94 protein-coding genes and 1 pseudogene are annotated in these 105,058 nt (G+C 60.5%); 42 read left to right on the forward strand and 53 right to left on the reverse strand.

The features are described 5' to 3' along the window. Window positions 1-169: 169 nt before the first annotated feature. Genes fusA through rpsL form a run of 3 tightly spaced genes read right to left on the reverse strand, consistent with a single transcriptional unit; the run spans window position 170 to window position 3,162 of the window. Window positions 170-2,287, reverse strand: coding sequence for an elongation factor G (fusA, locus tag QZ498_RS04065; RefSeq protein ID WP_294620459.1), 2,118 nt, complete (start codon window positions 2,285-2,287; stop codon window positions 170-172). Window positions 2,288-2,307: 20 nt separating this feature from the next. After that, entirely contained in the window at window positions 2,308-2,778 is a 471-nt protein-coding gene (gene rpsG / locus QZ498_RS04070; protein WP_154152085.1) for a 30S ribosomal protein S7, read from the reverse strand. 12 nt (window positions 2,779-2,790) lie between these two features. Then, window positions 2,791-3,162 carry a 30S ribosomal protein S12 gene (gene rpsL, locus QZ498_RS04075; protein ID WP_085818537.1) on the reverse strand — a complete coding sequence of 124 codons (372 nt, stop codon included), beginning with the start codon at window positions 3,160-3,162 and terminating at the stop codon, window positions 2,791-2,793. A gap of 444 nt (window positions 3,163-3,606) precedes the next feature. Here rpsL and QZ498_RS04080 point away from each other — a divergent pair, with 444 nt between their 5' ends. Further along, window positions 3,607-4,431, forward strand: coding sequence for a glycosyltransferase (locus tag QZ498_RS04080; protein WP_294620460.1), 825 nt, complete (start codon window positions 3,607-3,609; stop codon window positions 4,429-4,431). Here the strand turns inward: QZ498_RS04080 and QZ498_RS04085 are convergent. The 3 genes from QZ498_RS04085 to QZ498_RS04095 form a co-directional block, all read right to left on the reverse strand. Further along, window positions 4,364-5,266 carry a DMT family transporter gene (locus tag QZ498_RS04085; RefSeq protein WP_294620461.1) on the reverse strand — a complete coding sequence of 301 codons (903 nt, stop codon included), beginning with the start codon at window positions 5,264-5,266 and terminating at the stop codon, window positions 4,364-4,366. The two genes, QZ498_RS04080 and QZ498_RS04085, sit on opposite strands and share 68 nt — an antisense overlap. Window positions 5,267-5,399: 133 nt before the next feature. Then, entirely contained in the window at window positions 5,400-6,176 is a 777-nt protein-coding gene (locus QZ498_RS04090) for a 3'(2'),5'-bisphosphate nucleotidase CysQ (protein WP_294620462.1), read from the reverse strand. Beyond that, entirely contained in the window at window positions 6,163-7,509 is a 1,347-nt protein-coding gene (locus QZ498_RS04095) for a TldD/PmbA family protein (protein ID WP_294620463.1), read from the reverse strand. Before QZ498_RS04095 ends, QZ498_RS04090 begins: the two co-directional genes overlap by 14 nt. Window positions 7,510-7,672: 163 nt before the next feature. Here QZ498_RS04095 and QZ498_RS04100 point away from each other — a divergent pair, with 163 nt between their 5' ends. Beyond that, window positions 7,673-7,933, forward strand: coding sequence for a hypothetical protein (locus tag QZ498_RS04100; RefSeq protein ID WP_294620464.1), 261 nt, complete (start codon window positions 7,673-7,675; stop codon window positions 7,931-7,933). A gap of 85 nt (window positions 7,934-8,018) precedes the next feature. Here QZ498_RS04100 and QZ498_RS04105 read toward each other — a convergent pair whose 3' ends face one another. The 3 genes from QZ498_RS04105 to QZ498_RS04115 are packed head-to-tail and all read right to left on the reverse strand — an operon-like array spanning window position 8,019 to window position 11,058. Next, window positions 8,019-9,179, reverse strand: coding sequence for a TIGR03862 family flavoprotein (locus QZ498_RS04105; RefSeq protein WP_294620465.1), 1,161 nt, complete (start codon window positions 9,177-9,179; stop codon window positions 8,019-8,021). Beyond that, window positions 9,176-9,715, reverse strand: coding sequence for a hypothetical protein (locus tag QZ498_RS04110; protein ID WP_294620466.1), 540 nt, complete (start codon window positions 9,713-9,715; stop codon window positions 9,176-9,178). The genes QZ498_RS04105 and QZ498_RS04110 overlap by 4 nt, the downstream gene beginning before the upstream one ends. Then, window positions 9,712-11,058 carry a mechanosensitive ion channel domain-containing protein gene (locus tag QZ498_RS04115; RefSeq protein WP_294620467.1) on the reverse strand — a complete coding sequence of 449 codons (1,347 nt, stop codon included), beginning with the start codon at window positions 11,056-11,058 and terminating at the stop codon, window positions 9,712-9,714. Before QZ498_RS04115 ends, QZ498_RS04110 begins: the two co-directional genes overlap by 4 nt. Before the next feature lie 76 nt (window positions 11,059-11,134). Here QZ498_RS04115 and QZ498_RS04120 point away from each other — a divergent pair, with 76 nt between their 5' ends. Continuing rightward, a complete protein-coding gene (locus tag QZ498_RS04120; protein WP_294620468.1) occupies window positions 11,135-11,428 on the forward strand; it encodes an HNH endonuclease in 294 nt (97 codons plus the stop codon). Between the two features lie 116 nt (window positions 11,429-11,544). Next, complete coding sequence (locus QZ498_RS04125; protein WP_294620469.1) at window positions 11,545-12,915, forward strand: multicopper oxidase family protein; 1,371 nt, start codon at window positions 11,545-11,547, stop codon at window positions 12,913-12,915. Window positions 12,916-13,059: 144 nt separating this feature from the next. Here QZ498_RS04125 and QZ498_RS04130 read toward each other — a convergent pair whose 3' ends face one another. From QZ498_RS04130 to coxB, 9 genes are all read right to left on the reverse strand, one after another. Next, a complete protein-coding gene (locus QZ498_RS04130) occupies window positions 13,060-13,644 on the reverse strand; it encodes a GNAT family protein (protein WP_294620470.1) in 585 nt (194 codons plus the stop codon). Next, window positions 13,644-14,906, reverse strand: coding sequence for a pitrilysin family protein (locus QZ498_RS04135; RefSeq protein WP_294620471.1), 1,263 nt, complete (start codon window positions 14,904-14,906; stop codon window positions 13,644-13,646). The genes QZ498_RS04130 and QZ498_RS04135 overlap by 1 nt, the downstream gene beginning before the upstream one ends. Then, a complete protein-coding gene (gene thrC / locus QZ498_RS04140) occupies window positions 14,903-16,291 on the reverse strand; it encodes a threonine synthase (RefSeq protein ID WP_294620472.1) in 1,389 nt (462 codons plus the stop codon). Before thrC ends, QZ498_RS04135 begins: the two co-directional genes overlap by 4 nt. After that, complete coding sequence (locus QZ498_RS04145) at window positions 16,291-16,971, reverse strand: SURF1 family protein (protein ID WP_294620473.1); 681 nt, start codon at window positions 16,969-16,971, stop codon at window positions 16,291-16,293. The genes thrC and QZ498_RS04145 overlap by 1 nt, the downstream gene beginning before the upstream one ends. Window positions 16,972-17,071: 100 nt before the next feature. Beyond that, window positions 17,072-17,884: a cytochrome c oxidase subunit 3 gene (locus QZ498_RS04150; RefSeq protein ID WP_294620474.1), complete on the reverse strand. Its 813-nt coding sequence runs from the start codon at window positions 17,882-17,884 to the stop codon at window positions 17,072-17,074. Window positions 17,885-17,914: 30 nt separating this feature from the next. Further along, a complete protein-coding gene (locus tag QZ498_RS04155) occupies window positions 17,915-18,502 on the reverse strand; it encodes a cytochrome c oxidase assembly protein (protein ID WP_294620475.1) in 588 nt (195 codons plus the stop codon). Next, on the reverse strand, window positions 18,502-18,669 hold the full coding sequence (locus QZ498_RS04160) for a hypothetical protein (protein ID WP_294620476.1): 168 nt from the start codon (window positions 18,667-18,669) through the stop codon (window positions 18,502-18,504). Before QZ498_RS04160 ends, QZ498_RS04155 begins: the two co-directional genes overlap by 1 nt. Before the next feature lies 1 nt (window position 18,670). Beyond that, window positions 18,671-19,615, reverse strand: coding sequence for a heme o synthase (gene cyoE / locus QZ498_RS04165; protein ID WP_294620477.1), 945 nt, complete (start codon window positions 19,613-19,615; stop codon window positions 18,671-18,673). Window positions 19,616-19,700: 85 nt separating this feature from the next. Next, window positions 19,701-20,555 carry a cytochrome c oxidase subunit II gene (gene coxB / locus QZ498_RS04170; RefSeq protein ID WP_294620478.1) on the reverse strand — a complete coding sequence of 285 codons (855 nt, stop codon included), beginning with the start codon at window positions 20,553-20,555 and terminating at the stop codon, window positions 19,701-19,703. Between the two features lie 190 nt (window positions 20,556-20,745). Between coxB and tldD the strand changes: the two genes are divergently transcribed. Next, window positions 20,746-22,167: a metalloprotease TldD gene (tldD, locus tag QZ498_RS04175; RefSeq protein WP_294620479.1), complete on the forward strand. Its 1,422-nt coding sequence runs from the start codon at window positions 20,746-20,748 to the stop codon at window positions 22,165-22,167. 345 nt (window positions 22,168-22,512) lie between these two features. After that, complete coding sequence (gene dprA, locus QZ498_RS04180) at window positions 22,513-23,685, forward strand: DNA-processing protein DprA (protein ID WP_294620480.1); 1,173 nt, start codon at window positions 22,513-22,515, stop codon at window positions 23,683-23,685. On the opposite strand, the gene QZ498_RS04185 is transcribed toward dprA, so the two are convergent. Next, entirely contained in the window at window positions 23,682-24,113 is a 432-nt protein-coding gene (locus QZ498_RS04185; RefSeq protein WP_294620481.1) for a hypothetical protein, read from the reverse strand. The genes dprA and QZ498_RS04185 overlap by 4 nt on opposite strands. Window positions 24,114-24,254: 141 nt before the next feature. Here QZ498_RS04185 and topA point away from each other — a divergent pair, with 141 nt between their 5' ends. The 3 genes from topA to QZ498_RS04200 all read left to right on the forward strand — a co-directional run bounded on the left by topA (window position 24,255) and on the right by QZ498_RS04200 (window position 28,259). Then, entirely contained in the window at window positions 24,255-26,816 is a 2,562-nt protein-coding gene (gene topA, locus QZ498_RS04190) for a type I DNA topoisomerase (RefSeq protein WP_294620482.1), read from the forward strand. A gap of 117 nt (window positions 26,817-26,933) precedes the next feature. Next, a complete protein-coding gene (locus QZ498_RS04195; RefSeq protein WP_294620483.1) occupies window positions 26,934-27,629 on the forward strand; it encodes a CoA transferase subunit A in 696 nt (231 codons plus the stop codon). A 3-nt stretch (window positions 27,630-27,632) separates the two neighbouring features. After that, window positions 27,633-28,259, forward strand: coding sequence for a 3-oxoacid CoA-transferase subunit B (locus tag QZ498_RS04200; protein WP_294620484.1), 627 nt, complete (start codon window positions 27,633-27,635; stop codon window positions 28,257-28,259). 52 nt (window positions 28,260-28,311) lie between these two features. Here the strand turns inward: QZ498_RS04200 and QZ498_RS04205 are convergent, their stop codons facing one another. After that, on the reverse strand, window positions 28,312-29,016 hold the full coding sequence (locus tag QZ498_RS04205) for a lytic transglycosylase domain-containing protein (protein ID WP_367117623.1): 705 nt from the start codon (window positions 29,014-29,016) through the stop codon (window positions 28,312-28,314). 459 nt (window positions 29,017-29,475) lie between these two features. On the opposite strand from QZ498_RS04205, the gene QZ498_RS04210 reads away from it, so the two are divergent. The 15 genes from QZ498_RS04210 to pdeM all read left to right on the forward strand — a co-directional run bounded on the left by QZ498_RS04210 (window position 29,476) and on the right by pdeM (window position 44,891). Then, window positions 29,476-29,679 (forward strand): hypothetical protein, encoded by a 204-nt coding sequence (locus QZ498_RS04210; RefSeq protein ID WP_294620486.1) that lies wholly within the window; start codon window positions 29,476-29,478, stop codon window positions 29,677-29,679. A gap of 165 nt (window positions 29,680-29,844) precedes the next feature. Beyond that, window positions 29,845-30,024: a hypothetical protein gene (locus QZ498_RS04215; RefSeq protein WP_294620487.1), complete on the forward strand. Its 180-nt coding sequence runs from the start codon at window positions 29,845-29,847 to the stop codon at window positions 30,022-30,024. Window positions 30,025-30,217: 193 nt separating this feature from the next. Further along, complete coding sequence (gene cpaB, locus QZ498_RS04220) at window positions 30,218-31,087, forward strand: Flp pilus assembly protein CpaB (protein WP_294620488.1); 870 nt, start codon at window positions 30,218-30,220, stop codon at window positions 31,085-31,087. Window positions 31,088-31,285: 198 nt separating this feature from the next. Then, on the forward strand, window positions 31,286-32,689 hold the full coding sequence (locus tag QZ498_RS04225) for a type II and III secretion system protein family protein (RefSeq protein ID WP_294620489.1): 1,404 nt from the start codon (window positions 31,286-31,288) through the stop codon (window positions 32,687-32,689). Window positions 32,690-32,706: 17 nt separating this feature from the next. Beyond that, a complete protein-coding gene (locus QZ498_RS04230) occupies window positions 32,707-33,363 on the forward strand; it encodes an OmpA family protein (protein WP_294620490.1) in 657 nt (218 codons plus the stop codon). Between the two features lie 266 nt (window positions 33,364-33,629). Next, a complete protein-coding gene (locus QZ498_RS04235; protein ID WP_367117624.1) occupies window positions 33,630-34,853 on the forward strand; it encodes a CpaE family protein in 1,224 nt (407 codons plus the stop codon). Window positions 34,854-34,870: 17 nt separating this feature from the next. Next, on the forward strand, window positions 34,871-36,316 hold the full coding sequence (locus QZ498_RS04240; RefSeq protein ID WP_294620492.1) for a CpaF family protein: 1,446 nt from the start codon (window positions 34,871-34,873) through the stop codon (window positions 36,314-36,316). A gap of 5 nt (window positions 36,317-36,321) precedes the next feature. Next, on the forward strand, window positions 36,322-37,290 hold the full coding sequence (locus tag QZ498_RS04245) for a type II secretion system F family protein (protein WP_294620493.1): 969 nt from the start codon (window positions 36,322-36,324) through the stop codon (window positions 37,288-37,290). A 12-nt stretch (window positions 37,291-37,302) separates the two neighbouring features. Continuing rightward, window positions 37,303-38,286, forward strand: coding sequence for a type II secretion system F family protein (locus QZ498_RS04250; protein ID WP_294620494.1), 984 nt, complete (start codon window positions 37,303-37,305; stop codon window positions 38,284-38,286). 18 nt (window positions 38,287-38,304) lie between these two features. Continuing rightward, window positions 38,305-38,865: a tetratricopeptide repeat protein gene (locus QZ498_RS04255; RefSeq protein WP_294620495.1), complete on the forward strand. Its 561-nt coding sequence runs from the start codon at window positions 38,305-38,307 to the stop codon at window positions 38,863-38,865. Window positions 38,866-38,895: 30 nt separating this feature from the next. Beyond that, window positions 38,896-39,741 (forward strand): tetratricopeptide repeat protein, encoded by an 846-nt coding sequence (locus tag QZ498_RS04260; protein ID WP_294620496.1) that lies wholly within the window; start codon window positions 38,896-38,898, stop codon window positions 39,739-39,741. A gap of 26 nt (window positions 39,742-39,767) precedes the next feature. Beyond that, entirely contained in the window at window positions 39,768-40,301 is a 534-nt protein-coding gene (locus tag QZ498_RS04265; RefSeq protein WP_294620497.1) for a prepilin peptidase, read from the forward strand. A gap of 121 nt (window positions 40,302-40,422) precedes the next feature. Further along, window positions 40,423-41,733 carry an ATPase gene (locus tag QZ498_RS04270; RefSeq protein ID WP_294620498.1) on the forward strand — a complete coding sequence of 437 codons (1,311 nt, stop codon included), beginning with the start codon at window positions 40,423-40,425 and terminating at the stop codon, window positions 41,731-41,733. Between the two features lie 39 nt (window positions 41,734-41,772). Next, window positions 41,773-44,232, forward strand: a complete 2,460-nt coding sequence (locus QZ498_RS04275) for a ligase-associated DNA damage response DEXH box helicase (RefSeq protein WP_294620499.1) — start codon at window positions 41,773-41,775, stop codon at window positions 44,230-44,232. Continuing rightward, window positions 44,229-44,891: a ligase-associated DNA damage response endonuclease PdeM gene (gene pdeM, locus QZ498_RS04280; protein WP_294620500.1), complete on the forward strand. Its 663-nt coding sequence runs from the start codon at window positions 44,229-44,231 to the stop codon at window positions 44,889-44,891. Before QZ498_RS04275 ends, pdeM begins: the two co-directional genes overlap by 4 nt. Here the strand turns inward: pdeM and QZ498_RS04285 are convergent. Continuing rightward, the gene (locus QZ498_RS04285; RefSeq protein ID WP_294620501.1) at window positions 44,888-45,553 is read right to left on the reverse strand and encodes a LytTR family DNA-binding domain-containing protein; all 666 of its coding nucleotides are present in this window, start codon (window positions 45,551-45,553) and stop codon (window positions 44,888-44,890) included. The genes pdeM and QZ498_RS04285 overlap by 4 nt on opposite strands. A 249-nt stretch (window positions 45,554-45,802) precedes the next feature. On the opposite strand from QZ498_RS04285, the gene QZ498_RS04290 reads away from it, so the two are divergent. Further along, the gene (locus tag QZ498_RS04290) at window positions 45,803-46,225 is read left to right on the forward strand and encodes a PaaI family thioesterase (RefSeq protein WP_294620502.1); all 423 of its coding nucleotides are present in this window, start codon (window positions 45,803-45,805) and stop codon (window positions 46,223-46,225) included. Between the two features lie 49 nt (window positions 46,226-46,274). Here the strand turns inward: QZ498_RS04290 and folD are convergent, their stop codons facing one another. From folD to QZ498_RS04375, 17 genes are all read right to left on the reverse strand, one after another. Then, window positions 46,275-47,177, reverse strand: coding sequence for a bifunctional methylenetetrahydrofolate dehydrogenase/methenyltetrahydrofolate cyclohydrolase FolD (folD, locus tag QZ498_RS04295; protein WP_294620503.1), 903 nt, complete (start codon window positions 47,175-47,177; stop codon window positions 46,275-46,277). Window positions 47,178-47,266: 89 nt separating this feature from the next. Further along, window positions 47,267-48,943, reverse strand: coding sequence for a formate--tetrahydrofolate ligase (locus tag QZ498_RS04300; RefSeq protein ID WP_294620504.1), 1,677 nt, complete (start codon window positions 48,941-48,943; stop codon window positions 47,267-47,269). 199 nt (window positions 48,944-49,142) lie between these two features. Further along, the gene (locus QZ498_RS04305; RefSeq protein WP_294620505.1) at window positions 49,143-49,742 is read right to left on the reverse strand and encodes an MOSC domain-containing protein; all 600 of its coding nucleotides are present in this window, start codon (window positions 49,740-49,742) and stop codon (window positions 49,143-49,145) included. 93 nt (window positions 49,743-49,835) lie between these two features. Next, entirely contained in the window at window positions 49,836-50,621 is a 786-nt protein-coding gene (locus tag QZ498_RS04310; RefSeq protein WP_294620506.1) for a methyltransferase domain-containing protein, read from the reverse strand. A gap of 5 nt (window positions 50,622-50,626) precedes the next feature. After that, window positions 50,627-52,552: an ATP-dependent zinc metalloprotease FtsH gene (ftsH, locus tag QZ498_RS04315; protein ID WP_294620507.1), complete on the reverse strand. Its 1,926-nt coding sequence runs from the start codon at window positions 52,550-52,552 to the stop codon at window positions 50,627-50,629. 79 nt (window positions 52,553-52,631) lie between these two features. Then, window positions 52,632-53,891, reverse strand: coding sequence for a tRNA lysidine(34) synthetase TilS (gene tilS, locus QZ498_RS04320; RefSeq protein ID WP_294620508.1), 1,260 nt, complete (start codon window positions 53,889-53,891; stop codon window positions 52,632-52,634). Further along, window positions 53,882-54,727, reverse strand: coding sequence for a tol-pal system protein YbgF (gene ybgF / locus QZ498_RS04325; protein ID WP_294620509.1), 846 nt, complete (start codon window positions 54,725-54,727; stop codon window positions 53,882-53,884). Before ybgF ends, tilS begins: the two co-directional genes overlap by 10 nt. A 25-nt stretch (window positions 54,728-54,752) precedes the next feature. Then, window positions 54,753-55,268 (reverse strand): peptidoglycan-associated lipoprotein Pal, encoded by a 516-nt coding sequence (gene pal, locus QZ498_RS04330; protein ID WP_294620510.1) that lies wholly within the window; start codon window positions 55,266-55,268, stop codon window positions 54,753-54,755. 89 nt (window positions 55,269-55,357) lie between these two features. Further along, window positions 55,358-56,680 carry a Tol-Pal system beta propeller repeat protein TolB gene (tolB, locus tag QZ498_RS04335; RefSeq protein ID WP_294620511.1) on the reverse strand — a complete coding sequence of 441 codons (1,323 nt, stop codon included), beginning with the start codon at window positions 56,678-56,680 and terminating at the stop codon, window positions 55,358-55,360. Continuing rightward, window positions 56,677-57,780, reverse strand: coding sequence for an energy transducer TonB (locus QZ498_RS04340; RefSeq protein ID WP_294620512.1), 1,104 nt, complete (start codon window positions 57,778-57,780; stop codon window positions 56,677-56,679). The genes tolB and QZ498_RS04340 overlap by 4 nt, the downstream gene beginning before the upstream one ends. A 9-nt stretch (window positions 57,781-57,789) precedes the next feature. Then, the gene (tolR, locus tag QZ498_RS04345) at window positions 57,790-58,266 is read right to left on the reverse strand and encodes a protein TolR (protein WP_294620513.1); all 477 of its coding nucleotides are present in this window, start codon (window positions 58,264-58,266) and stop codon (window positions 57,790-57,792) included. A gap of 3 nt (window positions 58,267-58,269) precedes the next feature. Next, window positions 58,270-58,965, reverse strand: a complete 696-nt coding sequence (gene tolQ, locus QZ498_RS04350; protein ID WP_294620514.1) for a protein TolQ — start codon at window positions 58,963-58,965, stop codon at window positions 58,270-58,272. Window positions 58,966-59,081: 116 nt separating this feature from the next. After that, on the reverse strand, window positions 59,082-59,471 hold the full coding sequence (ybgC, locus tag QZ498_RS04355; protein ID WP_294620515.1) for a tol-pal system-associated acyl-CoA thioesterase: 390 nt from the start codon (window positions 59,469-59,471) through the stop codon (window positions 59,082-59,084). A 36-nt stretch (window positions 59,472-59,507) separates the two neighbouring features. Next, a complete protein-coding gene (thpR, locus tag QZ498_RS04360; RefSeq protein WP_294620516.1) occupies window positions 59,508-60,038 on the reverse strand; it encodes an RNA 2',3'-cyclic phosphodiesterase in 531 nt (176 codons plus the stop codon). 11 nt (window positions 60,039-60,049) lie between these two features. Continuing rightward, complete coding sequence (locus tag QZ498_RS04365; RefSeq protein ID WP_294620517.1) at window positions 60,050-61,075, reverse strand: transporter substrate-binding domain-containing protein; 1,026 nt, start codon at window positions 61,073-61,075, stop codon at window positions 60,050-60,052. Window positions 61,076-61,078: 3 nt separating this feature from the next. Next, the gene (locus QZ498_RS04370; protein ID WP_294620518.1) at window positions 61,079-62,161 is read right to left on the reverse strand and encodes a transporter substrate-binding domain-containing protein; all 1,083 of its coding nucleotides are present in this window, start codon (window positions 62,159-62,161) and stop codon (window positions 61,079-61,081) included. Window positions 62,162-62,295: 134 nt separating this feature from the next. Beyond that, on the reverse strand, window positions 62,296-62,934 hold the full coding sequence (locus tag QZ498_RS04375) for a hypothetical protein (protein WP_294620519.1): 639 nt from the start codon (window positions 62,932-62,934) through the stop codon (window positions 62,296-62,298). Window positions 62,935-63,017: 83 nt separating this feature from the next. Between QZ498_RS04375 and QZ498_RS04380 the strand changes: the two genes are divergently transcribed. From QZ498_RS04380 to QZ498_RS04405, 6 genes are all read left to right on the forward strand, one after another. Beyond that, a complete protein-coding gene (locus tag QZ498_RS04380; protein ID WP_294620520.1) occupies window positions 63,018-63,956 on the forward strand; it encodes a bifunctional riboflavin kinase/FAD synthetase in 939 nt (312 codons plus the stop codon). Next, the gene (locus QZ498_RS04385) at window positions 63,953-64,429 is read left to right on the forward strand and encodes a YcgN family cysteine cluster protein (RefSeq protein ID WP_294620521.1); all 477 of its coding nucleotides are present in this window, start codon (window positions 63,953-63,955) and stop codon (window positions 64,427-64,429) included. The genes QZ498_RS04380 and QZ498_RS04385 overlap by 4 nt, the downstream gene beginning before the upstream one ends. After that, a complete protein-coding gene (locus tag QZ498_RS04390; protein WP_294620522.1) occupies window positions 64,426-65,475 on the forward strand; it encodes a low specificity L-threonine aldolase in 1,050 nt (349 codons plus the stop codon). The genes QZ498_RS04385 and QZ498_RS04390 overlap by 4 nt, the downstream gene beginning before the upstream one ends. Window positions 65,476-65,544: 69 nt before the next feature. Then, the gene (locus QZ498_RS04395) at window positions 65,545-66,111 is read left to right on the forward strand and encodes a hypothetical protein (RefSeq protein ID WP_294620523.1); all 567 of its coding nucleotides are present in this window, start codon (window positions 65,545-65,547) and stop codon (window positions 66,109-66,111) included. A 332-nt stretch (window positions 66,112-66,443) separates the two neighbouring features. Next, complete coding sequence (locus QZ498_RS04400; protein WP_294620524.1) at window positions 66,444-66,659, forward strand: helix-turn-helix domain-containing protein; 216 nt, start codon at window positions 66,444-66,446, stop codon at window positions 66,657-66,659. A gap of 226 nt (window positions 66,660-66,885) precedes the next feature. Then, a complete protein-coding gene (locus QZ498_RS04405; RefSeq protein ID WP_294620525.1) occupies window positions 66,886-67,569 on the forward strand; it encodes a phosphoribosyltransferase in 684 nt (227 codons plus the stop codon). A 44-nt stretch (window positions 67,570-67,613) separates the two neighbouring features. Here the strand turns inward: QZ498_RS04405 and QZ498_RS04410 are convergent, their stop codons facing one another. Then, entirely contained in the window at window positions 67,614-68,003 is a 390-nt protein-coding gene (locus tag QZ498_RS04410) for a DUF2267 domain-containing protein (protein WP_294620526.1), read from the reverse strand. A 1,075-nt stretch (window positions 68,004-69,078) separates the two neighbouring features. Here QZ498_RS04410 and QZ498_RS04415 point away from each other — a divergent pair. Continuing rightward, window positions 69,079-69,837, forward strand: coding sequence for a response regulator transcription factor (locus QZ498_RS04415; RefSeq protein WP_294620527.1), 759 nt, complete (start codon window positions 69,079-69,081; stop codon window positions 69,835-69,837). Here QZ498_RS04415 and QZ498_RS04420 read toward each other — a convergent pair. Next, window positions 69,797-72,094, reverse strand: a complete 2,298-nt coding sequence (locus QZ498_RS04420; protein WP_294620549.1) for a PAS domain-containing sensor histidine kinase — start codon at window positions 72,092-72,094, stop codon at window positions 69,797-69,799. The two genes, QZ498_RS04415 and QZ498_RS04420, sit on opposite strands and share 41 nt — an antisense overlap. Before the next feature lie 383 nt (window positions 72,095-72,477). On the opposite strand from QZ498_RS04420, the gene QZ498_RS04425 reads away from it, so the two are divergent. After that, window positions 72,478-73,224, forward strand: coding sequence for a Crp/Fnr family transcriptional regulator (locus QZ498_RS04425; protein WP_294620550.1), 747 nt, complete (start codon window positions 72,478-72,480; stop codon window positions 73,222-73,224). 64 nt (window positions 73,225-73,288) lie between these two features. On the opposite strand, the gene QZ498_RS04430 is transcribed toward QZ498_RS04425, so the two are convergent. Together QZ498_RS04430 and QZ498_RS04435 are read right to left on the reverse strand one after the other, a co-directional pair. Further along, the gene (locus QZ498_RS04430) at window positions 73,289-73,771 is read right to left on the reverse strand and encodes a protein-tyrosine phosphatase family protein (RefSeq protein WP_294620528.1); all 483 of its coding nucleotides are present in this window, start codon (window positions 73,769-73,771) and stop codon (window positions 73,289-73,291) included. 8 nt (window positions 73,772-73,779) lie between these two features. Then, on the reverse strand, window positions 73,780-73,947 hold the full coding sequence (locus QZ498_RS04435) for a hypothetical protein (protein WP_294620529.1): 168 nt from the start codon (window positions 73,945-73,947) through the stop codon (window positions 73,780-73,782). Between the two features lie 138 nt (window positions 73,948-74,085). Between QZ498_RS04435 and QZ498_RS04440 the strand changes: the two genes are divergently transcribed. From QZ498_RS04440 to recR, 3 genes are all read left to right on the forward strand, one after another. Continuing rightward, window positions 74,086-75,852 (forward strand): DNA polymerase III subunit gamma/tau, encoded by a 1,767-nt coding sequence (locus QZ498_RS04440; protein WP_294620530.1) that lies wholly within the window; start codon window positions 74,086-74,088, stop codon window positions 75,850-75,852. 96 nt (window positions 75,853-75,948) lie between these two features. Further along, window positions 75,949-76,293: a YbaB/EbfC family nucleoid-associated protein gene (locus QZ498_RS04445; protein ID WP_294620531.1), complete on the forward strand. Its 345-nt coding sequence runs from the start codon at window positions 75,949-75,951 to the stop codon at window positions 76,291-76,293. A 106-nt stretch (window positions 76,294-76,399) separates the two neighbouring features. Beyond that, window positions 76,400-76,993 carry a recombination mediator RecR gene (gene recR / locus QZ498_RS04450; RefSeq protein ID WP_294620532.1) on the forward strand — a complete coding sequence of 198 codons (594 nt, stop codon included), beginning with the start codon at window positions 76,400-76,402 and terminating at the stop codon, window positions 76,991-76,993. An 87-nt stretch (window positions 76,994-77,080) separates the two neighbouring features. Here the strand turns inward: recR and QZ498_RS04455 are convergent, their stop codons facing one another. Further along, complete coding sequence (locus QZ498_RS04455) at window positions 77,081-77,821, reverse strand: DUF1013 domain-containing protein (RefSeq protein ID WP_294620533.1); 741 nt, start codon at window positions 77,819-77,821, stop codon at window positions 77,081-77,083. 116 nt (window positions 77,822-77,937) lie between these two features. Between QZ498_RS04455 and QZ498_RS04460 the strand changes: the two genes are divergently transcribed. From QZ498_RS04460 to QZ498_RS04475, 4 genes are all read left to right on the forward strand, one after another. After that, window positions 77,938-78,582, forward strand: a complete 645-nt coding sequence (locus QZ498_RS04460) for a ribonuclease T2 (protein WP_294620534.1) — start codon at window positions 77,938-77,940, stop codon at window positions 78,580-78,582. 500 nt (window positions 78,583-79,082) lie between these two features. Continuing rightward, on the forward strand, window positions 79,083-79,853 hold the full coding sequence (locus QZ498_RS04465; protein ID WP_294620535.1) for a sugar transferase: 771 nt from the start codon (window positions 79,083-79,085) through the stop codon (window positions 79,851-79,853). Window positions 79,854-79,885: 32 nt separating this feature from the next. Further along, window positions 79,886-80,704, forward strand: a complete 819-nt coding sequence (locus tag QZ498_RS04470; RefSeq protein WP_294620536.1) for a CpsD/CapB family tyrosine-protein kinase — start codon at window positions 79,886-79,888, stop codon at window positions 80,702-80,704. A gap of 133 nt (window positions 80,705-80,837) precedes the next feature. Next, window positions 80,838-82,157, forward strand: a complete 1,320-nt coding sequence (locus QZ498_RS04475) for a DUF874 domain-containing protein (RefSeq protein ID WP_294620537.1) — start codon at window positions 80,838-80,840, stop codon at window positions 82,155-82,157. Window positions 82,158-82,161: 4 nt separating this feature from the next. Here the strand turns inward: QZ498_RS04475 and QZ498_RS04480 are convergent, their stop codons facing one another. Beyond that, window positions 82,162-83,520, reverse strand: coding sequence for an oligosaccharide flippase family protein (locus tag QZ498_RS04480; RefSeq protein WP_294620538.1), 1,359 nt, complete (start codon window positions 83,518-83,520; stop codon window positions 82,162-82,164). 219 nt (window positions 83,521-83,739) lie between these two features. On the opposite strand from QZ498_RS04480, the gene QZ498_RS04485 reads away from it, so the two are divergent. Next, entirely contained in the window at window positions 83,740-84,945 is a 1,206-nt protein-coding gene (locus tag QZ498_RS04485; RefSeq protein WP_294620539.1) for a glycosyltransferase family 4 protein, read from the forward strand. Here QZ498_RS04485 and QZ498_RS04490 read toward each other — a convergent pair. The 8 genes from QZ498_RS04490 to QZ498_RS04525 all read right to left on the reverse strand — a co-directional run bounded on the left by QZ498_RS04490 (window position 84,942) and on the right by QZ498_RS04525 (window position 103,721). Next, on the reverse strand, window positions 84,942-85,784 hold the full coding sequence (locus QZ498_RS04490) for a glycosyltransferase family 2 protein (RefSeq protein ID WP_294620540.1): 843 nt from the start codon (window positions 85,782-85,784) through the stop codon (window positions 84,942-84,944). The genes QZ498_RS04485 and QZ498_RS04490 overlap by 4 nt on opposite strands. After that, entirely contained in the window at window positions 85,777-88,215 is a 2,439-nt protein-coding gene (locus QZ498_RS04495; RefSeq protein ID WP_294620541.1) for a hypothetical protein, read from the reverse strand. Before QZ498_RS04495 ends, QZ498_RS04490 begins: the two co-directional genes overlap by 8 nt. Continuing rightward, window positions 88,212-89,168, reverse strand: a complete 957-nt coding sequence (locus QZ498_RS04500) for a hypothetical protein (RefSeq protein WP_294620542.1) — start codon at window positions 89,166-89,168, stop codon at window positions 88,212-88,214. Before QZ498_RS04500 ends, QZ498_RS04495 begins: the two co-directional genes overlap by 4 nt. A 33-nt stretch (window positions 89,169-89,201) precedes the next feature. After that, on the reverse strand, window positions 89,202-89,900 hold the full coding sequence (locus tag QZ498_RS04505) for a 4'-phosphopantetheinyl transferase (protein WP_294620543.1): 699 nt from the start codon (window positions 89,898-89,900) through the stop codon (window positions 89,202-89,204). Window positions 89,901-89,905: 5 nt separating this feature from the next. After that, complete coding sequence (locus tag QZ498_RS04510) at window positions 89,906-94,528, reverse strand: MupA/Atu3671 family FMN-dependent luciferase-like monooxygenase (RefSeq protein ID WP_294620544.1); 4,623 nt, start codon at window positions 94,526-94,528, stop codon at window positions 89,906-89,908. Further along, complete coding sequence (locus QZ498_RS04515) at window positions 94,525-95,538, reverse strand: glycosyltransferase family 2 protein (protein WP_294620545.1); 1,014 nt, start codon at window positions 95,536-95,538, stop codon at window positions 94,525-94,527. Before QZ498_RS04515 ends, QZ498_RS04510 begins: the two co-directional genes overlap by 4 nt. Before the next feature lie 3 nt (window positions 95,539-95,541). Beyond that, window positions 95,542-102,015, reverse strand: coding sequence for a type I polyketide synthase (locus QZ498_RS04520; protein ID WP_294620546.1), 6,474 nt, complete (start codon window positions 102,013-102,015; stop codon window positions 95,542-95,544). A gap of 248 nt (window positions 102,016-102,263) precedes the next feature. Then, a complete protein-coding gene (locus QZ498_RS04525) occupies window positions 102,264-103,721 on the reverse strand; it encodes a hypothetical protein (RefSeq protein ID WP_294620547.1) in 1,458 nt (485 codons plus the stop codon). A 254-nt stretch (window positions 103,722-103,975) separates the two neighbouring features. On the opposite strand from QZ498_RS04525, the gene QZ498_RS04530 reads away from it, so the two are divergent. Next, the gene (locus QZ498_RS04530; RefSeq protein ID WP_294620551.1) at window positions 103,976-104,665 is read left to right on the forward strand and encodes a WecB/TagA/CpsF family glycosyltransferase; all 690 of its coding nucleotides are present in this window, start codon (window positions 103,976-103,978) and stop codon (window positions 104,663-104,665) included. Here QZ498_RS04530 and QZ498_RS04535 read toward each other — a convergent pair. After that, window positions 104,666-105,058: pseudogene (locus QZ498_RS04535) on the reverse strand (glycosyltransferase family 2 protein); the annotation flags it as partial. It abuts the gene before it with no gap.

Genomic DNA, 105,058 nt, shown 5'->3' on the forward strand with positions numbered 1-105,058 from the left:
GTCTTGCCGTGGTCAACGTGACCAACCGTCCCGATGTTCACGTGCGGTTTCGAACGGTCAAACTTTTCCTTTGCCATGGTATTGGCTCCCTCTTTCTTTTGTCGTGCGGTGCGCGTCCCTGCGCACCCTACGGGTGGGTGTAGGGTGCGCCCTCAGGGCGCACCGACGGTTATGCGTATTTCGCCTGAATCTCTTCCGAGATGTTCGACGGGACCGGGTCGTAATGCGAGAACTGCATCGTGAACTGCGCACGGCCCGAGGACATGGAGCGCAGCGTGTTGATGTAGCCGAACATATTGGCCAGCGGCACGTTGGCGTCGATCGCGATGGCGTTGCCGCGCGGTTCCTGACCAGACACCTGGCCACGACGCGAGGTCAGGTCGCCGATGATGGAACCGGTGTATTCTTCCGGCGTGATCACTTCGACCTTCATCATCGGTTCGAGCAGCTTCGCTCCGGCCTTGCGGAGACCTTCGCGCATGCACATCCGGGCGGCGATCTCAAAGGCCATGACCGAGCTGTCCACGTCGTGGAACTTGCCGTCGATCAGGGCAACTTTGAAGTCGATCACGGGGAAGCCAGCCAGCGGGCCGCTATCCATGACGCTTTCGATACCTTTTTCAACACCCGGAATGTATTCCTTGGGCACCGAACCACCGACGATGCGCGACTCGAAGGAATAGCCTTCGCCCGCTTCCGTGGGCGAGATGATCATCTTCACCTCGGCGAACTGACCCGAGCCACCCGACTGTTTCTTGTGGGTGTAGGTGTGTTCGATCTCGTGACCGATGGTCTCGCGATAGGCCACCTGCGGCGCGCCGATGTTCGCGTCGACCTTGAATTCGCGCTTCAGGCGGTCGACGAGAATGTCGAGGTGCAGTTCGCCCATGCCCTTCATGATGGTCTGACCGGACTCGAGGTCGGTTTCCACGCGGAAGGAGGGGTCTTCTGCGGCCAGACGCTGGAGGCCCTGGCTCATTTTTTCCTGGTCGCCTTTGGTCTTCGGTTCGACCGCGATTTCGATGACCGGGTCGGGGAAGGTCATGGTTTCCAGAACGACAGGCGCCTTGGGGTCACAGATCGTGTCACCCGTTGTGGTGTCTTTCAGGCTGGCCAGCGCGATGATGTCGCCCGCAAAGGCTTCTTCGATCTCGCTCCGGTCGTTGGAGTGCATCATCATCATACGACCGATGCGCTCTTTCTTGCCCTTGGTCGCGTTCAGGATCGTGTCACCCTTTTTCAAGGTGCCCGAGTAGATGCGCGTAAAGGTCAGCGAACCGACGAAGGGGTCGTTCATGATCTTGAACGCCAGGCCCGAGAACGGCATTTCGTCATCTGCGCGGCGCGCGATGTTGCGGGTCTCGGTTTCGTCGTCCGGGGCGAAGCCCATGTAGTCCACCACGTCCAGCGGGCTGGGCAGGTAGTCGATCACGGCGTTGAGAAGCGGCTGCACACCTTTGTTTTTAAAGGCAGACCCACCCAGAACAGGCACAAAGGACATGTTCAGAGTACCCATGCGCAGAAGTTTGCGCAGGGTCGGAACGTCGGGCTCTTCGCCTTCGAGGTAGGCTTCCATCGCGTCGTCGTCTTGCTCGACGGCGTTCTCGATCATCTTGCCGCGCCACTCGTCGGCCATGTCCTTGAGTTCATCACGGATCGGGGCCTTGATCCAGGACGCGCCCAGATCTTCACCCTGCCAGAGCCACTCTTCCATGGTCACGAGGTCAATCAGACCTTCCAGATCGCTTTCAGAGCCAATCGGAATACCAACCGGAACGGCGGTCGCGCCGGTGCGGTCTTCGATCATGGTGACGCAGTTGAAGAAGTCAGCGCCGATCTTGTCCATCTTGTTGACGAAGACGATGCGCGGAACCTTGTAGCGGTCGGCCTGACGCCAGACGGTTTCGGTCTGCGGCTCAACGCCTGCGTTACCGTCGAGAACACAAACCGCACCGTCAAGAACGGCCAAGGAACGCTCAACTTCGATGGTGAAGTCAACGTGGCCGGGGGTGTCGATGATGTTCAGACGGTGCTTTTCGGAATCGGGCTCGGTGCCATTCTCGGTGCGTTCCCAAAACGTGGTCGTCGCAGCCGAGGTGATGGTGATGCCGCGTTCCTGCTCCTGCTCCATCCAGTCCATGGTGGCTGCACCATCGTGCACCTCACCGATGTTGTGGGACTTGCCGGTGTAAAACAGGATGCGCTCCGAGCAGGTGGTCTTGCCTGCATCGATGTGCGCCATGATGCCGAAGTTGCGGTAGCGTTCGAGCGGATAATCGCGTGCCATGGTATAAATGCCTCTAGGGTTTACCAGCGGTAATGGCTGAAGGCTTTGTTCGCCTCGGCCATCTTGTGAGTGTCTTCGCGCTTTTTCACGGCGGAACCGCGGCTGTTGACTGCATCGAGCAGTTCACCAGCAAGGCGTTCTTCCATCGTGTTTTCGTTGCGCGAGCGCGAGGCGGTGATCAGCCAGCGGATGGCCAGAGCTTCGCGGCGCTCGGGGCGGACCTCGACGGGCACCTGATAGGTGGCACCACCCACACGGCGCGAGCGGACCTCGACGGCGGGTTTGATGTTGTCCAGAGCTTCGTGGAACAGTTCGACCGGGGCGCGCTTGACCTTGTCTTCGATACGGTCGAGGGCGTTGTACACGATCTTTTCCGCGACCGATTTCTTACCATCGATCATCAGGTTGTTCATGAACTTCGAAAGCACCCGGTCGCCATACTTGGCGTCGGGCAGGATTTCACGTTTTTCAGCGGCGTGACGACGGGACATCTGTTATTCCTCTTACTTCGGACGCTTGGCGCCGTATTTCGAGCGGCGCTGTTTCCGATCCTTGACGCCTTGCGTGTCAAGCACACCGCGCAGGATGTGGTAGCGCACACCGGGAAGGTCTTTCACACGGCCGCCACGGATCAGGACAACCGAGTGCTCCTGAAGGTTGTGGCTTTCACCGGGGATATAGCTGATGACCTCGAAACCGTTGGTCAGGCGCACCTTGGCAACCTTCCGCATGGCCGAGTTCGGTTTCTTCGGCGTCGTTGTATAGACGCGCGTGCAGACGCCACGCTTTTGCGGGCACCCCTGCAGGTGCATGGACTTCTGACTTCTGATTTTGGGCTGCCGCGGCTTGCGGATCAGCTGTTGGATCGTTGGCATTGGGTCTCTTTCCCCGTCTTGCAACACATGTGTCTGCACGCAACCGCGTGCGGTTAATCTTTCAGCGTCTCGTGCGTCCACAAAACGCAAATGCCGCATTCGTTCCCATTCCGAGGTGAACGACGCGGTTGGTTCCCAGAGGATCGAGGCATGTAAAAGCGCCTGGATCTTGACCACTTCAATTTTGATATCGGCACCGGGGCGACCCCCTCGCCGGGATGAGGCGCGTATAGGGGGAGTCGCGAGGCTTGTCAACTGCCGCAGACAGGGGCTTTTTCGCCTGCGTCAACATGTTCCCAAGCCGGGTATGTACCGGCCATTTCCCCAAGCCTCAAGTCCCGATGCCTTTTGCGTAATTGGCATCCCGACGCCTGCCTTTGGCCTTGTTTGCGCCGCATGCTTTTGCCACCATGTCAGGCGACCTTTTATCTGGAGCCAACCGCGATGCGTGTGATCGGACTGTGCCGGTTTTCCTACCCCGCCCTTGGCGGGTTCAAACGCATGCACGACACCGTCGAAGACCGCGAGGCTTACCTATATCAGCCCGAGCGCATGAACCTGCGGTTCAATCATTTCGAAACCCTCACCCTGCCGTCGATCGCTGCGCAAAAGGACCCACGCTTTACCTTTCTGATCGTCATTGGCCCGCGCATGCCCAAACCCTACCTTGACAGGCTACACGACATCACCGCACCGGTGAAACAGATCAAGATCGTCGAGATGGAGCCGTTCAAGCACCGCTATGCGATGCAGGCGGCGATCAAGGAAGAACTGGGCGAGGACACCGAGGAATCCCTGCAATTCCGTCTGGATGACGATGATGCGGTGGGCCTGAATTTCGTCCGGGCGATCCGCCGTCTGGCCGGTCGGTCCGCCCCCATGCGGCAACCGTGGAAGAACATGGTCTTTGAATTCTCCAGCGGCTACGAAGCCCAGCTATCGCCCGAGGGTATCCGCCTGCGCGAGGTGCAAATCCCCTTTCTGGCCTGTGGGCTGGCGGCCCTTTTCAAGCCCGGTGCGAAAAAGACCATCATGAATTTCGGGCATCACAAATTGCATGAAACCATGCCGACGCTGATCGACCCGGGTATGCCGATGTATATCCGCGCGGTGCACGACGACAACGACTCCAAAGCGTCGCACCGCAAGGACAAGCCCGCGCCGGCCACCGCTGAACAGCTTGACCTGCTGCGCGAAAAATTCAACGTGGACGCGGCCCATGTGAAAAGCGTGTTTGGCGACCAAGCTGTGCTTCGCGATACAGCATGAAAAGGCCCGACCCCACCACGATGACCGCGCCCACAAGGGTAATCGGCTCGGGCCATTCGTCAAAGACCAGCCAGCCCAGCAAAAGCGCCCAGATCAGGCCAGTGTAACGGAAGGGCGCGATAAAGCTGATCTCGCCCACCCGCATCACCATGATCGAAAAGAGATACCCGCCGATGATCATCACCGCCGCCCCGATGGTCAGCCCATAGGCGCGCAGATCCATCGGCGCCCAGTCGATGGTCAGGCTCGCCACCCCGAAAAACACCATGATCGAGATGGAGGTGATGAAGGTCACCAACATCGACGGCGTTTCCTTGGATAGCCGTCGGGTGGCAAGGTCACGCAGGGTGACAAAGCCCACGGCGGCCAGCACGTAAAGCGAATAGATCGTGAAATCCTCGGCGCCCGGCCGCACGATCAGCATGACTCCGACGAACCCGATCAGGATCGCCGACATCCGCCGCCAGCCGATAGGATCACCGAAAAAAAGGGCGGCAGCCAGCGTGATCGTCAGCGGCAGCGCCTGCAAGATCGCGGTGACATTGGCGATGGGCATGTTGAACAAGGCGGTGAGAAAGAAATAGGCCGCTCCGATTTCACCCACCATGCGCAGGGCGATACTGCCGGCATCGCGGCGCGAAACCTTCGCCACCAAGGCCCCCATCCACCACGCCACCACGCCTACGGCGATGGTGGTAAATATCCCGCGCAGGAACAGCACCTGGAACAACGGGATTTCCCCGGCCAGCGCCTTCATGAAGGTGTCGTTGATGGTAAAGCTGGCCATGGAGGCCATCATCAAAAGCGCACCGGTCAGATTGTCGGATCGTGCCATCGGGGGTCCAGGGTTGGTAATGTCCGGCCATTAGACCCGGATCACACGCCCCGGCAAGCCCATTCGCGACATAGGAGCGAGGGCCAATCCCCTTCGAAGGGGATTGCAAGCGGTTTCCAAACCGCTTGCCCGCTCAGGCCAGCGCTTTGAGGATGTCGCGGTGCAGGGCAGGGTTCGCCGCGACCACCCCGTTCAACAACGGCTCGGTGTTGTTGAAGCGCAGCGGCTGGCCGGTTCGGTCACTGGTCACCGCCCCCGCCTCGCGCAGGATCAGGTCACCGGCTGCGATATCCCATTCCCAACTGCGGCGCAGGGTCAGCATGGCGTCATAGCGCCCTTCGGCCACAAGGCTCAGCCGGTAGGCCAAGGATGGCCGGTGCGAGCGGCGCACATCCGGCACGCGCCCACCTTTCCAGTTCTTCGCGTCAAGATTGGGCTTGGCGGCCATGAAATGCGCGCCGGGCAGCCTGTCGCGCGCGCTCACCGTGATCGGGGCACCATTCAAACTCGCCCCCTGCCCCTTTGCCGCGGCATAAAGCTTATCGCGCAAGGGAAGGTAGATCACCGCCGCCGTCACGATACCTTTCTCGGCCACGGCCAGCGAATGCGCCCATGTGGCCGAGCCTTCGATGAAGCTCCGCGTGCCGTCGATGGGGTCGATAATGAACACATGCTCACGCCCCAATCGCCCCGCGCCATCCTCGGTTTCTTCCGACAACCAGCCGTAGCCGGGCCTAGCTGCGCGCAAATCACGCTCCAGCATGTCGTTCACCGCCATATCCGCCTCGGTCACCGGGCCGAGACCACCGGGTTTGTCCCAGCGTTTGGCGCTTTCACCGGTGTACCGCGTGGCGATCTCGCCCGCCTCGCGGGCGGCGTCTATCAGGAGGGACAGATCACTCGCCGGCAAGGGTCAACCCCTCGACCAGAAGCGAGGGCACCACCCGGCTGAGCCACGGGCGCGCATCATTCGCGGGCGTCATCCGGCGCAGCATCTCGGGCAGCGACCCGGCGATGGTGATCTCGTTCACCGGATGCAACACCTCGCCATTTTCCACCCAGAAACCGCTGGCCCCGCGTGAATAGTCGCCCGTGTTGGGGTTGATCGTCGCCCCGATCATCGAGGTCACAATCAAACCCGTCCCCATCTGCGCGATCAAATCCTCGCGGCTGGCCTCCCCTTGAGTCAGCGCCACGTTCCACGTCCCCGGACTGGGCGGCGACGAAGCCCCGCGCTTGGCGTTGCCGGTGCTTTCCATCTCAAGTTTGCGGGCATTGGCCAAATCCAGCGTCCAGCCTTTCAGAACCCCGTCCTCCACCAAGGCCCGCTTGCGGGTGGGCAAACCTTCCGCATCGAAGGGCCGCGAGGCCATGGCGCGCGCACGGTGCGGGTCTTCGATCAGTGACAGGCCCTTGGGCAAAACCTCCTCGCCCAGCTTGTTCAGCAGCCACGACGACCCGCGTGCAATCGCCGACCCATTGCTGGCGGCAAGCAGGTGACCGATGAGCGACGATGCAATGCGTTCGTCAAACAGAACCGGATAGGCACCGGTGCGCGGCTTGCGCGCGCCAATCAAGCTGACGGCGCGTTCGCCTGCGGTCCGGCCGATATCTTCGGCATCGCGCAGATCGGCCTGAAAAATTCGGCTGTCGCCATCGTGATCCCGCTCCATCCCTGTGCCTTCCCCGGCAATCGCGACACAGCCCAGCGCCCGGTCGGTTCGCCTGTAGCCCCCGGAAAAGCCGTTCGTCGCGGCCATGTAGATTTCCCGCGCGGAATAGCCCGCGCTGGCCGACTGCACCTGCGTCACGCCCTCAACCGCTTGCGCCGCCGCCTCGGCGCGGCGGGCATCCTCCTGCAAGGCCTCTGGCGCGGGCTCGGGGCTGTCATCGGCCAGTTCCAAGGCCGCGACATCCCAATCCTGCACCAACTGCGAAGGCTCGGCCAAACCGATGTAAGGGTCTTCCGGGGCTTCGCGGGCCATGGCCACCGCCCGCTCGGCCAGCGCCGTGATGGTCTCTGGCCGCTCATCCGACGACGACACGCAGGCCTGCCGCTGCCCGACCAGAACGCGCAGGCCCAAATCCACGCCCTCGGCACGCTCGGCCTGTTCCAACTCACCGCCGCGCACGTCGATACTCAAGGACGTACCGCGCACCGCCATCGCATCGGCCGTCTCGGCCCCGGCCTTGCGGGCCGCCTCCAAAAGCGCGTGGGTGAGATCATCCAAAGGTCGGGTCATAGGCTGGCCTCCTGTTGCCGGCTAAGGAGGTAGCCCTTGGCCTGACCGGGCGCAAGGGCAGGTGGCCTCGACCGACCACCCGAAGAAGGACAGTTGACGCATTGCGGTTCGCACGAGTAGCGTAAAACCTCATTTCACGTGTTAACAGTTCACCGGAGTTGTCATGTCCAAATATTTCGCACTTACTGCCGCAGCGTCGCTGGCCGCCGCTCTTGCCTTTACCCCCGCGCCTGCCCTTGCCGGCGATGCCACCATGGCCCGCTCGGACGGGACTCAATTGAAAATCAAATGCCGTGGCTCGGGCTGCACCGTGCGCGGCAAAAACCCGGGCGGCAAATGGGGCGTCGTGGAAAAAGGCCCGGGCGGAAGCAAGAACTTCAAGAAACTGAAAGCCAAATACGAAGGTATGGGCTTCTCGGATTAAGCCGGGCCCAAAGCCGTAGAAAGGCAACAAGCAATTTCGAAATTGCTTGGGCAAGGATTTTCGAAAATCCTTGCCCCCTTTACCTTCACCGCTCCAAATACCCTGCCGCGTGCCGCCCCGCCCACATCCCGGTGGCAAGGCAGGCAGTCAAAAGATAGCCGCCCGTCGGGGCCTCCCAATCCAGCATTTCGCCCGCCGCGAAAGTGCCCGGGCGGTCGCGTAGCATAAGGCCTTCATCCAAGGCTTCGAACCGCAGACCGCCAGCGGTGGAAATCGCCTCGTCCATCGGGCGGGGGCCTTGGTGGGCAATCGGCAGCGCCTTGAGCAGTGGGGCCAGATCATCAGGCAAGGGGCGGGCGAATTCCATCAAAAGCGCCTGTTTCACCGGGTCCAGTTTCAACGCCTTGCGCAGATAGTTCTTGAGGCTCTCTTTGCCGCGTCGCCGGGTCAACTTTTGGCGCAGCGCCTCAAGCGTAAAATCGGGCAGTAGATCAAGGGAAAGCGGCGCGCCTTCGCGCAAGGCTTTGGACACCGCGTAGATACCGCCGCCTTCTATTCCGCGCTGGGAAATGACGACCTCGCCACGCGACAAGGCCTGTCCGGCCAGAAGCGCCACGCCCTTGACCGGCATGCCAAAATGCCGACGCATGTGATCGGACCACGCTACCGCAAACCCCATGTTGGCCGGCTCGAAAGGCGCTACCGCCTCCTGCATGTGCCCGGCCCAGGCACCGTCTGATCCCAGCCGCGCCCAACTGGCCCCACCACAGGCCAGTACGGTGACATCAGGCCTCAACACCTGCCGCCCCTCGGGCGTATCCATCAAAACGGTCTCGCCATCCCACCCGGCCCAGCGCCAGCGGCGGTGCAGAGTCACGCCCCGCCCCTCCAATCGCGCCAGCCACGCCCGCAAAAGCGGGGAGCCTTTCATCGCCTTGGGAAAGACGCGCCCTGTGCTTCCGGCAAACAGAGGCTGACCCAAACTTTCGGCCCATGCCATCACCTCACGCGGGCCAAAGGCCTCAAGCATAGGGCGCAACACAGTTGCCGCCTCCCCATAGGCGGCAATGAAATCCTCGAAGCCTTCATCTTTCGTCAGGTTCAGCCCGGATTTTCCCGCCATCAGGAACTTGCGTGCGGGTGACGGCTTGGCCTCGGCCACGGTCACGTCATGGCCCGCCTGCACCAAAGCCTCCGCCGCCATCAACCCGGCGGGCCCTGCCCCGATGATCAAGGGATGACTCATAAGGGCTCATCCCGTTCGATCACAACCCGGTCAAACAGGACCACATCCCAACCGGAGCGCTTGAATGGCACGCCCGAGACCTTCAAGCCGTTTTCCAGACGCTCAATGATTTGCGGAAACCCGACAGTGATTTGTGACACCGGCACCTTGCCAACCATCCCTTCGGTATTGCGCAACTCGAGGCCCTGCGCCGCCTTTGGCGCGCTGACAAACTCGGCCCTCGCGAAGTCTTCCCAAGGAATGTGCCGGGGCTGGCCTAGCCCGCCAAGCAGCGTCTTGGTCCGAAACCCGATGCCGCTGTTGTCGATTCGCAAAAGCCACTCTTTCCACCTCGACATGCGCCACAGGATGAGGCCTGCCCCGATTGACAGCACCGCGGCGACTAACGTCAGGACAGAAAAAAAACGTCCATCGAAAGGGTTGGCCCCTGTCACAACGAACAACGCAACAAAAAACACGCCAAGCAAAACCCCGAACGCGGCGAAGGTCCGCAACCAGCCGCGCGCGACAAAGACCTCAAGTGGAGACTGCGTCACTGGTCTTGTCCAACCTTGGGCAAATCGCCCTTCTCCAGCCCGACGTGATGCACAACACGCTGCGGGAAGGGGATTTCGATACCGTTGTCTTTCAGCACGTTCCAGATCGCGAACATCACCTTCGGGGTAAACTTGTTCTTGCCGTCGTCGATGCCGTTGACCCAGAACTCCACCGCGAATTCCACCCCGCTATCCCCGAAAGCGCGCAATTCGCAATCGGGGCCATCGGGTTCTTGCAAGATGAAGGGTAACTCCGACACCGCCTGTTCCACCATGTCTGGGATCAGGTTGATATCGGTGTCGTAACTCACCGAGAACGGTGCCTCATAGCGGTTGGCGCTGCCTTGGTCCGAATAGTTAACAACGCGGGTGGTGATGAAATCCTCGTTCGGGACGACAATCCAGCGGCCATCGAAGGTTTCAAGGAACATCGCACGCGCGGTGGTTTTCACGATGGTCCCGGCCTCGCCATTGTCCAGCTCGACATAGTCGCCCACCGTGGCCTGCCCTTCGAGAAGCAGGATCACACCCGAGATATAATTCGAAGCGATTTTCTGCAGACCAAACCCGAGGCCAACGCCGATAGCCCCGCCAAGCACCGCGAGAGAAGTCAGCGGGATACCCATGATATTCATCAGTATCAGGAAGGCCGCACCGAAAATCGCGATCTCGGCGGCTTTGGCCGCCAGTTGCCGGGTCGCGGGCGGCATCTCTTCCTGAGCTTCGATATAGCTCGTGGACCGGTCGTTCGACCAGCGGCCAAGCCAGAAGACAACCGCCCCCAAGACCAATCCCTTGATCAGCCACAACAGATCGAAAGACATGTTGCCGAGCGGCACGATGGTGGCTTCCAACCGCTCGGTCACCAGATCCAGAAGGCCCACGGCATGCAGGGCCGCCACGGGGATCAGGATGTACCTGCCCAGGATCTTGAGGAAGGGGTCGCCGATGATATCCCTGACGAGAATGTAGGCGGCCAGAAGCAGGAACACACGCTTGCCAAAAGCGATCACCGCCCCGGAATCAAAAATCGACCGCGTGACGCTTTCCCCGATGCCGGTAAAGCCGTAGGCCAGAAGCGGCAAAAGCAGCGGCACGAAAATCAGCACGAAGCGCCGGGCGCTGGCAATAACCCCGTCCTGCCCCTCGCCTGGCGTCAGAATCCGGCCAAGCCACGGCTTCAACCGGCGGCTGAGCAGAAGCGCCAGAAGGTAGGAGGCGATCAGCAACCCGAATTGTGACCACGCCGCCGGGCTGAGCAACCAGCCTTCGGCCACCTCCCAGCCCTGCAAGACATACCCCCATGCTTGTCGCACGATCTCAGGCTGCGCTTCCCAATCCATACCGAACACCTCTTGCCTTTTGGCCCGTCACCGCCATCCTCTTGCCCGTCCCAAGCGCGAGGATCAAGAAAAAGCGATGGATCACCCGACCTGCCCACTGTGCGGGCGCCCCATTCCTCCCGAGGCACGGCAAAGCCTGCACCACCTTGTGCCGAGACTGAAAGGCGGCAAGGGCGGGCCGACCGTCTTGTTGCACCAGATTTGCCACAATGAGATTCACGCCACCCTGTCCGAGGCGGACCTTGCCCGCGCGTATTCAACCATCGAAGCCCTGCGCGCCCACCCCAGGTTGGCCAAGTTCATCAAATGGGTAAGCAAACGCCCGCCGGGGTTCCATTCCAAAACGCCCGGTGGACGGCGCAAGCGGTGACCGGGGCAAAGCCGTTCGAACGGCTTTGGACAAGCGGTTTCGAAACCGCTTTCTGCCCGAGGACTTGATCGCCCGCGCGAAAGGCGCATCTATTCCTTATCGAAAGGACAGATGCCATGCCCCTGACCCGCCGCCATTTCCTTGCCGCCTCCACGGCCCTTGCCGCCCTGCCCCGCATGGCAATGGCCAAAGGGCAAACCCGGATCACCGCCGCCCCCGCACAGGCGCAACTTGCCCCGCCGGGCTATGCCGCGACCGAAGTATGGGCCTATAACGGCACGGTTCCCGGTCAAATGCTGCGCTTTGTCCAAGGCGATACGCTGGACGTGCAATTGGTGAACGGGCTGGCCGAGCAAGACACCACGATCCACTGGCACGGGCTGCGCCTGCCCAATGCCATGGACGGCGTACCCGACCTCACGCAAGCGCCCGTGGCCCCCGGTGGCAGTTTCGATTATCGCTTCAGTCTCAATGACGCGGGCACCTTCTGGTATCACCCGCACGCCAATTCGGTGGAGCAAATCTCACGCGGGTTGGCCGGGGTTCTGGTGGTTGAAGAGTCAGAGGCCCCGGACGTGGACGACGACCGTGTGCTGGTGCTGGATGATTGGCGCATGGCCGATGATGCGGTGATCCACCCCTCTTTTGGCGCATGGCACGACATGTCCCATGCCGGGCGGCTGGGCAATTACATCACCGTCAACGCCACCCCCGAGCACCGCCAGACGGTGCGCCCCGGCGCGCGCCTGCGCCTGCGGCTGGTCAATACCGCCACCGCGCGCATTTTTGACCTGCGTTTTCGTGGGCTTGACGCATGGGCGGTGGCCCATGACGCCATGCCGCTTGAGGTGCCCCAGCGGGTCGAGCAACTCACCCTCGCGCCCGCGCAACGCACCGACCTGATTGTTGATATCACAGCTGAAGCGGGCGACGAGGCGATGCTGGCCTCGGTCGAGCGCGAAGGCACTTTCGCCTTGGCCAGCTTCCCGGTCAGCGGCGCAGCCCTAGCCGCGCGTCCTGAGCCGAGCGCCCTACCGCCAAACAAGATGCCAAGCCTCAACATGGAAAGCGCCCGCCGCGTACCGTTGGTCATGGAGGGCGGCGCGATGCGCGGATTGCCCGAGGGCGCGACCTACGAGGGGCAAAGAATGGACATGCGCGCGCTGGCCGAGGAAGGGCAATTCTGGGCCTTCAACGGGCAAGTGGGCATGGATGACGCGCCGCTGCTTGAGGCTTTCGAGGGCGAGACCATCCGCATACCGATCACCAACAACACCGCGTTTCCACACGCCATGCATCTGCATGGCATGCACTTCCGCGAAGTGCTTGGGGAGGGCTTCGGTCCATGGCGCGACACGATCCTCGTGAACCCCAACCATACCCGCGAAGTGGTGTTCAACGCCCATAACCCGGGAGATTGGATGTTCCATTGCCACATGCCCAGCCACCAGATGTCGGGCATGATGAACTGGATCAGGGTGAGTTAGAGCGTTTCCAGTTTAACGTGGACCGGACAGCATCGGTGGCCAGCCCCCGAGGGCTCCGCCCGTTTGGGCCTCAATCGCTCCCCCGGAGCGATTGCAAGACGGCCCAAACCCCCCGGGATATTTCTGGCCAGAAGAAAGGACGGTTTAGCCCACGTCGGTGCGTCCGCGCCGATCCATCCTTAGTGCAGCGTATAGGACATGGGTGCGCCAGCGGCCATTGATTTGCAGATAGCTTTGCGCGACGCCCTCGTATTTGAAACCGCATTTTTCCAAAAGCCCGCGCGAGGCGGTGTTTTCTGGCAGGCAGGCCGCCTCAAGGCGCGACAGGTCAAGCCGGCCAAAGGCGTGATGCACCACCGCCTGCAGGGCCTCGCGCATATACCCCTGCCGCGCAAAGGGCTCACCGATCCAATAGCCCAAGGTGCCCGCCTGCGCCGGGCCACGGCGGATATTGTCCAGCGTGACCGCGCCCAAAAGCCGCTCATCCTCGCGCCGGATCAGGAAGAGCGGCAGGGCCGACCCGTTGGTGATCGACCGCTGCGCCCAGTAGACCCGGTTGGAAAACCCCTTACGCGTCAGGTGATCCGAGGCCCAGACCGGCTCCCACGGGATGAGGAATTCGGCACTTTGTTCACGCATGGCCGACCATTCGCGGAAATCGGTCAAAAGCGGCTGTCGCAATGTCAGGCGCTCTGTCTCGATCCGGACTTTCCGGCGCGGGATGAACATTACGCCGCGCGCCTGTCCTGAAGCGCCTCAAGGCTGGGCGCGGCCTCAACGGGGCCGTAAAGCGCCATGGCGGCGGGCGCGGTGGTGGCGATGGTTTCGGCCAAGGCGCGGACCTCTGACAATGTCACCGCGTCGATCCGTTCGACCACTTCCGAAAGGTCCGGCACCCGGCCCCAAATCTGCATCATCCGCGCCAGACGCTCGGCCCGGTTCGAGGGGCTTTCCAGCCCCATCAGCAACCCGGCCTTCATCTGGGCGCGGGCGCGTTCCACCTCCTCTTGGCTGAGGTCATCGGCAGCGCGCTTCATCTCGTCCACGGTGATCTGCGCCAGATGCGCCATTTCCTCGGCCGAGGTGCCCGCATAGATCGTCATCATGCCGGTATCGGCATAGGCCCCGGCCTGGGCGAAGATCGTATAGCACAGCCCCCGCCTTTCGCGGATTTCCTGAAACAGGCGCGAGGACATGGAACCACCAAGCGCCGAGGCATAAATCTGAGCCGCGTAGATCTGCGGGTGGCCGTAGTCAGGGCTTTCGAACCCAAGCGTGAAATGCGCCTGTTCCAGCTGTTTCACATGCCGCGCCTCGCCGCCCTTGAACCGCGCCGTGGCCGGCTCGAACGCGGGTTTGGCGGGCATGTCGCCAAAGAACCGCTCGGCATCGCGCACGAGCGCATCATGGTCCACCGCCCCCGCCGCCGACAGGATCAATTGGCCGGGGCCGTAATGCTCATCGACGAACCCCACCAGATCATCGCGGGAGAACCCCTGCACCCGGCCCTCAGGCCCAAGGATGGTGCGGCCCAGCGGGTGATCGGGGTAGGCCTCTTCCTGTAGCCAGTCGAAGATGATGTCATCGGGGGTATCCTGCGCCTGCCCGATCTCTTGCAGGATCACCCCGCGCTCCACCTCGATCTCGCGCGGATCGAAGGTAGGATTGCGCAGGATATCGGCCACCACATCCAAGGCCAGCGGCACGTCCTGCTGCAGAACGCGCGCGTAATAGGCCGTGACTTCGCGGCTGGTGTAGGCATTGATGTAGCCGCCCACATCCTCGATCGCCTCGGCTATTGCCAAGGCACTCCGCCGCTTGGTGCCCTTGAAGGCCATATGCTCCAAGAAATGGGCAATGCCGTTCTGTTCGGCGCGTTCATGCCGGGCGCCCGCCATGACCCACACCCCGATGGCCGCCGATTGCAGCCCCGGCATGTGTTCTGTGACGATGCGAAATCCGTTGTCCAGCGTGGTCAGTTTGACACTCAATGCGCAGTCCGTTCCTTGATCAGGGTTTCCAATGCGCCCAGGTCGTTTTCAACCCGGGTCACGCGTTCCGACCGCTCATACAGGTCGGCCATACGTTCGGGCAAGGGGGGATGCATGCCGCTGGCCTCTTCCACCGCTGCGGGGAACTTGGCGGGGTGCGCCGTGGCCAGCGTGATCATCGGGGTGCCGGTTTCACGCTGTTCCTCGGCCACCTTCACGCCCACGGCGCTATGCGGGCAGAGCAACTCGCCCATCCCGGCCCAAGCCTCACGGATCGTGGCGCGGGTTTCATCCTCATCACACCGGCCCGAGTCAAAGCTTTCGCGCAGGGCCTGCAAGGCCCCTTGGCTGACGTTAAAGCCCCCGGCCTTCAACTCGTCCATCAGCTGCGCCACCGCCGCGCCATCCTGATTGTAGGCGTAATAAAGCGCCCGCTCGAAATTCGACGACACCTGAATATCCATCGACGGGCTGATCGAGGGGATCACACCATCGGGCTTATATTCACTGGTCGAAAGGCAACGGTGCAGAATGTCGTTCTGATTGGTGGCCACCACCAAACGGTCAATCGGCAGGCCCATCCGCTTGGCAATATAGCCCGCGAAAATATCCCCGAAATTGCCGGTGGGCACAGTGAAAGAAACCTTGCGGTGCGGCGCACCCAAGGCCACGGCAGAGGTGAAGTAATACACCACCTGCGCCAGAACCCGCGCCCAGTTGATCGAATTGACTCCCGCCAGACCCACCGCATCGCGGAAGTCAAAATCGTTGAACATATCCTTCACGCGGGCTTGGCAGTCGTCGAAATGCCCGTCCAGCGCCAAGGCATGCACGTTGCCTTCCGAGGGCGTGGTCATCTGCCGCCGCTGCACCTCGGACACCCGGCCATGCGGGTAGAGGATGAACACATCCACCGCGTCCAAACCTCGGAACGCCTCGATCGCGGCGCTGCCGGTATCGCCACTGGTGGCGCCCACGATGCACACCCTATTGCCCGATCGCTTGAGCGAAAACTCGAACAGCTGGCCAATCAGCTGCATCGCGAAATCCTTGAAGGCCAGCGTGGGACCGTGGAACAGTTCCAACAGGAAATGCCCCTGATCCAACTGCACCAAGGGCGCGCGGGCCGCATGGCCAAAGGGCGCATAGGCGCGCGCGATGATCCCGCGGAATTCCTCCTCGGTAAAGGCATCGCCAACAAAGGGCCACATCACCCGGAACGCCACCTCCTCATAGCTTTGGCCCTCAAGGGCGGCGATATCGCCCGCACTCATCACCGGGATCTCTTGCGGCAGGTACAGCCCCCCATCACGCGCAAGCCCGGTCAGCATCGCCTCTTCAAAACTCAGAACCGGGGCTTTCCCCCGCGTCGAGATATACTTCATCAGTTCTCGCCTTTTGCTGTCTTGCGCATGCGCCAAAGGAAATAGCCACTCATCACCGCCCAGATCACGGCCAAGCCGAACCATGTCACGGCATATTCCAAGTGATCATTGGGAATGTTGCCCGTGTCCACGGGCAGCGGCGTCACAGGTGCGTCGGAAAACGACGTCTCGCGCGCCACGACCAACAGCGGCTCGGTGTTCAGCACCTGCGCCATCTGCTCAAGGTCACGCGCGAACCATGTGTTGCCGTCAACATCGTTTTCGGGGGTCGAGGAATTGCGATCATCCGGCCAATGCACATTGCCGCGCACCACCACCTCACCCTCGGGCGCGGTGGGAATATCCTCAGCCACCTTGATGAACCCCCGGTCCAACAGGATACGACGCCCGCCCATATCAAACGCGGAAATCACCCGATACCCCGCGCCCACCGTCTTTTGGCTGACCAAGACACGCAGCGCCTTGTCGCCGACCGTTCCGCCAACCTCGACCGGCAAATAGCGATCAGTGTCAGGGTTCAAATCCGAAGGCAAAGCCACAGGCTCCGCCGCGATCCGCGCCTCGATATCGGCCAAAACGCCTTCCTTCCACGCCAAGCGCTGGACCTGCCAAACGCCAAGTGAGACCAGCACCGCAATACCAGCCAAGCCAAAGAGGATAGGAACAAGATAGCGTACCAATTCGGGGCTCCGTTCAACGACGAAAGCGCGCGATGCCTCGCGCGCTTTGCTTTTTGCCTCTTGGGGGCGGAATTGCAACCGCCCCCTTTGGGATCCGCGCTTAGGCGCCCCAGATATAGATCGATGCGAAGAGGAACAGCCACACCACGTCAACGAAGTGCCAGTACCACGCAGCCGCCTCGAAACCGATGTGCTGTTGGGGGGTAAAATGCCCTTTCAGCATCCGCAGCAGGCAGATGAACAGGAAGATCGTGCCGATGATGACATGCGCCCCGTGGAAGCCCGTGGCCATAAAGAAGTTCGCGCCGTAAATGTTGCCCGAGAAGCCAAAGGCCGCGTGGCTGTATTCATAGGCTTGGAACCCGGTAAAGATCACGCCCAATGCGATGGCGATGATCAGGCCCCATTTCATGTCGTTGCGGTTGTTCTCATGCACAAGCGCGTGGTGCGCCCAAGTGGCCGCCGCGCCCGAGCACAGCAGGATCAGCGTGTTGATCAGCGGCAGGTGCCACGGGTCAAAGGTTTCGATCCCGGCAGGCGGCCAAACACCGTCCACGGCCGGGCTTTGCGGGCCCATCGGGTACATGGCGTGCTTGAAGAAGCTCCAGAACCACGCGGCAAAGAACATGACCTCTGACATGATGAACATGATGAAGCCATAGCGCAGGCCGATTTGAACCACCGGGGTGTGATCGCCGGTTTCGCCTTCGTGCACCACGTCGGCCCACCAGCCGAACATGACGTAAAGCACGCCGACAAAGCCGATCAGGAAGACCCAAGGTTGGTTGTTGTCCACCTGCGGCGACATCCAAAGGACAGCACCGAACAGCATGACGAACCCAGCCAACGAGCCCAGCAAAGGCCAGATGGAGGGGGGCAGAATGTGGTAATCGTGGTTTTTCTCGTGTGCCATGGCGCGTGTTTTCCCTCGTGGCGTCTTTTCTTAGTTCAGGTTTTTATAGGTTTTGCTGTCCTGATCAAGCGCGGCCTGTTGTTCCTCTTCGGGCAGGTCGATCTTGTAGAATGTGTAGGACAGGGTGATCGTGTGCGTAAACTTGGCGTCCCGGTCGGTGACGATCTCGGGATCGACGTAGAAGGTCACGGGCATTTCCACCCGCTCACCCGGTTGCAAGATTTGCTGTTCAAAGCAAAAGCAATCAATCTTGGTGAAAAAGCCGCCCGCCTCGAAGGGGGCAACATTGTAACTGGCCGATCCGGCGATCGGCTCATCGGTGGGGTTATAGGCTTCGTAAAAGGCAAGGCCGGTTTCCCCGATGCGCAGTTCGACCTCGCGCTGCATCGGCTTGAACTCCCAAGGGAACTCACGTTCCTTGCTGGCGTCGAAACGAATGGTGATGGTCTCATCCAGAATTTCGTCGCTGGCCACGTCCGAAACACTGGTCTCGCCGCCATAGCCCGTCACGCGGCAGAACCAGTCATACAAAGGCACCGAGGCCCAGGCCAGCGCACCCATGGTCAACACAACGCCTGTAAGCTTAACAACCGTCTTGGATTTAACGTCCATCGCCATCAGTTCCCCTCCTGCGTCTGCTGCGATTGCATTTCGAACCCATCATCGGTCACCTTGGCGACCGTCAACAAGAACACCAGCACCACGAACCCCGCCAAGACGACGCCAAGCCCAAGGTTCCGGCTGAACCGGCGCTTGTGCATATCATGTTGCCGCGACAGGGCCATCTTACCAGCCCCCCAGCCCAAAGGGCGCAAGTGCGGCTTCAAAGGCAATCGCTCCGAAATGGGCGAAAAGATACAGCAGCGACAGCTTGAAGAATTTCTTTTCCACAGAATAGCCATCGGCCTCGGCCATGGCCTCGTTCCGCCGCCAGATGTCGATTGATCCTTTGACGAACATCGCGTTCAACACGATGGCAACCGCCAAATACAGGGGGCCACCAACACCGGTAAATGCCGTGCCGATGGCCAGAATGGCCAGCAGGATGGTATAGACGATGATATGAGCGCGGGTCGACCGGCGGCCATGGGTCACCGTCAGCATCGGGATGCCCGCCTCGTGGTAATCGCCCTTCATGAACAGGGCCAAGGCCCAGAAATGCGGCGGCGTCCACATGAAGATCAGGGTGAACATCAGCACCGATTCCACGCTGATGCTGCCCGTCGCCGCCGCCCAGCCGATCATCGGAGGGAAGGCACCAGCCGCCCCGCCAATCACGATGTTCTGCGGCGTCCAGCGCTTGAGCCACATGGAATAGATCACCACGTAGAAGAAAATGGTAAAGGCCAGCAGCGCCCCCGCCAAAAGGTTGGTGGCAAGCGTCAGCATCACCACGGCAAAGCCCGACAGCGCGATCCCGATGGCAAAGGCCTCGCCCTCGGTCACCTTGCCAGAGGGAATGGGCCGCTTCTGGGTGCGCTTCATGATCCGGTCGATGTCCGAATCCCACCACATGTTCAAAGCCCCCGAGGCGCCGCCGCCCACGGCGATGAACAGGATTGCGACGAATCCGATGATCGGGTTGGTCGAAACCGGCGCGGCATAAAGCCCGACAAAGGCGGTAAACACCACAAGCGTCATCACCCGCGGCTTCAACAGCGCGAAGTAATCGCCAAACTGCGCCTCATAGGGCTGCGCTTGCGTGGTGTTATTCAGACTTGCGTCGCTCATCATGCTCTCCGGTGGGGTAGCGCATCTGCGCCGCCTGACGGTCGGTCTCGATCAGGGGCACGCAGCCTGCGCGCCCCCGAAGGGATCAGTCGGCCGAGGCCACTTCCACGGCACTCGGCAAGGTCGAGGGGTCGCCGGCATATTCGTCGATCGCCCCGGTCAGCCACTGGTCATAGGCTTCTTCGCTCACGACCTTGACGGTGATCGGCATGTAAGCGTGGTCCTTGCCGCACAGTTCACTGCACTGGCCAAAATAGATGCCTTCCTTCTCGGCGGCGAACCAAAGCTGCGCCAGACGGCCGGGAACGGCGTCTTGCTTCACACCAAAGGCGGGGATGGTCCAGCTGTGGATCACGTCCGACCCGGTGACATTCATCACGATGGTCTTGCCCACGGGCACGACAACGGCGGTATCGGTGGCCAGCAGGTATTCGCTCTGGCTATAGCCGTATTCTTCCAGCTCGTCTTTCGCCAGCATGAAGCTGTCGAAGCCGAAGTCGTGGTCGCTGTACTCATAGCTCCAGTACCACTTGTTGCCGGTCACCTTGATGGTCACATCCGCCTCAGGAATCTCCTGCTGCTTGAACAGCACGGGCAGCGAGAAGGCCCCGATGAACACCAGAATCAGGATCGGCACCACGGTCCACGCCACTTCCAGCGGCGAGTTGTGGGTAAAGGTGGCCGAGTTCGGGTTCGACTTGCGGTTATACTTGAAAATCACGATCAGCAGCAGGGCACAGACAAACAGCGTGATCGCGGTGATGATCACCAGGATCATCCCGTCCAGCCACTGCAAATCCCGCGCCAGTTCGGTCGCCGCCGGTTGGAAGCCAATGCCCCCGTCGACCGGCTTGCCAATGATTTCAAGACCTTCCTGCGCACGCGCGGGAAGGGCTGCGAAGGCGGCCATTGCGGCCAGAAGGCTGGAAAGTCTACGCATTTTTCACCCTGATCGGTTGTAGCACTCTTGCTATATTCGCGGTTGGGCCCGTACCTAGGACGGAATCCCGTTGTTTCATCGCCGTTAGAAACCATATTCTGGGGCAACAGACAAGAAAGACCATTGCGGCAAACGGACGCTTTTTTGATTTAGATCAAATATTTTTGTCGCACCCAGAAAGCAGGACAGAATGACAGATAGCGCCTTTCGCCCCTTCGACACCTCGCTTGACCGTGACACGGCCCTGCGCCACCTCAACGACGCCACCCATGGCGCCGACGATGGGGAGCTATTCCTCGAACGCCGCCGGTCCGAGGCTTTGGTCTTCGACGATGGCCGGGTGAAAACCGCCTCCTATGATGCCGCCCAAGGCTTCGGCCTGCGCGCCGTATGCGGCGAGGTGGCCGGTTACGCCCATTCCTCCGAAATCTCCGAAGGCGCACTCAAACGCGCCGTGGAAACCGCGCGCCTTGCCGTGGGCGATGGCGGCGGCACCATGGCCCCGCCCCCGCCGCGCACCAACACGCATCTTTATACCGATGCCGATCCCATCGCCGGGGCAGAATTCCCGGTCAAGCTCGAAACCCTGCGCGAAATTGACGATTTCGCCCGAGGCCTCGACCCGCGCGTGGTGCAAGTCACCGCCACCATCGCCGCCTCGCACCAAGAGGTCGTGATCCTGCGCCCCGATGGCACGCAGGTCTCCGATACCCGCCCCATGACCCGCCTCAATGTCTCGGTCATCGTCGAACAGGATGGCCGCCGCGAAGCAGGCAGCGCCGGGGGCGGCGGGCGCGTCGGCCTCGATGGCCTCATTGACCCCGCCGATTGGCAAGCCAAGGCGCAAGAGGCGCTGCGCGTGGCGCTTGTGAACCTGCGCGCCGAACCTGCGCCTGCGGGCATCATGGATGTGGTCCTCGGCCCCGGCTGGCCCGGCATCCTGCTGCACGAGGCGATCGGCCACGGCCTTGAGGGTGATTTCAACCGCAAGGGCAGTTCCGCCTTTGCCGGTCTCATGGGCCAACGCATTGCCGCCCCCGGTGTGACCGTGCTGGACGATGGCACCATCCCCGACCGTCGCGGCTCCATCACCGTGGATGACGAAGGCACGCCATCAGGCAAGAACACACTGATCGAGGACGGCATCCTCGTTGGCTACATGCAAGACCGGCAAAACGCCCGCCTGATGGGTGTGCAGCCCACCGGCAATGGCCGCCGCGAATCCTACGCCCACGCGCCCATGCCGCGCATGACCAACACCTATATGTTGGGCGGCGATGCCGCCCCCGAAGATATCGTCGCGGATTTGAAGGACGGGATTTATGCCGTGGGTTTTGGCGGCGGTCAGGTGGACATCACCAACGGCAAATTCGTGTTTAGCTGTACCGAGGCCTACCGCGTCAAAAACGGCAAGGTCGGCGCGCCGGTGAAAGGCGCCACCCTCATCGGCGACGGGGCCACAGCCCTGCAACAAATCCGCGCGCTCGGCAACGACATGGCGCTTGATCCCGGCATGGGCAACTGCGGCAAACAGGGCCAATGGGTGCCCGTCGGCGTGGGCCAGCCCACGGTGATGATCGGCGGGCTGACCGTGGGTGGCTCGGCCGCCTGACCCTGTAGGGTGCGTATTTACTGCGCACCGCCCCCACCGTTTTCTTCAGAAGAAAACGCTCCGAAATCTTTTGAAGATTTCGGTTGCGCCCGATCTTCAACAGCGCCCGCACGTTTTGTTAACACACCCCCCCTATCGGTCCCCTACCGATATCGCACCGACGCGATGCCGACAAAACACCGATGTTATACCGACAAGCCGAAATCGACCTTTCAAAGAAAAATTAATGCACTATATCAATAATTTACGCGAATATGCCAAAAAATCCACGACTCAGCTGTTTTTGATTTACCGCCCGTTAACCGGCCTCGCCCAATAGTGGCTTTGCAAGAAGGCGGAGTCACGATGTCCGAGGATACACATCCTTCCACTCACCCCCCACTCCCACCCACCACGGAAGATGATCGGGTGTCGTGGCTTCGTCTCTTGCGATCTCGCCGTGTTGGTCCCTCCACTTTTCATCGTCTGATGAAGGAACACGGTACGGCAAAGGCGGCGCTTGCCGCCTTGCCGGAGGTCGCCAAGGCCGCCGGCGTCGACAAGTATGAGGTCTGCCCGGACGGTGTAGCGCGCGCAGAAATGCGCGCGGCTCAAATGGCCGGGGCGCGAATGGTCTGCATCGGGGATTCTCTCTATCCCACGGAATTGGCGCAAATCTCTGACGCCCCCCCGATCCTATGGACGATTGGCGATACGGAGATTCTTCACCGTCCGCTTGTCGCCATGGTGGGCGCGCGCAATGCCTCCTCCCTCGGTCAACGCATGGCAAAAGCCCTTGCCGCCGATCTGGCGACCAAAGGCTTTACCGTGGTCTCGGGAATGGCCCGCGGGGTCGATACTGCGGCCCATGCCGCCACACTGGAAACCGGAACCATTGCCGTACTGGCCGGGGGCGTTGATGTCATGTACCCGGCAGAAAATGCCCGCCTGGCAGAAGACATCACCAAAACCGGCCTGCGCCTGTCCGAGCAACCGATGGGCATGCACCCCCAAGCCCGGCATTTTCCCCGTAGAAACAGGATCATAAGCGGTTTGTGCCGCGCCACTATCGTGGTCGAGGCCGCCGCCAAATCCGGCAGCCTGATCACCGCCCGCACCGCTCTGGATCAGGGCCGCGAGGTTCTGGCGGTGCCGGGCCATCCCTTTGACGCCCGCGCCTCGGGGTGCAACATGCTGCTCCGCGATGGCGCGCATCTGGTTCGCAACGCCGAGGATGTGATCGAGGCGATCGGCCACATATCGCCCCATTTAGACGCCGTTGGAACGCAAGCGGAAATACCACTCGATCCACCTGCGCAGCCCGCGCCGGCCCAACGCAGCCTGCGAGATACCGCTGCGCTGCACCAACAGATTCTTGAACGGCTTGGCCCGTCGCCGGTGGCCGAGGATCAATTGATCCGCGACCTAAAAGCCCCTGCCGCCAATGTATCCCCCGCTTTGACTGATTTGGAAATTGATGGACGCATCCGCCGCCATGCCGGTGGATTGCTCAGCCTGGCGGTCTCGAAAGCGGGCTAATCCCCGCATACCTCCGGGATAACCGCTTGATACTCCGGGCAAAGTTCAGGGTCAGCATACCACACATCCGTTGCCCCGATCGCCCAATGGACGGCCACCCATGTCTTGCCCGACTTGCGATAAAGCGCCTGTAAACTGGTACCGTCCATGTAATCGGGGTCAAGATATCCCCGCGCGGCCGCCGGCGATGTCGCCACGTCAATCGCACCACCTCCGGGCCGCTGGGCATGAACACTGGCAAAGGCAACATCGCCCGAACGCCGTAAGGAGTGCACAACGAATTGGACAGGTTTACCCAGCATCCATTCGGCATGTGGCCGAAGAGCATCCATCAACGCGCTGCGGGTGTCCGTTCCGCGCTGCGGTTCCTCCCATGCCCAGCCCATTCCGGGTATGAGTACTGCCAAGAAAAATACCACTACACGCATCGCTTTCTCCCTTGAATGATAGAACCATGACCTCCCCATGCCCCTCTGACAAGCCGGCGACAACCTGCGTTGACAATTCCCCTTGCCACCCCACATGGTCCGACGCCATAAGCCTCGCTCTATGAGTCGAAAGGAGATTTCATGCCAGTCGTCGTTGTCGAATCCCCGGCTAAGGCCAAGACAATCAACAAGTATTTGGGATCCGACTACACGGTTCTGGCCTCCTATGGCCATGTCCGCGATCTGCCTCCCAAGGACGGATCGGTCGATACCGAGCATGATTTTGAAATGAAATGGGAGGTCGGAAACGACTCTCGCAAGCATGTCAAAGCCATCGCCGACGCCCTGAAAGACGACAACGCCCTGATCCTCGCCACCGACCCTGACCGCGAAGGCGAGGCGATCAGCTGGCACCTTGAAGAGGCCCTGCGAAAACGCCGCGCCATCAAGAAAGACACGCCCGTGTCCCGCGTGGTTTTCAACGCCATCACTCAATCGGCGGTGACGGAAGCGATGAAGAACCCCCGCGAGGTCGATCAGGATCTGGTGGAGGCCTACCTCGCCCGCCGCGCGCTGGATTATCTTGTGGGCTTCAACCTCAGCCCCGTTCTGTGGCGCAAGCTGCCCGGGGCCAAATCGGCGGGCCGCGTTCAATCGGTCTGCCTGCGCCTGATCGTCGAGCGCGAAATGGAAATCGAAGCCTTCAACCCGCGCGAATACTGGTCGGTCAAGGCCCTGCTCGCCACGCCGCGGGGGCAGGAGTTCGAGGCGCGCCTGACGGTTTTGGCAGGCAAAAAGCTTGATAAATACGACATCGAGAACGAAACGCAGGCCGAGCTGGCGGTTCAGGCGATCAATTCGCGCGATCTGAGCGTTGCCTCGGTGGAAGCCAAACCCACCAGCCGCAACCCCGCCCCGCCCTTCATGACATCAACCCTGCAACAAGAGGCCAGCCGCAAGTTCGGCATGGGCGCGCGCCAGACGATGAGCGCGGCGCAACGCCTCTATGAGGCCGGCCTCATCACCTACATGCGGACCGACGGCATCGACATGGCCCCCGAGGCGGTGCATGCCGCCCGCGACGCCATCGCCGACCGGTACGGCAAGGACTATGTGCCCGGCTCGCCCCGCATGTACAAGAACAAGGCCAAGAACGCCCAGGAAGCGCACGAATGTATCCGTCCCACGGACATGACGCGCGACGCCAGCCAGATCAAGGTGACCGAACAGGATCAGCGCAAGCTCTATGATCTGATCTGGAAACGCACGCTGGCCTGTCAGATGGAAGCAGCGCGGATGGAGCGCACCACCGTCGACATTGCAAGTCAGGACGGTCAGGTCGGCCTGCGCGCCACCGGTCAGGTGGTGCTGTTCGATGGCTTCATGAAGGTCTACGAGGAAGGCCGCGATGATGCCGTCGTCGATGACGACGACCGCCGGCTGCCGCAAATCTCCGAAGGCGACAAGACCGACAAGCGCAAGGTCAGCCCCGAACAACATTTCACCCAACCGCCGCCGCGCTATACCGAGGCGACATTGGTCAAGAAGATGGAAGAACTGGGTATCGGGCGCCCTTCGACTTATGCCAGCATCGTCACCACGATTCAGGATCGCGAATACGTCCGCAAAGACAAGAACCGCCTGATCCCCGAAGATAAGGGGCGGATCGTCACGATCTTCCTGCTCAACTTCTTCCGCAAATACGTGGGTTATGAGTTCACCGCCAATCTCGAAGATGAGCTGGACAAGGTCAGCGCGGGGGATGTGGACTATAAGCAAGTGCTCGCCCGTTTCTGGCGCGATTTCTCGGCGGCGATCGCCGAAACCTCGGAGTTGCGCATCACCGAGGTGCTGGACGTGCTGGACGAAGCACTCGCCGATCAGCTTTATCCGCCGCGCGACGATGGCAGCGACCCACGGATTTGCCCCAAGTGCGGTGAGGGCAAACTGCACCTGAAAACCTCGCGTACCGGCGGCTTTGTCGGCTGCGGCAACTACCCCGAATGCACCTATACCCGCCCCATCGCGGGCGAAGGGGCCGATGGCGATGAACGCCTGCTCGGCCACGATGACGAGGACGAAATCTGGCTCAAGGCCGGACGTTTTGGGCCTTATGTGCAACGCGGTGAGCCGACGCCGGAAAACAAGAAACCGCCGCGCGCCTCGCTACCCAAAGCCAAGGGCGCCTTCCTGCCCGGCTGGTCGCCGGACGACATGACGTTGGAAAAAGCCCTGACGCTGCTGACCCTGCCGCGCGTGATTGGCGAGCACCCTGATGGCGGGACCGTCAAATCCAATCTTGGCCGTTTTGGGCCATATGTCATGCACCAAGGCCCCGAGGATGCGAAGCCGGTCTATGTCAACCTCAAGGAATTTCAGGAGGTGTTCGAGATCGGCATGAACCGTGCCGTCGAACTTCTGGCTGAAAAACGCGCCAATCCGGGGCGCGGCGGGCGCGGTGCGGCGGCCAAACCGATCAAGGAGTTGGGTGAACACCCCGAATCCGGCGGGCCGGTCAATGTCATGGAAGGCCGCTATGGCCCTTACGTGAAGTGGGAAAAGGTCAACGCGACCCTGCCCAAAGACACCGAGCCTGCGGATGTGACCATGGAGATGGCCGTCAATCTGATTGCGGAAAAGGCCGCGAAGAAAGGCAAAGGCAAGAAAGCCCCCGCCAAGAAAAAGACAGCGGCCAAGAAATAAGCGCACATCATACGTAGTAATCCTATAACGCGCCCATCTTGCGGTGGGCGCGTTGACTCTTGCCCGCCTTGGCCCGCATACCTTGCCCCAAATCGGTATTCCCAAGGAGGTATCCCCATGAAAAAGGTCTACGGCTCTGCTGCCGAGGCACTGGACGGGCTGTTGCGCGATGACATGCTGATCGCCGCGGGCGGCTTTGGCCTGTGCGGCATCCCCGAACTTCTGTTGCAGGCGATCAAGGACTCAGGCGTGCAAAACCTGACCTTCGCCTCGAACAACGCGGGCGTTGACGATTTCGGCATCGGCATTCTGCTGCAAACCCGTCAGGTCAAGAAAATGCTCAGCTCTTATGTGGGCGAGAATGACACCTTCATGCAGCAATACCTGTCAGGCGAGCTTGAGCTTGAGTTCAACCCCCAAGGCACGCTGGCCGAACGCATGCGCGCCGGTGGCGCGGGCATCCCCGGTTTCTACACCAAAACCGGCGTCGGCACCCAGATCGCCGAGGGCAAGGAGCATAAGGACTTCGACGGCGAGACCTATATCCTTGAACGCGGCATCTTTGCCGACCTGAGCATCGTCAAGGCGTGGAAGGCCGATACCACCGGCAACGCCATCTTCCGCAAGACCGCTCGCAACTTCAATCCGCCCGCCGCGATGTGCGGCAAGACCTGCGTGATGGAAGTGGAAGAAATCGTCGAACCCGGTGAATTGGACCCCGACAACATCCACCTGCCGGGCATCTACGTGCACCGCCTGATCCAAGGCGAGCATGAGAAGCGCATCGAGAAACGCACGGTACGGGAGGGCTGAACCATGGCATGGGATCGCAATGAAATGGCCGCCCGCGCGGCACAGGAACTTGAAGACGGCACCTATGTGAACCTCGGGATCGGTATCCCGACGCTGGTGCCCAACTTCATCCCCGAGGGCGTGCATGTGACGCTGCAATCGGAAAACGGCATGCTGGGCATGGGCCCCTTCCCCACGGAAGATGCGGTCGACCCCGACCTGATCAACGCGGGCAAGCAAACCATTACCGAACTGCCACATACCTCTTACTTCGACAGCGCCACCAGCTTTGGCATGATCCGCGGCGGCAAGATTGCCATGGCCATCCTTGGCGCCATGGAAGTCGCCGAAAACGGTGATCTGGCCAACTGGATGATCCCCGGCAAGCTGGTCAAGGGCATGGGCGGTGCGATGGATCTGGTGGCTGGCGTGGGCCGCGTTGTGGTGGTCATGGATCACACCAACAAGCACGGCGACAGCAAATTGCTCAAGGCATGCACCCTGCCCCTGACCGGCACCGGCGTGGTGGATCGCATCATCACCAATCTGGGCGTTCTGGACGTGGTCGAGGGCGGTTTGAAAATCGTCGAATGCGCCCCGGGGGTCAGCGAAGATGACCTGCGCGCCGCGACAGAGGCGACCGTGGTCTGAAATAAGGCCCATATATACTGTATCGCGGGCGGCTCTATCAGGGCCGCCCGTTTCAGTTGCTGGCGATGGTCAAAGCGCAGGCATCCGTGATCAGCACAGGGGGCGTTTTGCACAGCGCGCGGGCCACATCATAAGCCGCCAGAACCTTGGGCACGTAGTCACGGGTTTCAGCGAAGGGCGGCACACCCTCATGCGACTTCACCGCGTTTTCCCCGGCATTGTACCCGGCAAGCGCCAAGACCGGGTCATTGCCAAACTCTTTCATCAGCCAATCAAGATAGGCGACGCCCCCCTTGATGTTCTCGCCCGGGAGCAAGCTGTCTGTAACACCGAAGCGTTCGGCAGTATCTGGCATCAACTGCATCAAGCCTTGCGCGCCCTTGGCGCTAACGGCTTCGGGTCTGCCGGAGGACTCGACCGAGATGACCGCAAGCGCCAAGGCCGGCGACACCCGTGTCCCGATCGTGGCACGCAGGATATCGGCCCCATGCGCCTGCGCGATCCCCTGCACGGTCTGCAAGCGGGGGGACCGAACTTTTACGCCGCCAGGCCCGTCGCCGAGGCTTTGCATCGCCAAGGCAAGCCGCTCTGCACCACCCATCGACAGCTTCGGCGACACCTTTGTCCAAAACCACGCGTAACTGGCGATTTGGGGTGTGGTATCCGGGGCCTCATCAACCGCCGTGGCCGGGTCGGCCTCGGGTTCGATCTGTACGGTGATCCGCTTCTTGGCGCCCTTCTCCGGGGGCTTGCCCATTTTGAACGTGAATTCGGGAAACGGCGGGGGATCCTCTGCGAACACAGAAAACGGCGCGCCGGATAGGGCCACTATCAGGAAAACACTAAAGAGTCGCATGTTTGGGCCTGCTCTGCCTCGGTTCTTTTGATGTCACTATGTCAAAAGTCCCGCTTTGAGGCCAGCTTTGTCATGGATTTGGAAACTCATGTGAATGGATTCGCTAACGAAAAACGCAACTCTCAAAGGATCATTCATTTATTTTCATTTTTTATTGCTTACTTTTCATACACTTAGATGTGGTGCCTAGAAAAATCATTGTGTTAACGAAAATGGTTCCAATCCAGACAAAATCCTGCCCGATTTCACTGGCTATATCTGCTCATACCGAAACGGCAGAGGGCCAAGAGAGAGGCGGCCCACCAATCTGACGGAGCGGTTCGAAACCTTAAGTAAACTGATCCTTTGGAGGGACCAACCATGATCAAATTCATCAAAAACTTCCGCAAAGACGAAGACGGTGCCGTGACTGTTGACTGGGTCGTTCTGACCGCAGCTGTTGTGGGCCTGGGCGTTGCAGGCGTTGCCACCGTTTCCGACGGTGTTGACTCGCTGGCGACCAAAATCGAAAGCGGCGTCACCAACCAGACCGTTGAAGGTGACACCTCCGGTTCTGGCGAATAATTCGACGCACGACGCGTATGATACGATATGACATTTGGCCGCAAATCTCGAATTTGCGGCCTCTTGTGGATCTTGGCGGGACGAGCAGTATCCGCATGACGAATGCTCAGGACAAAAGTTGGTAACGATCACCAAATCAAAGTAAATTTAGTAACGGGAGCTAGCATGAAACATGTGCTCAAAAAATTTCGGAAAGATGAAACAGGCGCTATCGCAGTAGATTGGGTTGCTTTGAGCGCAGCTATCGTCGGCCTTGCCGTTGGCGTTGTTGCCGTTGTCAGCGAATCGACTGACACAGCAGCCAACAGTGTCGTGACATCCATGGAAGATGTTGGGCCCGAGTGATCAAGGCCTGACAGGTTACCGAGCAAAACCCGTCGCGGAAAAACAAGTCCCGCAAACCTTGCATTCGAAAGCGCCATTGTCCCGAAACGGACAAGCGCCGCCCCAGATTTTGCCACAATCAAATGGCATCTTCTGTGACAGAGATTTGGGGCTCGCCCCATGCAACGAAACAAGAACCTTGAAAGGATAGGCCATGAGATTGGTATTCGGACTGGTGCTCGTCGTCGGACTCGGCCTTGCGGGCTTTGCGGTGTATATGGCCAAAAGCTACGTTCAAGGCTACCAGGCGCAACTTGAACAGGAGCGCGCACAGCGCGCCCCCGAGATTGAAACTGTTGATATCTACGTGGCCAAGCGCAAGCTGAAGTTCGGCGAACGCCTTTCGAAAGAAGACGTACGCCTGACCAAGTTCCCCAAAACCTCCCTTCCCAAGGGCGTTTTCAAGACAGAAGAAGAGCTTTTCCCCAAAGGAACAAGCGAACCTCGCTCGATCATGCGCGCGATGGAAAAGAACGAGGCCATCCTGGAAGTGAAGGTCACCGAAGCGGGCGAAGAGGCAGGCATCATGTCGCGCCTTGAACGTGGCGAACGGGCCTTTGCCATCAAGGTGGACGTCGCCAGCGGCGTGTCGGGTTTCCTTCGCCCCGGCGATCGCGTTGATGTCTATTGGACAGGCAATGTTGGTCGCGGCGGGCGCACCGAGGGGAATTCGACCGGCGAAGTGACAAAGCTGATTGGCACCGGTGTGCGCCTGATCGCAATTGACCAGGTCGCCGACGCCGACATGACCGGAGCGATCATTGCGCGCACAGTCACCATCGCTGCTCAGCCGCAGCAGGTTGCGGAATTGGCACAGGCGCAATCCACCGGGCGGCTCTCTTTGTCGCTCGTCGGGATCAACGATGACACCGTGGCCGAAACCATCGAAGTCGACCAGCGTCGGCTTTTGGGTATCGCCGCTGTCGAGACCAAACCGGAACCGAAACAGCGCGAAGAGATCTGCACCATTCGAACCCGCCGCGGTGCCGAGGTCATCATCAGCGAGATTCCCTGCACCAACTGAAGCGGCCAAAAGTCTAAACTGCAAACGGGGCGCGGATTACCGCGCCCCGTTTCTTGTGAGCAACACATTTCAAGGTTACGCAACAATTTCACGTTGAAACCCTTTGATTCTTGAAAAAATTTTTCAATTGGCGCAGACTGTTGCCAATTGCGGGCGAAAAGACCCGAAAATTGAGGCGTGATCGGAAAGGCAGGTCACATGAAAAAGCTAGGTTTTGTTAAGGCTGCCCTCTTGGGGTTGGCTGTGGCGTGTGGCCCGATTGCCAGCACCGCCATCGCAGAGAATGTTACCGTGGTGCGCAAAGGTGCAAACCGCGACCTGAGCGTACCGATGAACCGCGCGGTGGTCGTCGAAAGTGACGTTCCTTTTGCGGAACTCAGCATCGCGAACCCGTCAATCGCGGATTTCTCGACGCTTTCAGACCGTACGATTTATCTTCTGGGCAAGGCACCGGGGCGGACCACGTTGACCCTTCTGGATGCCAATGGGCGGCTGATTACCAATGTCGAAATCCGCGTTGCCGCAGATATCTCTGAGTTCAAGGAACGCCTTCGCCAGATCCTTCCCGGCGAAAAGATCGAGGTTCGCTCGGCCAATGATGGCATCGTGCTCTCAGGTAGCGTGTCCAGCAACGCGCGCATGGATCGCGCACTGGAACTGGCAAAACGCTATGCTCCCGACCGAGTCTCGAACCTGATGGTTGTCTCCGGCAAGCAGCAAGTCATGCTGAAAGTGCGTTTTGCCGAAATGCAGCGTAGCGTGTCCAAGCAGCTTTCAACATCCTTGGCGGTCGACGCGCTTGGCGCAAGCGGCAACGGCGCGGCCCTTTCGGGCAGCAACCTTGCGTCGACCGGCGTCAATGCCACCGGCGTGGCATCGGGAGACAACGCCGGTGCCGCCTTCTTTGGCTTCGATATCGGGTCTGTAGAAGTTGGTATATTACTGGAAGCCCTTGAAACAAAGGGCTTCGTTCGCACCTTGGCCGAACCCAACCTCACCGCCCTTTCCGGCCAAGAGGCCACATTCCTGGCCGGTGGCGAGTATCCGATCCCGGTTGCGCAGGACAACAATACAACCACCATCGAATTCAAGCCCTTTGGTGTCGAGTTGAACTTTGTTCCACGCGTCGTGGATGGGGACGTCATCAACCTTGAATTGGCCGCTGCGGTGTCTTCGATTGATACCACCAATTCCATAAACGCCAATGGGTTAGAAATCGACGCCTTCCGCCGTCGTGATACCTCAACGACGGTATCGCTTCGGGATGGTCAAAGCTTTGCCATCGCCGGGCTTTTGCAAGACGATTTCCGTGACTCCAATGGCCAGGTGCCTTGGCTTGGTGATGTCCCGATCCTTGGCGCCCTCTTCCGCAGCGCGGACTATGCGCGCTCACAGACAGAGCTGGTCATTATCGTGTCGGCACATTTGGTCACGCCCACTCGGGGTGATGCATTGGCGCTCCCGACAGATCGGGTCAAGCTGCCGTCCGAGAAAGACTTGTTCCTGAACGGGCGTGTTGCCATGCCCGCCGATGGCAACAGCAAGGCCGGGGAAGTCGCCAAGCAAGACTTCAGCGGGTCCTATGGATACGTGATGGATTGATGGAAAGGCAGGGGCACATGAAACACCTAATCGCAACTGCGGGGCTTGTCGCCCTCACCGCCTGCTCCTCCGCACCGGGCGATGTTTACCGCTCCTACACCCAAGAAGCCGGCAGTTTGGTCGACAGCGGAGCCTTCGGCAACGCCAACATGAACAACCACCTCGTGATGACCGGCGAAAAAAGCTACGTTTTTGATCTCTCCACGCGCTTCGCGAAAGAGGTTCTCAGCACGGTGAACTTTGCCTTCAACTCGGCTCAACTCGATGCCGGGGCGCGCGATACGCTTCGCGAACAAGCGCATTGGATCAAACAGTTCCCCGAGGTGCGCTTCCGGGTCTACGGACATACCGACAAAGTGGGCTCAAACGCCTACAACAAGGCACTTGGCCTGCGTCGGGCGAACGCGGTCGTGAACTACCTTGTTGGTCAAGGCATCAGCCGCAGTCGCCTTGAAGCGGTCGTTTCCTTCGGCGAAAGCCAGCCCTTGATCGTCACCCAGGGCCGCGAGCGGCGTAATCGCCGCACCGTAACCGAGGTTTCAGGGTTCGTCGCCTCGCATCCTATCGTAATGCAAGGCAAATACGCCGAAGTAGTCTATCGCGAATACGTCAACAGCGCGAAACCCGACTCGGACCTCAAGATCGTACAGACACAAACGGGCCTTGACGAATAAACCAAGGCCTTTCCCTAATCTCCCTGTCTGGCCACGGCTGGACCAACTTAAAAAAACCCGCCGCAACGGCGGGGTATTTTTTGTCCTTCGATATCGCACAAATACGGTTTTTTAGCCCAAATGTTGCCCAGATTTTCGGCGAGGTTGCTCGCAGGCAAGAGAGTCCCGCGCCATGGGATTTGGGCCCCAAACCGACCTGACACAAGGTTCGCGTCGCACAAGGGCCCGCATGGCAAGGTGATTCATGAACAATGACGAGTAGCCCGATGACAAAGACAGAACTCAGCCCGATCGTCGCATGCACGATCAGTCGCGACGTCCAGAACTTCGATCTGCTGATTGAAGACATGGAATCCGCGCTTGGCGAAAACTGGGGTGACCTCGGTTTCGCCGAGTCATTGGCGTTCTTCAACCAGCCAGAAGCAGATTCACTGGAGTTCGTGGCAGTCGCAATCGACGAAACCGACGAGGATGACCTCGTGATGCTGGGCGAAGTTATCTCGCTCGCCAATGCGCGTGGGGTCAAGGTGATCCTGATCGCCGAGGATGTCAGCCCCGCGGCCCTGCACCAGCTTTTGCGTCAGGGTGCGCATGAATTCGTGCCCTACCCCCTGCCGGAAGGCGAATTGCAAGCTGCAATCGAACGCCTCCAAAAAACCGAAGAGGCCGCGCAGGAACCCGCGCACTCACCGTTCAACGACAGCCAACGCACCGGTGATGGCGTGCTTCTGGCAACCCAAGGCATCGCTGGCGGAACAGGTGCGACAACCCTGGCCGTCAACCTTGCCTGGGAGCTGGCCACGGTCGAAAAAGACAACCCGCCCCGCGTTTGCCTGATAGACCTCGGCCTTCAAACGGGCTCGGCCGCGACCTACCTCGATCTGCCACGTCGCGACGTGGTCTACGAGATGTGGTCGGACACCGAAACGATGGATGACGACATTTTCAAGCAGGCGCTGATGACCTTTGAAGACAAGCTCTGGGTTCTCACCGCCCCCTCCGAGATGCTGCCGCTGGATTTGATTTCCCCCGAGGACGTCAGCCGCGTTGTTGAACTGGCGCGCCTGCACTTCGACTATGTGATCGTCGATATGCCCTCGACCCTCGTGCAATGGACTGAAACCGTGCTGACAGCGGCGCAGATATATTTCTGCACCCTGGAACTCGACATGCGTTCGGCGCAAAACGCACTGCGCCTCAAACGCGCCCTCAAGTCCGAGGAATTGCCGGTTGAGAAACTGCGCTATTGCCTCAACCGCGCCCCCAAGTTCACCGATCTGAATGGGAAAAGCCGCGTGAAGCGCCTTGGCGAAAGCCTTGAAATCGGCATCGAGGTGCAACTGCCCGATGGCGGGCGCCAGATCGCGCAAAGCGGCGACCAAGGTACACCGCTCGCGCAAGCCGCCGCGAAAAACCCACTGCGAAAGGAAATCGCCAAACTCGCCGCCTCGTTGCACGAGCTTGGCAAGAATGACGCCGAAGCCGCTTAAAAAAGGAACAAGCCGCGATGTTCTCGAAGTACAAGAAAGCCGCGCCCGCACCCAAGGCAGCACCTGCCGCCGAAGTGGCACAACCGGTCGAGATGCCCAAAACCCAGCCGGTGGAACAGGTGCAATCCCTGCGCCGCCCCGCACAGAAGGCAGCGGCACAACCCGTCGGCCAAGACAAAGAGCGTAAACGCAAGGAACGGCTGGGTGAAATCAAGCTCGAATTGCACCGCTCCCTGCTCGACAACCTCAATCTGGGCGCTCTCGATACGGCGACCGAAGCGGATTTGCGCGCCGAGATCAGTTCCATCGCGGGCGAGGTTCTGGAAGAACGCGGGATCGTCCTGAACCGCGAAGACAGGACGACCCTGACTCAGGAACTCTACGACGAAGTGCGCGGCCTGGGGCCGCTTGAAACGCTTCTGCAAGACGACACCGTGAACGATATCCTCGTCAACGGCCCGCAGCAGATCTTTGTCGAGCGTGACGGCAAGCTCGAACTCAGCGATGTCACCTTCAAGGATGAAAAGCACCTATTGCGGATCATCGACAAGATCGTTTCCGCCGTGGGTCGCCGGGTCGATGAATCAAACCCCTACGTGGATGCGCGTCTGGCCGATGGCTCACGTTTCAACGCCATGGTGCCCCCCATCGCGGTTGATGGCAGCCTCGTGTCGATCCGGAAATTCAAGAAGGACAAGCTGGGCATCGACGACCTGGTGAATTTCGGTGCCTTTTCCGAGGAAATGGCCGCCTATCTGCAAGCCGCTGTCGCCTGTCGACTGAACGTGATCGTCTCGGGCGGTACAGGCTCTGGTAAGACGACCACGCTCAACGCGCTGTCGTCTTTCATCGACAACGCCGAACGCATCCTCACCATCGAGGATACGGCCGAACTTCAGTTGCAACAGATTCACGTCGGCCGCATGGAAAGCCGCCCGCCCAACGTCGAAGGCAAGGGCGAGGTCAGCCCACGCGACTGTCTGAAAAACGCGCTTCGTATGCGTCCTGACCGCATCATCGTGGGTGAGACACGCGGCGAGGAAGTGATCGACATGTTGCAGGCGATGAACACCGGCCACGACGGCTCGATGACAACGATTCACGCCAACAACCCGCGCGATGGTATCGCGCGTCTGGAAAACATGATCGCCATGTCGGGCATCGAGATGCCGATCAAGGCGGTACGCAGTCAGATCGCCTCGGCTGTGAATCTGGTCGTACAGGCATCCCGCCTTCAGGACGGCTCACGCCGAATGACCTCCATCACCGAAATCACCGGCATGGAGGGTGACGTGATCTCGATGCAGGAAATCTTCCGTTTCCAACGCGTCGGCCTCACTCCCGATAACAAAATCATCGGCCACTTCACCGGCACCGGTGTGCGGTCCAACTTTTCCGAACGGTTCCGCCTGTGGGGGTACGACCTACCGCCCAGCATCTATGAACCCATTGCCGCGGAGTAAGACGCATGAGTATCAGCGCAGAACCGATTATTTATGGCCTGATCTTTGTCGGGGTGCTCGTTCTCGTCGAGGGCCTTTACCTGACGGTATTTGGCCGGTCGATCAGTCTCAACAACCGGGTCAACCGGCGCCTGGAAATGCTGGACAAGAGCGGTAACCGCGAAGAGGTGATGGAGAAACTCCGCAAGGAGATGCAACAACACCTCAAGGCACGCAAGATTCCGATCTACGCAATCTTGTCGGACAAGGCGCAAAAGGCGGCCATTGCCTTTACGCCCCAGCAATTGATCATGCTCATGGTCGGGGTCAGTGTTTTGGCTTTCATCGGCCTGTCGGTCGGAACCACCACCAGTGTTGCCGTCCGCGCGTTGGTTTCCACCGCGATCGGCGTTTTTGGGATATTCACATGGATCAACATGAAGGCCAAAAAGCGCATGGGCCTTCTGGAAGAACAATTGCCCGATGCTATTGAACTCATGGTTCGCAGCCTTCGTGTCGGCCACCCCTTTTCCTCGGCCATCGGCATCGTCGCCGACGAAGTGGCCGATCCATTGGCAACCGAGTTCGGCATGATCGCAGACGAGGCGGCCTATGGTCGCGACATGGGCGAAGCGCTCAAGGACATGGCCGAACGTCTCGACATGCAGGATTTGCGCTTCCTGGCCGTCGCCGTGGCGATCCAACAGCAATCAGGCGGCAACCTTGCCGAAATCCTTGATGGTTTGGCCAAGGTCATCCGCTCCCGCTTCCGGCTTTTCCGCCGCGTCAAAGCCATCACCGCCGAGGCTCAATGGTCCGGCAAGTTCCTGTCGGGCTTCCCGATCCTCGCCCTTATCGGCATCCAAGTTCTGGATCCCAATTACTATGACAAGGCGATGGAACACCCCTTCTTTATCCCGGCCTGCCTTGTCGTGGGCGCCTTCCTGACGATCAATCTTTTCGTCATGCGCGCGCTTGTGAACATCAAGGTTTAAGAGGACACCGCCATGCAATTCCTTTCCAACATACAGGCAATCTTAACCGATGCCATGGGGCCCTTCGGCCCGCTCATCGTGGTTGGCACGCTCGGCATTCTGTTGATCCTCGCCACGATCCCGCTGCTGATCAAAGACTCGCAAGATCCGCTTGAAAGGCTCAAGAAAGACTCGCGCGACAGAGCAAGCGACTCGCAGCCCAAGAAAAAGCTGCGCGCGGGCACGCGCAACGAAAAGCTGGACAAATACGCCAGTTTCCTTGAACCGCAGGATGCCAAGCAACTCTCGCAAATCCGGCTGACCCTGATGCAGGCAGGTTACCGCAGCCGTGATGCCGTGCGGTACTTCCACTTCGCCCAGTTCGCACTGGCCATCGGGCTTCTGATCTTGGGCGTTTTATATTTCGTCCTCTTCGTCTCCGGTGACGAAACAACGACCCAGCAGACCCTTCTCTATATCCTGGCACCCGGTGCAGTGGGCTACATGATTCCCAAGTACTGGGTGACCAAGCGGCAACAACAACGTCAGGAGGAAATCGGCGACGGCTTCCCCGACAGTCTCGACATGATGCTGACCTGCGTCGAAGCCGGTCAATCCATGGATCAGGCCATTATCCGCGTGGCCAATGAAATCCGGGCGTCTTACCCGGCATTGGCCGAAGAATACGAAATCGTCGCTCATCAAATCAAAGCCGGCCGTGACAAACCCTCGGTTCTCAAGGAAATGTCCGAACGCTGCGGGGTGCAGGATATCTCCAGTTTCGTGACTGTCCTGATCCAGTCGCAATCCTTCGGTACGTCCATAGCCGATGCCCTGCGGGTCTATGCCGGGGAAATGCGTGACAAACGTGTCATGCGGGCCGAAGAAAAGGCCAACAAACTGCCAACAAAGATGACATTGGCCACGATGATGCTTACAGTTCCCCCACTATTGATCATTCTTGTTGGGCCGTCGGTTCTGGGCATTCTGGAAATGTTCGCCATGGCCGAGCAGTAGAACAATCCTAGAGGTGCGATGAAACGCACAAGCGCCATTGTTTTCCTGACGCTCGCCTTGGCCGGATGCACAGCCGGCCAAGGCGATGGCGTATCCCGTGACAACCCGTATGCCCCCGGCGTGGCCCAAAGTGGCGATGCCGTCGATGGCATGGTTGTGGGGCACCGCCTGATGGATGCCGGTGAATACGAACTCGCGATTGATGCCTATTCCCGCGCCGCGCTGACGCACGGGATGAGCGCCGAAGTCATCGCCGGCATTGGAAGCGCCAATCTCGCCCTGGGCCGGCTTGGCACCGCCGAACGCCTTTTGCGCGATGCCATCGACAAAGATGAAGAGTCCCCGGAGGTTTGGAACAACCTTGGCGTCGTCCTCATGGAACAGGGCAAAACCGCCGAAGCGGCGCAGGTTTTCCGTCGCGCCTATGCCATAGACAATGGCCAAAGTGACTCAATTCGTGACAATTTGCGGTTAGCCCTCGCAAAATCGGAAAATTCCGATTATGCTGAGCGCAATGAACAAGACTATAAATTGGTACGGCGGGGCAGCAGCGACTACCTGATCCGCAAGATACCATGATCGAGGCGAAGGCAGTAAAAGGACGCAAACATGCGCCACCCTATTCTTCTTTCTGTATGCGTTGCAGGCGCGTTCACACTTTCCGCATGCGCTGAAACCGAAGGACAAGACGTTGACCGCGCCTTCCAAGGCGTCAATGTCGTGGACGAAACCAACCTCAACGACGTGATGTTGACCGTGGCCGACCCGAACGAAGCGGTCTCCTACTTCCAAAGGGCCGTCGGCGAACAGCCCGAACGCATCGACCTTCAGCGTGGCCTTGCCAAGTCACTGATCCGCGCCAAGCGCTTTACCGAGGCCGTCCCGGCTTGGAAACGCGTCACCGAGCACGAAGAGTCCACCCATGACGACAGCGTCGATTTCGCCGATGCGCTGATCCGCAACAACGAATGGGATCGCGCCGATACCGTCCTCGATGGCATCCCGCCCACGTTCGAAACCTTCAAACGCTACCGGCTTGAAGCGATGATCGCCGACAGCAACAAGGAATGGAAGAAAGCCGACAGTTTCTACGAAACCGCCGTCGGCCTCACCACGCGACCGGCCGGTGTGATGAACAACTGGGGGTACTCCAAGCTGACCCGCGGCGATTTCGCGGCCGCCGAGCGTCTGTTCTCCGATGCCATCCGTCAGGATGACAGCCTATTTACCGCCAAGAACAACCTCATTCTGGCTCGTGGCGCGCAAAAGAAATATTCGCTCCCGGTGATGCAATCGACACAGGAAGAACGAGCGCAATTGCTCTATACCCTTGGGCTTTCGGCCATCAAACAGGGCGACACCGGCATCGGCAAGGGCCTGCTGCGTGACGCGATCGACACCCACCCGCAGCACTTCGAGGAAGCCGTGCGCTCGCTTCGCGCGCTTGAGGGCTGAGCGACCCCGGCTGAAGGAAAAAACCGATGCAGATTGACGCGTTGCAGGCCACGCTTTTTGCGCTGTTTTGCGTTCCAATCAGCATTTGGACCTTCTACGTGGACCTAAAGCACAAGCGAATTTCAAACCTGACCGTTTGGGCGCTTTTTCTCGTCTTCGTCGTGATTGGCCTCGCAACAATGCCACTTAACGACTTCCTGTGGCGTTTCGCCGGGTATGGCATCGCCTTTGCCTATGGGTTTTTGATGTGGATGGCCCGCCAAATGGGAGGCGGCGATGTAAAGTTCATGGCCGTTGCCGCGCTCTTCGTGCATCCAGGTGATATCGGGGCCGTCATTTTCATCCTGCTGGCCGCACTTGTCGGGTCCACCGTGGCGGTGCTGATTTCCTATTACACACCCCTGCGCGATCTCGCACCCGATTGGGCCACTTGGCGCGAAAAAGACCCCACCGATACCGACTCTGTCGGCAAGGGCAAAAAATTCACCATTCCTATGGGGACGGGCCTTGGCCTCGCCCTGTCCAGCTATTTGGTAATGGGGGCCTTCCTCGGTCAATGATCCGCGCGCCTGCCCCGGCAAGGCCTGCGGTTCACCATAATTTCTCCCAAGTTTTCATGCACGCTGTGTCCTGAACCGGTGCGCCCGGACAGCGACCAATGACAGAAAAGTGGGCAAATACATGAATATGCAAGTCTCCCAAGGCGTTCAACCGCCGCCGCCGCCCTCAAGCCTTGAAGACATGCGCCTCCCCATCGTGATGATGCGGGATATCCTTTTGAAAACGATGTTCCGCAAAAACATCGAACAAGTCAGCGAACTGGCCGATGCCATTTGCCTGCCGCGTGCCGTGACACAGGAAATCGTCGATATGGCCCGCAAGCAAACACTCTTGCAGGCCACCGGCACCTTGAACGCCAATAATGACGGTGAGATGGGCTATCAGCTGACCGATGCGGGCAAAACCCGCGCGCTCGACGCGCTGGCCCAATCGGAATACTTCGGTGCCATGCCGGTGCCGCTGGACGTCTACCGCGAGCAAATCAAACGCCAGTCCATCCGCGATATCCAAATCACCCGCGAAGACCTGACAGGCTCCATGGGGCATCTCGTCTTGCCTGAGGATTTGCTCAGCAATCTTGGCCCGGCTGTATCCTCCGGCCGGTCCATCCTGATGTACGGCCCACCCGGCAACGGTAAATCCAGTATTTCCAACGGGATCCGCGACGCGATGGGCGACAAGATCTATGTCCCCCGTGCGATTGAATACTCGGGGCAGGTCATCACCGTCTATGACCCGATCGTGCACTCCAAGGCCGAAGTCGAGGTCGACGACCCCAACAGCTTGCGCCGCAAGCGCACCTTCGACACGCGGTATGTGCGGTGTGAACGCCCCACGGTTATCACCGGCGGCGAACTCAGCCTTGATATGCTCGATCTGGTCTACAACCCGACGGCCCGCACCTATCAGGCCCCGCTGCAACTGAAATCCACGGGCGGCATCTTCATTGTCGACGACCTTGGCCGCCAAGCCGAACCGCCGCAAAGCCTTGTGAACCGCTGGATCGTTCCACTGGAAGAAAGCAAGGACATCCTCGCCCTGCAATCGGGCGAAAAATTCGAAGTCCCCTTCGATACCCTCGTTGTCTTCTCCACCAACTTCCACCCCAACGAAATCTTCGACCAAGCCGCCCTGCGCCGGATATTCTTCAAGATCAAGATCGACGGCCCGAACCAACAGGATTTCCTGAAGATCTTCGCCATGGTCGCCAAGAAGAAAGGCGTGCCTCTGGACGAATCCGCCTTGGTCCATCTCCTCAAGGTGAAATACCCCACGATCCAGAACATCTATGCCAACTATCAGCCGAACTTCCTGATCGACCAGATGATCTCGATCTGCGAATTCGAGGGCATCCCCTATCAGATGACACCGGAACTGATTGACCGGGCATGGGCCAACATGTTCGTCAAAGACGAAAAGATCGTGAAATAGTCACTGGTCCGGGCAGGCGCATTCCCCTACCTCTGGGGCATGAGCGCGCTACCGGAAAAATTCCAAACTTGGTTTGCTGAACGCGGGTGGTCCATCCACCCGCATCAGCGCGATATGCTGGATCGCGCCGCAGACCCTGCGACGTTGCTGATCGCGCCAACCGGCGGCGGCAAGACATTGGCGGGGTTTTTGCCAACCCTCCTGGAACTGTCGCAATACCGACGCGATACCGACGCGATACATACCCTATATATTTCGCCCCTCAAGGCGCTCGCCGCGGATATCAAGCGTAACCTGATGACGCCAATCTCGGAAATGGATCTGCCCATCCGCGTCGAAGACCGCACCGGCGACACCCCCGCCAGCCGCAAGCGAAGGCAGCGCGCGGCGCCGCCCGACATTCTGCTCACCACGCCAGAAAGCCTCGCATTATTAACGTCTTACGAGGATGCACCGCGCATGTTCGCGGGGCTCGAACGGGTGGTGATTGACGAAATCCACGCCCTTGCCGACTCCAAACGCGGCGACCAATTGATGCTGGCGCTGTCCCGGTTGCAGGCCATGTGTTCCGGCCTGCGCCGCGTGGGCCTGTCGGCCACGGTGGAAGACCCTGATTCCATTGCGAAATTTCTGGCTCGCCACCCTGACCCCTGCCATATCCTCACCGCCGACCCGGAGCCTGATCCGGATATCTCCATGCTAGACATATCCGACGCGACGCCACCTTGGGCAGGGGGTGGCGCGGGTTATGCGATCCCGGCTGTCCTGGAAGAGATCAAGCGCCACAAGACCACGCTCATCTTCCATAACACTCGCGCGCAGGCGGAAATTTTCTTTCATAATCTGTGGCTTGCCAATGATGAGGCCCTGCCCATCGGCATCCACCACGGCTCCCTTGACCGCAGCCAGCGCGAGCGGGTCGAAGCGGCCATGACCCGTGGCGAGCTGCGCGCCATCGTCTGCACCGGCTCGCTTGATCTCGGTATCGACTGGGGCGATGTCGATCTGGTGATCCAAGTGGGCGCGCCAAAGAACGTCAAACGCCTCGTGCAACGCATCGGCCGCGCCAACCATCGCTACAATGCCCCCTCAAAGGCGCTTCTGGTGCCCGCCAACCGCTTCGAGGTAATCGAATGCCAAGCCGCGCTTGAGGCCGTGCAAGCCCATGATCTGGATGGAGAAACTCGCGGTCCCGGCCCGCTTGATGTGCTCTGTCAACACATCCTGATCGCCGCCTGCGCCGGGCCATTCGACGCCGAAACCCTGTTCAACGAAGTCCGCACCGCCGGCCCCTACGCCACCCTATCCCGCGCAGAGTTCGACGACTGCCTCACCTTCTGCGCCACCGGCGGCTATGCTCTGCGGGCCTATGATCAATGGCAGCGCCTCAAACAAGACGCCGATGGTCTCTGGCACCTGCGCGACCCGCGCAGCGCACGCCTCATTCGCATGAATATCGGCACCATTCAGGACACCGATACCCTAAAGGTGCGCATGCGCCGCAGCCGCGGCGGCAAACCCTTGGGCGAGATCGAAGAAGGCTTTGCCGCTTCTCTCACACCCGGCGATACCTTCCTGATCGGCGGGCAGATCGTACGCTTTGAATCCCTGCGCGAAATGGTGGTCGAGGTCAGCCGCGACAAAGGCCGACAGCCCAAGATCGCCACCTTCATGGGCACCAAGTTCGCCACCTCCACACAGCTAAGCCAGCGTATCCTGCGCCTACTCGACCAAAGCGATTGGCCCGAGTTGCCCAGCCACACCCGCGACTGGATCGCCCTGCAAAACAGCGTGTCACAGCTTCCCAAAAACCGCCGCTTGCTGATCGAGTCCTTCCCGCACGAAGGCCGCGAACACACCTGCGTTTACGGTTTTGCAGGCCGCAACGCCCAACAGACCCTTGGTCTCATCCTCACCAAACGGATGGAGGAACTGGGCCTTGCCCCGCTTGGCTTTGTCTCAACCGACTACGCCACCCTGATCTGGGGGCTGGAGCCACTCACCGACCCCGGCCCGCTCTTCGACCCCGACGCCTTGCGCGACGGGCTTGATCAATGGCTGGCAGGCAACGCCTTGATGAAACGCACGTTTCGGGCCTCGGCCACCATCGCGGGGCTCATTCAGCGCAATACCCCGCAAGCTCGCAAATCCGGGCGTCAGGCAACGTTTTCTTCGGACATCCTTTATGAAACGCTAGCCAAATACGACCCTGATCACCTTCTGTTGCGCATCACCCGGCACGAGGCCATGCGCGGATTGATCGACTTTGGACGCATCGAACAAATGCTCACCCGCATCGACGGGCGCATTGACCTGCGACGCCTTGATCGTGTCACCCCCTTCGCCGCGCCCTTGTTCCTCGAGGCCGGGCGCACCCCCATCGAGGGTGCTGCACAGGAACGCTTGCTCGCCGAAGAAACCGCGCGCCTGATGGAGGTCGCAGGCTTGACCGAGCAAGGCTTGCAATCGCCTGGCCCCCAAGGCAAGCAAACACCATGAACGGGCATAGTTTCACACTCGCAGGCGCCGACCTGATCGCTTTGGCCTCGGGCGCCCTGTTCTGGCCCGCGCAATCGCTGCTGTGCGTCTCCGACCTGCACCTTGGCAAATCCGAACGCCGCGCCCGTCTGGGAGAGCCGCCCCTGCCCCCCTACGAGACCCGCGATACTCTGGCCCGGCTTGAGGTTGACCTGAAAACCAGCCGCGCCACCACGGTGATCTGCCTTGGCGACAGTTTTGATGATAGCGCCGCGGCACAGGCGCTTTCCGAGGAAGAAAAGCTCTGGATTGCGGCAATGCAGGCAGGCCGTCGCTGGGTCTGGATCGAAGGCAACCACGATCCGGGGCCTGTTGAACTGGGCGGGACGCACCTGGCCGAATTACCGCTGCCGCCCATCACCTTCCGACATATCGCGCAACCGGGCCAAAGTGGCGAAATATCAGGCCATTATCACCCGAAAGTCACTATTCGGCCACGCGGTCGCGCCATCACCAGACCCGCCTTCCTGATCGACAGCGACAAGGTCATTCTGCCCGCCTATGGCACCTACACGGGAGGCTTGCGAAGCCACGATGCCGCGCTCAGCACCCTGATGCGGCCCGAGGCTCTGGCCGTCCTGACCGGGCCGGTGCCGCATGCCGTGCCCATGCCGCGCTAGTCGAGAATTCCCGCCGCCTCCAAATCAGGCTTGTACTTACGACTTACCGGCACCCGGTCACCATTGACCAACACAAGAAAAATCTTGCCGGGTTTTTCCCTCTCCACCTCGACAATCGCTTCACGCGTCACCCAATGGGATCGGTGCGTACAATAGCCCTCCACTGGCTCCATCTCGTCAATCGCATCAATCAAGCGCATCCGCAGGGTTTCCTGACCCTCGGTCGTCACCACATCCACATGATGATCCCGACTTGACAGGCGAATGATCGTGCCCGTGGTCTCCTCCGACAAGCGACGTTGCAACCTCGGTTGCTGTAGGGGCATCGCTGCCACCTCCTGCCTCGGGCTTAGGTAGGTGCCATTTTCGGTCGCCACCGTATGACGCCGTGTCACGAAAAACAGCCCGGCAATCAAGAAGGTGTTGATCGCAACATCAAGAAGCTGAACTGGCGGGACGCCCGACATGATATCGACGGTACGACGCAAACCCCAAACCATTGGCGCAAAGATGAAGGTCATCAAGAGCGTCGCGGCGGCATCGAAAATCAGAGGTTTCCCGTTGCCAAGCCACGCCACCACCACGGAGCGTACAAGAAACCCAACAAGCACTGCGCCCGTCGTGATCGAAAGCCAATACAAGGACCGTACAGGCCATGCCATCAATGCATGCGTCCCAAATGGGCCGGCAAGAATAGCTACAACCGAAGCGCAGCCCCAGATAAACAGCGTCAATGGGTGCGTTAATACAGGACGCGACACCACCAATTCTTCACGCAACCGACCTAGAAACAACACTACTAGCCCCAGCTATTACTTTGGTTTCAAACTGTATATCTTGCAGACCCACAGGTGAATACCGACCGGATCACAATTTGCGGAATGGCATCTCGAAAAAAGGATCAAACCCCCATGTCGCGTGACATAAAAACCAAAATCCAAGACAGTTTTGCCGCCCAATCGCTGATGCGCACACTCGGTGCCGAATTGACCTCGGTCACACCCGGACGCGTTGAGATCGCTGCGCCGATTCTCGACACAAGCCGCCAACAGCATGGCTTCGCCCATGCGGGTCTGACCTTTTCCATCGGCGACAGTGCCGCAGGCTACGCCGCGCTTTCGACCCTACCCGCCGACCATGAGGTTTTGACCACCGAGATGAAAATCAACCTTCTGGCCCCCGGCAAAGGCGCGCGCCTGATCGCACGCGGCAAGGTCATCAAACCGGGCCGCCGCCTGATTGTCGTGCAATCCGATGTATACGCGCTGCAAGACGGCATCGAAACCCATATCGCCCTGATGACCGGCACCATGATGCCCGTCGCACCCAAGTAAAAAGCCCCGCGCCAAAGGCACGGGGCTCAAATCTGCAATCCACCTTCGTTCAGGCCGTCAGCCCCTCGGGCTCAGACAGCCCATTGGCGCGGCAACAGGCCGTCACGGTATTTGCCAGCAGGCAGGCTATGGTCATTGGACCCACACCACCCGGCACCGGCGTAATCGCCCCGGCCACCTCGGCGCAGCTCTCAAAGTCGACATCGCCCACCAAACGGGTCTTGCCTTCGCCCTTCTCCGGCGCGTCGATCCGGTTGATTCCGACGTCGATCACCGTCGCACCGGGCTTGATCCAGTCGCCGGGAACCATCTCCGCCCGGCCAACTGCAGCGACAACGATATCGGCACGGCGCACGACATCGGCGATATCCTTGGTCCGGCTATGGGCAATCGTCACGGTGCAGCTATCGCCCAGCAGAAGCTGCGCCATGGGCTTGCCCACGATGTTCGACCGGCCAATCACGACCGCATCCAAACCGGAAAGGCTCCCGTGGTGGTCGCGCAGCATCATCAGGCACCCCAAGGGTGTGCAAGGCACCATGCTTTTCTGACCGGTCCCAAGCAATCCCACGTTGGAAATATGGAAGCCGTCCACATCCTTGGCCGGGTCAATCGAGTTGATAACCAGATCCTCGTTCAGATGCCCGGGCAAAGGCAATTGCACCAGAATCCCATGCACAGCCGGATCGTTGTTCAGCTTGTCGATCAGCGCCAGCAGATCCTCTTCCGAGGTATCCGCTTCCAGCTTGTGTTCGTAGGAATTCATCCCCACTTCGACGGTCTGCTTACCTTTCGAGCGCACATAAACTTGGCTGGCCGGGTCTTCGCCCACCAGAACAACCGCCAAACCGGGCGTGACCCCGTGCTCTTCCTTCAAGCGTGCCACATGGCCCGCCACCTTTTCCCGAACCGTGGCCGCAAAGGCCTTCCCGTCAATGATCTGCGCCGTCATGTTCCCGATCTTTCCTGGTAAATCTGTTTCCACTCAGGGAAACGCATTCGGGCCCGGCTATGCGCCGGGCCCGTGCTGTCGTCAATGCTTTAGAACAGGCCTTCGATCTGCCCGTCGTCATTCAGGCAAATCTTCTCTGCCGCAGGCGTGCGCGGCAGGCCGGGCATGGTCATGATCTCACCACAGACCACCACGACAAATCCGGCCCCGGCACTCAGGCGCACTTCACGCACCGGAACCGAGTGGCCCGTTGGCGCGCCGCGCAGGGTCGGATCGGTCGAGAAGCTGTACTGCGTCTTCGCCATGCAAACCGGCAGATCGCCATAGCCTTGCTCTTCCCAGAGTTTCAGCTGATCGCGGATCTTCTGATCGGCCAGCACCTCGTCGGCGCGATAGATCGACTTGGCGATGCGCTCGATTTTCTCGAAGAGCGGCAAGTCATCACGATAGATCGGCGAGAACTGGCTCTGACCGCTTTCCGCCACTTCGGCCACGCGGGTCGCCAATTGCTCGGCACCGGCACCACCATCGGCCCAGTGGCGGCTGACGATAGCCTCACTGCCTTGGCTTTCGACGTACTCCTGAACCGCCTTGATTTCGGCCTCGGTGTCCTTGACGAAGTGGTTGATCGCCACGACAACCGGCACCCCAAAGGATTTCAGGTTGCCGATGTGACGGCCAAGGTTGGCACAGCCTTCCTTCACCGCATCCACGTTTTCTTCACCAAGGTCATCCTTGGCCACGCCGCCGTTCATCTTCATCGCGCGCACGGTGGCCACCAGAACCACGCAATCAGGTGCAAGACCTGCCTTGCGGCACTTGATGTTCATGAACTTCTCGGCGCCCAGATCGGCCCCGAAACCGGCTTCGGTCACCACATAATCGCTGATCTTCAGCGCGGTCTTGGTGGCGATGACCGAGTTACAGCCATGCGCGATGTTGGCAAACGGGCCGCCGTGCACGAAGGCCGGGTTGTTCTCCAAGGTCTGCACAAGGTTCGGCTGCATGGCATCCTTCAGAAGAACGGTCATCGCGCCTTCGGCCTTGATGTCGCGGCAGTAGACCGGGGTCTTGTCACGGCGATAGGCTACGATCATCGCGCCCAGCCGCTCTTCGAGGTCCTTGAGGTCGCTCGCCAGACACAGGATCGCCATGACCTCCGAGGCCACGGTGATGTCAAAGCCGTCCTCGCGCGCAAACCCGTTCGAGACACCGCCCAACGACGAGGTGATCTGACGCAACGACCGGTCGTTCATATCCACCACACGACGCCACACGACGCGGCGGGTGTCGATTTCCTGCTCATTGCCCCAGTAGATGTGGTTGTCGATCATGGCCGACAGAAGGCTGTGCGCACTGGTGATGGCGTGGAAGTCGCCGGTGAAGTGAAGGTTCATGTCCTCCATCGGCACAACCTGCGCGTAACCGCCACCGGCGGCGCCACCCTTCATGCCAAAGTTCGGCCCAAGCGAGGCTTCGCGAATACAGATCATCGCCTTCTTGCCGATCCGGTTCAGACCATCGCCCAGACCAACGGTGGTGGTGGTCTTGCCTTCACCCGCCGGGGTCGGGTTGATCGCGGTGACAAGGATCAGCTTGCCGTTCTCGTTGCCCTGAACCGAGTTGATGTAATCCTGGCTCACCTTGGCCTTGTCATGGCCATAGGGCAGCAGATGTTCGCCGGGAATGCCCAGCTTGTCACCGATTTCCTGAATCGGTTTCTTGTTTGCTTCGCGCGCAATTTCGATATCGGACTTGTAGCTCATGGTCATTCCTCTGCTGGCCGCCCGGCGGTTTTCACTACCCCGCCTATAGACCCTCCGCGACGTCAAGCAGATTGCGAATCCGACATATCCCGTTTCTGTTGCGGCGGCATGCCGCAGCGGCGTTTCGTTTCGGAAACGCCGAGAGGGATGTCAGGCCTTGTTTCCGGAATTCGGGCGACGTCGCGCGGGCCTGCCTGCCTCAACGCCCGCGCGCCGCCTCCAGATGCGGCCAAACCGGCTGATCCGGGATATGCAGACGCATGACATCGCCCACCCGCAAAACCCCCTCGCACTCGACCCAGGCCGTCACACCGCGCCGCCCCTGCGCGGCGGCCTTGAACGCCTTGCCAAAGCCAGGTGCGTCCTCGTCGATCACCTTCGCGGGCAAATGGCAGGGACGGTTTTCCATATCCACAACCAATGTCGTGCCAGCTTCGGTCTGCAACCGCGACGAGGGCGGCACATGGGTGAAATCCGGGATCCCTTCCAACACCATTGAGGCCCCGACCCAAGCAGGCTCCACCCGTTCAACCCCCATCTCCCGCGCAATCGCAGCCAGATCTTCCGCTGACAGCACCGAGAACTGCCGCACATTGCGGATTTCCGTGCCTTTTGGGTACTGCGCCACGACCCGGCTGCACGAGGGGCGCGTCAGGCCTGCATGCTCTTCCCCAGCGACCCCGGCATAGCTGGCCATGACCTCTTGCAAAGGGTTGGCCCGCAGGCTGGTTGCCCGGTCATCAACCCGGCCCAGCCAAGTGATCCTCGCGGTGAAATCCGTGGGAATAAGTGCCGGCATTTGTCGCCCCTGTCCTGCTCGAAATCGGCGACACCGTCGCCGGAGGCCGGCAAAGGGTCAATTGACAAAATGTGATCGGATGTATCAGCGCGCTCAGACGGTCAAGGTAAAGAACATCCGCCGAAACGGGAACAGGACCGACCCATCACCGCGCACCGGATAGGCGGTATGCATCACGTCCTCATAGCGGCGGATGATCTCAGCCTTTTCGTCTGGCTCCAAGGCCTCAAGGATAGGTCGCGCATAGGTGCTTTCGGTAAAGCGCCGCACCGGGTGGCTACCCTTTTCGGCCATCAGGCGTTGGAAATACTCAGTCTCCCACAGGCGAAACTTCCCAAGCGGCGACAGAAGTTCATCGTATTTCACCGGGGCCATAACCCCCGGCGTGCCCATCTTTTCCACCCGACCGGGGAACAACTCCTCGGCAAGGCTCAACCACACGCGATGCGATGGGGCCTTGTTCTGATGCGGCATCTGCACGGCAAGCGTACCGCCCTTGCCCAGCATCCCGGCCAAACGTGGCATCAGCTTTTCATGCTCGCCCACCCAATGCAGCGCTGCGTTGGAAATCATCAACCCCGGTGCACGGCGCGGGTGCCATTCACGAATGTCGGCCTGTTGCAGGCTGTCGTATTCAGCCACCCCGCGCGCCTTTTCCAGCATCGCAGGCGAGGCATCGACCCCAACCAGATCACGGACACCTGCCCGGGCCTTCAAGGCCGACCCAAGCGCGCCATTGCCACAGCCCAGATCAACAACATCCCCGGCCCCCATCTGCCCCACGGCATTCAGCAGGTCCAAACCGGGGCGCAGGCGCAAATCCCCGAACCTTGCATAGGCCCGGGGATTCCAATCGGCGGTCTTCACTTGGCCGCTCATGCGCGTCAGGCCGACGGCTCGGGCTCGGGCCCGCCATCTCCCAAACCGGGCGAGGATTTGGGCTTGGTTTTCGGAATGGCCGTAAAGGATGGCTTTTCATCCTTTTCGGACGATCCATCATCGTCATCCCCGGCTTCTGGCGGTTCGCCCTTGATCACGCGCTGAATTTCTTCACCGGTCAGGGTCTCGTATTCCAACAGGCCCTGCGCCAGACGCTCCCATTCCTCCTTGCGCTCGGTCAGGATACTGAAGGCGCGTTCATAAGCCTCGTCAATCAGGCGCTTGACCTCTTCCTCGATCAGCTCCTTGGTATGGGCCGAGATCGAGAAGCCCCCGGCGCCATTGCCCATGTATCCTTCGTGGGCCTGTTCGTAATCGACGTTACCCACACGATCCGACATGCCCCAGCGCAGCACCATCGCCCGCGCCAGGCCACTGGCCTGCTGAATGTCACCAGCCGGGCCATTGCTGACGTTATCTTCACCGTACTTGATGATCTCGGCGGCCTTACCCGCCATGGTCATGGCGAGTTTCTGTTCACATTCGGCCTTGTGCCAATTCAGGCGGTCGATCTCGGGCAGGCTGACCACCATGCCCAGCGCTCCACCACGCGGAATGATCGTCGCCTTGTAAACCGGGTCACACTGCGGCAGCTCCAAGCCAACAATGGCATGGCCCGCTTCGTGATAAGCAGTCTTTTCCTTCTGGTCGTCGGTCAAGACCATGCTGCGGCGCTCGGCCCCCATCATCACCTTGTCCTTGGCGTTTTCGAAATCTTCCATGGTCACGAACCGCCGTCCGACGCGCGCCGCCATCAGCGCTGCCTCGTTCACAAGGTTGGCCAAATCGGCCCCCGAGAACCCGGGCGTCCCACGCGCGATAATGCGCAGGTCCACGTCAGGGCCCAAAGGCGTCTTGCGGGCATGTACGCCCAAGATTTTTTCGCGGCCCTTGATATCCGGGTTCGGCACGGTGACCTGACGGTCGAAACGTCCGGGGCGCAATAGCGCCGGGTCCAACACGTCCTTGCGGTTGGTGGCCGCGATGATGATCACGCCTTCATTGGACTCGAACCCGTCCATCTCAACCAGCAACTGGTTGAGCGTTTGTTCACGCTCATCATTGCCACCGCCATAGCCCGCGCCACGATGGCGGCCCACGGCGTCGATCTCGTCGATGAAAACGATACAAGGCGCATTTTTCTTGGCCTGCTCGAACATGTCGCGCACACGGCTCGCACCGACACCCACGAACATTTCCACGAAGTCGGAACCGGAAATGGTGAAGAACGGCACACCCGCTTCACCGGCAATCGCCCGCGCCAGAAGGGTCTTACCAGTCCCCGGCGGGCCAACAAGCAACGCACCTTTCGGAATCTTGCCGCCCAGTCGGCTGAATTTCTGCGGATTGCGCAGGAATTCGACGATCTCTTCCAGTTCTTCCTTGGCCTCGTCGATGCCTGCGACGTCGTCAAAGGTTACGCGGCCGTGTTTCTCGGTCAGCATCTTGGCCTTGGACTTGCCAAAGCCCATCGCGCCACCTTTGCCACCACCCTGCATGCGGTTCATGAAATAAATCCACACACCGATCAAAAGCAGGAACGGCAAAAGCGAAATCAGGAAGGTCTGGAAGCCCGACTGCTGCTGCGGCTCAGCATCCACGGGGATGCCTTGTTCGATCAGGGTTTTCGTGATCTCGGCGTCCTCGGGCTTGACGGTGGTGTAATCCTGCCCGTCCGCGCCGCGGAACCTCACGTTTTCCCCGTCAAGAGTAACCTTGCTGACAGAGCCGTCTTCAACGGCGGTGACGAATTCAGAGTAAGGAATTGACTTGCTCTGAAGGGTATTGCCCGATCCGCTGAACAGGTTGAACAGCGTCAGAATGACCAGAAATAGCATCAGCCAGAAAGCGATGGTTCTTGCGTTGCCCAAGGAAACTCTCCTCAAAGTTCGAATGGCGAGGACCTATCACAGCCCGCACCCATCTTAAATAGAGATCACACCGACATCTTCAATGCGATAAAAACGCGGCGAAGAAATCATCGTCAGGGCGCAGGTTGATGGCTCTCCATCCATTTGCCAGCCCCGCAAGCGGCGCCGCGACCAATTCCGCATCGCGCCAAACAGCGGGCGTTGCCGATAAACTGCGCAAGGGCAATCCGGTCGCGCGCCAGTCCGGGCATTGTGCAACACCCTCTTCGCCAAGGGCCGCGATCCGCACCCCCTCGGGCCATGGCCCATTCAGCCGCCAGCGGCCATCCCAGACATCTTTGGCCCTGGTGACAAGCTGCGCAACGGCCTTGTACTCGCGCGTTATCCGAATGGTTTCTGCATCGACCGACACATGGCAACCATGCAGCGTCATGTCGGTCCCCCCCCGAAGGGATTCCATCATTAATTCCAATGCCTTGCCACGCGGCCCATAGGCCGCCCCGCTGACCCACTTCAAGGCCTCCAAAAGCACCCTGCGACAAATCTCGTCGGGCTGAACGCGAAACTTCGACCGGTCCAATACCATATCTCCGGCTTCCACATCGGCCATATCTCGCGCCGCGATGAAAGCATACCAATTCAGCGTATCGCGCGCTTCGGCCAAATGCACCGCGGTCCGCGACAAACCCGCAACACTGATCCCTAGTGGCTCAAGCACCTTCAGCGCGTCGCGGGCCTTCACTCGGTCGAACTCCGGGTCAGAATTGCTTGGATCGTCAACCCATTCCAACCCACGACATCGCAAAATGTCCCGCAGCTCCTCGCGTCGCACGCCCAGCGCGGGGCGACAAAACACCGTACCCGCGTGTCGTTTGCGCGGTGTCATCGCCGAAAGACCGTCCAGCCCTGATTCCCGCGCCAATCGCATCAGGAAGGTTTCCGCCTGATCGTCGGCGGTATGGGCAACGGCCACTTGCTCGATCCCATGCCCATTGGCCCACTCGGCCATCAGATCATATCGCGCCGAGCGAGCGGCCTGTTGTAAATTGCCCGCGCCTGTCCAGCCGCCCCATGTCAGGATATCATGTGGAATGCCCAAGTCCGCACAGATGCGCGCCACCGCCCGCGCCTCATCCGCCGCTTCGGCGCGCAAGCCGTGGTCAACCGTCACCACCCGTAGCGCCGGGCCGCCCTCGGCCTGCCATTGCGCCAAGACAACCAAAAGCCCAAGCGAGTCGCTCCCGCCCGACACCGCCACACCCAATACCTTGGGCGGAGTCGGCAGGAAAAACCCCGTAATTCGGTCGTGGATCAACGAAAGGTCGCGCGTTACTGACATCCCAGGTTGCGCATGGAAGACTGCGCCTCAAGGACAGCGTCGGCTTGCGGAAAGCGGGTCTCGACCTCGGCCAGCGTCACACAAGCCTCCTCGGTCTTGCCCAACCGGCCAAGCGACCGCCCCAAGCGAAACAGCGCATCTGCGGCCACCGGGCCATTCGGGTCGTCACTGAACAAATCCAGATAGACGCGCGCGGCTTGCGTCAATTGCCCTGCCCCTTCGAGGGACTCACCCTGCAAAAGCCCCGCTTGGCCCGTCAAAGGCCCACCGGGATAGGTCTGCCGGAAGGCGGCGAATTTCTCGGCCGCCGTCTCGTAATTGCCGGCCTCCATTGCCGCCTTGGCGGCATCGAAATCCGATTGCTCGGCCACAGCCATCTGCGGCTGGTCATCCCCACCGCTGTCTGCATCGGGCAACGTGGCCGCGCCGTTATCGCCGGTGGTCGTGTCGACCCCGCCCAGCGTGGTGCTTTCACCCAAGCTGCCGATATCGCAATCCTCTTCCAACTCGCACAGCCGGAACTCCAGGTCGCCGATCCGGTTGGCCCCATCCTCGGCCACACGTTCGACGCGGAACTCCAACTCCTCGGTTTTCGAGGTCAGCCGCTGCAACTCGCCCTCGATGGCGTTCACCCGGTCCAAAAGGCTGCCGCCCGACGACAACTGACCGGCGCCGCCAGTGGTATTCAGCTCGCGCTTCAGCTTCTGAATCTCCACGTAAAGCACCGACAATTCCTGCCGGATATCGGCAAGCGTTTCGGTACGGTCCTGCGCCGCGACGAACCCTGGCAGGACGACCAGTACACAAAACCCGATAATACGAACGAACCGTTGCATGGCCGCCCCTCCAATCACGTCATCATCAGCTTGTCGGAACCACCGAAATCACGGTAACCGCCCGGCGGTTCTTGGCATAGCATGCCTCGCTGCTGCAAATCTCGATCGGGCGTTCCTTGCCATAGCTCACAACCTTCAGACGCGAGGGCGCGACGCCCTTGCTGACAAGGTATTCCTGAACCGAATTTGCGCGCCGCGCACCCAGCGCAAGGTTATACTCGCGCGTGCCCTGCTCGTCGGCATGGCCTTCGATGATGGCCGTGTAATCCGCATTACTCATCAGCCACTGCGCCTGTCCATCCAGCGTGCCCATCGCCGCCGGGCTCAGCGTGGACTGGTCCACCGCGAACAAGACCCGGTCCCCGATCGCCTGCTGGAAATACAGCGGCGAATTGGGATCTTGCGCGCTGCCTGGCGCAAACCCGCCTGCGCCCGCGCCATTCAGATCAACGGTATTGGTATCGTCGAACCGGTCCGCATTGGTACAGGCCGCCAAGGCCAGCCCGGCGCAGAGAAGTGCAACTTTGCTCATATGTTTCATGGTGTTTCGCCCCACTCGCTTATCTGTCGTTGTGCTCAGTTTTCTTCTACCACAGGCCGCGCGCCATGGAAACGCGCGGAAATCCATACTCAATCCTGCAAAGGCGACCACGCCGGGTCACTCGCGCCGGTGCTCGTGGGCACCTGACGCGGGTTGCGCCCGGTGATATCCACCGTGTAAAGGCTCGCCCGGCCCTGCGCCCCTTGGGTTTCGCGGGTGAACATGATCACCCGGCCATTGGGCGCCCATGTCGGCCCCTCATCAAGGAACGAAGCGGTCAAAAGCCGCTCCTCGCTGCCGTCGGTACGCATCACACCAATATGAAACCGCCCCTTGGATTGCTTGGTAAAGGCAATCAGGTCACCACGCGGCGACCAGACGGGTGTGCCATAACGCCCCTGCCCGAAACTGATCCGCCGCGCCTCGCCGCCACCGGCGGGCATGACGTAAATCTGCGGCACGCCCGACCGGTCCGACTCGAAAACGATCTGGCTGCCGTCCGGGCTGAAGCTCGGTGCGGTTTCAATCGACGGTGCGCTGGTCAGGCGTGTGTTGGCCCCGGTGTTCAAATCCATTCGGTAGAGGTCTGTATTGCCACCGCGTGTCAGCGAATAGACCACCGTCTGCCCATCCGGGCCAAACCGCGGCGCGAAACTCATGGTGCCATCCTGACTTTCCAGAACGCGCCGTTGCACGCTGCCAACATCCAACAGGTAAATCCGTGGGAACCCGCTTTCATAGCTGGTGTAAAGCACCCGGTCGCCATTGGGCGAAAACCGTGGCGCCAAGACGATCGACGAACTATCGGTCAGGTATTTCACATTGGCGCCATCGTAATCCATGATCGCGAGCCTTTTTTGCCTCGCATCCTTCGGGCCGGTTTCCGCAACAAACACCACACGGCTGTCGAAATAGGGCGCTTCCCCTGTAATCCGGCTATAGACCTGATCGGCGACCTTGTGCGCAATCCTGCGCCACCCCGCCTGCGTCCCCACCAATTGCAACCCGTCGCCCAGCTCCTGACCGGCAAACACATCGAACAGGCGGAAGCGCACAATCACTTTGCCGCCATCGTCGACACTCACGGCACCGGTGATCAAAGCCTGCGCATTGATCGCCTTCCAATCGGCAAACTGCACGGGGCTGGAAAAACTGGTGATCTTGCTGATGAAGGCCTCAGGCTGAATCTCTCGGAACAATCCGGTGCCGGCCAAATCCGCGGCGATGACATTGGCGATCTGACGGCCCAATTCGGCCCCCGCCGCATTGTCCGATACAAAATCAGGTGCTGCGAAGGGCATCGGCTCGATAACGCCCTCGGTGATTTCAATCCGCAACGGCCCGTCTTGGGCGGCCACCGGGACAGCCCACATAAAGCACGCCAACAAGAGGCTCAGTACATACCGCATCATTTGATCCTCATTCTCTCCGGATTGAATGTCATTTCAATGTCGCGCCAATGGTCATATTTTTCGACCGGCAAGTCGAAACCGCCCGATCCACAGCGAATAATCGCCCGGCGCGCGGCCTCGAAGGCCTGTTTCGCCGCCGCCCCATTGCCCCCCGATGAACTCAGCATCTTGATCGAACTGGTCACCGGCTTGCCGTTTTCGGCCATCTCGACCGCCACCACCACCGTGGTGCGCAAGGCCTCGGAACTCAACGACCCCACGTTCCAGCAATTCTGCACCGCCACCCGTAAAGCATCCTTTTCGCCTGCCGTCAGCGGCGGGCCTTGCGGGGCCTCATTGCTGCTCGTGCCGCTTTGGCCCAGCGCTTCGGCCAGCGCATCGTTGACCGCGCTATTGTCGGTCTCGGGGGCCGCTGGCTCGGCTGTTTCCGTCGGCTCAGGCCGCGTCGGACGGGTGCGTGGCCGGATCGACTGCGCCGGGGCGGCATTCGCCACATCGTTTTCTTCCGCCTCGGTCACGATCTCGGTCGTGGCTTCCTCCGGGGCGGTGGCCTCGCTTTCCTCCTCGACCACCTCGGCAGGCTCCTCGCTCGGGCTCACCTCCTGACGCTCCACGTCATCCACCTGAACATCCGGCTCGGGCTCCGCCACGGGTTCAGGCGCGACACGCGGCGCCGGGCGCTGTTGCGGACGCGGCGATTCTTCCGGCACCAACAGCGCGGTATCTTCCTGCGGCGGCTGCATCACGGGGGGTTCATCGCTCACATCGGCCTGCGGCACCGGCGCAGGCTCCACTGGCTCAGGCACCTCATCGGGCGGCGGGGTTTCGGCCACCTCCGGCTCACTGCGTTCAGGCGGGGTATCAGCCTCACTGGTCAACGCCGGGGCCTCGCCCTCCTGCGGCGGCTCGGGCGTGTCCACATTGGCCACCGCCTCGGGGATACTCTCCCCTTGGGTCAAGGCCGCGAACTCCTCGGCGGAAATCGCCGTCACCTCGGTCACCTCAAACGGCAGCGGCTCGGATTGGAACGCACCGCCGAACAAGGCAAAAGCGATCAGGCCCAGATGGCCCGCCCCGGATATGACCTGTCCGGTGTTCACCAGAATCCCCTAGCCGTCCTGCTCATCAAGACGCGGGCCACCGGTATCGGTGACAAGCCCGATATTGCCAAAACCACCACGATTGAGCGCGCCCATCACCTGCATCACATCCGCATAGGGCACGGCCCCATCCGCCCGCAGGAAAACCCGCGTGCTGTCGCGCTCGGTCGCAATCGCCCGTAGCTTGGCAACTAATTCCTCACGCGCCACTTCGCTGGTCTGGATCATCACCACGCCGTCCGCCGTCACCGTCACGGTCAGCGGCTCTTCTTCCTCACCCGGCAGGGCATTGGCCGCAGTTTCGGGCAGTTCCACCGGCACGCCCACGGTCATCAAAGGTGCTGCCACCATGAAGATGATCAGCAGCACCAGCATCACGTCGACAAAAGGCGTGACGTTGATCTCGGCCATGGGGCGCGACCGCCCGCGTCCACGCCGCCTGCGCCCGCTGCCACCGTCGGATTTCTGAACGACACCCGCGCCCATGGCTCAGCTGTCCAACTGACGGCTAAGAATGGTCGCGAACTCATCGGCGAAGGCCTCGTAACTGGCCACGATCCGATCGCTGTCCGCACTCAGCTTGTTGTAGAAAATAACCGCCGGAATAGCCGCCAACAGGCCAAGGCCCGTGGCCAAAAGCGCCTCGGCAATCCCCGGTGCGACCACTGCGAGATTGGTGTTCTGCTGCTCGGCGATCTCGATAAAGGCATTCATGATGCCCCAGACCGTCCCGAACAGCCCAACGAAAGGCGCGGTCGAGCCGACAGTCGCCAGAACCGACAGCCCGCTTTGCAAATCCTCGGCCTCCTTGGCAATCGCCACATCCATGCTCCGGTCAATCCGCGCCGTGGCCCCGGCAATCAGCCCGCCATCGTTGCGATGCGACCGCCGCCATTCCATCATGCCAGCGGCAAAGACCCGCTCGGACTGGCCAGCCGGGTCCGCCCCGATCTCCTCGAACAACTCGTCCAAAGGCTCACCCGACCAGAAGCGCCGGTCAAACACCTCGGCCTCGGCCCGGGCCTTTCTATAGTTGATGAGCTTTTGAATGATGATCGCCCACGCCCAGAACGACGCGATCACAAGCATCACCATAACCAATTTTACGATCAGGGTTGCACGCGCGAATAGCGCCCACATGGAGAATTCCATCTCCTGCGCCATCGCAAGGGTTTCTGCTTCCATAAGCCTGCTCTTTTTCCGCCTCTGGCCGTGTTTTCCGACCTTATTGAGGATGAAACTAGCCGAATTTAAAGGGGAAAGCCAACCAGAACCGCATCACGCGGCACAAATCAGCGTGATCAATGCAGGATCAGGCGGATATTCGCCGGTAAGCGCGCAGGCGTGCCGCCCTCGCCAATGCAGACAATCGTCACTTGCGCGGCGAATAAAACCTCCTCACCACGCACCACTTGCTGGTCCATGACCAACCGCGCGCCGGTCACCGCCTGCGTGCTGGTCCGCACTTCCAACTCATCATCGAACTTGGCCGAGCTCAGATAATCCGCCTCCACCCGCCGCACGGCGAACACCACGCCATCTTTTTCGCGCATCTCGTTCTGGTCGATGCCCATCTCACGCACCCAAGCACTGCGCGCACGTTCGATATACTTCAGGTAATTGGCATAATAGACGATACCGCCCATGTCGGTATCTTCGTAATAAACGCGAATGGGAAAGCGATGGGTCATGCCCGCACCCTATGGTGCAGTTCTCCTGCCCGCAACCTACCCCAGATCATAAAGCGCCAATTCCTCATAACGCGCGCCGTCTTGTGACAGGATTGAGCGGTAAAGCCCAAACTGCACCACCTCGACCGGCTCCAACCGAAAGGCCCCATGCGCCTCCAAAAACGATCCCAGCCGGTCCAACTCAAACTGCGGCATGCGCCGGGAAAACCGCGACAGCGTCACATGCGGGCGAAACCGCTTTCGCGGCAGTTCCAGCCCAACACCCCGCGCCGCCGCATGGACCTTGTCGCGCAACGCCGTGAGCGCCGCACAGGGCTCAACCCCGGCAAAGACCATGCGCGGGTCATCGCCGCCAAAAACATCCACCCCGCGCATATCCAAGGTCACAGGCGCGGCCTCGATCTCGCACAGTGCACCATGCACCTCCTCGGCCTCCCCCGGCTCCAGATCGCCCAGAAAGGCCAAGGTCACATGCAGGTTTTCACGCGGCACCACCCGCCCGACCGAGATATCGCCCTGTAATCGCTCAAGCGCCTCGGCCAGATCATCAGGCAAGGGAAGGGCCACAAAGGCCCGCATTACTTCAACTGGCCCCAGAAAATCTCAAGGTGGCGCGAGACGATCTCGTTATACCGGCCACTCTCGCGCAGCGCCGCCAGCCCGGCATTGATCCGGTACAAATGCGTCGTCCCCCGCCAATGCTTTTTCGAGATGATCACATGCAGGCTTTCGCGCGACAGCGGCAGGTCCAGCGGCACAACACGGCCCCTTAACCCCATGGCCACGATCTTGGACGCCCCAAGAAAGACATTCACCGTCACCGCATCCACCTTGTCGGCCATCAACTGCTCGAAACAGGCCTCGGGGCTCTCGGGCTGCACAAGGGTGATCTTGCCATCGACCAACCACCGCCGGTCAGCCCGGTCCAGATCATGGGTGAAATACCCCGCCGGACGGCACAGCCGCTTGCCGATCAAATCCGCATCACTGGTATAGGCAAAATCGCTCCCCTCCCGCTTGAACAGCATGATGGGCAATTCCATCAGCGGCTCCGAGAAATGGAAATTCTTGCAGCGCTCATTGTCGGGCGTCGCCGCGCAGTCGGGCTTCAACCACGGAAACCCCATGTCATAGGATTTCTGATCCAACAGCGGGAACAGATGCTGTGACCAATCATCCTCCCAAGCCACCGCATAAGGCACCGGCGAAGGGCTCAATTCCAAAGCGGCATTGACCAGTTCGGTGACCATCCCCTCGCCCGGCCAATTGCGATCGGTAAATGGCAGGTAATTGCCCCCGGTCAACAGGGTCATTTCCGCCTCGGCCTTGCGCAGGGGCGTGGCATCCGGCTCGGTCGAAGTCGCGGGGCAAGGGATGTATACATCCGTCCCCGGCACCGCGTTTTGCCCCTGCAACACCGCCTGATTGGCATAGTAAACCAAGGTCCATTGCTGCGAGGTGCCATAATGCGCCTCGGCAATGGAAAACAACGTATCGCCCGGCTGCACCTTGTAGGTCACATCGCACAATGCCTGCGCCATCCCCGGCAAGGCGGCCAAAGCCACCCACGCCAGCGCGTATCGGATCAATCCAAGCCCCCGCATGGCTCAGAACTCCGCCCAAACGCGGGTCATGTGCTCATCAATGATCCGCTGATAGGTGCCGTTTTCCTTGATCTTCGCCAGACCATCCTCAAAGACGCTCAGGAACGCCTCGCCATTGGGGTGCGATTTATGGGCAACCATGTGGTTACCATCCACCGAAATCGGCTGCCCCTGCGCCACGACCACCCGGTCGCCAAGGCCCAACTCCTTGATCTTGCCGCGCCCCAGGAACTCATTCAGCACCACACCGTCAACCGCCCCATCGGTCAGCAACCGGAAACACTCCGCTGGCGACGCCGCAGTGTTCAGCTTGATCACCCCATCGCGCAGCCAATTGCGCCCGTGCTGATCAAAAATATAGGTCGAATAGCCCGACGGACGGCACAGCGTCTTGCCCTGCATATCCGCATCGCTGTTGAAGGCCATGGGGCGGTTCTTGTCGACAAACAACAGCATCAGAACCTCGAACATCGAGTCCGAGAAAACGAGGTTCTTGCACCGATAGGTCTCCGGGTCCGCCGCGCAATCCGGCTTGAACCACGGGAACCCCATGTCAAGCAAGGCGTTCGACAAAAGCGGCTCGTGATGCGAGGCCCAGTCGTTGACCCAATGAATGGCAAACCCCTGCTCGGGGTCGGCCGCCTCCATCGCCGCCTGCACCACCTCGGCCAGAATCCCGCCGTTGGGCATATCCGTGTCGGTAAAGGGCCAGAAGTCGCTGCCGGTCAGCACATTGATCTTCCGGCGGGTTGATGCATCGCCGGGTGCCACCCTCAACGGCTGTGCCGCCTGCGTACTCGCCGCAGCCACCTGCGTGCCACCCGCCAATCCCGTCGGCAAGCCATCGACACAGCGCAGCCGCAGCTTCATCCCAACCCGGATGTTGTTGGGGTTCTCCCCGATCTGGTCCAGATTCCCTGAGTGGATCACCGTCCACATCCCGGCATTCTTGTACTGCGAATCCGCGATAATCGACAGGCTCTCGCCCCGCTTCACCGTGTAGGTCCCGCCACAGGTTTGCGCCTGCGCCGCCGCGCCGAAAACTGCACAAATACCCATAGCCACCGAAAAAAGTGTTTTCCGCATCATATCCCCCAAGTTTGCGGGGAAATAAGGCCTATCTTGCGGTTTCGGTCAAGGTTGAAGGCAGATTTTGTGGCTCTCCCTGCGGGTGCCATCCTGTGGATAACCCGCCATTGCCTTGAAATAGTTACCCGAATCTACTGTGGCCGCAGCCGCGCCGCCAAACGCAAAGCATGGCTGGACTCTTCCGCAACGGCAGGCATCACCGGATCATAGGCCGCCCGGATCACCTCGGCGATGTCAGGACGCAGAATCACCGTGTCCTGTTCCGGCACGCTGGCCAGCGGCGACCGATCCTGAAACGCCACATCCGACCACAAGACAATCGTCTGCACCATCTGGCTCAGCGCCAAGGTTTCGGCAGGCACCTTGCTCAGGGTCTCATCCATCCGCAAAAACACGAAGGCCGCCTTGATCGCGCCCGCCTCATCAAACCGGAACACCCGGTACTGATTGGCATCCGCCGCAATCAGCTTGTCCACCAAAGGCCCCAAATCCGGCACCAACCGGTCAAGGTCTGGCACCTCGCGCAGCTCCTCCCACTCGCGGAAGAAGAAAAACATCAGGTTCACACCCAATTCCGGGTCGGTCTCGGCCATCTGATGGCCCGCCAGAACCGCCACCGCCTCCACCGCGCCCTTGACGACCTCCAGCGTCGCGTCATCCACGCCAAAAACAATCGGCGCGATGGGCCGCCCCCAACGCGCAAACAGGTAACTGCCATCGGCGCGGGTAAACAGCGCCTCGATCTGCTCGGGTGTGCTCACAGGTTCCATGCCGCCCCCATAGCAGAGCGTCGAGGCCAAATGCCAGACCCTCCCGCTTGCACAAGCCCCGCGATGGGGCTACGCAACGGCCCATGCAGATTATCCGCGACTACGCATATGTTGATCAGGCCGACCGCGGCGCAAGCGTTGCCATCGGCAACTTTGACGGGGTCCATATCGGCCACCGGTCCGTCATCGACATCGCCCGCCACGCGGGCGAGGCGATCGGCGCGCCTCTCGGCGTGCTGACGTTTGAACCCCACCCGCGCGAATATTTCGCCCCCGATGCGCCCCCCTTCCGCCTGATGAACCCCGAGGCCCGCGCCCATCGCTTGGAAAAACTCGGCGTCGAAAAGCTCTACCAGCTCAATTTCAACGCCAATCTCTCGGCCCTGACGCCTGAGGAATTCGCCGCCAATGTCATCCGCGATGGCCTCGGCCTCAAGCATGTCGTCGTCGGCGCCGATTTCTGCTTCGGCAAGGGCCGCGCCGGTACCGCCGCCGACCTGCAAGGCTTCGGGGCCGAAATGGGCTTTGGCGTCAGCATCGCCCAACTTCTCGAAGGCGATCAGGGCGAGGTCTCCTCCACCGCGATCCGCCAAGCCCTCAGCGATGGCCGCCCGCGCGACGCCGCCGCCATGCTGGGCCACTGGCACCGCATGGAGGGCCAGGTTGTCGGCGGCGAACAGCGGGGCCGCGAATTGGGCTACCCCACCGCCAATATGTCCATCGAAGGGCTGCACCCACCCAAATTCGGCGTCTACGCCGTGTTGGTCGATGTCCTCGACGGCCCCCACAAAGGCAGCTACCACGGTGCCGCCTCCCTTGGTGTGCGCCCAATGTTCAACGGCGAAGTGCCCAATATCGAAACCTTCATCTTCGATTTCTCCGGCGATCTTTACGGCACCGAGCTTTCCGTCGCCCTCGTCGACTACCTGCGCCCCGAAGAAACCTTCGACAGCCTAGAGTCCTTCATCGCCCAAATGGACGCCGACTGCGCCAAAGCCCGCGACATTCTGGCCGCCCTATGACCGACGACCCCATCGACCGCTCCGGCCTGCGCCCGCGCTTTTGGGAAACCACGCCTTTGTCGCGCATGACCCGCCATGAATGGGAGGCGCTTTGCGACGGCTGCGGCAAATGCTGCCTGAACAAGCTCGAAGATGAAGACACCTCCGAAGTAGCGCTGACAAACGTCGCCTGTCGCCTCTTCGATGATAGCACCTGCCGCTGTTCACAATACCCCATTCGCCACAAGTTCGTCCCGGAATGTATCACCCTCACCGCGAAAAACCTTGCAAGCCACCTCTATTGGATGCCGGAAACCTGCGCCTACAAGCTGCTCCATAACGGCCAGCCGCTTTACGATTGGCACCCGCTGATTTCCGGCACCCCCGACAGCGTCCATGACGCAGGGGTTTCCATGCAAGGCCGCACCGTCGCCGAATTCGAGGTTTCCGACGACGACTGGGAAGACCACGTGATAGAGGAGCCGGGAACATGAGCTTCAAATCCGACAACTGCGGCCCGGCGCACCCGGCGATCCTGCAAGCCCTCACCGAGGCCAACCAAGGTTTCGTGAACTCCTACGGCGGCGACGACCTCACAGCCCAAGTCGAGGCGAAACTGCGCGAGGTGTTCGAGGCGCCCGAGGCCTCCATTCACCTCGTCGCCACCGGCACAGCGGCCAATGCCTTGGCCCTCTCCACCCTCACCCAGCCGTGGCAAACCATCTTCTGCACGCCCTTGGCGCATATCCACACCGATGAATGCCACGCGCCCGAGTTCTACACCGGCGGCGCGAAACTCAGCCTTGTGGGCGATGATGACAAAATGACGCCCGAGGCGCTCAAGGCGGCGATTGAAGGCTGGCCTTTGGGCGATGTGCATTGCTCGCAACGCGGCCCCGTGGCCCTCACCCAAGTCACCGAAATGGGCCGCCTCTATTCGCTGGACGAACTCAGCGCCCTCACCGCCACCGCCGCCCGCTACGATCTGCCCGTGCATCTTGATGGCGCGCGTTTTGCCAATGCCCTCGTGGCCCTTGGCTGCAGCCCTGCTGAAATGACATGGAAGGCAGGCATTGATGCCGTCAGCTTCGGTGGCACGAAAAACGGCTGTCTGGGGGTCGAGGCTGTAATCTTCTTCAACCCCGCTCAAGCGTGGGTATTCGAATTGCGCCGCAAACGCGCCGCGCATCTCTTTTCCAAGCACCGCTTCTTGGCCGCGCAAATGCTGGGCTACCTCACCGATGACCTTTGGCTCACCATGGCCCACGCCGCCAACACCAAGGCCGCCCGTCTGGCCGAAGGCCTGCGCGCGGTGCCCGATTGCGTGTTTTTGGCCGAACCTCAGGCCAACATGATCTTCGCCACCCTGCCCCGCGCCACCCATCAACGCCTCATGGCCGGCGGCGCGCAATACGGTCTCAACCAAGGCCCGCTGGACACTGGCCCCGACGAAGAGCCACTTTCCATGCGCCTTGTCTGCGACTGGTCGATTTCGGATGAAGCGATCGACCATTTCGTTGCGTTGGCCAAAGGCGATTGACCACCATCAACTCATACTCCGGTCACCTGTGCTGTATTCCACCCGCCGGACAAAGCACAGGGGGCACCCATGGCCGACAAAGACCACACAACCGTTATCCGCATCCCCGAAGCTGTTGCCGTCTTCGACAGCGTCGAGGCCCTGAAAGCTGCCTATTGGGATTTGCGCATGGTCGGGTTCAGCCGCTACGACATCAGCCTTCTTGCCCGCCAAGAGGTGCTTGAGGAAAAACTGGGCCACGCCTACTGGCGCGCCGAGGATCTGGAGGATGACCCGAAGGCGCCCCGTGCCGCCTATGTTTCCGAGGAAGCCATGGGAGAGCTTGAAGGTGCCATCGCGGGCGGCTTCTTCTTTCTTGGCTCTTACATCGCCATGGCGGCCATGCTCACCCCGGCCAGTACCTTGGCCGCCTCCATCGCCGCTATCGCCATCGGCGGCAGCCCGGCAGCGGTGATCGGCACACTCCTGGCCCGGCGGGTCGACGCCAAGTTTCGCGACTACTACGCCAACCAACTGCGCCACGGCGGGATCCTGATGTGGGTCCGGGTCAAGGATGACGAAAAACGCGATCTGGCCACCAAGGTCCTGACCGAGCATTCAGGCCGTGACGTGCATACCCACGACTGGAGCGAATGAGCAACGGCACACTCTCGAACAGTCGCATCACGCGAATAACTCCGATCCCTGATGTGCCGTTTGGCGCTTCGTACAAAACCCGCGTACGTTTCGTACGTTTTGCCAGCGTGCGCCCTGTTAATCCGCAGGCGCGGTGCAAACGACACCGACGCGATACCGACATGATACCGACGTGATGCCGATTGGGGTTTTCGAGGTATTTCAATGCTTTACCTTTGATTCGGGCGAACCTTTGCCTGTCATTGACTGGGATCAATGGAAACCTGCGGATACCAAGGCAGCCTCACCAGGTCTGCCGCGCCACAATCTGGCTTATCCTCCCGGAGGTTCCCATGATAACGCACGCCTCACTGCCCAAGCCCCACCCAAGCAAAGCCCACGCAAAAATCCTCAACAAATTCGGACCCTTACCTGGAGAGTCGCTTCGCGCGCTGTCCGATTACGGCATGAACGACACCGAAATCGCCCGTTATTTCGGGGTCACCCAATCCACCGTGAAACGCTTGCGCCGCACCCTTCCCGTCGCTTCGAAATGGGCCAAGGAATGAGTCAGATCCATTGATAGCGGTCAATGTACGATTCCGTTTACAGGCTCTAATAAACCAGTCCCGTAAGGCGGCGACGGCGGTTTCATCCCAAAGGGCAAAAGCCCATCCACCGTCGCGCCGTCACCGGCCGACTCCGACATAGAAAGGTCATGTCGATGGCCGAGAAACCCCTTGAAATCATTCATGTAATTCCCTTCCACCCGGGAATGGTCGGGTGATCGGGGAGATGGCATTCCCGGTCCGCGCAGCGCGCTACCAAGACCGGGCCGAGGCCGCTCAGGTCCTGCTTGATGCCTTGCCGCCCCTCACAAATCAAAAGATCGTCGTGATCGCTTTGCCCCGTGGCGGGGTTCCCGTCGCGGCCCCCATCGCTCAGGCCCTAGGTGCGCCCCTCGACGTGATCCTTGTCCGCAAAGTCGGCGCGCCCGGCAACCCTGAGCTTGCAGTCGGCGCTATAACCGGGTCCGAGGAAGAAGATCTATACCTGAACATCCCCGTCATGCGTGCCTTCGGGCTTTCCCGAACCGAAGTCCAAGCACTTGCAAAAAAAGAGTTTTCCGAGCTGACACGCAGGCGTGACACCTACCTTCCGGGACAGGCACCCGCCCCCCTTGAGGGGCGCACCGTCATTCTCGTGGACGACGGAATCGCCACCGGAAGCACGGTGCGCGCAGCACTGCACGCCATCCGGTCGAAAGCCCCTGAAAAGATCATCCTTGCGGTCCCGGTCGCCAGTTCCGAGGTGCTTTCCGAGCTTCAGAAAGATGTGGATCTTGTCATCTGCCCGGAACCACATCTGCCGCTCGGGGCCGTCGGCGCGGCCTATCAGAGCTTTCCCCAAACATCCGACGACGAGGTGATTGCCCTGCTTCGCTCCGCGTGCGACGCCGCGCCGCGAGAACCGAATTAATCCAATCTTTTCAGAGTATTTCCGGCTGCGTTCTCGATGTGATTTTATGATTGGCCAGCGGCCAGAATAGCCTGCTGCGCCTGTTTAGGCGAGGCGAACAGGCGAGCCGGCAAATATTCGGCCAGGTCCCTCAAGGCTTCGGCAATCTCGTATTCCGCGACAGCGGCTTCGCCCATGTAAACCACCACACGAGCAACGAATTCGGCGCGCGTGGGTCTTGGTGGTGCAACGGATTGCGGGTGCCAGTTGTGGAAAAGGGCAGGCACCAATGCACAGGGCAAACGCCGGGCCAGTTCCACAACCTCGGTGGCCGTCAACCACTCACGCAAAGCCAAAAGTACCGCACATGAAAGGTCAAAGGCTCGCTCTTGCTCGGTTGCATAGGTCACAGCCCGGATCGGCGCGCGGTCCAGATTGGCACTGATCATAAGCATTTCCCTGATCCTATCGGATATCGCGGTTTTCACATTGGTACCCTGCAACCATAGGGTCCGTTCGCTTGGGGTAACATTGACTGGCATCAATGGTTCGCACCGGCCATGAACAAAAGAATGGAACCCGTGCCAAAACCGCTCCCAATCCGGTTGCCAATGATCAATGACGCATCGCAGAAAAATGCTCAGTGTAATCGCGTGCAACACTCACACCACGCAAGAACCTAGAGGAGAGGACGTAAAAGGCGCCACCAGAATTGGCGTGCGAAGCATCGGAACATGAAGCCTTGATTCCGACTACGCACTCCGAGTGAAGCCCACTTGACGCCTATGATCAATTCAAGAATGCCGCCGCCGCTCCTATGCCAGCGGAGAATGGCCTTAGTGTAAAGGAAGTTGGGCACAGAACGCGTGCAATAAACTGTGCCGACCCCCGTTCCTGTTGCTTTCTTATCCCCGAAAAAGAAAGCAACACACACTGGCCGTTATCGCCTGATGTGAGGGCCCGCTTACGCCCCTCACGCGCCTTCCTACACGATGGCGTTGTGCTGGTAACTTTAAGTTCGGAGCGGCGGCTGCATAATTGCCCGGATGTGAGAGTTGTTTTGCTCTGTCTGGGCAAGTGGCACTGGCCGGTGTGAGTAATCGCATCGGCCAGTGTTTTTTAGGCTGTATCGCGTCCACTAGGCTCGTGTCCGGCGTTACACCACTGCCTCGACACCAGCACCCAACTTGATTGCGCACTGGGTTTCATGTTATTCTGAAGTTGCCGCATGGTCGCCTTGGCCATATCGTGATCGGGGGATGCGAATACCGGCGACCTTTGCAAGATCAGTGCACGCAAACCGTCCAGCTTGATCCACTTGAAGGCCACCCGGTGTTCGAAGACGCATCAGTGGCGCACCCTTTTTGGGGCCCTGAGTGTAACGAGTGATTTACTGCCAGTTTGGTTTTCAAGGAGAACGCGGTCATCCGCGTCATTTTATTTGGATAAAATCTTGGGTCGAGCGACATAGGAATTTTGAAATGGGGAAAGAGTTTAAAGCATTATCCGCCGCAAGGGACGCTTTGCGCCATGAGAAAAATTGAGCCGAACAACAAAACCGTTCTGGTCATCGACGACGAAAGCGACCTGCGCATGACGATGCGACTTGGCCTTGAGGCAGAGGGATTTTCCGTCATCGAAGCCTCGACCCAACAGGAGGCCCTCAGCGCAATTGGCACACATGACATTAGCATCGTGACACTGGACCTTGGGTTCGGACCGGACGACGGTTTCAGCTTCGCACGGGAATTACGCGAACAGCGCAATGTGCCGGTTATTCTCGTTACCGGGCGCTCCGATCCTCACGACCGCGTGCGCGGCCTTGAAAACGGGGCCGATGACTACATCACCAAGCCTTTTCATTTCCGCGAGATCGTGATGCGGATCGAACACGTCCTGCATCGTTATGAGCTTGAAGCCGGTCGCAACGGCACCGAGGTTCCAAGCCAGATCGACTTTGACCATTGCATCTTTGACACGCGGCGACGTTATGTGCGGAAGATAGACGGCGACGATCTGGAACTCACCGAAACTGAACTCAGGCTTCTGGAAATATTCGTCAGCAACCCCGGGCGCGTCCTAAGCCGCGATGACATCTCGCTTAGCTTACGAGGGCACGAATGGTCACCACTAGACCGAACGATCGACGGACATGTGGCACGGCTACGCCGAAAGCTTGAGCCCAGCACGGAAAGCCCTCAGTTGATCAAAAGCGTTCGCGGTGTCGGGTATGTCTTCGCTGGTGAAATCAAATCTCTGGACGAGGCCTCTGACAAAGAGCATCCCTGATGCACTGGCTCAACTTCGATATGGAATAGGGTTTAGGCAGAAGCGGGATATTCCTGTCGCCCAAAGGGCTACGGGTGTTTTGGTCCGGACCGTTGTTGCCGGTGGTCAGCAATATGCCGATAGACGGGTACCTCGCTCGGACCTGCGCCAGCAAATCATGGCCCGACATAGGGCCGGGCATAGACATGTCGCTGAATACAAGGTCGATGTGATGCCCTGCTTCAAGCTGTTGGAAAGCCTCTGACGCGTTGCGCGCTTCGAACACCACATAGCCAAGAACCTCCAGACGCTTCAGGACGGTCTCACGCACCATGTCGTCATCCTCCACAACAAGGACGGTCTCTCCATCGCCATGGGCGAGCTCGTCTTCACAACCATCCGACCCAAGCATGCTCGTTTCAGCGCCCTGCTCCCGCGGCAGGTAAATGGACACCGTCGTACCAGTCCCTTCTTGTGTTTCGATATGGACGCATCCGTTTTCCCGGGCCGCGAAAGCAGCGACCGTGGTTAGCCCCAAACCAGTTCCGCGTCCGCCTGTTTTCGTGGTAAAGAACGGCTCTTGAGCCATTTCGGCAGTGCTGGGCAGCATGCCTGTTCCAGTATCGCGCACGAAGACCCGCAGGTAATCCCCCGGCGCGGCACAATTCAGGCTTTCAACCATTGCCGCATCGAGCGCCACGTTTTCGATGCCCACTATGATCTCGCCACCATCCGGCATGGCGTCACAGGCGTTGATCACGAGGTTAAGCACGGCACTCGTCAGTTCGGCATCATCAGCGCGGACAATCCAAGGCTGATCGATAGTCTGCAACGTCAACTTGGCTTTATCGCCTACCGCACGCGATAGCATCGGCCACATCAAGGACAATTGGTGCCCCACATCAAGCAAACCGGACTGGGTATGGCGGGTTTTGGCAAGCGACAGCAACCGGGAATTGAACGAAGCACCTGTATGCAATGCATCGATGGCCGCATTGATCAGCCTAAGCGCGTCCTCATCGTCTATGCGCCGTTGAGCAAGCTCAAGATTCGACAATATGATTGTAAGCAGGTTGTTGAAATCATGGGCGATCCCACCTGATAGCCTTCCAATCGTTTCCAAGCGCTTGGCCTGTTCAAGGTTTTGCTGCATTCGCCGGGTTTCGGTAATATCCAAGAGCATACCGCGAACACGGGTCGCGCTTCTCTGAAACGCATTGCTGTCAAACATGACCTGTCCGTGAACCTGTAGCCAACGGCGCGAACCGTCCGCGTGGGTGATGGACAGATCTTGCCTCAGAACTCCGTCGCTTTGGGGGTGGAATGCCGATTGCAATTGTCGACCGATCTCAAGTGTCGCGCGATGCCCGATCAATTGCTCCATCTCATGGATGTTCGTGGGACAAGCGTCAGGGGCTAATCCAAGTAGCGAAAGCGCCTCGGGCGACCAATGCGCCTCGCCGGTTGTAATATCTACATCAAATGTCCCGAAGTGTGCCGCCTCCGCCGCTTGGCGCAATCGCGCTTCGCTTTCACGCAAGGATTGCTCGGCCAGCTTGCGATCAGTGATATCCTCGGCAAACAGGATAAGGCCAGCCACCTCTCCGGCGCGATTGTGCCAAGGGTGTACCTCCCACCGAAGCCACTGCATCCGCCCATCCGGCCAGCGATACCAATCCTCCGCATTTTTGACTGTTTCACCCGCCAAACCACGTTTATGTGCCTGTACCCAGCTTTCGGGCAAATGCGGAAAGGCATCGTAATGACTACGGCCTTCGATACTGCCGAGGTTCAGTCCATAGTCTGAAATCCACCTTCGGCTGCATCGGATATAACGCATGTCGCGGTCGACCATGGCCATAGGAATCGGCGCTTCCTTGATGAAGCCTTCGAGTTGTTCACGCATGACATGCAAATCGGTCAGGGTTTGAACACGATCGGAAATATCGCTCAGCAAGGCAACGATGCACGCCGGTTGGTCACCTTTGCTGGGCATAAGCGAGAGCTTCGCATTGACCCAGATATCGTCGCCAGAGGCCTGCCGGAACCGGTATTCAACCTCAGTCGCCAGAACGCGGCCTTCGACCAGGTCTTCTATGGCTGACCTATGGCGCGCGTGATCGTCGACTTGCACCATATCTTGAAAACGAAAGGATCGTACGGCTTCGGCATCATGTCCCACCAATGCGCAGAAGGCCGGGTTACACCTTTCAAAACGTCCGTCGAGTCCGACCACCACAATCGCCGTGGGCGCAGTTTCGAATACACGCTCGAACACATCGTTCAAGTGCAAACCACCGGTGCGTGACCGCAACTCCAACCGTTCGATTTCAGAATGTCTTTCCATGCAGTTGTCCCCCAGCCAACATGCAGGACCGTATCACGATATTCACGGAAAAACCTGGCACGTGCACAATTCTACACATTTCTAATTTTGCATACTTCGCGATTCTCGCTCTTAATGATTTTGCCTTTGGGGGGCATGGGCAACTCGGGAGACGCCCATGGCCAGGCATTCTGAAAATTGTACGGCGCTTGCCGCTGGTATGAGTACCAACAGCAATCCTCACGGTTTTGAGGATCCGCAATTGGTGCCGGAATTATATATTTCCGGCCTACTCATGGGGGATTTTAAAAATGAATGTTGTATCCATGCACCGCATGTCATGCGAGTGTCAGGCGTGTCCAGTTCCGGGGTCGTCGTTTTGTGCCCGCGCGTCGGGACAAGATAAGGACGGCATTGCCCAGCTCGCGCATCGTGCGCGTTTCAAACAGGGTCAATCGGTATTGATGCAGGGCGACGAATCCGAAAAAATCGGCATTCTAAGGTCCGGTGTCATCAAGACCGTCTTCATGACCGAAGACGGAGATACCCAAGTCCTTGGCTTGCTATTTCCGGGGGATTTCATCGGGCGCGCGTTTGAAAGCGAGTATCGCTTCTCATATGAAGCCGCGACCGATATCGACATCTGCCTCTTCCAAAAGTCCTCGTTCGAGGGGCTCTTGATGGGGTCGCCGGCTCTGGAGCATGCTTATCTTCTCAGTACGCTGCGCCAAATGGACAAGATGAATAGCTGGACTTGCCTGCTGCGTGGCCGAACCGCGCGCGAACGTGTTGCGGCCTATTTCACGTTTTGCGCACTGCACGATGGAGAAACAGACGCCACCTTGGATCTCTCCGGGACGCATCCCATCCTTGAACTGAGACTCAGCCGAACCGATCTGGCCAGCTTGTTGGACATGACGCCGGAAACCTTTTGTCGGTGCCTTCATGGCTTGGCGGACAAAGGCGCGCTCCATATCTGTGCTCCACACCGGATTGAGCTGACGAATATCGCTCGGCTTCGCGAATTGGCGGGGCCGCCCTTGGAAGGTTTGGTCGAAAAACCGCAGCGTGCGGTGATCTAAAACCTCCTTTTGCATTGTCGAGTTTGGGGCCTTGCGCCTCAAACTCGCAGGCGCGATCACCCGGTCATGCCAGCGTTGCCCACTCCCATTGATCCTCTGTCTCAACCGCACATGGGCGAACCGCGCGCAGGCGGGCAAGCGCCGCATCCGGGTCTTCACCGGCCTCAACCATGAGACGCAATGCCGCCATACCTGACCGCCCGCACCCTCCCATGCAATGGATCAGAACGCGACCGCCACCCTGTAAGGCGGCAAGTGCCGCCCGGCTTGCCTCGTGCCAAGTGTCCTCCTCGGTGACTGAGGGCACTCCGAAATCTGCAACGGGAACGTGCGACCAGCGAGTGCCGGAATCCTGAAGATCAGCCCCCAGATTACCAGCCCCGTGCCGCGCCAATTCCGGCAAAGTTGCCATGCTGAGAACTAAGGCAGGCTGCCAGTCGCGCACATGGGCGAGGTCCTCGGCATAATGCCCGCCCCGTCCCGGCATCGGCGCAATAGCCAGAATCCCTTCGCTCACTGGCAAGGCGAATATGATGAAGCCCGACATGGGGCAACCTATGGCCGGATGACCGAATGAGTGTCGCTCCGGCCCATCTCTCCGGTTTCAAAGCCAATGGCCCGCACCCTTGGAAGGCCGACGCCGCCGATCACGGCCTTACCATCCCTGCCCATAGGGTGCCGATCGTCGATATTCCGGTTGCGACGAATTCCTCGCAAACGCATGTTCCCCCCACATCCTGGCAATCAACGGCACCTACCCTTGCGCCATCCCCGAACAAAAGCAAGCCGCTGCGCAGAAAGGTGGACGCCCCGCGCGACCCGCTTTAGGTTCAACAGGTATCGCGAATCCAAAGGCCCCGAATGACCGACACCCCCTCGACAGCCTATCAGGTGCTTGCCAGGAAATACCGGCCCGAAACCTTCGCCGACCTGGTCGGGCAAGACGCCATGGTGCGCACCCTGAAGAACGCCTTCAAGGCCGACCGGATCGCGCAGGCCTTCATCATGACGGGCATTCGCGGCACCGGCAAAACCACAACCGCCCGGATCATCGCCAAGGGCATGAACTGCATTGGTACGGATGGTCAGGGCGGCCCTACGACCGACCCCTGCGGCAAGTGTGAGCATTGCACCGCCATCATGGAAGGCCGCCATGTAGACGTGATGGAGATGGACGCCGCCTCGCGCACCGGTGTGGGCGATATCCGTGAAATCATTGAATCGGTGCATTATCGCGCGGCCTCGGCCCGCTACAAGATCTACATCATCGACGAGGTGCATATGCTTAGCACCTCGGCCTTCAACGCGCTTCTCAAGACGCTGGAAGAACCGCCCGAGCATGTGAAATTCATCTTCGCCACGACCGAGATCCGCAAAGTTCCAGTGACGGTTCTGTCGCGTTGCCAACGGTTCGATCTGCGCCGGATCGAACCAGAAGTGATGATCGCCCTTTTGCAAAAAATCGCTGGTGCCGAGAACGCCGAGATCAGCGAAGATGCGCTAGCCCTTATCACCCGCGCCGCCGAGGGCTCTGCCCGTGATGCCACCTCTCTTCTCGATCAGGCCATCAGCCACGGCGCGGGCGAAACCACTGCCGACCAAGTCCGCGCCATGCTTGGGCTGGCCGACCGGGGCCGGGTTCTGGACCTCTTTGACCTGATTATGAAGGGCGACGCCGCTGGCGCGCTGACGGAACTCAGCGGCCAATATGCCGAAGGGGCCGATCCAATGGCCGTGCTGCGCGATCTGGCGGAAGTGACCCATTGGATTTCCGTGGTCAAGATCACGCCCGAAGCCGCCGAAGACCCCACAATCGGCCCCGACGAACGGGCCCGCGGCCAGAGCATGGCCGAGGCCCTGCCGATGCGGGTGCTCACCCGAATGTGGCAGATGTTGCTCAAGGCATTGGACGAGGTGGCCGATGCCCCCAACGCGATGATGGCCGCCGAAATGGCGGTGATCCGCCTCACGCATGTGGCGGACCTGCCCAGCCCCGAAGAACTGGTGCGCAAACTGCGTGATACACCGCCGCCGCCTGCGCCGGGTCCCGGTAGCGGCGGCACGGCGGCCCCGCAATCCGGCGGCACGACACAGTCCCAAGGCGGCACCCCCGCCCCCACGCATCCCGGCCCCTCCGGCCCAAGTGCTTCGGGGGCAAGCCCCGCGCTCGCCGTGGCCAATGAGGCCGCGCTGGCCCATTACCCGACCTTCGAACATGTGGTCGAATTGATCCGCACACAACGCGATGTGAAACTGCTGGTCGAGGTGGAAACCTGTGTGCAACTGGCCAGTTACCGGCCCGGGCGGATCGAATTTCAGCCGACGGAAAACGCCCCCCAAGACCTTTCGCAACGGCTTGGGTCCGCACTGCAACGCTGGACCGGCACGCGCTGGGGAGTGAGTGTGGTCAACGACGGCGGGGCCGAAACCATCGCGGCGAAACGCGATGCGGCGGAAACCGCACTCAAGGAGGAAGCCTCCGACCACCCGATGGTCAAGGCTGTCCTTGCCGCCTTCCCCAAGGCCAAGATCACTCAAATCCGCACACCCGAGGACCAACAGGCCGAAGCACAAGCCGACGCCCTGCCCGAGGTCGAGGATGAATGGGACCCCTTCGAAGAAGATTGACCGCCTCACCCTTGCCGCCCGCCCCCGGCGCTGCAATATGTTAACGAACCAACGGCGCGCGCCCGCGCCGTAACCACTCACAACCGGAGAGATCAGATGTTCAAAGGACTGGGCCAACTCGGCGATATGGCCGGCATGATGAAAAAAGCGCAGGAAATGCAAACCAAGATGGCCGAGTTGCAGGAAGAGATGCACAACATCATGGTCGAAGGCGAATCCGGCGCGGGCCTTGTCAAAGCCACTTGTTCGGCCAAGGGCGAACTCAAGGGCCTTGATATCGACCCGTCGATTTTCAACTCCGACGACAAGGAAGTTGTCGAAGACCTGATCCTTGCCGCCATCAAGGACGCCCAGCAAAAGGCCAATGACCGCGCGCAGGAAGAAATGAGCAAACTGACCGAGGAAATGGGTCTTCCAAAGGACATGAACCTGCCCTTCTGATCTTCATCTTTCCACAAATACTCCGGGGCGTCGTTGAGAATCCTCAGATCTTCAACGTAGGGGGCTGGCCCCCAACCGCCCCGACCAGCCACAAGCGCCCCCGCCCATGAGTTCCACCCGCGACATCGACGCTCTGATTGACCTGATGGCGAAACTGCCGGGGCTTGGGCCGCGTTCGGCCCGGCGCGCGGTGCTGCACTTGATCGCCAAACGCGAATTGCAACTCCTGCCATTGGCCGATCTGATGCAAAAGGTCGCCGCCACGGCGCGCGAATGTCTCAACTGCGGCAATATCGGCACGGCGGATGTCTGCGATATCTGCACCTCGGAAAAACGTGCCAATGGGCAGCTTTGCGTGGTCGAAGACGTGGCCGACCTATGGGCGATGGAGCGCGGCCATGCCTACAAGGGGCGTTATCACGTGTTGGGCGGTACGCTCAGCGCGCTGGATCAGGTGGGGCCGGAGCAGTTGCGAATCCCGCAGCTGGTCAACCGGGTCGACGCGGAAAACGTGACCGAGGTCATTCTTGCCCTGAATGCCACCGTGGATGGTCAAACGACGGCCCATTACATCGCCGACCAGTTGGAAGACCGCATCACCCTGACGTCATTAGCGCAGGGTGTGCCGATTGGCGGAGAGCTGGATTATCTCGACGACGGCACCATCAGCGCCGCGCTCAATGCCCGCAAGAAGCTTTGACCTAAGCAGTTGGACCAAAAGTACCGTAGATGAAAAAGGCCGGACCTTTCGGAAGGCCCGGCCATTTGTCATCGTGTCCGCCTGAAATCAGGCCTCGTCGTCTTCGTCGTCGGAACTGTCCGGCAGGTTAAAGAAACTATCGGCGTCGATCTTTTCTTCTTTCTCCGTGTCGTCCCCGCCAAGGCTGAAGGTTTCCAGCCCCTCGATCGCGGTCGGAATGCGCGGCTCGGCATCGCCCTCAAGGCTTTGCTCGGTGCTCAGCAGCTTGCGGCGCTCGTCGTCATCCATCGCCTCGCCTTCCTTGGCCTTCTTGGCAGCCGCCTTTTGCACGGCAGCATCCAGTTCGGATTGCTTGCACAGCCCCAAGGCAACCGGGTCAATGGGTTGCATGTTGGCGATGTTCCAGTGGGTCCGCTCGCGGATCGACTGGATCGTGGGTTTCGTGGTCCCTACTAGCTTGGCGATTTGAGCGTCGGCCAGTTCCGGGTGGAACTTCACCAGCCACAGAATCGAATTCGGGCGATCCTGACGCTTGGAAAGCGGCGTGTACCGCGGACCACGGCGTTTTTCTTCGCCGGACGCGGCAGGATTGAACTTGAGTGTCAGCTTGTGCAGCGGATCGGCCTCGGCCTTGTCGATCTCGTCTTGCGTTAGTTGGTTATTGGCAATCGGATCAAACCCCTTGACACCAGCTGCCACATCGCCGTCGGCGATGCCCTGTACTTCCAGCTCATGCATTCCGCAGAAATCGGCAATCTGCTTGAAGCTGAGCGTTGTATTATCCACCAGCCAAACGGCGGTGGCCTTTGCCATAAGCGGTTTTGCCATATCTCGGGCCTCCTTCGCGCAAATCTTCCCCGTTGCCTTAATCGGCTGCGACCTGATCGGGCGCGGGTTTCCGTTGTCGGGGAACTTGGCCGCTATATACTGATACACGTCAGAAAATGGAAGGCCAAAGAATGCGCGCGTTCGTGTTGTTTTTGTTCAGTGCCGTCGCGGCCCTTGCCGAAGGCGAGCGCCCAGGCGAATTTGATTACTACGTGTTGGCTCTCAGTTGGTCACCGACGTGGTGCGCATTGGAAGGCGATGAGCGCGACTCGCCACAATGTGACGCATCGAAAGATCATGGTTGGATCCTGCACGGACTTTGGCCGCAATACCACCGCGGCTGGCCGTCGCATTGTAAAACGGCCGAGCGCCCACCCTCGCGCCGGATGACAGCTGAGATGGCCGATATCATGGGAACCTCGGGCTTGGCTTGGTACCAGTGGAAAAAGCACGGCAGTTGCACCGCTCTTTCCGCACCGGCCTATTACGCCCTGTCACGCCAAGCATACGATAGCATCAAACGCCCCGAGGTGTTTCGCAAACTCACCAAGCCGGTCAGACTGCCTGCATCGGTGGTCGAAGACGCATTCCTGAAGGCCAATCCAACGCTGGAACCCGATATGCTGACGGTGACCTGCCGCGCTGGCCGCGTGCAAGAGGCGCGCATTTGCCTGTCAAAAGACCTCACGCCGGTGCCTTGCGGTCGCGATACGGTGCGCGATTGCCGCTTGAAAGACGCGCTGTTTTCCCCAATTCGCTGAGCCTTCGGTTTGGCCGCCAAACCTGCGAATCTCTGCCTCATATGATGGCCGAATATACCCTCTGACCGCGCCCAACGACTGCCTCTTGCGTGTCACGAATTTGGCAAAACAGAAAATTTCCGTGGCAAGCAGAAGGCAAATTTTGTTAAAAATAAGGCAAACGTTTCTTTTTCAGAAACAGTTGCCACTTTCGTATTTGACTGTACCCGTATTTCCCTGTCTGATGAAGCTCGCTTTCGGTCAGGGAAACAATCTGTTTCCATGAAAATTGGCCGAATTAGGGCAAAAAATTGTTAAAGTCTTTCAATAACTTGCTGAAAGTCGACAAGGGTTTGGTTTGGTGAGGTATGCGGCTTTGCCGCGCGCGTCCGCCGCTCGGAACAGACGAAGGGAACGAGAAAGTGTCGCTGCCACGACGCCTCGTTTCTCAAACCTCGCCAGACAACCGTCAATGACGAAGGCCAGTGAAGACAATAACCAGTGTTGCCGGGGGGGCAACTATGAAAGACGATGTGCTCACAAAGGGCTCTTTTGGAGAGCCCGACCATTTCGAAACGCTGCGCGTGACGCGAACCACCGCCCCGATGCGGGTCGTCTATGCAGGCGATTCCACGCTCCTGCCTTCGCCGTCTGGTCCGGTCCATCAATCGGGACGGCGCGGCATTCTGTACCGCAAGCATGGCAAGCGCCTTCTGGACGTGGCTTTTGTTTTGGCGACGGCTCCGTTGACCCTGTCGATCACGCTGCTTTGCGCGCTGGCGCTTTGGGTCGAGGGCGGGCAGCCCTTCTATCGCCAAACCCGGCTTGGCGCGAATGGCAAGACGTTCCGCATTTTCAAACTCCGCACGATGGGCCAAAATGCAGAGCAGGATCTTAAGACCCTTCTGGTGAAAGACGAGGCCCTTCGCGAAGAGTGGGAAACCACCCAGAAGCTGAAGAATGATCCGCGGATCACCCGGGTTGGCGCCCTTCTACGCAGCACCTCCCTCGATGAGATGCCGCAGTTTCTGAACGTGCTGAAAGGCGAAATGAGCGTGGTTGGCCCGCGCCCCATGATGCCAGACCAACTGCCGCTGTATCCTGACCCCTCGTCCTACTTCGCCCTCCGGCCGGGCATCACCGGCGAATGGCAAGTATCGGACCGGAATGAAACCAGTTTCGCCCATCGCTCCACTATTGACACACGGTATGATCATTCTTTGACCCTTATCGGAGACCTGAAGATCATCGCAAAAACAATCGGCGTGATCATGCGCCGGACTGGCTATTGACGAAAAAAACCACATATCCGGGATCTTCAGCTATGAACATGAGCTTTCCAACGGCAACAAGCCAGCAGCACGAGCTTGTCGCGACATCTGCCAAGGCCCCCGCGCCGCAGGCGTCCGGCGATGTGCTTTTCGGAAATGGCCGCGTTCATGCGCGCAAAGATGCATGGGAAACGCTGCGGCTCATCCGGCCCGACGTGCGTCAGCACCTCTTGTCCGGTGCGCCCTTGGTCGATTACCACCGGGACCATCCAGCCTCCAAGGCCTTTGATCTATTGCGCACCCGTTTGGTTCAAACGCTACGCCAACACGGCTGGAGTCGTATTGCCATCGTCGCCCCCACATCGGAAAGCGGCGCCACTTTCACCGCGGTCAATCTTGCCCAAAGCCTTGCCCGTGTCCCCGGCTCACGGTCGATCCTTGTCGACCTTGACCAACGCAAGCCGGGGGTCGCCAAAGCACTGGGCCTGCGGGACAACTGGCGGATCAGTGATTTCCTATGTGGCCGCACCTCCATGGAGCGGCACATGTTCCGTGCCTCCGATAGCCTCGCGCTCGCGCTGAATACCGTGCCAAACCCGGACGCGTCGGAACAACTGCACGATCAGGTCAGCGCCGCCGTATTGGAAGACATGGAAGAGGCCCTTCTGCCCGATGTCGTACTCTACGACCTTCCACCAATGCTTGAATATGACGACGCAGCCGCCTTTTTGCCCAATGTCGACGGTGTGCTGCTGGTGTCGGATGGTACACAGACCACGCGCCGTCATATCGAACAATGCGAGCGCATTATCGATGGTCAGTCACAGCTTCTTGGCGTTGTGCTCAACCGTGGCCGTGTAACGGCAGATTGATTTCCTCCCTGTCCGACGCCAGATTAAACTCACAACGGTCATAGTTTTGCCGGGTTGTCATGGTTTACACGCGCGTAAACCACCCATTCGCCAGGGCCAAAGGGAGACGGCGGAACAGAAGGCAGGTGAAAAGTTGGAGCAGTTGATTTCCATCGACGAATTCGTTGATCTGGTACGCCGGCGTATCAGGGTGATTTTGGCTGTCACTTTTCTGGGCTCTTTAGCCTCGGTTTTCTTCGCCATGCAGCAGACCCACCTCTACCGCTCCTCCGAGGTCATTCAGGTCAAGCGCCCGACAGTCGATGATGAACTTGCCCCGACAACGGTGGACCGTGCCTCGGCCCGCCGCTTGCAACTGATCCAACAACAACTGATGACGCGCGGCAATCTTCTGGAGGTTGCCGAGAAATATGATCTTTTCGAAGGGATGGAGGGCCTGACCCAAACGGAAAAGGTGGCGAGCATTCGCAGTGCCGTGACCATTGAAGGTGTCGCCGCCGCGCGCGAAGGTTTTACCGACGACGGTACCGTTTCGGTCATCACCATCACCGCCACCTTCGATACCCCCCAAAAAGCGCAACAGGTGGCGCGCGAGTTTTCTGCCCGCACGATCGAGATCAGTGCCAATCAACGCCTCGAACAAGCGCGCGAGACCCTCGCATTCTTCGCCAAGGAGGAAGAAAAACTCCTGGAACAGCTTGAGACGCTGGAAGATAACATCACCGCCTTCCGTCGCGAGAACAATCTGGCAATCTCCGGCAGCCTCGAATTTCGGCAAACTCAAATCGCCACCGTCAACAGCGCGATACTGGATGTCGAGCGTGAGATCATCACACTCCAGCAAGAACTCGCACAACTTGACCAGAACCAACGCGCCGCCACGCTTCAGCGTCAACAACGTGAAATCGAAGCGCAGCTTCAGGCGCTGAACAATCAAAAAAGCCTGCTTGAAGACCGCGCCGAGGAACTCAGCACCACTATTCAGCGCTCTCCGCGAATCGAGCGCGAACTCGGAGCTTTCGACCGGCGCCGCGCAAACCTGCGTGACCAACTCGATGTCATCAACGCCCGCCGCGCCGAGGCCGAGGTGGGCTTCAAACTGGAACAGCAGCGTCAGTCCGAACGCCTAACCGTGATCGAACCTGCCGCCCTTCCCGAATACCCCTTCACGTCCAGCCGAAAGAAAATGGTCGTCATGGGGTCCTTCGCCAGCATACTTCTGGGCATCGGTCTCGCGTTCCTTCTGGATATGCGGCACCCTGTGATCCGCAGCAGCCAGCAGATGCAGCGGCGCATCGGCGTAACACCTGTCGTCACGATCCCGGAGATGAACATAAAACCCATGAAAGAGCCAAAGGAGCATTGGCGCACACGCCTCAAACGCGGCTTCGCGAACTGTCTGCCGCAAGCGCGCAAACGGCGCGCCAACGAAAACACCAAGGGCAAGGCCTAGATATTTACAAGCCCGACAGGTCGGCAATGTCCGAAAAGTGCATACTCACTGCGACGCCGATAATCGCTATGGCGATTATGCCCGCCACCATATCATGCGCAGGGTCCCATACGCCATGCACCCGCGCCAACCAGACCAGAACCGGGTAGACCAAAACCGCGGCAAGCCCCAAGGCTACAATCGCCCCCAACAGACCGAATTGCGTGATGCCTATCAACAGGCCGGCAACCTGCAAAACCGCGCGCGTTCCCGAAAAAACAAAGAACCGCTTGGAGTCACCGGCCGCAAGGGCGGCTTGGTCATAGGTTACACCGATCACCTGCGGAACAAGCGCACATGCGATCAGGACGACCATCGCACCCGCTTGCGCATAGCGGTCATCGTACAGCACATCCACCAACCATGGCCCGGCAACCGCCATGACGGCCAGCAGGCTCATGATACCACCGGTCATGGCCACGCGAAGCCTGCGCAGCTTCGCGGAGGTCTCCACCCCCTTTGCCGGAAGCATCTCACGATAGACCGGGATCAAGACCTTCTGCGTCACCGCATGCCCCAAAAGCAAAGGAAAGGACGCAAGGAAATACCCGATGTTATAGATACCAAGGGTTTCAAGGCTCAGGAAGCGACCCAAAATCGCCTTGTCCCCTTGGCTTGTCACGAACCAGAACGCGGTGCTCAGGAATATCCACTTGCCAAAGCGGATAAGCTCCTTGGCCGCGGCCGGCTCCCATTGGAAGCGGTTGGCCTCACCGGGCAGGAAGACATGCATCAACAACAGTTTCGCCGCCGCTCCGATCACCCCGCCTATCACCAGAGCAACCACCGATCCGGTGATCCACGCCAAGATGATCATGCTGACGATACCAATGACCTGGCTCAGCAGGTCCAGCATCGTGAGCCGGCCCACCAGCAAATGCCGGTGCGCTGTCTCGATGCGTGTCGGGTTGAACCCGGCGAGAACCAAGGAAATAGCGGCGATCGGTAAATAGGTGGCCAAGTCAGGGGCGTCATAAAGCTGTGACGCGGGCCACGCCAAAAGGCAGGCCACCGCCCAGAGGCATACGCCCCGGATCACCTGAATGGTCCAGGCCGTGTTCAAGAACGCCGGATCGTCGCCGCGCTTGTTTTGCGAAATCGCCGGGCCGATGCCCACATCAGAGAACATCATCAAGCCTACAGTCACCACACTGACCAAGGCCATCAGGCCAAACGCCTCGGGAAACAACAGCCGCGCCAGGATCAGGTTCGACGCCAGACGCAACGCTTGGCTGCCGCCATAACCAAGCACCAACCATGAAGAACTGCGCAATACGCGGGCCACCAATTGATTGCCCCGGAATGCCGATATCAGGGTGGTCATGGTGCGCGCTCCGGCGGTGCATTGGGTTCGCGCCAAGGTACGCCCCGCTCGCCCAACGGTCAATGAAACCAAGGTTTTCCAAGCGTTTTTGCCACCTGACAGAGACAATATTGCCCGCGTCGCCACACTGTCTCGGCCTCTTGAATACTGCGCCTTTCCCACATGACAATTAGCCGCTAGGAAAGACTGACAAGCAGTTTTCCAAGGCGGAATGCCCTCGTGACCATCGCTTATGTCCTCAATACCTATCCACAGCCTTCGCACAGCTTCATCCGCCGTGAGGTCCGCGCACTGGAGGCACAGGGCACGCCAATTCTACGCCTCGCCATGCGGCGCCCGACGATGCCGCTTGTCGATGCACAGGATTCCGAGGAAGAGGCGCAAACCGAATACGTCCTCGAAAAGGGCGGCGCCGCCCTTCTCGGTGCCGTTCTTTCGCGATTGCTCAAGACCCCCGGGGGCTGGTTGAGCGCCCTGCGTATGGCCATGCGTGCAGGCAAGCGCAATCCGTCGGGCCGAATGCGCCACCTGATCTATTTCGCCGAGGCCTGTTATATCGCCGATTACTGCTCGAGGGCAGGCGTCTCCCATATACATTCCCATTTCGGCACCAACTCGGCCACTGTCGCAATGCTGACCCATGCCATGGGTGGACCAAGCTATAGCTTCACGGTGCATGGGCCGGAAGAATTCGACGCCCCCGGTGCGCTATCCTTGGGCGATAAAATGGCCAATGCCGCCTTTACCGTCGCCATCAGTAGCTTTGGCCGAAGCCAACTGTACCGCTGGGTGGATCATGCACATTGGCCACGTCTCAAGGTGGTGCATTGCGGCATCGACCCGGCCAAGTTCCCCACACCCGATCCCGTGACCGAAGGCGCGCCGCGCCTTGTCGCAATCGGGCGGTTTTCCGAACAAAAGGGGCAACTGGTACTGGTTGAGGCCATGGCACAGATCGTGGCCCAACACCCCGATGCGCAGCTGTCGCTTGTAGGCGACGGCGAAATGCGCCCCGAGATCGAGGCAACGATCAAATCACACGGGCTAGAGGGCAACATAACCCTCACCGGCTGGCTTTCCGAGGAAGAGGTACGCGCTGAACTTGCCCGCGCACAGGCGCTCGTCATGCCCAGTTTCGCCGAAGGCCTGCCCATGGTCATCATGGAAGCCTTGGCCGCGGGCCGACCCGTGATCGCTACTTATATCGCGGGCATTCCCGAACTCGTGCAACCGGGCATAACAGGCTGGCTTGTCCCGGCGGGCGATGCCAAGGCCGTGGCGCAAGCGGTTGATGACTTGGCCAAATGCGATGCCGAGACCCTGACCCGGATGGGCAATGCCGGCCGCGCGCGTGCACTGGACCGTCACGACGTGGAAAAGGAAGCGGCAAAACTTGCCGGGCATTTCGCACGGGCAAAGGGCTAACGCCCCCGTGCCCAAGCCGACGTTGACTCCACAAGCCCCGACTTCACCGCCAGTTTCACCATCAAATACGATACAAGGCCAAGCGGGTCAGAAAACCCAAAACGCAATACTTCAAGCGTATTCGGCGGCTTGATCTCGTCGTTCTTCAGAAGCTCGGGATAACAGGCGGCGATCTCATCCACACCATCATCCTGCCTCTTGCGCACCTTGACCAGATTGATGAAGCCCTCCACCATGGGCCAGCTGTAGCGCGCCGAAACAAGCTCGCGCTCCTCGGGCGCGAAATGCAGGCGTGCAAACGTATCGTCGGAGATAATCTCCGGCCAAGCCCCCCAACGCGCACGACCTGCCATGTTCATGGCAAAAACGCCGAACCCAGGTACACCCTGCGTCACAAAGGGCAGGCGTTGCCAAATCCGCGCATAGGCCCGGGTAAAACCACTTTGCGCCTGTGCAACCTCGGGCCGCCCGGAAGCATAGCGCGGCACTTGCCCCTTCAAGGCCTCGGCCAACTGTCCAAGCAAAGGGCGGCTGACGATCACATCAGCATCCAGATAAACCAGAACATCGCCCTTGGCTTTTGTCTCACCAAGGTTCAAGGCATTCAACTTACCCGGCGCTTCAGTCTCGATCACCGCAAATGCCCAGCCTTGGGCACGCGCCGCCTCGGCAAAGCCTTGCGCGACCATGACGGTGCTATCGGTGCAGGCATTGGCCACCACCACCACCTCGGCCCGATAGGTCCCGGGGGTTGAGGCCAAAAGCGCTCTCAGGCAATTGCCTATATAGCTTGCCTCGTCATGAGCCGGGATAATGACCGAGACCAAGGGCTTACTCACAACCCACCTCGCAAAGCAACGCCCCGCGCAGGGCCGCCCACCGCGGGTTTTCATCATCCAGATGGCGCAAATGCCCCCAGCTTCCCCATTTCGTGGGCGCGTAGACATCCGCATAGGCGGTAAACACGCCGCCGGTCAGGTCACGCCACCCTGCAAAAAGCTGCTCATAGAGGACGGCCATCTGCGGCGAATAATTTAACGCGTGGAAAAACGCGGTCAGCTCCTCATTGTCCACCGCCCCGCCGATGCCCACCACATGGCTCCCGCCTTCATACATCACCAGTTCCAACCCATGCGCCTGCGCCACCTCGGCGTGATAGGGCAGCACACGCCCCGTAAGGTCTGCGACCGTATCGACGGCATCGCCACTCAAGGCCCCCGCCTGCAATTCCTCGCCCGCCTTACGCAGTGCCAGATCAAACTGATGCTCTTGCACATGGGCTGCAAGCGCCTCACCGGTGAGGCCGGTCTTGCGCCCCTCGGCCTCGGCCGCGGCCCGGCTTTCCTCAAGCCAGCCTGCCACCAACTCGGCCCGCGCCTCGGTCCCGAGGATACCACCGAAATAGCCCGTGACCGCGTAAGCATCGAAGGCGATCCAGGGCGGCACCCCGTCGCTCTCGGGTTCGGCCATCCAAAGCGGGGCCTCGAACACCAACTCCTCAAGTCCCAGCCAGCCTGTCTGACTGGAAATCACGTTGATCAGTTCCGGCCCGCCTTCGCCCCAGACATCGGACCAGATCCCCGCCACCTGCGCCGCGCGCATGCCATAGAACTGCGCGCCCGCGTCCTCGACGCTCCAACGTTGCTTGCCCTGTCGAGCGGCCCAACGCGCCTGTTCAAAGGCAAAATTCCAAACCTCGTTGGAATACTCGGCATAGACTGTGCGCTCTTCGTGCAACCCCTCGCGCACCATCCCGGCAAAAGCCCGCACGAACTCATCATCGGCCTGGTGCGGAATGTTCAGCCATGCATCGGCCCCCACCTCCCGCGCCAGCCGTAGCATGATCTCTAACGGCACACCCTTCAGGGCATAGCTATAGTCGCCGGGCTCGGGTCGCTCCGACCACCGCGAAATCTCCGAATTATTGGTCTCCATCCAATCCATGAAGCGCAGCAGTTTGAACCCCTGCAAATGCTCCAACCAAAGCGGGTTAAAGACCTCACCGGCTTCAAACCGCGCGATATGCTCTTCCTTCACCACGGTTATCTCGCGCACCGGATCGTCGGGGTCGCTGCGTTGAATCCGAATATCCACCAGCCCCTCACCGGGCGTGAAATCAAACCGTACCTCGCCATCGCCGTAGCGAATGTTGCGGGCGCGGCCCCCAACCTCGACAATCCCCTGCCCTTCAAAGGCCAGCCGATAGCGCCCGGCGGTATAGCCCGCCTCCTGCGGTAAATCGGTCAGGATGACGGTGCCCAGCGTGCCCAACTCGCGCGGCAATCGTTTGGGCCATCCATCGTCATCGAGATAATCACCCTCGACCAGCTCTGCATGCCCCGCGCCACCCCACTGGCCGGGCTTATGCACGATCCAAGGGCGCGCGGTTTTCATCACATCCAAGAAGGGCTGCTGCACCGACCAATCATTGACCGCTGCCAGACCGATCCCGACATTGCCCTTGGCCTCCGGCGCAGGCGCCTTTTCAACCTTTGGGCTTGTCTGTGCTGGTGCATTGCCACCAGCCACCCGCGCCGCCACTACCTGCAACTCGGCCGCCAATTCCTCGGGTGGCGCGTCATAGGCCTTCCCCCAAGGATTGGTCAGGCGATGCGGCAGGCCCTCGGGGCTTTGCCCGGTAAGAAAGCCGTATTGCACCAGCGCCACGTAATAATGCCCCAGATCGCTTAAATGAATATCGTCATCGAAAAGCGGGGCCAGCCCATCAAGCCCCGTCACCTGCCCGGCCTCGATCGCCGCGTGCAGGGTTAGCATCGCCTGCCCCGCTGGCAAAAGGCGCATCTTGGGGCTGCCCTCGGGCCGGGCGGCATTCACATCCTCAACAATGCCCTGCCAATCCCCGGCCTGTGCAGCAATCGCCGCGCGCCACTCCGCACCCGGTGCGCCATGCGGCCATGTCTCTTGCAAGAACACCTGTGCCTGTGGGTTCCCCTCAACCGCCAAGCCATGAAACTTCCCCGCAAATCCGGCGCTATCGTTCCACTTGATCTGATCGGCAAGCGGGATCGCTTCGGTCAGGATCACCGCATTCACAGCGCCCTGCGCCAAAACCTCACGCGCATTGTCACCCTTGGCCTCTTCCCCGTTGTCCCAGTTGTACCGCAAGGGCGCGCCATTGATGACCTGCGCCGAGACCTCAGGTGTATGCCCCCCGGCCTGCAACAACTGCTCCAACATGCGCGGGCCGGTCTGGCCAAACAGGCTATGGCCCACCAACAGCACCGACAAAAGGATCGCACCAAGGTTCATGGCGCCACCCCCGTTTTGGGATAGCTTGTCACGACATCCCACACGATCCGCTGCATCAGGGCCGCCGCCTCAGCATCCGGGGCCTTGGCCGCGCTACCATCGGCAAGGCGCAACTCATGGGGCAACCCCGTGGGCGAGCGGTGGTACAGCACCGCATAATGGGTCAGCGCCACCAGATAAGCCCCCAGATCGTTGATATGGATCTGATCAAGGCCGCCATCTTCGCCCCGCGCGAAAAGGTCCTCGCGGGTGCGGATATTCCCAACACCGCCCCGCGCCTCAACCTCGCGCACGAACCACGCCATGACCTGCCCCGCCGGGATCACCCACACCGGGCTGTCGGGGCTATTCACCGCCAGATCAGGCAGCAAAACGCCGTCCTCCCAATAGCGGGTCAAATCCGCATCCAGTCGTTCAAGCCAGCCGTCGGGATCATCCAGCGGATGCCATGTTTCATAAACGTACACCCGCGCCTTCGGGTTGCCCTGACGCGCAAGTTCCGCCCATTTCGGCAAATAAACCCCGCTGTCGTGGTATTTGATCGCATCGCGAATCTCGACCATCTCGGTCAGCACCACCGCGTCATAGTCGCCGGATCCCAAGGCCTCTTTCGCATCACGATAGCGGGGGTGGTCGTTCTCGCGCTCGAACCCATTGATCGGCAGATCCTCCTCCCAATGATGCTTGAGCGACGTACCCCAGCCAAGCTGCTGCTCATATCCATGCCCCTCCCCGGCCAATTGCGCCAGCATCGCGGGCATGTCCCGCCCGACCAGAGAATGCCCAAGGTGATACACGCGCAATGCGCCCTCTGGTGGGGCAAGGGGCGCGGCATAGGCGGCTTTCACAGCGTCAGGATCAGGCTTTGATGGCCCAAACCAATCGCGCAGGAAAGGCACTGCCGCCAAGACCGCAATCGGTATCAAAAGAAGCCTGCGCCGCCATCCAGCCATGCCATGAATCCCTGCTCAACCCGTTTGTGAAACCTAGCGCGCGGCACCCTCGCCCGGCAATGCCATGCCGGTCACGATCACACCGCCATCAAATCGAAACTGCCCATTCAAACACGCCCCGCGCGTGAAGGGCAAGACATCTTGGGTAAAGGTCGCCTCGAACTGCCCGGTCTCAAGGTCCGGGGTGATCTCGAAAGCCTCAAAGCCGATCAATTGACGGGTCACAGCATATTGCGCCTTATAGGCACATTCCTTGGCCGAAAAAATCAACCGCGCCAAACGTCCACGCACGTCGCCCGACTGCACCGATAGCCAGCCGCGCTCGGCCGGGGTGCAGACCACCTCGATCAAATCGGCGGGCAAATCCTTGTCTTCCTCAAGATCTAGGCCCAGCGCAGCATAGCGCGCGCCCTCGGCCACCACGGCCAGACAATGGGTATCGGTATGCGAAATGCTGCCCACCAAACCACGCGGCCAAACCGGCGCACGATCCGGGCCATGGGCCACCGCCCGCACCGGCAGGCCCGCCCGCTCCATCGCCTGATGCGCGGCGCGGCGACCTGCGGCAAACTCGGCCAAACGCTTTTCCGTGGGACGCCCATGGCCCGCCGCTTCACCTGGCAAAAGCCCCTCGGGCGCGCCCCATGGAAAGGCAAAGCCCACAGCCACATCCTCGGGAAAAAGATCCCGCGCCATGGCCTCAATGGTGTCTTCGGCAAATATGTCGGCCAAGGTATTCATCCCGCGCGCCGCCCCCGATTGGCCCGCATCGCCCGCCGCCGTGACATGGTCTCGCTGACATCCGGCGCATCCTCGGCCACGGGCTCGGGCGTGGGATCAGGCGTTGCACCCAACAACCGATCCACATGCGCCGCCAGCGCATTCAACACAGGGAAGCGGAAGATATCGGTGATCGCCAGCTTGGCCACCTCCAACTCGCTGCGGATTTCCCGGTGCGCCTGCACCGCCAAGAGCGAATGACCGCCCAGCTCAAAGAAACTGTCGCTGCCCTGCACGTGTTGCAGGCCCAAGACCCGCGCCCAGATGCGCGCGATGGTCTCGGCGCTGCCGCCCTTGGCGGGGGCCTCGGCCAACACCTCGACCGTCGCTTTGGCCTGCGGTGCTGGCAGTGCCTTGCGGTCAATCTTCTTGTTCGGCGTCAGCGGGAAGCGCTCCAGCGTCACAACATGGCGTGGCACCATCACCTCGGGCAAAGCCTCTGACAAATGCGCGCGCAGCGCCTCTTCGCTCACGCTGGCATTGGCGGTGATATAACCCGCCAATTCCGGCACATTGCCCGCACCCTCGCGGGCAATGACAACCGCTTCACGCACCGCCGGATGGCTGCCAAGCCGCGCTTCGATCTCGCCAAGCTCAATCCGCTGACCGCGGATTTTCACCTGATGATCGCTGCGGCCAAGGAAGGTCAACCGCCCCTCGGCACTCCACGCTACCAAATCGCCGGTGTGATACATCCGACCATGGCCCGCGATATGATCGGGCACAAAACGTTCTTCGGTCAGGTCCTCGCGCTGCCAATAGCCACGCGCAACCCCCTTGCCACCGATCAACAACTCCCCCGGCACACCCACCGGGCAGGGCTGCCCGGCATCGTTGAGCACATAAACGTTTGTATTGGCGATAGGCTTACCGATCGCCACAGCGCCCGCACCACTGACCGAGCCATCCACCTTCTGCACCGCCGACCAGATCGTCGTTTCCGTCGGCCCATACATATTGGTGATCTGCGCCCGCGTGCAGCGCCGCAAATCCTCCACCAAGCCACCGGGAAGCGCCTCACCGCCAAGGTACAGGTGCTTCACCCGGCCCAGCGCCAACCGCGCCTCGTCGTTCATGGTCAGCATCCGCGCCATGCTGGGCGTACACTGCATGTGGGTCACGTCATGGCGCATGATCTGCGCCGCGATCGAGAAGTCGTCAGCGGCCAATTCCGCCGCCTCGTTCGACCGCTCGCGCACCTTCGCCAGATGGGTCAACCCTTCCAGAACATGTGCATTATCAATGCCGTAGTCGATCAGGCAGGCGATCTCACCCACTCCGATCTGTTTGAGTTGCTCAACCCGGGCAATCCCATCCTCGACCGTGCCAAACAGGCCGGAATCGTTAAAATACCGGTCAAAGGCGAACTCAAGGATTGCCTCCATCGCCTCCTCATCCAGCGCCGACAGGTCAAGCTGGAACGGGTTGTCGACACCCTTGGGCTTTTTGAACGCCGGGAAGGCCCAAGCATACTGCTTTATCAACCCAGCCGCACTGCGCAGATAGTCCTGCAACGGCCCCTTGGCGATCTCACGCACCGCCTCGCGGTCTTCGCCAATCAGAGTGTGCAACATCACCGTCACGGTGAAATCATCCGGGTCAAAGCCGCTCTCGCGCAGGGCATCGTGGTAAAGCGTGATCTTCTCGCCCACCTCGTCAATGCTTTGCCCCAAAAGGTGGGTCAGGACATTGGCCCCGATCCGCCCGGCCTCGCGCCATGTTTCGGGGTTGCCCGCCGTGGTCACCCAAATAGGGATTTCCTTGCTCACCGGGCGCGGCTGCGTCAGCACCGGCAGCATCTCACCCTTGTCATTGGGGAAATCCACCGCCTCACCACGCCACAAACGGCGCACTTGGTCGATGGTCTCAAACATGCCGTCCTTATTCTTGGGCGGTGTGTTTTCGGGGCGCAGCACAAAGTCATTCGGATGCCAGCCCGAGGCCATGGCAAGCCCCGCCCCACCATTGGTCAGGTTGTCGATCACCGACCACTCCTCGGCAATCCGCGCGGGATGGTGCAGCGGGGCCACACAACTGCCCGCGCGCACCTGAATGTTCTGGGTAATGGCCGCCACCGCCGCCCCGGTCACCGCCGGGTTGGGGTATGGGCCACCAAAGGCATGGAAATGCCGCTCGGGCGTCCAAAGCGCGTCAAAGCCATTGGCATCGGCAAACTTCGCGCCCTCCAGCAGCAATTCATACTTGCCGCGCCCGGCCTCGCAATCATTGCTCCAGTAATAGAGGCTGAAATCCGCCCTCCGGCCCGACCCGCTGATCGCACCATTCGACACCGCCGCGCGGCCCTCGTCACTGACCAGAACCAGTTTGAAACCACGCGCCAACGTATAGAACAGTTCCAACACCGAGATATCGAAGGCAAGGCTTGTCACCGCCATCCAGACACCACCGTTTTCATGGTCAACGGCGGCATCCATGCCGGTAAAGAAATTGGCGACATTGCCGTGTTCCACCATCACGCCCTTGGGCGTCCCGGTGGAACCGGAGGTATAAATCACATAGGCCAGATCACCGGCCCCCGCGCCACCATCCACATTATCGGCCAGTCCTTCGGCCACCTCCGGATGCGCCTCGAAGGTCACAACCTTGGCGCCCGTGTCCGGCAACGCGCCGCGCAGCCCCTCCTGCGTCAGCACCACAGAGGCCTGACTGTCGGTCACGTAATGCGCCAAGCGATCCGCCGGATAGGCCGGATCAAGCGGCACATAGGCCCCACCCGCCTTCAGGATCGCCAGCGCACCAATCAACAATTCCGGCCCGCGATGCACGCAAAGGCCCACATGGCTGCCGGGGGCGACGCCCGCATCGCGCAACACCTGCGCCATGGCATTGGCCTGCCCGTTCAAAGCGGCATAGCTCAGTTCTTGATCCTCGAAGGCCAGCGCCACAGCCTCGGGCGTTTTTGCAACCTGCGCCTCGAACCCGGCGTGAATGGTCATCGGCCCATCCAGATCGACAGCCGTATCGTTCCAGCCATCGGTCACCTGCCGCGCCTCGCCTTCCGGCAAAGGGGCCAAGTCGGCAAAACTGTCCGCCTCACCCGCCCCGGCACAGCCCTCAAGCGCCAGCTTCAGCCGCACGGCCAAAAGGTCCACCGCTTCGGGCGACAGACGCGCAGCATCGTAATGCAGGCGCATCTCGCCGCCCGCCACGGCCAGCGTCACAACGCTTTCTGCAACCGGCGCATCCTGCCCCATGTGCAGGGCCATCTGCGGCACGCGCAGCCCATCCAACTCGGTCAGGCGCAGCGCGAGATCGGCGGCAAACCCGCCCTTGCCCGCCGCGCGGGCAATCTGGCTGCCCAAGGCCACGCGCATCGCGCTAAGGCTTGCCGCTTCACCCTCATCGGCCCCCAAAGGCACCCAATGTGCCAAGAACCCCGGCGCGGCCTGCGCCGCCTCGTCCAATCCTGCATCCGTATAGGCCAGCATCGCCGCCCGGTCGCCGCAACTCAGCCGGCACCACGCCAGTGCCGCCGCCGCGATCCCGGCCTCATCCAAACCAGCCACGGCAGGCATCTCAACACTCTGCCAATCCGCGCCATCATCCGAGCCTTGCGCCAAAGGCAGGTCCGCCGCCTGCATTGCGGTCAGCGCGGTGATCCACCCCGCCTCGGCCTCCGCCGCGCGCTTGGCCGCCGCGTCAAAGCCCGCCGTATCCGGCATCTGCAAAACGTCGCCCGCATTCACCAATCGGGCCGGGTCAATCGCCTGTCCCTTGGTCGTTCGCAAGTCGCGCAAGACCACGACCCCCGCACCCGTCGCCACGCGCAACCGGTCCGACATGACCTCCAAAACCGTGCCCGGCTCGGCGGTGCTGACGGTGCTTTCCGCCTCCGCCGCACCCACGCTCAGCAATTTCTGGGCCAGCGTCACCTTGGGCGTCGCCACCGGGTTGCGATAGCCGCCGAAATCCAAGGCCCGCACCATGCGCGCAAGGTCCGCCGCTGACCTGCTGAAATCCAGATGCGCCCCCGCTGCGGGCCGGGCGTTCAGGGCATAATAACTCCGCTGCGACAGGTCTTGCGCCTGCCGCTGCAAATCGCCGCTTTCCAACTGCGCCACCAGCGCCGGGAAACTGTCCATCGCCGCTGCATAACACTTGGAGTTCAGGCTAAAGGCCGTGTCATCCTCGGCAACCGGCACCATGCGCTGCTCAAGAATATCGCCCTCGTCGATCCCGCCTTCGATCATGTGCCACGTGATGCCATGCTCGGGTTCCCCGATCAGGATCGCCCAAACCGGCGTATTCAACCCCGCATAGCGCGGCAAAGGCCCGTCGTGAAAGTTCACAGCGCCCTTTGCGGGCAGGTCCAAAACCGCCTGCGGAATGACCCGAAGGTTGGCAATGCTCAAAAGCCAATCCACCGATCCCGGGGCCACCGCGCCAGTCACATCGTCCATGGCCTCGATCACGGCAATGCCCTTGCCCTCGGCCCAGTCCCGAACACCTGCATCGCGCGTCACAACCGCCGTAATGCCATGGCCCTTTTCAAGCAGGTGATCCCCACATCCCACCAAAAGGGATTCGTCACCGATCAAAAGCGTGGAAAATGAGGTCATTTGCTGTCCTCCGTCATGGGCCGGGCCAAGGAAACATCGCGCCGGGATGGGCCGCGCGAAACCATTGCGGCCAGGAAATGGGAAAGAAGATCACGGGCAAACCCGGGCGGATCGCGCTGCGGCTTGCCGGTCAGCATCCGCCGCAATCCATAGATGCCACAGCCCGCCAGTCGCGCCAGCGTGGCCCAGATGGCATAGGCGCGCCCATGCACCTTGGTGAAATAGTAAAACCGCGACTCGAACCAATAGCGCGGCGTGCGCGCCCAGTCCTTCATCGCGGTCGAGGCCGACCCGACATGCGCCACCTCGCTGGCCGGCACGTAAAACGTCTGCCAGCCGGCGCGCGCCGCCCGGCGGCACAGCTCGGTTTCCTCGTAGTACAGGAAAAACGTCTCATCAAAGAGGCCGATTTCATCCAGCATCTCGCGCCGCATCAGAACCGAGGCCCCGGCGACCCAATCCACTTGGGTGGTCTGCATGGGGATCTCCATCGGCACCACCGAGGATTTGAACAGCTTGGTAATCAACCCGGTGCGCGCCGCGCCTTCGAACTCGCCACTGGCCGACGGGAAGCGGAAGACCGTGCAATGCGGCGCGTCATCGGTGCCCTTGATATAGCTGCCCACCAAACCGGCGCGCGGCTCGTCCTTCATCACATCCAGCAGTCTGTCCACCGCGCCCGGATCGGGCCACGCGTCAGAGTTCAGGATATAGAAAAAATCCGGCACCGCGCCCGAGGACATCCCCAACCGCATGCCAATATTATTGCCCGCCCCGAAACCGCCGTTTTCCGGGCTCTGCACCACGCGCAAAAACCCATCCTGCGTCCAGCCTTCGGACTCGGCCTTGTTCCGGATCACATCGAAAGACCCATCGCCCGAGGCATTGTCGACGATGACGACCTCACCCCCCAATCCGCGCATCTCGCGCACCGCAGCCTCGGCCGCCCGCACCGTCAGGTCAGGTGTGCGATAATTCAGGATCACGGTGAGGATGCTTGGCTTGGTCACTTTTTACTCCGCTGCGGTCACATTGCCCCATTCCGACACCGTTGCGCCTTGCGCCCCGTCATCGGTGACCCGGGAAATTTCGGCGGTCAGGTATCTGGCCAAGGCCGCAACATTAGGGTCAAGCACCATGCTGTCGTGATCGCCTGACACTTCGATCACCCGCACCTTGGGCGCCCATTCAGTCCACTGGTTGTCGTGGAACACATATTCGCGCGCCGCACTGACATAATTGCCGTTTGAGACCTTCCAATGCGTGTCCAACGGCGGACGGAACAACAAAAGCGGCCCATCCCACGGCTTGAGGTCATATTGCGCCACCGCCTCGCGGAAGGCTGCCTCGATCTTGTGGTTGTTAAAGCCCTGCGCATCATCGCCCTTAGCCTGACGTTTGCGAACTTCCCACTCCAGCCGGTTCAAGGCCCATTCCTTGAAATACCCCGGCCCCTTGCGCTTGATCTCGGCCAGCTTGATCAGCGCCTTGTCACGGCGCGACAGGCTGGGCCGCACGGGCAAGGGCGTGTCCAACATGGTCAGCAAGGCCACCTCGCCGCCCTCGGCCTTGACCTGCTGCGCCATCTCATAGGCGGTGATCCCCCCGCCCGAGAACCCGCCAAACAGATATGGGCCGTCGGGCTGCACCTGACGGATCTCCGCCAGATAATCGGCGGCGGCCTCTTCAACCCGGGTATGTGGCGCGTCATCGCCCACAAGGCCCTTGGCCTGCACGCCGTAAACGGGCTGATCCTCGCCCAATTGCTGCGCCAGATGCCGCAGGTTCAACACATTGCCGAACATGCCCGCCACGATGAACAAAGGCGGTTTGCGCGTCGCATCCCCTTTGTTGAGCGCGACAAGATGCGTGAAGCTCTGCGCCTGCACCGGCGCGGCTTTGGCCTCCCCCTCCTCGGGTGTCGCCACCGGCCCGGTCTGGGCCTCGATTCGCGCGGCAATCGTCGCAATGGTCGGCGCCTCGAACAGAACCGAGATCGGGAACTCCACCCCAAACTCTTTCTTGATCGACGCAAACAACCGCACCGCAATCAGGGAATGCCCGCCTAGGTCAAAGAAACTGTCCTCGACCCCAACCGGGCTGACACCCAACAGTTTCTCCCACTGCTTGGCCAAAGCCTCCTCAATGGCATTGCGCGGAGCAAGAAAATCACCATCCAGATCGGGCCGCTCAAAGCTCTGGCTTTCGCCGCTTTCGGCAACCTCGCTCACCTCGGCCTGTGCGAGCATTGCCTCAAGGTCCAGCGAACTGACCACAACCTGCGACAGGCCCGATGCCATCGCACGGCGCAGGGCCTCCGCCCCCTCATCGGGGCGAATGCCTTGGGCGATGTTGTGCAACAACCGCTCTTCATCCGCCGACAGCGGCACCGCCGTACCACCGCCCGCAAATTCCACTTCCGCAGGCGCAATCGGCGCGGGCTTGCCAAAGCCTTCGGCACTGGCCAGACGGGTCATCCGGAAATTCTCGATCTCCACACAAACCTTGCCGCGCGCATCACACAGCGAAATGTCAAAGCTGGCGCTCTCGCCTTGGGCCTCACCCAAGCGCACCCAGCTGACAACCTCACCCGGCAACGGGCGCAACACCCGCACCGCGCCATAAGACAAAGGCACCCAAAGGTGATTGCCCTGATATCCAGGGATCAGTTCCATCGCCCAGCCGGTCGCAGGGTCCAACAAACCGGGATGCAGGATATACCCCGCCTCCAGATCGCCCTTGCACCCCTCAGGCAGGCTCAACCGCGCCAAGCCTTCCGCTTGGCCCAAAACCATCTCGCGCAGCACATGCCAACGCTCCCCAAACTGCAAATGCCGCTCTTGCGGGGCCTGCAAACGGCCCCCCGCCTCGGCCCGGCGCGGCGCGGCACAGCGTTTTTCGACCGCCGAAATATCAATCCATTTCGACACCGTCCCCGACAGCGGCCTCACATTGGCCAGCGCATTCAAAACCGTGCCCTCACGGCCCTCAACCGTCACAGCCCCGCGCAATTCCACGTCCGGCCCATCCATACGCACCTCAAGCGCACGGGCCTGCCCCTCGGCCACGTCAAAGGCCCGCAGGAAGTGCAGATCGCTGATCTCAAACGGCGCACTCTGGCCGCGCGCGGCCATGGCCTCGGCCACCAATTCGATAAACCCGGTGCCGGGCAACAGGGCATCGCCTGCCTTCGTCCGGTGCCCGTCGATCACCCAATGGCGCTCAGTACTAAACGTGGTGCGGAAGCGCGCGCCACCCTCGGCCTCATCCAACAAGGGCTGATCCACATCGCGCCACGCCTCTTGGGTCTCACCGGTCCGCGCCGCCATGGCATCGGCGGCCATGCCCACCTCGGCCCAAACGCCCCAGTTGACGGCGATCACCTTGGTCGCATCGCCCTTGCGCGCCTTGGCATAAGCGTTAAGAAACTCATTGGCGGCGGCATAATCCACCTGCCCCGCCGGCCGCGTCACCGTACTGGACGAGGCAAACAGCACCAACACCTCAAGGCTACCGTCGGGGAACAAGCCCTCCAACACCCGCGTCCCGGTGATCTTGGGCGCGAAGACCGCGTCCATCTCCGCCTCGCGCTTGGCCAGAAGCGGGCCATCATTGATGACACCGGCGGCGTGAATAACACCCGTCACCGGGCCAAAGCGCCCCTCGACCTCGGCCTTCACCCGCGCCATGTCCTGCGCATTGGCAATATCGCCCGCAACGGCAATCACCTTGCCGCCCAAACCTTCCAGCTCTTGCAGCGCGCGGATGCGCTTGGCCGTGGCGTCATGGCTGGCATGCGCCATCAGGTAAGCCTCCCACTCGTCGCGCGCAGGCACCCCGCCACGCGACAAAAGCGCCACGTTGGCATAATGGTTTTGCAGCAGATCACGCGCCACGGTCTGACCGATTCCGCCAAACCCGCCGGTGATCAGGTATGTCCCGCCCTCGCGCCAAACCGGGGCCTCGCCCACCTCGGCCAAATCAACCGGCGCATAGCTTTTCTCAAACCGCTTCGCCCCGCGCAGCACCGCCTGCCAGTTGCCCGGCGTCGCGGTGATCTCTTCCATCACTTGGTCCACCAAACTCTCAGGCAGCTCAAACACCGCCTCGGGCTTGCGGAACAACCCGCCCTTCACCTCGCGCGGCGCAGGCAGGGCAATATCCATGACCCCCACGCTTAGCCCCGGCACCTCGCGCGGGATCACCCCCGCCGAAGCCGCAACGATGGCTTTTTCCGGATACGGCAATGCCTCATCGGAAAGCTGTTCGGCCCCGTTTGTGAAGACACTAATATGCACCGGGCTGTCCAAATCCCGCTCGCCCAGAACCTGCGCCAGATGTGTCAGGCTAAAGACCCCATGCTCCATGTTACGATCAAAGAAACTGCTGCCGGGGCGGAATGACTCACCCTGTGTCACCAGCCAGAAATGCCCGATGCGTTCCGGCATCTCCCCGGCCTCGTCCAGCATGGCAAAGAGGCTGTCATAGCCCGCGCGCCCCATTTCCGGCGCAAGGCTATAGCGCCCCGGCCCAAGCGCCTGCGTGGTATCGCCCGACAGCACGCGCACCACCGTGTGGCCCACATCTTCCAACCGCGCGGCACTGGCCTCGGCAAGCCCTGCGTCATCCATGAACATCAGCCAGCGTTGCACCGGCAAATCGGCCAAATCGGCCTCCGCCACCAGGTCCGACGCGGCAAAGCGCGGCAACCACTTGGCCCGCCAGCCCCAGTCGGCCATATCCTCCTGCCGCATCAAGGCGCGGGGCGCGGCCTCGGCCACCGCCGCTGTTCCCGGCTCAATGAAATACCGCTTCCGCTGGAAGGCATAGCCCGGCAACGGCAGTCGCCGCCGCTTGGCCTCCCCCCAAATCTGGCCCCAATCGGCCTCAACACCACAGGCCCAAAGCCGCCCGATCACCGATAGGAAATAAGCGTCATCGGCCATGTCCTGATCCGGGTGCCGCAGGCTGCTTAGCACCTGCGCCGGGGCCACATCCGGGCACATCTGCGCCAAGGAACTCAGGGCCTTCCCCGGACCAACCTCCAAATAAACGCGCCCCGGCACTTGCGCCAATTCACTTACACAGGCGGCAAATTCCACCCGGTTGCGCAACTGCGCGGTCCAATAATCGGGGCTTACCGCCTCGTCCGCCGTCAACACCGCGCCCGTGCGGTTCGACATCACCGGAATTTTCGGCGCGCTCAACTCAAGCCCCGCCAAAAACCCACGGAACTTTTCCAAAATCGGGTCCAGCATCCGCGAATGCGCGGCAATATCAATCGCCACGCGGCTGTATTCCGCCCCCATCGCCTCCAGCTTTTCAGCCAAGGCATCCAGCGCCCCATCCGGCCCCGAGACCGCGCTCAATTCCGGCGCGTTCACACTGGCGATATCCAGATCATCGCCCACCAACGCCTCGATCTCGGCCACCGGCAACGAAATGCTCAACATCCCACCCTTGGGCACCGTATCAAACAGCCGCCCGCGCAGCAGGACCAGATCAATACAATCCTCGAAACGCATCACACCGGCCAAACAGGCCGCCGTGTTTTCCCCCATGGAATGGCCCACCAATGCCGTGGGCTTCACCCCCCACGACATCCACAATTGCGCCAACGCATATTCCACGATCATGATCAGCGGAAGCTGCACAGAGGGCTGCTTCAAACGCTCAACCGCCGCGTCAACCTCACCTGCCTCGGGCATCCAAAGCGCGCGAATGTCATAGTCCAACTGCGCCTGAAGGTGGTCCAACCCCCGGTCCATCCATTCGGCAAAGACCGGCTCTGTCTCATAGAGATCGCGCGCCATATCGACATATTGCGCACCACCACCGGGGAACATGAAAACCACTTCGGGCGCGGCGCCCAAGGCATCATGCGTGAACACCCGTCGGGTGTCGCCCGCCTCCAACAATTCCGCCGCTTCAATCGCGGTTTCGGCCACCAGAACCCGCCGCTTGTCAAAGGCACGCCGCCCCTCTTTCAGGGTCCAGGCCACATCGGCCAAATCCAACTCCGGATTGGCCCGCAAATGCGCGGCCAAAGCCTTGGAATTGCCCTCCAACGCCACCTTGCTCCGCCCCGACAAGCACAGCACATGGAAGGGCCAGTCGGACTCCTCCGAGGCCCCCCGCTCCGGCGCTTCTTCCAGAATGGCATGCGCGTTCGTGCCACCAACGCCCAGCGAATTCACCCCGGCGCGGCGCGGGCTGCCCCGCCCGTCCCAATCGCGCAAGGTATCATTCACCTTGAAAGGGCTGGTCTCAAAATCAATCGCCGGGTTCGGCGCTTCATAGCCAAGGCTTGGCGGCATCTGCTTGTGATGCAAAGCCAGCGACGCTTTAGTCAGGCTGGCAACCCCCGCCGCCGTGTCCAAATGGCCGATGTTTGTCTTGACCGACCCGATCCGGCAATAACCCGTCGAATCCGTGCCACGCCCAAAGGCTTCGGTCAAAGCCGACACCTCAATCGGATCGCCCAGATAGGTGCCCGTCCCGTGACATTCCACGTAATCCACGGTCTCCGGCGACACGCCCGCATTCGCCAAGGCCTTCGTCACCGCTGCCGCCTGCCCATCCACCGAAGGCGCCAGATAGCTGGCCTTGTCCGCCCCGTCGTTATTGACGGCAGAGCCCCGGATCACCGCCCAGATATGATCGCCATCCGCCACCGCATCGCTCAACCGGCGCAGCGCGACACAGCCCGCGCCGCTGCCGAAAACCGTGCCCTTGGCGCGATGATCGAAGGCATGGCAATGCCCATCGGGCGACAGGATCTCATTTTCCTTGAACACATATCCCCGGCCATGCGGCAACTCGATGGTCACGCCACCCGCAAGGGCCATATCGCAATCCCCCTGCCGCAGCGCATTACAGGCATAATGCACCGCCACCAACGAGGTCGAACAGGCCGTCTGAATGTTGATACTCGGCCCCTTGAGGTCGAGGATATGACTGATCCGCGTGGCCAGAAAATCCTTGTCATTACCGGTATGGCGCAACAGGAACATGCCCACATCATCCAAAAGGCCCGGATTGGAACAGATGTTGAAGTAGAAATAGCTGCCCATGCCACAGCCGGCATAAACGCCAATATCACCCTTGAACCTCTCCGGCATGTGCCCCGCGTTTTCCAAAGCGCCCCAAGTCACTTCCATGAACTTTCGGTGCTGCGGGTCTAGAATTGCCGCTTCCTTGGCGGAAAAGCCAAAGAACTCCGCATCGAACTCATCAAAAGCGGCCATGCGCGCCGCCGCAGCCACGTAATCCTTGTGGTAGATACGCTCGGGCGACTCGCCCGCGGCAAGCAACGCCTCTTCATCCAACGGCTCGATCGACTCGACCCCGTTGCGAAGGTTCTCCCAGAAATGGTTCGCCGTGGGCGCCCCAGGCAGATCGACCGCCATCCCGACAATCGCAATGGGGTCGTCATCCCCCGACTGCATTTGCTCGGCTTTCACCCACTCGTTACACGCATTCGACATGTCATTAGACCTGCAAATGCCCCCACGCCACTATATATAACGCGATGCCATTCCCATAGCGGCGAGGCGAATTTACACGCAAGCCCTTCCCTTATCTTATTGATTTTTCGATATTTTTATTTTTCTACCTTGAGTTGCACCTCAAGTTGAGCGCGACAACTTCGCTTCAATATAGGGAATTGTTCCACGATAGTGAACAATCTGCCACAATTGAAAACCCGGCCCGGTCCAAATCCATAGAATCGCTGCTACAGTAGGGTGCGCTGCCTAGCCTCACGACGCGGCCTGCCAATCACTGGCCCATCGCCAAACAAGGGGCGCGGGGCCTTTTCCGGTCCGAACCGCAGGGTCTCGGCATAGCCAAGCACGGCCCCAGCCACCAACCACATAATCGGCACCAGCGTATCGTTCAGCAGCATATCCACCATCGTCGCCCCCAGAATAAGGGCCATCGGTGTGGCAAAGGGCGACAGGCTCCGCCCTGCCTTGCCGATCTGCAAGAACAGCAGCAGCATCGGAAAGGCCAGCAACCCCATTTCGCACAGATACCCAACCCAGCCGAAGGTGCCAAAGGTCAAAATCCACCGTCCATCCGGGATCGACAGAATCTCACCGGTCTCGCCATGCCGCACAAGGTTGCGCCCCCATCCGCCCCAGCCGAACAGGTCTTTTTCATGCGCGCGCTGCAAGAGCGCGTTTTCATTGTCGAAGCGATAGCCTAGCGAATGCGCCCGGTCCGGGCTGATCGCCTCGGCCTGCGCAAGGATTGCCTCCAGCGGGATAAGCCCCAGATTGCGCAGCATCGGCCAGGAAATCGCGATCATCGCCAAGACCACTGCCAAAAGCGCCTGCCAGCGATGCGGCGCCAGAAAAACCACCGGCACAAGGCCCAGCGCATAAAGCTGCGAGGCAAGACTTTTGCACAGGTAGAGCACGATCAACAGGTACACCACCGCCACCATCCACCGCCGCTGCTCCTGTCCTTCGGTATTGCGAGCCAAGGCCACCGCCGACACCAGCGCCGTGACCATGAATAGCGCCAGCCACAGGGCATGCGGGAAGAAAACGATGGGCCGAAAGCCCCCATCGCGCATCATCTGCGCGAAACTGTGTTGGAAAAATCCGTAAATCCAAGTGTTCAATTGCGGGCTGAACCGGATCTCGAACAGCGCGGGTATGGAATAGGCCAACCCGCCAATCGCAATCGCCAGAGTCAGTTCCCGCAACCCCTTGTCCGTGCCCAAGTAATGCCGGCCCAACAGGAACGGCAGCAAGACAATCACCTGATTTGACAGCACCGAGGCCATATCGATCAATCGCAACCCCGGCAGGCTCCATGTCTCGAACCGTATGGGGTCGGCCCCGGCCAAAACCTCGAACACGATAGGCTCACGGTTGGTCAGAACCGTCGGAATCGCAACCAATAGATAGCCCAGCGCCAGAAGGATCGCGATCATGGACCTTGGCAACAATCGCACCCTGTCCTTCAGGATGAACAGCGCACATGCAAAGGCGCAAATGCTCGCAATCGAGAATTTGTCCATATCCGGCACCAAGGGCAGGTCGAACTCCGCAATCGGCGGCAAGACCAGATACGCCCCTAGAATGGTCCAGATCACCGCGCGCTCCGGCGGCAACCGCCTGAACAGCACCACACTGACCAGCGGCCAAAGCATCAAGGCAAAATAGGCGATTGGATTGGGCATATCGGTGTTTCAGCGTCCTGCGCGGGCCTCTTGGGGCGGCACAATACCACCCCGCCGCGCCCCCGTCGCCCCTCTCGTTGCGGGATAGACCGTTTCGCTTTCGGCAATGGCCTGCCTGCAACGCCCTCTGGCCTTGGCGCGGGTTTGCCCCTAAAACCTGACCTTGGGGGCCACGTGGTATCGGAGTAAACCCAGTGCAATTCGCCTTCCGCGATCAGGTCATTTCTGTCAACCGGCCCAGCCGTGCCGGGCTAATGTCCGACATCCGCCAAAAACTCGAGGCCCGCGAAGGCTTCGCGCTGGCCACCATCAACCTAGACCATATCGTCAAGATGAACGCCTCTCCGGCCTTCACCACCGCCTACGCGGCGCAGGATATGGTCGTCGCCGATGGCTGGCCCATCGTCACGCTGTCGCGCATCGCCCGCCAACCCGTGGAACTCATGCCCGGCTCCGAACTCATCGTCCCGCTTTGCAAACTGGCCGCCGAAACCGGCCGCCCCGTGGGGTTCGTCGGCAGCACCCAAGACACGCTGACCAAAGCCGCGCAAACCCTCATGGCGCAAATCCCCGGCCTCACCGTGGCCTATACCCACGCGCCGCCCATGGGCTTTGACCCGGCAGGCGAGGCCGCTGCGAAAATATGCGCCGATCTGCAATCCCAAGGCGTCGCCCTTTGCTTCCTCGCCCTCGGCGCCCCGAAGCAGGAAACCCTTGCCGCCCGTGCGCGAGACCTCGCGCCAAACACCGGCTTTGCCTCCATCGGAGCAGGCCTCGATTTCATCGCAGGCGACCAACGCCGCGCCCCCCGCTGGGTGCGCAAATTGAAACTGGAATGGTTCTGGCGCGCGCTTTCCAGCCCCCTGCGCCTTGGCCCGCGCTACCTCAAATGCCTGGCCATACTCCCCGGCCGGATGCTTGAGGCCCGGCGGAACCGCGCCTGATCACTTGTATTCCACAAGCCCCGGCTTGCGGCCCCGCAAACGCGACAGGTAATAGCCCAGCGCGCCCTGCGCCTCGGCAAACTTGCCCAGCACGGTAAACACCGCCCGCGCCCAATCCCCATCGCGCAGGCCCAGCCGCACAACCTGCACCGGATAGGCCAGCGCCAACAAAAGCACCAACCAAGGCGACACCAAAAGCGCGCCCAAAATCACCAAGGGCAAGACCGCCCCCCACAAGAGCGCCCGCCGCGTCTCGCGCACCCAATGCCGCTCCGGCGGCGCCCCATGCAAGGCCGCGCCCTCGGCAAAGGCATGACCCGCCCGCTTGGTCCGCGTCCACCACTGGCCAAAGCGCGTCATCGCGGCGTCATGCCATGTCATCTCCGCATCCAG

Source organism: uncultured Roseovarius sp. (assembly GCF_913057115.1).
Classification (GTDB): domain Bacteria; phylum Pseudomonadota; class Alphaproteobacteria; order Rhodobacterales; family Rhodobacteraceae; genus Roseovarius.

What these genes read in the sequence shown, in the direction of transcription:
- QZ498_RS04150 (WP_294620474.1), bottom strand. Translation starts at nt 17,884, where the DNA reads ATGGCACACGAGAAAAACCACGATTACCACATTCTGCCCCCCTCCATC.
- cyoE (WP_294620477.1), bottom strand. Translation starts at nt 19,615, where the DNA reads ATGAGCGACGCAAGTCTGAATAACACCACGCAAGCGCAGCCCTATGAG.
- QZ498_RS04200 (WP_294620484.1), top strand. Translation starts at nt 27,633, where the DNA reads ATGGCATGGGATCGCAATGAAATGGCCGCCCGCGCGGCACAGGAACTT.
- rpsG (WP_154152085.1), bottom strand. Translation starts at nt 2,778, where the DNA reads ATGTCCCGTCGTCACGCCGCTGAAAAACGTGAAATCCTGCCCGACGCC.
- QZ498_RS04385 (WP_294620521.1), top strand. Translation starts at nt 63,953, where the DNA reads ATGACCGACGACCCCATCGACCGCTCCGGCCTGCGCCCGCGCTTTTGG.
- QZ498_RS04225 (WP_294620489.1), top strand. Translation starts at nt 31,286, where the DNA reads ATGAAAAAGCTAGGTTTTGTTAAGGCTGCCCTCTTGGGGTTGGCTGTG.
- QZ498_RS04240 (WP_294620492.1), top strand. Translation starts at nt 34,871, where the DNA reads ATGTTCTCGAAGTACAAGAAAGCCGCGCCCGCACCCAAGGCAGCACCT.
- QZ498_RS04185 (WP_294620481.1), bottom strand. Translation starts at nt 24,113, where the DNA reads ATGCGTGTAGTGGTATTTTTCTTGGCAGTACTCATACCCGGAATGGGC.
- tldD (WP_294620479.1), top strand. Translation starts at nt 20,746, where the DNA reads ATGACAGATAGCGCCTTTCGCCCCTTCGACACCTCGCTTGACCGTGAC.
- coxB (WP_294620478.1), bottom strand. Translation starts at nt 20,555, where the DNA reads ATGCGTAGACTTTCCAGCCTTCTGGCCGCAATGGCCGCCTTCGCAGCC.
- QZ498_RS04455 (WP_294620533.1), bottom strand. Translation starts at nt 77,821, where the DNA reads ATGGCAAAACCGCTTATGGCAAAGGCCACCGCCGTTTGGCTGGTGGAT.
- QZ498_RS04305 (WP_294620505.1), bottom strand. Translation starts at nt 49,742, where the DNA reads ATGCCGGCACTTATTCCCACGGATTTCACCGCGAGGATCACTTGGCTG.
- QZ498_RS04425 (WP_294620550.1), top strand. Translation starts at nt 72,478, where the DNA reads ATGTCATGCGAGTGTCAGGCGTGTCCAGTTCCGGGGTCGTCGTTTTGT.
- QZ498_RS04430 (WP_294620528.1), bottom strand. Translation starts at nt 73,771, where the DNA reads ATGTCGGGCTTCATCATATTCGCCTTGCCAGTGAGCGAAGGGATTCTG.
- QZ498_RS04250 (WP_294620494.1), top strand. Translation starts at nt 37,303, where the DNA reads ATGCAATTCCTTTCCAACATACAGGCAATCTTAACCGATGCCATGGGG.
- QZ498_RS04115 (WP_294620467.1), bottom strand. Translation starts at nt 11,058, where the DNA reads ATGGATTGGGAAGCGCAGCCTGAGATCGTGCGACAAGCATGGGGGTAT.
- folD (WP_294620503.1), bottom strand. Translation starts at nt 47,177, where the DNA reads ATGACGGCGCAGATCATTGACGGGAAGGCCTTTGCGGCCACGGTTCGG.
- QZ498_RS04275 (WP_294620499.1), top strand. Translation starts at nt 41,773, where the DNA reads ATGAGCGCGCTACCGGAAAAATTCCAAACTTGGTTTGCTGAACGCGGG.
- cpaB (WP_294620488.1), top strand. Translation starts at nt 30,218, where the DNA reads ATGAGATTGGTATTCGGACTGGTGCTCGTCGTCGGACTCGGCCTTGCG.
- QZ498_RS04390 (WP_294620522.1), top strand. Translation starts at nt 64,426, where the DNA reads ATGAGCTTCAAATCCGACAACTGCGGCCCGGCGCACCCGGCGATCCTG.
- QZ498_RS04435 (WP_294620529.1), bottom strand. Translation starts at nt 73,947, where the DNA reads ATGCGTTTGCGAGGAATTCGTCGCAACCGGAATATCGACGATCGGCAC.
- tolB (WP_294620511.1), bottom strand. Translation starts at nt 56,680, where the DNA reads ATGATGCGGTATGTACTGAGCCTCTTGTTGGCGTGCTTTATGTGGGCT.
- QZ498_RS04235 (WP_367117624.1), top strand. Translation starts at nt 33,630, where the DNA reads ATGACAAAGACAGAACTCAGCCCGATCGTCGCATGCACGATCAGTCGC.
- QZ498_RS04370 (WP_294620518.1), bottom strand. Translation starts at nt 62,161, where the DNA reads ATGCGGAAAACACTTTTTTCGGTGGCTATGGGTATTTGTGCAGTTTTC.
- QZ498_RS04500 (WP_294620542.1), bottom strand. Translation starts at nt 89,168, where the DNA reads ATGGCTGGATGGCGGCGCAGGCTTCTTTTGATACCGATTGCGGTCTTG.
- QZ498_RS04460 (WP_294620534.1), top strand. Translation starts at nt 77,938, where the DNA reads ATGGAAGGCCAAAGAATGCGCGCGTTCGTGTTGTTTTTGTTCAGTGCC.
- QZ498_RS04285 (WP_294620501.1), bottom strand. Translation starts at nt 45,553, where the DNA reads ATGGCATGGCCTGTACGGTCCTTGTATTGGCTTTCGATCACGACGGGC.
- QZ498_RS04300 (WP_294620504.1), bottom strand. Translation starts at nt 48,943, where the DNA reads ATGAGCTACAAGTCCGATATCGAAATTGCGCGCGAAGCAAACAAGAAA.
- QZ498_RS04480 (WP_294620538.1), bottom strand. Translation starts at nt 83,520, where the DNA reads ATGACCACCCTGATATCGGCATTCCGGGGCAATCAATTGGTGGCCCGC.
- QZ498_RS04400 (WP_294620524.1), top strand. Translation starts at nt 66,444, where the DNA reads ATGATAACGCACGCCTCACTGCCCAAGCCCCACCCAAGCAAAGCCCAC.
- QZ498_RS04105 (WP_294620465.1), bottom strand. Translation starts at nt 9,179, where the DNA reads ATGAGTCATCCCTTGATCATCGGGGCAGGGCCCGCCGGGTTGATGGCG.
- QZ498_RS04155 (WP_294620475.1), bottom strand. Translation starts at nt 18,502, where the DNA reads ATGGCGATGGACGTTAAATCCAAGACGGTTGTTAAGCTTACAGGCGTT.
- fusA (WP_294620459.1), bottom strand. Translation starts at nt 2,287, where the DNA reads ATGGCACGCGATTATCCGCTCGAACGCTACCGCAACTTCGGCATCATG.
- QZ498_RS04270 (WP_294620498.1), top strand. Translation starts at nt 40,423, where the DNA reads ATGAATATGCAAGTCTCCCAAGGCGTTCAACCGCCGCCGCCGCCCTCA.
- QZ498_RS04215 (WP_294620487.1), top strand. Translation starts at nt 29,845, where the DNA reads ATGAAACATGTGCTCAAAAAATTTCGGAAAGATGAAACAGGCGCTATC.
- QZ498_RS04085 (WP_294620461.1), bottom strand. Translation starts at nt 5,266, where the DNA reads ATGGCACGATCCGACAATCTGACCGGTGCGCTTTTGATGATGGCCTCC.
- tolQ (WP_294620514.1), bottom strand. Translation starts at nt 58,965, where the DNA reads ATGGAAGCAGAAACCCTTGCGATGGCGCAGGAGATGGAATTCTCCATG.
- ybgC (WP_294620515.1), bottom strand. Translation starts at nt 59,471, where the DNA reads ATGACCCATCGCTTTCCCATTCGCGTTTATTACGAAGATACCGACATG.
- QZ498_RS04440 (WP_294620530.1), top strand. Translation starts at nt 74,086, where the DNA reads ATGACCGACACCCCCTCGACAGCCTATCAGGTGCTTGCCAGGAAATAC.
- QZ498_RS04525 (WP_294620547.1), bottom strand. Translation starts at nt 103,721, where the DNA reads ATGCCCAATCCAATCGCCTATTTTGCCTTGATGCTTTGGCCGCTGGTC.
- ybgF (WP_294620509.1), bottom strand. Translation starts at nt 54,727, where the DNA reads ATGCAACGGTTCGTTCGTATTATCGGGTTTTGTGTACTGGTCGTCCTG.
- QZ498_RS04470 (WP_294620536.1), top strand. Translation starts at nt 79,886, where the DNA reads ATGAACATGAGCTTTCCAACGGCAACAAGCCAGCAGCACGAGCTTGTC.
- rpsL (WP_085818537.1), bottom strand. Translation starts at nt 3,162, where the DNA reads ATGCCAACGATCCAACAGCTGATCCGCAAGCCGCGGCAGCCCAAAATC.
- dprA (WP_294620480.1), top strand. Translation starts at nt 22,513, where the DNA reads ATGTCCGAGGATACACATCCTTCCACTCACCCCCCACTCCCACCCACC.
- recR (WP_294620532.1), top strand. Translation starts at nt 76,400, where the DNA reads ATGAGTTCCACCCGCGACATCGACGCTCTGATTGACCTGATGGCGAAA.
- QZ498_RS04160 (WP_294620476.1), bottom strand. Translation starts at nt 18,669, where the DNA reads ATGGCCCTGTCGCGGCAACATGATATGCACAAGCGCCGGTTCAGCCGG.
- QZ498_RS04260 (WP_294620496.1), top strand. Translation starts at nt 38,896, where the DNA reads ATGCGCCACCCTATTCTTCTTTCTGTATGCGTTGCAGGCGCGTTCACA.
- QZ498_RS04205 (WP_367117623.1), bottom strand. Translation starts at nt 29,016, where the DNA reads ATGGGCAAGCCCCCGGAGAAGGGCGCCAAGAAGCGGATCACCGTACAG.
- QZ498_RS04380 (WP_294620520.1), top strand. Translation starts at nt 63,018, where the DNA reads ATGCAGATTATCCGCGACTACGCATATGTTGATCAGGCCGACCGCGGC.
- tolR (WP_294620513.1), bottom strand. Translation starts at nt 58,266, where the DNA reads ATGGGCGCGGGTGTCGTTCAGAAATCCGACGGTGGCAGCGGGCGCAGG.
- QZ498_RS04445 (WP_294620531.1), top strand. Translation starts at nt 75,949, where the DNA reads ATGTTCAAAGGACTGGGCCAACTCGGCGATATGGCCGGCATGATGAAA.
- QZ498_RS04130 (WP_294620470.1), bottom strand. Translation starts at nt 13,644, where the DNA reads ATGTTCATCCCGCGCCGGAAAGTCCGGATCGAGACAGAGCGCCTGACA.
- thrC (WP_294620472.1), bottom strand. Translation starts at nt 16,291, where the DNA reads ATGAAGTATATCTCGACGCGGGGGAAAGCCCCGGTTCTGAGTTTTGAA.
- QZ498_RS04530 (WP_294620551.1), top strand. Translation starts at nt 103,976, where the DNA reads ATGTCCGACATCCGCCAAAAACTCGAGGCCCGCGAAGGCTTCGCGCTG.
- QZ498_RS04415 (WP_294620527.1), top strand. Translation starts at nt 69,079, where the DNA reads ATGAGAAAAATTGAGCCGAACAACAAAACCGTTCTGGTCATCGACGAC.
- QZ498_RS04495 (WP_294620541.1), bottom strand. Translation starts at nt 88,215, where the DNA reads ATGAACCTTGGTGCGATCCTTTTGTCGGTGCTGTTGGTGGGCCATAGC.
- QZ498_RS04465 (WP_294620535.1), top strand. Translation starts at nt 79,083, where the DNA reads ATGAAAGACGATGTGCTCACAAAGGGCTCTTTTGGAGAGCCCGACCAT.
- QZ498_RS04230 (WP_294620490.1), top strand. Translation starts at nt 32,707, where the DNA reads ATGAAACACCTAATCGCAACTGCGGGGCTTGTCGCCCTCACCGCCTGC.
- QZ498_RS04265 (WP_294620497.1), top strand. Translation starts at nt 39,768, where the DNA reads ATGCAGATTGACGCGTTGCAGGCCACGCTTTTTGCGCTGTTTTGCGTT.
- QZ498_RS04510 (WP_294620544.1), bottom strand. Translation starts at nt 94,528, where the DNA reads ATGACCTCATTTTCCACGCTTTTGATCGGTGACGAATCCCTTTTGGTG.
- QZ498_RS04410 (WP_294620526.1), bottom strand. Translation starts at nt 68,003, where the DNA reads ATGCTTATGATCAGTGCCAATCTGGACCGCGCGCCGATCCGGGCTGTG.
- QZ498_RS04100 (WP_294620464.1), top strand. Translation starts at nt 7,673, where the DNA reads ATGTCCAAATATTTCGCACTTACTGCCGCAGCGTCGCTGGCCGCCGCT.
- QZ498_RS04095 (WP_294620463.1), bottom strand. Translation starts at nt 7,509, where the DNA reads ATGACCCGACCTTTGGATGATCTCACCCACGCGCTTTTGGAGGCGGCC.
- QZ498_RS04245 (WP_294620493.1), top strand. Translation starts at nt 36,322, where the DNA reads ATGAGTATCAGCGCAGAACCGATTATTTATGGCCTGATCTTTGTCGGG.
- QZ498_RS04310 (WP_294620506.1), bottom strand. Translation starts at nt 50,621, where the DNA reads ATGAGCGGCCAAGTGAAGACCGCCGATTGGAATCCCCGGGCCTATGCA.
- QZ498_RS04195 (WP_294620483.1), top strand. Translation starts at nt 26,934, where the DNA reads ATGAAAAAGGTCTACGGCTCTGCTGCCGAGGCACTGGACGGGCTGTTG.
- QZ498_RS04365 (WP_294620517.1), bottom strand. Translation starts at nt 61,075, where the DNA reads ATGCGGGGGCTTGGATTGATCCGATACGCGCTGGCGTGGGTGGCTTTG.
- pal (WP_294620510.1), bottom strand. Translation starts at nt 55,268, where the DNA reads ATGAAACATATGAGCAAAGTTGCACTTCTCTGCGCCGGGCTGGCCTTG.
- QZ498_RS04520 (WP_294620546.1), bottom strand. Translation starts at nt 102,015, where the DNA reads ATGTCGAATGCGTGTAACGAGTGGGTGAAAGCCGAGCAAATGCAGTCG.
- QZ498_RS04210 (WP_294620486.1), top strand. Translation starts at nt 29,476, where the DNA reads ATGATCAAATTCATCAAAAACTTCCGCAAAGACGAAGACGGTGCCGTG.
- QZ498_RS04405 (WP_294620525.1), top strand. Translation starts at nt 66,886, where the DNA reads ATGGCATTCCCGGTCCGCGCAGCGCGCTACCAAGACCGGGCCGAGGCC.
- topA (WP_294620482.1), top strand. Translation starts at nt 24,255, where the DNA reads ATGCCAGTCGTCGTTGTCGAATCCCCGGCTAAGGCCAAGACAATCAAC.
- QZ498_RS04375 (WP_294620519.1), bottom strand. Translation starts at nt 62,934, where the DNA reads ATGGAACCTGTGAGCACACCCGAGCAGATCGAGGCGCTGTTTACCCGC.
- QZ498_RS04290 (WP_294620502.1), top strand. Translation starts at nt 45,803, where the DNA reads ATGTCGCGTGACATAAAAACCAAAATCCAAGACAGTTTTGCCGCCCAA.
- QZ498_RS04080 (WP_294620460.1), top strand. Translation starts at nt 3,607, where the DNA reads ATGCGTGTGATCGGACTGTGCCGGTTTTCCTACCCCGCCCTTGGCGGG.
- QZ498_RS04125 (WP_294620469.1), top strand. Translation starts at nt 11,545, where the DNA reads ATGCCCCTGACCCGCCGCCATTTCCTTGCCGCCTCCACGGCCCTTGCC.
- QZ498_RS04120 (WP_294620468.1), top strand. Translation starts at nt 11,135, where the DNA reads ATGGATCACCCGACCTGCCCACTGTGCGGGCGCCCCATTCCTCCCGAG.
- tilS (WP_294620508.1), bottom strand. Translation starts at nt 53,891, where the DNA reads ATGTCAGTAACGCGCGACCTTTCGTTGATCCACGACCGAATTACGGGG.
- pdeM (WP_294620500.1), top strand. Translation starts at nt 44,229, where the DNA reads ATGAACGGGCATAGTTTCACACTCGCAGGCGCCGACCTGATCGCTTTG.
- QZ498_RS04255 (WP_294620495.1), top strand. Translation starts at nt 38,305, where the DNA reads ATGAAACGCACAAGCGCCATTGTTTTCCTGACGCTCGCCTTGGCCGGA.
- QZ498_RS04395 (WP_294620523.1), top strand. Translation starts at nt 65,545, where the DNA reads ATGGCCGACAAAGACCACACAACCGTTATCCGCATCCCCGAAGCTGTT.